The sequence below is a fragment of the Rhodomicrobium sp. R_RK_3 genome (genome assembly GCF_002198715.1).
In the GTDB taxonomy this organism is placed as follows: Bacteria; Pseudomonadota; Alphaproteobacteria; order Rhizobiales; family Rhodomicrobiaceae; genus R-RK-3.
The window spans coordinates 1-111,269 of record NZ_MWLK01000016.1; the positions used below are offsets into that span (position 1 = coordinate 1).

The following is a 111,269-nucleotide window of genomic DNA, read 5'->3' on the forward strand; positions in this document are numbered from 1 at the left end:
CCCAACCTCCCCGCCTTAGCCTCCCGCCCCACCGGCTTGACAACGCCGCCATCCCGCTATGTAATTCACCGGTGAATTACATAAGGCGCCAAAGAGCGCCGCCTCAGGGAAACGTCCATGGCGCAATCGCGTCTCCGGTCGGCCGCGCGGCGGCTCGACACTCCGTGGCTGCGCCCGCTCGCGCTGCTGCTGCTGACCATCGTCCTGTGGGACGCCGCCGTCCGCCTCTTCCGGATCCCGCCCTATCTGGTGCCGAAACCCTATGACGTGATGCTGACCTTCTGGCTCGAAGGCGACGAGCTGCTGCGCCAGGCGGTGCCGACCACCATCGCGACCGTCGCCGGCTTCCTGCTCTCGGCGCTGTTCGGCATCCCGACCGCCATGCTGATCGCCTCCTCGCGCACGGTGGAATCCTATCTCTACCCGCTGCTGGTGTTCTCCCAGTCGATCCCGAAAGTCGCCATCGCGCCGCTCTTCGTCGTGTGGTTCGGCTTCGGCATGGCGCCGAAAATCATCTCGGCCTTCCTGCTCGGCTTCTTCCCGGTCGTCGTCTCCGGCGTCCAGGGCTTCAAGTCGCTCGACCCGGAAATGCGGGACCTTGCCCGCTCCATGCGCGCCTCGCGCTGGCAGTCCTTCACCATGGTGAGCTTGCCGCACGCCCTGCCCGCGATCTTCGCCGGCCTCAAGGTTTCGGTGACGCTGGCCGTGGTCGGCGCGGTGGTGGGCGAATTCGTCGGCGCCAATTCGGGCATCGGCTTCGTGCTGCAGCGCTCGATCGGCAATTTCGAGTTGCCGACCATGTTCGCCGCGCTCGTCATACTCGCGCTGATCGGCATCATCCTGTTCTGGATCGTCGATCTCACCGAGCGCCTCGTCGTGCCCTGGCATGCGAGCCAGCGCCACGATCCCGCATTCACGGCCTGACGCCCGCCAAGAGGCCGACGGCATCTGGAGGAGGAGGAAATATGCAACGCCGCACCCTGCTGAAATCGGCGCTTTTCGCCGCCGCGCTCGCCCTGCCCTTTTCGGCCCCGGTCCAGGCTGCCGACAAGGTGGTGCTGATGCTGAACTGGTATGTCTATGGCGAGCACGCCCCCTTCTTCTACGGCAAGCAGAAGGGTCTCTACGCGGCCGAGGGTATCGAGCTGGAAATCCAGGAAGGGCGCGGCTCCGCCGTCACCATCCAGGCGGTCGCGGCCAAGACCGTGCAGTTCGGCTATGCCGACGTGCCGACCATGATCCGCGCCGCCGTCAAGGGCGCGCCGGTCGTCTCGCCGGGCGTGCTCTTGCAGACCAGCCCGATGTCCGTGATGGGCTTTGCCGAGAAGAACATCCGTAAGCCGGCAGATCTGAAGGGCAAGACCGTCGCCACGACGCCCGGCGATAGCATGTCGCAGATCTGGCCGCTCTACCTGAAGAAGATCGGCCTGAAGGAGAGCGAGATGCAGATCCTGTCGGGCGATGCGCAGACCAAGCTCAACGCGGTGATCTCCGGGCAGGCCGATCTGCTGCTCGGCTATTCCATGGACCAGAGCATGAAGATCAAGGACGCGACCGGCAAATCGGTCTATCCGATCATGTTCGCCGATGCCGGCATCCATCTCGTCTCCTCGGGCGTCATCGCCCATAAGGACACGCTGAAGAACAGCGCCGATCTCGTCCGCCGCTTCATGTCGGCGACGACGAAATCGGTCGAGGCGGCGGAAAAAGATCCCGCCGGCGCGGTCAAGGCGGTGCTCGCGGCGCTGCCCAAGGCGGGGAAGCCGGAAACGCTGCAGGAAGGCTTCGAGCTGACCATCCCGCTCTACCGCACCGCCGAGACCAAGGACAAGCGGCCCTTCCAGGTCACCGACCAGACCATGGCCGATTCGGTCGCGCTGCTCGTCGAATATGGCGGCGTCGATGCCTCGGCGGCGAAGGACCCGAAGGCCTTCTACAGCCGCGATTTCCTCCCCGCCAACTGACCGGACCCGGCGATGCCGACCAGCAAGCTCCGCGTTGTTCCCGCCGCCGAGGCGCCCGCCTCGCGGCGGCGGCTGATCGAAATCCGCAGCCTGCACAAGACCTACCGGACCCGCGACGGCGACGTGCCGTCACTGCGCCCGCTCGACCTCGACATCGCCGAGGGCGAGTTCGTCGCGGTGGTGGGGCCGTCCGGCTGCGGAAAATCGACGCTGCTGAAGCTGATGGCGGGGCTGATCCCGGCGAGCGGCGGCGAAATCCGCATCGACGGCGCGGCCGTCAGCCAGCCGCCGGACAATGTCGGCATCGTCTTCCAGTCGCCGGTGCTGCTCGCCTGGCGGACGGTTTTGCGCAACATCATGATGCCGGTCGAGGTCCGCCGCCTCGACCGGGCGACCCATCTGGCGCGGGCGAAGCAGCTTATCGCGACGTCGGGCCTCGAAGGCTTCGAGAACAAATATCCGTGGCAGCTCTCCGGCGGCATGCAGCAGCGGACGGCGATCTGCCGCGCCCTGGTGCATGACCCAAAGATCGTGCTGATGGACGAGCCCTTCGGCGCGCTCGACGCCATGACGCGCGAGCGGATGAATCTGGAACTGCAGAAAATCCACCACGACACCGGCAAGACGATTTTGCTCATCACGCACTCGATCCCCGAGGCGGTGTTCCTCGCCGACCGGGTGGTGGTGATGTCGGAGCGGCCCGGCTCCATCGCGGCGATCTACGATGTCGGGCTGCCGAGGCCGCGCCGCTTCGAGATGATGGGCGATCCGGTTTTCGTCGCCCTGGCGCAGCGCATCCGCGACCATTTCTTCGCGCATGGGGCGCTGGACTGATGATCGCCCCTCGCCTCGCCATCCGCGACATCGCGATCTTCGAGCGGATGATGCCGTTCGTCCGGCCCTTCCGCTTCGGCGCGGTGACGGTGACGCGCGCGCCGCAGGCTTTCGCGCGGGTGGGGGTCGAGGTCGAGGGGCACGGCGCCGCGCGGGGCGTCGCGGCCGAGATGATGATGCCGAAATGGTTCGACAAGAACCCGGCAAAGAGCCCGGATGAGACGGTCGGCGATCTGCGGGCGAGCGTGGCGCGGGCAGCGGCGGCCTATGCCGCGCGGGCCGAGGCCGATACGGCCTTCGGCCATCATTGCGAGACTTTGCTGAGCCAAAGCGCATGGGCGGAGAGCCGGGGCTTGCCCACGCTGACCGCCAATTTCGGCCCGGCGCTGATGGATAAAGCGGTGCTCGACGCGCTGCTCAAGGCGCTCGGCCTCGGTCTTGCGGACGGGCTTTGCGGCAATGCGCCCGGCCTCGACGCCCGGCTGACGCCGGACCTCGACAGGACGGATGTCGACGACTTCCTGCTCGACATGCAGCCGTCGCCAAGCGTCGCCATTCGTCATACGGTCGGACTGCTGGACGAGCTGGATGGTCCTCACGGGCTCGCGGCGGATATCCGGTCGACGAGCCTGCGCCATTTCAAGATCAAGATCGGCGGCGATGTCTCGGCGGACCTGGAACGGCTGCGCGCCGTCACCACGCTTCTCGCCGCCAGCGCTCAGGATTTCCGCGCGACCCTCGACGCCAACGAGCAATATGATCCCGACCGGCTCGCCGTCTTGCTGGACAGCCTCGAGACCGACCCCGCGCTCGCCGCACTGCGCGCCCGCCTGCTCTATATCGAGCAACCCTTCGACCGGCGCGCGACCTTCGACGCGCCACTGGATGAACGCATCGGCATCCCCCTCATCATCGACGAGGCCGACGGCGATTACGCGGCCTTCCCGCGCGCGGCCCTGCTGGGCTATCGCGGCGTCTCGTCGAAATCCTGCAAGGGACTGTACAAGTCGCTGCTGAACGCGGCCCGCGCCCGCGCCTGGAATCTCAGCGCCGGGCAGCCGGGGCGGTTCTTCCTCACCGGCGAGGACCTGACCTGTCAGGCCGGGCTCAGCGTGCAGCAGGACACCGCGCTCGCCGCGATCCTCGGCATCACCCATGTCGAGCGCAACGGCCACCATTATGTCGACGGCTTCGGCCCCGCGCCGCTTGACGAAGCCGAGGCCTTCGCCGCCGCGCATCCGGCGCTCTACCATCGCGGCAAGCTCGACATCCGCAGCGGCACGCTTCCGGCCGCGTCGCTGCTTACCACGCCCGGCTTCGCCAGCGGCGCAGAGCCGGACTGGGCGGCGCTCGCCGCCATCGCCCCCAACATTGCATCGCAGGAGTTTTCCGCATGAGCCAACGCACGCTCGGCATCATCATGAACGGCGTCACCGGGCGCATGGGCACCAACCAGCATCTGATCCGCTCTGTCGCCGCGATCCGCGCGGCCGGCGGCGTCGCCTTGTCGGACGGCTCGCGGGTGCAGCTCGACCCGATCCTGGTCGGCCGCAATGCTGAGAAGATCGAAGCGCTTGCCAAGGCGCATGGCATCGCGCGCTGGACCACCGATCTCGACGCCGCCATCGCCAACCCGGCAGACGAAATCTTCTTCGACGCCGCGACCACGCAACTGCGCCCGACCCTGCTGGAGCGGGCCATCGACGCGGGCAAGCATGTCTATTGCGAAAAGCCCATCGCGACCAATCTCGCCGAGGCGCTAAAAATCTGCCGGCAGGCCGAGGGGCGCGGCATCAAGAACGGCGTCGTGCAGGACAAGCTGTTCCTGCCCGGCCTACAAAAGCTCAAGCTCTTGCGCGACAGCGGCTTTTTCGGCCGGATGCTCGCGGTGCGCGGCGAATTCGGCTATTGGGTTTTTGAAGGCGACTGGGGCCAGCCCGCCCAGCGCCCGTCCTGGAACTACCGCTCCGAGGATGGCGGCGGCATCATCCTCGACATGGTCTGCCACTGGCGCTATGTGCTCGACAATCTCTTCGGCGCGGTGCGATCGGTCTCCTGCCTCGGCGCGACCCATATCCCCGAGCGCGTCGATGAGGCGGGCAAGCCCTATGCCGCCACCGCCGACGATGCCGCCTATGCCACCTTCCAGCTCGAAGGCGGCGTCATCGCCCATATCAACATGTCCTGGGCGACGCGCGTCCACCGCGACGACCTCGTGACCTTCCAGGTCGATGGCACGCATGGCTCGGCGGTCGCCGGGCTGACCGATTGCGTCATGCAGCCGAGGGTCGGCACGCCGCGCCCGGTCTGGAACCCCGACCAGCGCCAGACCATCGACTTCTACGAGAGCTGGCAGCAGGTGCCCGACAATCTCGGCACCGAGAACGGTTTCAAGACGCAATGGGAGATGTTCATCCGGCATGTCGCGGAGGACGCGCCGTATAAGTTCACGCTGCGTGAAGGGGCGAAGGGCGTGCAACTCGTCGAATGCGCGCTGCAAAGCTGGCGCGAGCGGCGCTGGATCGACGTGCCGTCGCTCGATCTCGAGGGCAGCCAATGACGAACATCCGGCTTCCACGCGCCGACCGCAGCATCGAGAGCTTCCACCTCTCCGCGCCGCGCGATTTCCCCGAAAAGACCGATGCCGCCATGAACCGCATCGGCTTTTCCGCCGCGCATGTCGTCTCCGATCCAATGGCCGATGCCGAGCCCTGGCTGAGCGCGGCCATCGACTGGGAGGCGACGATTGCCTATCGCGAGCGGCTCTGGGATCTCGGTCTGGGCGTTGCCGAGGCGATGGACACCGCCCAGCGCGGCATGGGCCTGGATTGGCCGACCTCGCTCGAACTCATCCAGCGATCGGTCGCGGCGGCGAAGGCGCGCGGCGGGGCGCTGGTGTTCAGCGGCGCGGGAACGGATCACCTCGCGCCGGAAGCCGCCAAGACGCTCGACGATGTCATTCGCGCCTACGAGGAGCAGATCGCGGCCATCGAGGCCGTCGACGGGCGGATCATCCTGATGGCCTCGCGCGCGCTGGCCAGGGTCGCCCGCTCGCCCGATGATTACGCCGCCGTCTATGACCGCGTGCTCGGCCAGATGCGCGAGCCCGCGATCATCCACTGGCTCGGCGATATGTTCGATCCGGCGCTGGCGGGCTATTGGGGCAGCGCCGATCTCGATGCGGCCATGGACACCGCCGTCGCGATCATCAATGCCCATGCCGCGAAGGTGGACGGGGTCAAAATCTCCCTGCTCGACAAGGACAAGGAGATCGCCATGCGGCGGCGTCTGGCGCCCGGCGTCCGCATGTATACGGGCGACGATTTCAATTACGCCGAGCTGATCGCGGGCGATGCCGAGGGCCATTCCGATGCGCTGCTCGGTATTTTCGATGCGATCGCTCCGGCCGCCTCCGCCGCGCTGGTTGCCCTGGCCAAAGGCGATGAGGCCACCTTTCACGACATCCTCGCGCCGACGGTGCCGCTTTCGCGCCACATCTTCCGCGCGCCGACCCGCTTCTACAAGACCGGCATCGTTTTCATGGCCTATCTCAACGGCCATCAGGACCATTTCACCATGGTCGGCGGCCAGGAAAGCGCGCGCTCGACCCTGCACCTTGCCGAACTCTTCCGCCTCGCTGACGCGGCTGGCCTGCTGCGCGACCCCGAACGCGCCGCGATGCGGATGCGGACCGTGCTCTCCGCGCGCGGGATCGACGCGTGAAGGAGCGTCCATTGCGCGAGTTCTCCGGCGACCACCGCTTCCTGTCGATCAACACGGCGACCTTGCGCAAGCAGGCCGATCTCGTCGGCATTATCGATGCCTGCGCCAGAGCCGAGATCCCGGCCATCTCGCCCTGGCGCGATCAGGTCGCGGCGGTCGGGCTCGATCGCGCCGCGCGGGCGGTGAAGGATGCCGGGCTGGCGCTGTCGGGCTATTGCCGGGGCGGCATGTTTTCGGCGGACCCGGAACGCCTCGCCGAGGCGCGGGACGACAACCGCCGCGCCCTCGATGAGGCGGTGACCCTCGGTGCGCCGTGCCTCGTGCTCGTGGTCGGCGGCCTGCCGCAATTCTCGCGGCCCGGCTCGCGCCCCTCGCGCGACATCGCCGCCGCGCGCGCCATGGTCGAGGACGGCATCGGCGCGCTGCTCGACTATGCGCGCGGGGCGCAAATGCCGCTCGCCATCGAGCCGCTGCACCCTGTCTATGCCGCCGACCGCGCCTGCGTGAACACCCTTGCCCATGCGCTCGATCTCTGCGACCGCCTGGACCCGGATCGCCGGGGCGGCCTTGGCATCGCGCTCGACGTCTACCACGTCTGGTGGGACCCGGAGCTGTCCGCCCAGATCGCCCGCGCCGGCGCCGACCGCCTGCTCGCCTACCATGTCTGCGACTGGCTGGTGCCGACGCGCGATCTCCTCAACGACCGCGGCATGATGGGCGACGGCGTGATTGCTCTCCGGCAGATCAGGAGCGAAGTCGAGGCCGCCGGCTATCAGGGCTTCGTCGAAGTGGAGATTTTTTCCGAGGATTGGTGGGGTCAGCCGATGAATCAGGTGTTGGAAACCTGTATCGCGCGCTACCGCTCGGTGGTGTGACACGATGGCCTCCCACCGCCGCAGGCTCGGCACTCGATGCGCGACGGACCGGCTCCCTCTCCCATTGGGAGAGGGCGGGGGGTGAGGGGTTACAAACTATCTATAGGCATTACCCCCTCACCCTGTCCCTCCCCCATGGGAGAGGGAACCACCCCCCAACGATCACGGCGAGTAAAAGGCCCAGATTCGTTCCGCCGGGTATAAGGTCACGAACGAATCGGCTTGAGGACCGGGATGGCGATGGATAAGCGAGGCGTCACCAAAATTGCCGAGGCTGCGGAGCCGCCCCGCCGCGCCCGCGCCAAATCGGCCTCGGCCAAGGCGCGCAAGGAGCCGGTGCGCGCCTTCCGCTCGCGCGATCCCGAGCGCACCAAGGCCAGCATTCTCGCCGCCGCCACCACCGAATTCGCCGCGCGCGGCTTTGCCGGAGCAGGCATTGACGCCATCGCCTCGCGCTCGGGCGCCAACCGGCGCATGATCTATTATTATTTCGGCAGCAAGCGCCGCCTCTGGCTCGCCGTGCTCGAGGCCGCCTACGAACGTGCCCGCACCGCCGAACTCCGCCTCGACCTCGAAAAACTGGCGCCGGAGGCGGCGATGCGCGCGCTCGTCACCTTCACCTTCGACAGTTTTGTCGGCGACCGCACCTTCATCAACCTGCTGAACAGCGAAAATCTGCATCAGGCGCGCCACCTGAAGGAATCCGCCCGCGTCCGCGAAATGCACTCGCCGCTGATCGGCATGATCCAGACCATCCTCGACCGGGGCGTCGCGGCGGGCCTGTTCCGCAAGGGCATCGACCCCGCCCAGCTCTGGATCTCCATCGCGGGACTGTCCTATTTCTACTTCTCCAACATCTTCACGCTCTCGGTGATCCTCAGCCGCGACCTGCAGAGCGAGGCCGAAATCGAGGACCGCCGCAGCCATGTGGCGAACCTCATCCTGCAATCCGTCCGAAAATAACATCCGCATCACCCTAAGCGGCCCGGCTTCCCGCGCGTTCACGCAATGATTACCCTAACGCGGTATCATCCGCTCGCTCCGGATCGTCCGACCCGGCCGGACGACCGCGCATTGCCCGCGCAGCACTCATCAAGGGAGGCCTGTAATGTCGATAAGCGAAACCGATGCCGAAAAGCTCCGGCGCGTCGTTGCGGCATCCGTGCGACGGCATTGGAAGCTCTATCTCGCCGAAGGCATCATCCTGCTGATCCTGGGCGCGGCGGCGATCTTCGTTCCCCCGCTGGCGACGCTGGCGATCACCATTTTCCTCGGCTGGCTGTTTCTGATCAGCGGCATCGTCGGCCTGGTCACGACGCTTTACATGTGGAAGGGGCCGGGCTTTTTCTGGTCGCTGGTCTCCGCCGCCATCTCGATCCTCGCCGGCATATTGCTGCTGTGGTGGCCGGTCAGCGGCGTATTCTCGCTGACCCTGGTGCTGATCGTGTTCTTCATCTTCGAAGGCGTCGTCACCATCATGTACGCGCTCGAGCATCGTCGCGAATTGTCGGAGCGCTGGGGCTGGATGCTGGCGAGCGGCATCGTCGACCTGATCCTCGCCGGCCTGATCCTTGCCGGCCTGCCGGGTACAGCCGCCTGGGCGCTCGGCCTCCTGGTCGGCATCAACATGATCTTTGGCGGCACGGCGATGATCGCCATGGCCTTGCAGGCGCATAAGGGCGGCGACGACCACCCCGTGGCGACCGCCACGCCGGCATCGCCGACGCCGACAACGCCGACGGCGGCCTGATCGCCGCCTAAGGCGGGATCAGGGTAAAACGGCACACGGATATGAGCACAGCGCTCAACGCCCCCACAGCCGGACTCCCTCTCCCTTGGGAGAGGGCGGGGGTGAGGGGGTCGTGAGTCAGCCATGAGACAGCAACCCCTCACCCGGCACGCTTGCGCGCGCCACCCTCTCCCCTTGGAGAGGGTTGGGCTGCGGCAAGGCTTGGTGTGTTTTTTCTAATCGGCGAGATGCGCGAGATAATGCGCCAGGGCGGCGAGGTCTTCGCCGCCGAGCGGCGCCACGATCTCGACCATGGCGGCACGCTCGCCGAGGCGGCGCTCGGCCTTGTAGTCGCTGAGTGCCTTCAGCAGATAATCCTCGCGCTGGTGCCGAAGCGGCGGCATCTGATCACCGCCGAGTAGCTGCGGGCCGTGGCATTGCACGCAGCGGTTCTTCGCGGCGATGGCGGCGCCGCGCTGCATCTTGTCCGGATCGCCGGCCTCCGGCGCTGGCGGACGCGGCTGCTGGGCGACAAAGGCCGCCGCCGCCCGCAGATCGTCATCGCTCATGCCCTTGACGATCTCGCGCATGATGTCGGACTTGCGATTGCCGTCGCGGAACTCAACCAGTTGCAGGAGTGCGTAATATTCGGGAATACCGCCGAGGGAAGGCGTCTCCTCGGTCGGCGAGACGCCGTTTTCGCCGTGGCAGGCGATGCAGGCAGGCAGGCGCTCGGCGAACAGCCCCTGGGCGAGCGCCGCGCCGGGCGTGAACAACAAGAATGCGGCGGCGGCAGCGATGCGCAAGACAGAACTCCGGTATCGGGCGGGTCGGGAAAACATGCTGGCGGCGAGAACGCTTCCGTCCTCGCCCGCCATTCGTCCTCGTTCAGCGGCCTCGCCGGCCGCGCCGATCACTTGGCATAGCTGACGCGGTAGACCGCGCCGTTCCAATCGTCGGAGACCAGCAGCGAGCCGTCCTTCATGACGGCCACGTCGACCGGGCGGCCGATATATTTATTGTCCTGGACGAGACCTTCCATGAACGGCTCCATGCCCTTGAAATTGCCCTTGTCGTCCAGATAGACCGCGAGGATGTCGCCGCCATATTTGATGGTGCGGTTCCACGGACCATGGCGCGCGATGAAAATGGCGCCCTGATATTTGTCCGGGAAGGCGGTCGCATTGTAGAAGCGCATGCCGAGCGGGGCGGCGTGCGGCCCGAGCTTGGCGATCGGCGGGGTGAAATCCTTGCAGCTATAACCCCAGCCGAATTCGGGATCGGCGATGTCGCCCTGATGGCAATAGGGGAAGCCGAAATGCTCCTTGCCCGGATTGGACACCCGGTTCAGCTCGCAATTGGGCAGATCCTCCGAGAACCAGTCGCGATTATTGTCGGTGAAATAGAGTTCTTTGGTCTTCGGGTTCCAGTCGAAGCCGACCGTGTTGCGCATGCCGCGCAGCACCACCTCGACGCCGCTGCCGTCGAGATTCATCTTGCGGATCTCGCCGAACCCCGGATCGGGCATGCAGATGTTGCAAGGCGCGCTGTTCGAGACATAGAGCTTCTCGTCCGGTCCGACGCCGAGGAAGCGCCAGCCATGCGGACGCGGCTCGCCCAGCTTGTCGTAGATGGTGACGAGTTTCGGCGGGCTGTCGAGGCTGGCTTCGATATTCTCCGCCTTGGAGATCTTGGTGTGCTCGGCGACATAAAGCGTGCCGTTATGCAGGGCGATGCCGTTCGGCCAGTCGAGGCCTTCATAGATCGCCTTGGCGGTACGCTTGCCGTCCTTCTCGGTGATTGCCCAGATCTTGTTGCCCTGCCAGTTGCTGACGAAGACGGTGCCCTTGTCGCCGATGCGGATGGTGCGGGCGTCCTTGATGCCGCTGGCGAAGACTTCGATCTTGAAACCGTCCGGCAGCTTGATCTTGTCGATGGGCAGCTTGTCGGCGGGCGTGACGAGCGCGGGCGAGGCGACGGGGGCGAGGGCCTGCGCGCCCGAGGTCTCCGGTCTGCCGACCAGCGGGCCGGTGGCCGGGGCCGGGTTGGTCACGGCGGGCGGGCCTTTGGGGTCGTCGATGGCCTTGGCGGACGGTGCCGCCAGCATCAGCGCGGCGGCGCAGATGGCGGCGGATGCGCCGAAATCGGCGGTCCTCGATCTCAACATGTTGCGCGTCTCCCTAGCTTATTGATTTTTCTCCCGCCGTAAGCCGCGCCCTTGCGGGCCGCTCCGGAAGGAATGATTATCACTCGATAAGTTTCCGCGATTTTTATACATAAACAATAGGAAGTTTTCCCGGCGCTGAGAACCGGCCGAATGCCAGGGATGATTTATGGATTTGCTGAAACGACTTAGCCGGCCAGCTTCATCTTGCTTTGCCGGCGGCTGGAATGGCGCGGGCGATCAGCGGAGGCCGATGCGCTTTGCGCCTTCCCGGAACAGCGCAGTCCCCTCCGGCGAAAATTGCATCGCGGTCAGGAAATCTTCGATGCGGTAGTCCGGCAATTGCTTGTGGATCGCGGCCATCTGCGCGCGCGCCTCGTCGACCCGGCCGGCCAGCGCCAGGGAATAGGCGGAGATCGCCAGGATATGCGCATGCGCGTTCGGGCGGGCGGCGGCCTTGAGGCCCCATTCGGCGGCTTCCTCGAACTGCCCGAGCCGCACCAGCGCCATGGCGCGGGCACCGAGCATTGCGAACAGCAGCGGGTCGAACGGGCTGAGATCCCGTGACTGATCGGAGGAGGCGACGGCCGCCTGCGCGTCGCCGCTCTGCGAATGGACGAAGGCGAGCGCGTAATGGCCGAGCGCGAAATTCGGGCTGAGATCAACGGCCTGCTGCAATTCGCCGAGCGCGGAATCCTGCGCGCCGCGCAGCCAGAGCGCGCGGCCCATCGACCAATGCGCGGCCGGATCGCGGTCGTCGGCCATCAGGCTTTGCCCGGCGGCCTCGAAGGCGCGCTCGATCTCGGCCGCGCGCGGCGCCCAGCCCTGGAACACGTTCTGGAAATGGGTGAAGGAGAGGAAGGCATGCGCCCGCGCGAAGGTCGGGTCGAGCCGGATGGCGGTCTCGAAGAAATGCGCGGCCCGCTCGTTGTCGACCTTATTGAAGCGGTACATATGCCAGAGGCCGCGATGATGCGCCTCCCAGGCATCCAGCGAATTCGGCGGCTTCAGGACGGCGCGGTTGCGCTCGTTGCTCTCGATCTCGCTGGCGACCGAGGCGACGATGCGGCTGCCGATTTCGTCGAGTACGAAGAAGGCGTCGCCGAGCTGGTGGTTGTAGACCTCCGCCCAGAGGGTGCGGCCGGTGCGCGCTTCGTACAGGTCGACCGTCACCGTAATGCGGCCGCCCTGGCAGCGTAGCGAACCGCCGACGACATAATCGACATTCAGCATCCGCCCGGCCTCCTGCGGCCCGATGGCGCGCTCGCTGAGGGCGAAGACGCTGCCCTGCGCGATGACGAACAGGCTGCGCAGCTTGGCGAGACGGGTGATGAGGTCATGCGCGAAGCCGCCGCCCGGCCCGCCATGCGCGGCATGTTCCGGCCCGCGCTCGACGAATGGCATCACCGCGATCGACGCGCGGCGGCCCGCCGCTTCGCCGGGCGGAGGACCGGAGGATGGGGCCGTGAGCGTGACGCGAGGCACCGGGTCGGGCTGCCCCCTGGCCGCCAGCCAGATGGCGCGCAGCGGCGCCGGATCGATGTCCTCGGCCTGGAACAGCCGCGCCGTCGCCGCCAGATGCTCCTCGCCCTCGCGGACCTGGCCTTGCCGGGCGAAAGCCTGCAACAGCAATTCATGCACCCGCAGATCGAAGGGCGAGAGCGCCAGCCAGCGCTCCAGATCGTCGCGCGCCTCATCGGCCGCCGCCGTTTTGGTCAATTGCTCCAGCAAAGCCGCGTGGAGCCCGCGAAACTTGCGCCGCTGCGCCGCGAGCCAGGCGCCGAAATTCGGGTTGCGGCCGGTCTCCAGCCCTTCCAGGAACTCGCCGGTGAAGGCGGCGGACAGCGCCCGCAACCGCTCGCGCGGCACTGTCTCCAACCCCTCCTGCACGGCCCGGCCGATCTCGGCGGCATCGACGCTGCAATCGCCCAGATCGAGCCGCACCGTATCGCCCGACGTCTCCACCCGCTTGCGGCCGGGCGTATCGAGAATGCCCCTGAGCTTGCTGAGGCACCAGCGCAGCTCGCCGCGTGGATCGTTCGGAACGTCCCAGAGCAATTCGCAAAGCTGGCTGCGCGAGACGGCTTGCGGGGCGAGCGCCAGATAGCCGACCAGCGCCCGCGCCTTGCGCGACGCCGGCAACGCCACCGCCACGCCGCCGCGCGTGACCGTCAGCCGTCCGAGCATCTGAATTTGCAAAGCCGCGCCGCGCATGCGCTCAAACCGATCGATTTCCACGGGCGTTTCCACGCCGGCCACCACGCTCGCTTACATGCGCCGCCGCTACGCTGGGATTTGAAGGCAACCGCGCGCCGATGGCGCCGAAAATGCTTTTGCGCCGCAATAATGAACGCCAGAACGGAGAAAAACCATGAACACATCCGCTGAAGCGATGCGCCAGACCCCGCTAACCGGCCAGCCGAATCTTAACGCGGTCAAGGCCCGCCAGCAAGCCGCGTGGTCGTCGGGCGATTACGCCGTCGTCGGGACCACCTTGCAGATCGTCGGCGAGACGCTGTGCGAGGCGATGGATTTGCGCTCGGGCCAGCATGTGCTGGACGTTGCCGCCGGCAATGGCAATGTCTCGCTGGCCGCCGCCCGGCGCTGGTGCATCGTCACCGCCACCGATTACGTGCCCGCGCTGCTCGAGCGCGCCCGCGAGCGCGCCGCCGCCGACCGGCTGAACATGAGCTTCCGCGAGGCCGATGCCGAGGCCCTGCCCTTCCCCGATGGCGGCTTCGACGCCGTTGTCTCGACCTTCGGCGTGATGTTCACGCCCGACCAGGAGCGCGCAGCGAGCGAACTTGCCCGCGTCTGCAAGAATGGCGGCAAGATCGGCCTTGCCAACTGGACGCCGGACGGTTTTATCGGCCAGCTCTTCAAGACCATCGGCAAGCACCTCCCGCCGCCCGCCGGCACGAAATCGCCCGCGCTCTGGGGCACCCCGGAGCGGATCGGCGACATGTTCGGGCCGTTCGCGGCGGATATCGTGGCGAAGGAGCGCGAATTCGTGTTCCGCTACCGCTCGCCCGATCACTGGCTGGAGATCTTCCGGACCTATTACGGGCCAGTCCACAAGGCGTTCGGCGCTTTGGAGCCCGATGCCCAAATGGCGCTCGAAAATGATCTGAGAGCGCTGATCCATCGGTTCAACCGTTCGGAGGACAGGACCATGGTCGTGCCCAGCGCCTATCTGGAGGTGGTCATCACCCGGCGCTGACGCGAGGGTGTCGAAACGGCAGGGCGGCGCGGGCGACGGGCCGCCCTGCCGGGTTTACGGCTTGGCGTCGTTCGGAGGCGGAAAGGCGAGCAGGTCGTCCGCATAGACCTCATCCACCTCGGAGAACGGCTTCTGCTCCCGCGTATAGAGCACCGCGCGGTGCTCCAGCAGGTGGTCGGGGATGGCGAGCTGTCCCTTGGCATCATCGGAGCGGTCGCCCGCGCCCGATTCCCAGCCCTCCGGCAGCGGCGACCACAGCACTTTCGCGGAAAATGTCTGGCGGTAGAAGCCGAGCCCCTGCACCGCTTTGCCGAAGGGCGTATCGGTGGTCTCCAAGAGCTGGTTCATCTCGGGCGTCAGGCGGCTCGGCACGTACCAATTATCGGCCTCGGACAGCACCAGCGGACCGCAGGTGAGCTGCACGTAGCGATGCTTCACCGGCTCCGCCGTGCTGACCTGCAGCCGTTCCCGCGTCTCGGCCGAGGCGGGCTTCTCCGCGCCCCGGATCAGCTTGGCGAGGATTTTCGGCTCGGGGGCGAGCTTATGGTCGGCGCACCATTTCTCGAGCGTCAGCGTGGCGCTGCGGCTGGCGAGCAGCTCGCCGTTCAGCGTCTGGATCAGGGCCAGGGCCTCCAGCCGTCCGTAGAAACTGTCCGGCCAGCCGGACGCGGCGGATTGCCCCGCCAGGGCCGTCCCGGATGACACGGCGGGCAGCCACAAAGCGGCGGCCGCCGCGATCCTCTTCGCTCTCATAGGGTCATGCCTGGTCGTTGTCCAACGCGCGGCCATGCTAGTGAAACTAGCGTGGAGGCGCTACGTTCTGGTTGAGACTGAAGAAATTTGTCGGGTCGTATTTCGCCTTGAGCTCGACGAGCCGCCCGTAATTGCCGCCAAAGGCCTGCCGGATCGCCTCCGGCTTTTCCTCGCCCATCATGTTCAGGAGATAGCCGCCGCTTGAAAATGGCTGCATCGCATCGAACGTGTCGCGCGCCCAGGCGGTGTGCAGCTCGCTTTCGGCCGGGTCAGCCCATTGTGCGGCGATGATGATATTGTACTCCTGCCCCCGCTGCGCATAGGCCGTGTCGCCTGCCCCGATGCGGCCCGGCGCGCCGCCATAGAATTCGATGACGACGCCGGTCATTGGCGATTTCGCACGATTGACGCGGTCGATCAGCGTGTCGATGGCTTCATCGCTCAATTGCTTCAGGAACGCCGTCTTCCAATAATTGCGGCTGCCGTCGGGAAACGCGCCGTCGAGCAGCGTCTGCATGACCGGGAACGGCATCGGCTGCACGGCATCCATTGCCGGCGATCCGAACGACCGCAGCGGCTTCACAACGCGCTCGCCCTCCGCGAGATCGCCGCACCAGCAGAGCACCACCCCCACCGCCGGCATTCCATCCGGCGTGGTGATGAACCCGGCATAGGCGGTGAGCTCTTCCGGCGCCGTCTTCATGAACTCGCGGTAGTTGCGCACGACCGCCGCCGATTGATCGCGCGGGTAGATGATGAGGCCGCCGAGCACGGTTGAGACCGGATGGGCGCGGTAATGGAAGGAGGTGACGATGCCGAAATTGCCGCCGCCGCCGCGCAGGCCCCAATAGAGATCCTCGTTCGCCGTGGGGCTGGCGGTGACGAGCTTGCCCTCGGCGGTGACGACTTCGAAAGAGAGGACATTGTCGCAGCTCAGGCCGTATTTGCGCACCAGCCAGCCGACGCCGCCGCCGAGCGTAAGCCCGGCAATGCCGGTCTTGGACATGGTGCCGGCCGGAACCGCGAGCCCGTAGAGATGCGTCTCGCGGTCGAGTTCGGCCAGGGTGGCGCCGGCCTGCGCCTGGACGGTGCGGCTCCGGGGATCGACGATGATGCCCTTCATGGCCGAGAGATCGATGACGATGCCGTCGTCGCAGGTGGCGCGGCCGCCGACATTATGGCCGCCGCCCCGCACCGCCACGAGCAGGTCGTTGGCGCGGGCGAATTTTACGGCGGCGACGACATCGGCTGCGCCCGAGCAGCGCGCGATCAGGCCGGGGCGCTTGTCGATGCTGGCGTTCCAGATCCGGCGCGCGGTGTCGTAGGCGGCATCGCCCGGCAGAATGAGCTGGCCCTTGAATTCCGCCCGGAAGGCGTCGACCGGCTCCTGGCCGATCGGGGTGCCGGAGCGCGCTTTCAGCCTTGTCGTCTCCATGTTTGTTCTCCGTCTTGGGGGCACCGATGGCGCGAAACCCTAGCTCGGGCACGCTACGGGCGCATTGCGGGGCCTGCACAATCGCGTTGCAGGCGTAACCGGCGCGGCGGATGGGATGTGCCGGAGCCGGCGATCGATTGAAATAATGCTGTAGCATCGGCCGTCCTATATGGCGTCCCCCGAAGGGCGGATGGGCATCCGCCGAAAAAACGAAGACTTCCAACTATCCATTATCGGTAAGGGACAGCTTTGAACGCGCTGCAATGGACCTGCATTTTCACGGGAGCGCTGCTCCTGTGGTTTCCCGCATTGCGATGGCCGGCCCTGGGGGCCCTCGCCTGCGGCTACGGACTCGCCTTTTGGAACGGCCAGCTCGATCTCTTTGCCTGCGCGCCGATTCTGCTCTTGGCGGTCGCGGCCTATGCGGCCAGCACGCAAAGCAGATGGGCTTTCGCGCTATCGGCCTATGTCCTCTTCCCGCTGCTGGCGGTCGGGCTGTTCATGCACTGGCTGCCCGGCTTCCATAACCCGCAAGTCGTCGAACCGCAGCGGCTGACGCCGGATGCCGCACCGTTCAACATGTATCTCAATCTGGACAAACCGCTGATCGGCTATTGGCTGTTGCTCGCATGGCCGTATCTGTCGCTCGCAAAGCCGCCGCGCGTCTGGCTCTCGGCCGGTCTCGTTGCCATGGCGGCGACGACCGCCGCGTGCCTCGGCGCTGCCTTGCTGATCGGTTTCGTCGGCTGGGCGCCGAAATGGCCCGAATGGGGATGGCTGTGGGTCCTGAACAATCTGCTGCTGGTCAGCATGGCCGAGACGGCGCTGTTCCAGGGCTACGTCCAGGATCGTCTCGGCCGGCTGCTTGGGAAGGCCCGTCTCGGCCCGATCGCGGCGATCGTCGGAGCGGCAATTCTGTTCGGCGCGGCCCATCACGCGGGCGGCTGGCAGCTAATCGCGCTTGCGGGCCTGGCGGGTCTGGGCAACGGCTTCGCCTATCGCTATGGCGGCCTGCAAGCGGCGGTCATCGCCCATTTCGGCCTGAACCTGATGCATTTCGGCCTGTTCACCTACCCGATGCTGGCGCGATGATAAGCTGCGGGACGGCCAGGCAGCGATGCGGCCGTCCCGCGCTGGGCAAGGCTATTTCTTGCCTTCCAGAATGTCCTTCCAGAATTGGTTGGCGTCGTCCTGCTTGTTGTTGCCGTAACGCTTCATGTTGTCCCAGAACTGGCTGAAATTCGTCTCGTCTCCCGCCTGGCAGGCATCGAAAGCCCGCAGACCGCGGCGATTGGCTTCCACGACCGCTTCGGCCGACGGCTTGGCATTGCCGTACTGGCGCATCTTCTCCCAGAAATCATCGTATTTCGAAATGCAGTCCGTGGACGCCGCATGTGCGCAGGTCGAAGCGGCCACAGCGATAATGGCAACCGCAAAAGCAGTTTTGATCATGTCACCCTCATTTTTGAGATTCGCCTCAGGAAGCGCCGTTGCTGGCGTTCTGTCGGCACGGGGATAGCCGGGGCGCGCTACGCGCGTGTCGTAACCGCATCGCGGTTACAAACCCCGGGCTGCTGGATGAACGCGAGACCGAATTAGCGGCGATCTCGCGTTAGGAGGCGCTATTTCGCGCCGGCCTTCTGGATATTTTCCCAAAACTTCTTGGCATCGTCGGGTTTGGAGCCGCCGTAGAGCTGCATGTTTTCCCAGAAATGGGCAAAATCGGAAGCCTCGTCGCCGGACTGGCACGCATCGAAAGCGCGCAGGCCCTTGCGGTTGGCGTCGACGACCGCTTCGGGCGACGGCTTGGCCGCGCCGAACTGGCGCATCTTCTCCCAGAAATCGTCGTATTTGGCGAGGCAGTCCGTGGCTGAATGCGCTGCGGTCGAAGCGAACATAGCCACGACGGCGGCCGCGATAGCGGTTTTGATCATGAAACCCTCGTTTGCACTTGCCTAGACGATGCGCCCTTACGGCGACCTCTCGTACAAACAAAATAGCCCGGGGCCCTTTCACGGAGATTGTCGAATCTCGCCATGATTTTACTGATATTGCTGGAACGTCTTGGTTAGACGCCCTCGTAGACGAGCCGGGTGAAAAAGCCGGGGTCGATCACGAAACTCCCATATCTGGCGTCGAAGGCGGCGGTCGGCTTGGCCGCGACGGTCTCGTCCCGCGTGCGCCCCTCCCGCTTGAGCGCGCCGACTTTTTCGCGCGTGGCGGCAAGCATATCCCGAAAATCCTGCAGCTCGGCCCGGTTGCTGACAGGAGCGCCGTGCCCCGGGATGATGATCGTCTTTGCGCCGGTCGCCGCGAGGTTGGTGTCGCAGGCCGCGATCATGCCATCGATGCTGCCGCCCGTCGAATAGTCGATAAATGGGTAGACGCCGTTCCAGAAGGTGTCGCCGGTATGGAGGATATCGGCCTCCGGGAAGCTGACGGAGATGTCGCTGTCCGTATGGGCGGGGGCGAGATGGGAGAGCCCGATCGAGTTTCCATTGAGCCGCAGGCTGTGGGTGGACTGAAACAGCTCGCTGGGAATGCCGCCGGGCTGCAACGGCAGGAAATTATAGTCCCAATCCTCGACGCGCTGCACGGATGACAGATGCTTGGCGGTGTTGGCCTGCGCAATGATCTTGGCCCCTTGCGCGTGCAGCCATTCATTGCCGGACGTATGGTCGAAATGCCAATGGGTGTTGATGAGATGGGTGACCGGATCGCCGCCGAGACCTGCGAGCGCCTTCATGATCTGCGGCTGCGACACGCCGATGCCGCCGTCGATCAGCACCTTGCCGTCCGGGCCGGTCACGACGGCGATATTGCCGCCGGACCCTTCCAGCACGCTGATATTGTTGCGCAGCCTGTGAGTGACGATGGGCGAGACCGCCGCGCTGTCCTTGATGAGGGTGACGAGACCCCGGGCCTCGGCGAAGGCTTGGCCCGGCGTGAGCCAGCGTCCCGCCGCTGCCGAGGCCGCCGCGCCAATGCAGCAGAGGCAGAAACCGCGGCGCGACAGCACATGCGATCCAAGGACGGTCATGGCAGACCTCGTTCCGCCGGACGAGGGAGATCGCCGGACGCAGCAGCTCAGTTTGCGGGGAGTTTATAATCCAATGCTTTCAAGTTGCGGAATTGTCGAATTCGCCGGTTTTTGTCTGATTGCGCGGCCTTAGGCGCTCCCAGCCGCGTCGCGCAGACGCTTGACCTCTGCCTCGAGCGCCTGGATGCGGGCGTCCCTCGCCTCCAGCGCGGCGGCGACATCGGCGGCCTCGAAGCGCTGCGGAATATGCTGCGGGCAGTTCGCATCCCAGGCGGCGAGGGTGAAGAGGATTGCCTGTTCGGGCCGCGCCTTGTAATCCGGCGGCATCAGCTTTTCGATCAGCTCCGGATCGTCCTCGACCACCCGCGCCTCGCCCCAGAGCTTGATCCGCCGGCGATGGGCGTAATCGATCAGGAACAGATAGGCCTTGGGATTTTCCGCCAGATTGCCCTGGGTGATATATTGCCGGTTGCCCGCGAAATCGGCAAAGCCGATGGTCTTCTCGTCGATGACGCGCAGGAAGCCGGCCGGCCCGCCCCGGTGCTGGATGTAGGGCTGGCCGTCCTTGCTGGCGGTGGCGAAGAAGACGCTGGTCTGCGCCGCGATAAAGGCGGCGAGGTCAGGACCGATCGTGGTGTCCCAGCCGCCGCGCTCCTCCATGCGCTCATAGCCATGGCGCGATCCCTTGCGCGCCTGGATCGCCTTGACCGCCGGCGTGAAGGCGACGTCGCTGGAGGGGGTTTGCTCAAAGCGCATGTCCATGTCCTCGTCCATATCGCGTGTCCCCGTTCGCTTCGACCGTGATCGCTTCGTTTTGAATCTCAATTCGTCGCCCCGGCCGTCAGAGCCGGGCCTACTCGCCTAATCCGCTTGCCGCAGCGCTCGCGGATCGGGGATTGGGGTCCCGGTCCGGCCTGACGGCCGCCCGGGACGTCGGAGGAGAGGCCGAAGGCGACGCGCAAAGTCCCGATGAAGGCGGCGCCGCTTCTTCCCTCTCCCATGGGGAGAGGGTGGCACGCTAAAAGCGTGCCGGGTGAGGGGGTAATGCCTCTCCGTGAGGCAAAGCCCCGTCCTACCGATAGCGATTACCCCCTCACCCCAACCCTCGAGACCCGCTGCGGCCCGGCTGGCGGGCCACGTCCGTCTGATTTGCCGCGCTGCCCTAGAGGCCGAGATCGCTGAGCGAGGGGTGATCGTCGGGGCGGCGGCCGAGCGGCCAGTGAAATTTGCGCTCGCTCTCCTTGATCGGCAGGTCGTTGATGCTGGCGATGCGACGGCGCATCAGGCCCTCATTGTCGAACTCCCAATTCTCGTTGCCGTAGCTGCGATACCAGTTGCCGCTGTCGTCGTGGCACTCATAGGCGAAGCGCACGGCGATCCGGTTCTCGTGGAAGGCCCAAACTTCCTTAATCAGGCGGTAGTCGAGTTCGCGCTGCCATTTGCGGGTGAGGAATGCCTCGATGGCCTCGCGGCCCTGCACGAATTCGGCGCGGTTGCGCCATTGGCTGTCGACCGTATAGGCGAGCGCGACGCGGGCCGGATCGCGGGTGTTCCAGGCGTCCTCGGCGAGGCGGGCCTTCTGGGCGGCGGTTTCGGCGTTGAAGGGGGGAAGCGGGGGACGGCTCATGTCATACTCCTTGGTCGGCGGTTGCGTATGGCGATCCACCGCGCTGTCCGCAGGGGGCTGCGCGCGGTGGATCCTATCTTCCGTCCCGGGCGCCGCCATTCGGCAATGCGACAAGCTAAGCGCTCACGATCATTTGCGGCAGATAGCGGCTTCGGCAAGCATCCTGCCATATTCCGGAAGGCTTGCCGGAGGAGGCCTCTATTGTCGCGTCAGCTTGCGCTCGAGGAAGTCGCGGATCAGCGGAACCATCTCGCCGGCCCGGTCTTCCAGCGCGAAATGGCCGGTCGGGATCAGGTGAAATTCGAGATCCTTGAGATCGCGCTTATAGGGATGCGCGCCATCGGGCGGGAAGATGAAATCGTTCTCGCCCCAGACGATCAGGGTCGGCGGCTGGTATTTGCGGAAATAGGCCTGGACCTCGGGATAGAGCGGCAGGTTGGTGCGGTAGTCGTAGAGCAGGTCGAGCTGGATGTCGGCATTGCCGGGCCGGTCGAGCAGCGCCTGATCCTGCACCCAATTGTCGGGGGCGATGCGGCTGACATCGGCGACGCCGTCGGTATATTGCGCCTTGGTCGATTCCGGCGCGACGAAGCCGTTCAGCGCCTTGCGGCTCTCCGCCGAGCCATCCGCCCAATAGGTCTTGATCGGATCCCAGAACGCCTTCAGGCCCTCCTCATAGGCATTGCCGTTCTGGACGATCAGCGCCGACACCCTGTCCGGGTGCTTCAGAGCCAGCCGCCAGCCGACCGGCGCGCCGTAATCCATCACATACATGGCGAAGCGCTTGACGCCGAGCTGGCCCAGCAGCCCGTCCACCAGCTCGGCCAGATGATCGAACGTATAGGCAAAGCCCGCGCGGTCCGGCATGTCGCTGTGGCCGTAGCCGGGATAATCCGGCGCGATGACGCGGTAGCGGTCGGCAAGCGCCGGGATGAGATTGCGGAACATATGCGACGATGTCGGAAAGCCGTGCAGCAGCAGCACCACCGGCGCATCCTTCGGCCCGGCCTCGCGGTAGAAGATGTTGGTGCCGTCGACCTTGGCGGTGCGGTGGTGGGTGACGGTTACGTCGTCCTTGCGGCTTTTGGTCTTTTCGGCGATTGCGGTGGTCATTGACTACCCTTTCAAGCTGAAGGTCCTGCCGGATCCCTTGCGCGAGGCGGCAGGTCATACGTCATCGCGGCTATGCTTTGACCGCGGGAAGCCTTACGCGCCGGTTCTGCTTCGTTCTTGTCCGATCCGCCTATGTTTATGCTTTTGGGGATATTTTCCCGTTTGGCGGACGGCCGGGCTCGATGGCCTTAAACCACAATTGGGGTTTGCATCCCGTGCAAACAGCCCGCGAAATTGAGAGTTAGCCTTCCAGATTTCGAAAAGGACGGCGTCAGCGCGCGAGGATGAGCGCGGCGGGATCGCATCGCTTCTCCCATCCGGCGCGCTGTAGCAGCGGCTCGTCCGCCGGGCCATCGGGATAGCCGATGCAGAGATAGGCGATCAGCCGCCACGCCTGGGGCACGTCGAGGATCGCCGTCACCGCCTCCGGCTCGATGATCGACACCCAGCCGACGCCGATGCCGTGAACGCGGGCGCAGAGCCACAGCGTATGCACGGCGGTGACGACGGAATAATGCACCGTCTCGGGCATGGTGGCCCGCCCCAGGCCGCTGCCTTGCGCCGGCTCAGACTCGGCATAGACGGCGAGTTGGATGGGCGCATCGTCGAGGCCGGCGAGCTTCAGCCGGGCGTAGAGGCCGGCTTTGTCCGGCGCCTGGGCCGAGAGCGCGGCGGCGTTGCAGCGGCGGAAGACGTCTCGCACCGCAAGGCGGCGGCCGGGCTCGTCGACGCGGACGAAGCGCCAGGGCTGACTGAGTCCGACCGACGGGGCAAGGCAGGCTGTGGCGAGAATGTGCCGGAACAGATCTTCCGGAACCGGCTCCTTGCGGAAATGGCGGACGTCCCGCCGCCAGCGCAAAAGCTGTTCGAATTCAGCGGCAAATTCGGCGGAAAACTGCACGCGGCGGCCTCGGGCATCGCTTGATTGCGATTTCGACGGCAGATTGCGCCTGCGTCATCATACGTGCAAGTCCGGTTACGTCATCCACCGGCATCGGAATGCCATGCGGTCATCCCTCAACATACGAAATCCCCGCGAAGGCGGGGATCCAGTAATCACAAACTCGAAGTGGCTTTGTGCCCAACCACTTGCGCGGCGGCGCGGCGTACTGGATCCCCGCCTTCGCGGGGATCTCGGAAAGGGTCTTCTTTGCCCGGCCTCAAGGCGTGCGGCCGCCCTCGTCGAACAGGCGCCGCCGCAGCGTCTCCAGCCGCCCCATGCGGTCGGCGGTATCGAGGCCGGAGAGTTCGGTGACGCGGGCGACCAGCGCTTCGGTGACGCCGAGCAGCGCGGTGATCGAGTCCCACGCGCCGCCGCTCTCGACCGCGCCAATGAAGACATTCTGCGCGTGCTCGACGGCCGGAGCGTTCGGCGCGTCGGTGAACAGCACGACGCAGGCGCCCTGCTCGCGCGAGAGCTGGGTGAAGCGCACCACGTCGCTGGAATAGCGGCGGATATCGAAGGCGACGACCACTGTCTTGCGCCCGACATCGATCAGCCGATCCGGCCAGGTCGAGGACAGGCTGCCGATCTCCTCGACGCCGCCGCGCACGATCTGGAGGTGCCGCGCCAGCAGCCGGGCCAATTGCTGGGTGAAGCGCCCGCCGATGACAAGCACATGGCGCTTGGGATCGGCGACGGCGAGGGCGGCGGCCTCGAATTCGGCGGGCCGCAAGCCGGCAAAGGTCTCGGCCACGTTGCGCGACAGCCGCCCGGCGAAACTGCCGAGCCAGTCGGCGCCCTCGATCGAGGCCAGCCGCTGCGCCGACCAGCGCCCGAGCGGCGACACCGGCTCAGCGGCCAGCTCCAGCCGCAGCCGCTCCTGGAACGCCTCCCAGCTCTCGACATCGAGCTTGGACAGCAGCCGCAGCACCGTCTGGGGGCTGACGCCCGCCTCGCGCGCAAAGCGCGCCATCGGCCCGAGCCCGGCCGCCGGATAATGCTGGCGCAGATGCGCCGCCGCGCGGGCTTCCTGCGCGGTCAGGTTCGGCCAGATCCGGGCGATCGCCGCGGCCGTATTCTCGCGCCCGCCGCCATCAGACCCGGCCATGCCGCCCCGTTCCATTGTCAAGCTGCCTTTTGAAAAATGGTTCTTTCATTCCGTCTTGACTCAAGTAGAGGTTCTTTGGAATGATTATTCCAGAGAAAAATTTCTTTCAATAATATGAACGGGCTTGGGGCGAGCAGCGCAAGGCGGGCAGATCTTTCCCGCAGATTTCCAATATGAGGAATTCGAGCATGGCGCAGGATGGGCAGGGCGGCGTTATCTACAACAGCGTGGACAGCGCCTATTTCGAAAAGCGCGGATTGAGACGATATGCGGGCGTCGCGAGCCTGTGGGCGCTGGGGGTCGGCGCGGTGATCTCGGGACATTTTTCGGGCTGGAATTTCGGCCTCGCGCCGGGCGGTTGGGGCGGTCTCCTGATCGCGGCGATCCTGATCGCGATTATGTATCTCGGTCTCGTCTTCTGCATCGCGGAAATGTCGCCAGCCTTGCCGCATACGGGTGCCGCCTATTCCTTCGCGCGCACGACGATGGGGCCGTGGGGCGGCTTCATCACCGGGCTGTTCGAGAATGTCGAATATGTGGTCACGCCGGCCGTGGTGGTGTTTTTCATCGGCTCCTATCTGGGCTCCATATTTGGTACCGGGCCGGGATTTCAACCGTTCTACTGGATCGCCTGCTATCTGATCTTCGTCGGGCTGAACATCGCCGGCGTCGAGCTGTCCTTCAAGGTGACGCTGACGGTGACGCTTTTGGCGCTGGCCTGCCTCGTCGGCTTCTGGCTGAGTGCTTTGCCGGCCGTCGACTTCAATCGCTGGGCGCTGAATATCGGCGTCGGCCCGGACGGCTCGGCGGTCGAATTACCCGAGGGCCATGGGCCGTTCCTGCCCTTCGGCATCTGGGGCGCGCTGGCGGCGATGCCTTTCGCGGTCTGGCTGTTCCTCGCCATCGAGCAATTGCCGCTCGCCGCCGAAGAATCCGTCGACCCGAAGAAGGACATGCCCAAGGGCATCATCCTCGGCATGCTGACCCTGATCGTCTCGGCCTTCATGATCCTGTGGCTGAACTCCAGCGTGCCCGTTTCGCGCGAAGTGACCGACAGCGTGACGGGCGCCACCTCGACCATCACCGGCGCCTTCGCGCTGGCCTCGTCGGGCGAGCCGCTGCTCGACGGCTTCCGCGCCATCTACGGCACGGAGATCGCCAAAGTGCTGGCGCTGATCGCGGTGATCGGCCTGATCGCCAGCTTCCACACCATCATCTTCGCCAAGGGACGCCAGATCTATTCGCTGTCGCGTGCCGGCTATTTCCCGCGCTGGCTGTCGGTCACGCATGACACTTTCAAGACGCCGCATGTGGCCATGATCGCCGGGGCGGTGGTCGCGCTCGCCATCATGCTGTCGATCTGGTTCTATGTCGGCGTCGATGCCAGCACCGGCATCATCGGCGGCACCTTGCTGAACATGGCGGTTTTCGGCGCCATGTGCTCCTATATCGCTCAAGCCGTGTCGTTCATCCTGCTGCGCACCCAGCACGCCCAGATCGAGCGGCCCTATAAAAGCCCGTTCGGCATCCCCGGCGCGGTGGTGACCATCGTCCTTGCCCTCATCACCATCGGCTTCCAGTTCGCCGATCCGATCTACCGGCAGGGCGTCATCGGCGTCGCGATCTGGTTCGCGGTCGGCATGGTTTATTTCGCGCTGATCGGGCGGAGGAAACTGGTCTTGTCGCCGGAGGAGGAGTTCGCGCTGACCAAGGGCGCGGCGGAATATAAGAGCTACTAGCTGCGTGTGCCGGGCGGGGCCGGAGGCGCCCCGCCAATTTCTCTCCAGCAACGGGCTTTTGCGATGCTTCCGCAGGATGTGAAAACCGCCGCCGACGCGCGGGCCATCGTCGAGGAGCGCGGGCTTTCCCATGTGAAGGTCGGCGTGTTCGACGCGGACGCCGTCATGCGCGGCAAATATATGAGCCGCGATAAGTTCTTCGCCTCGCTCGACAAGGGCTTTGGCTTTTGCGACGTGGTGCTCGGCTGGGACTCCAACGACCAGCTCTACGACAATGTCAGCTTCACCGGCTGGCACACCGCCTATCCCGACGCCGCCGTGCGCGTCTTGCCGGAGACCTGCCGCCCGGTGCCCTTCGAAGGCGACATGCTGCTGTTCCTGGCCGAATTCGCCGGGCCGGCCGAAGCCGTCTGCCCGCGCGGGGTGCTGCGCAAGGTGCTCGCCCGCGCCGCCGATATGGGCTTTGCCGTAAAGGCGGCGGCGGAATTCGAGTTCTTCCTGTTCGACGAGACACCAGACAGCATCCGCGAGAAGAATTATCGGGGCCTGAAAAACCTCACACCCGGCTTCTTCGGCTATTCGATGCTGCGGGCCTCCGTCCACGCCGAGTTCTACCGCGATCTCTTGGAACTGTGCGGCGAGATGCGGATGCCGCTCGAGGGCCTGCACACCGAGACCGGGCCGGGCGTGCTGGAAGCCGCCATCGAAGTCAGCGACGCGCTGGAGGCGGCCGACCGCGGCGCGCTGTTCAAGACCTTCACCAAAATCCTTGCCCAGCGTTCCAAACTGATGGCGACTTTTATGGCGAAATGGTCGAAGGACTGGCCGGGGCAATCGGGCCATCTGCATGTCTCGCTCAACCGGGCGGCGGATGGCGGGTCGGTTTTCTATGAGGAGGGCAAGCCGCATGGCATGTCCGACACCATGCGCTGGTTCGTCGGCGGCCAGCAGGCGCTGATGCCGGAACTGCTCGGCATGGTCGCCTCGACGGTGAATTCCTATACGCGGCTGATCCCGGGCTTCTGGGCGCCGACCGAGGCGAGCTGGGGCATCGAGAACCGCACCTGCGCGCTGCGCGTCATTCCCGGCTCGGCCAAGTCGCAGCGCGTCGAGTACCGGATCGCGGCGGCGGACATCAATCCGTATATCGCGCTCGCCGCCGCCATCGGCTCGGGCCTGTGGGGCATCGAGCACAAGATCGAGCCGGACGCGGCGGTCGAGGGCAACGCCTACGAGAAGAGCTTTCCCAAGGATCGGGCCTTGCCGCGCACCTTGTTCGAGGCGTCGGAGCGGCTGGCGGCAAGCGAAGCGGGCAAGGCGCTGTTCGGCGAAGCCTTCGTCGAGCATTATGCGGCGACCCGGGCCTGGGAAGAGCGGGAGTTCCGCCGCGCCATCACGGATTGGGAGATGCAGCGCTATTTTGAAATCATCTGAGGCGCAAGCGGCTCCCCCTCACCCGGTCGCTTCGCGCCCGCCCTCTCCCTCGGGGGAGAGGGCTCCCGCCGAAGGCGGGTGGGTGAGGAGATCGGCCGCAAAGACATGAGCATTCGACAGGAAACCCGCATTGACTGACATCATCTGCACCTCGCCGGTCAACGGCCATGTCCTCGACAGCCGGTCCTTCGCCACGCCTGCCGAGATCGACGCCGCCGTGGCCGCCGCCAGGACCGCGCAAAAAACCTGGGCGCGCATGCCCTTGCCGGACCGCATCGCCGCCGCCCTCCGCTTCCTCGACGCGCTAAAGGCCATGAACGAGGACATCGTCCCGGAACTTGCCCTGCAGATGGGCCGCCCGATCCGCTATGGCGGCGAAATCCGCGGCGTCGAGGAGCGCGTGCGGCACATGGCCGGCATCGCCGAGGAAGCGCTCGCGCCGATCTCCCCTGCCCCGCGCGACGGCTTCATCCGCACCATCAAGCGCGAGCCGCTCGGTCTCGTCTTCGTCATCGCGCCCTGGAACTACCCCTACCTCACCACCGTCAATTCCGTCGTCCCCGCGCTGATCGCGGGCAATGCGGTGATCCTGAAACATTCCGAGCAGACCATCCTGGTCGGTGACCGCTTCCAGATGGCGATGGACCGCGCCGGGCTGCCGGAGGGCCTGTTCCAGCACGTCGCCATGTCGCATGAGGGCGCGGCCAAGCTGATGGGCTCCGGCCTCGTCGATCACGTCAGCTTCACCGGCTCGGTGCGCGGCGGCCGCGAGATGGAGCGGGCGCTTGCCGGCACCTTCGCCAGCCTCGGCCTGGAGCTGGGCGGCAAGGACCCCGCCTATGTCCGCGCCGACGCCAACCTCGCCCACGCCATCGAGAACCTCGTCGACGGCGCTTATTTCAACTCCGGCCAGAGCTGCTGCGGCATCGAGCGTATCTATGTCGACTCCAGCGTCTACAACGATTTCGTCGCCGGCTTCGAGACGCTGGCGCGTGGCTATGTGCTCGGCGATCCGCTGGAGACGGAAACCACGCTCGGGCCGATGGCGCAGGCGCGCCTCGCCGCCACGGTCCGCGAGCATATCGCCGAGGCGGTCGCCAAGGGCGCCCATGCGCATGTCGATGCGAAAGCCTTCGACGCGGACGAACCCGGCACGCCCTATCTCGCGCCACAAATGCTCACCAACGTCGATCACTCGATGCGCGTCATGCGCGAGGAGACCTTCGGCCCGGTAGTCGGCATCGTGAAGGTGGCGTCGGAAGCCGAGGCCATCCGGCTGATGAACGACAGCGAATTCGGCCTCACGGCCTCGATCTGGACGTCTGATGCGGAGGCCGCCGAGCGCATCGGCGCGGAGATCGAAACCGGCACCGTGTTCATGAACCGCTGCGATTACGTCGATCCCGGCCTGCCCTGGACCGGCGTCAAGCACACCGGGCGCGGCGCGGCCTTGTCCGTGCTCGGCTACCAGACGCTGACGCAGCCCAAGGGCTATCACCTGCGGACAAAACTTTGATTCGAGAGCCGCTTCGGATGGACCGCTCGCCCATCACTCAACCGAAATCCCCGCAAAAGCGGGGATTCAGTCTTCACAAACTCGAAATTGGCGTTCTGCCTCACCTCAATTGCTGCGGCGTACTGGATCCCCGCCTTCGCGGGGATTTCGAGAACATCTTCATCCCGCTTAGGACATTGCGATGACTGCGATTTTGACCGGAAGCTGGAATTACCCGACACGCGTGCTGCACGGGCCGGGGCGCATCAAGGAACTCCCCGAGGCGTGCAGGCTGGCGGGCATCTCCCGCCCGCTGCTGGTGACGGATGATGGGCTGAAAGCCACGCCGATGATCGCCGCCGCGATGGATGTGCTGGCCGAGGCCGGGCTTGCCGCGACGCTGTTCTCCGGCGTCAAGGGCAACCCCACCGAGCCGAATGTCACGGCCGGGCTCGCCGCATATCGCGCGGGCGAGTGCGACGGCGTCATCGCCTTCGGCGGCGGCTCGGGGCTGGATGTGGGCAAATGCATCGCCTTTATGTCCGGCCAGACGCGGCCGATCTGGGATTTCGAGGATATCGGCGACTGGTGGACGCGCGCCGATCCCGCCGGCATCGCGCCCATCGTCGCCGTGCCGACCACCGCCGGCACCGGCTCCGAAGTCGGCCGCGCCGCCGTCGTCACCAATGAGGCGACGCACGACAAAAGGATCATCTTCCACCCGCTGATGCTCCCGAAGATCGTCATCTCCGACCCGGAGCTGACCGTCGGCCTGCCACCGAAACTGACCTCCTGGACCGGCTTCGACGCGCTCGCCCATTGCCTGGAAGCCTTTTGCGCGCCCGGCTTTCACCCGATGGCTGACGGCATCGCGCTGGAGGGCTTGCGCCTCATCAAGGACTATCTGCCCCGCGCGGTCGCCGATGGCGGGGACATCGAGGCCCGCTCGCGGATGCTTGCGGCGGCATCGATGGGCGCGGCGGCGTTCCAGAAGGGCCTCGGCGCGGTGCATTCGATCTCGCACCCGGTCGGCGCCATCTACGACACCCATCACGGCATGACCAACGGCATCGTGCTGCCCTACGTGCTGGCGTTCAACCGTCCCGCCATCGAGGAGAAGCTGGTCCGGGTCGCCCGCGCGCTCGACCTGCCGGGCGACGGTTTTCCCGCCGTGCAGGACTGGCTGCTCGCTTTCCGCCGCGACCTCTTCGTGCCGCATACGCTCGCCGAGGTCGGCGTCACCGAGGACCGGCTGGACGAACTGGCCGTCAAAGCCGAGGCCGATCCGTCGACCGGCGGCAATCCGGTGCCGATGAAGGCGGCGGAGTTCAAGACCGTCATCCACGCCGCCATTCGCGGCGAACTCGGCGCCGGCGCCTGATGCCATGACGCTCCGATTGCTTGTCGCCGAGGGCAACACGGCCGAGACCCGTGCCAGCCACGAGGCCCAGACCGGCCTGACCGCCAGCGCCCATTACGCCAAGGTGCTGCAAGACCTCGCCGCCGACGCGGTGGTGGACATCTGCTTCCCCGCCGATCCCGGCGCGAACCTGCCCGCCCGCGCCGGCCTTGCCGATTATGACGGCGTCGCCATCACCGGCTCGTCCCTGAACCTTTGGAGGGCCGAGCCGGCATCGCTCGCCCAGGTCGACTTTGCCCGCGAGGTTTTCGACTCGCGCGTGCCGTTCTTCGGCTCGTGCTGGGGCTTGCAGGTCGCGGCGGCGGCGGCGGGCGGCGCGGTGCGGCTCAATCCGAAAGGCCGCGAAATCGGCTTCGGTCGCAAGATCGCGCTGACCGGCGCCGGACAGGCCCATCCCATGCATGAGGGCCGCCCGCTCGCCTTCGACGCCCCGACCGTGCATAGCGACGAAATCGGCGCCTTGCCGCCCGACATCACCGTCACCGCCACCAACGCCATGACGCAGGTGCAGGCGGCGGAAATCCGCCATGCGGGCGGCGTGTTCTGGGGCGTGCAATACCACCCCGAATATCATTTCGCCGACATCGCCGCCGTCATCGAGCGCTATGGCGAAAGGCTGCTCGCCGACGGCGTCTACGCCTCCCCCGAAGCGCTCGCCGCCCATGCCGAGGACATCCGCGCCATCGGCCGCGACCCCGCCCGGCGGGATCTTGCCTGGCAGCTCAGCGTCGACGCCGACGTGCTCGACCCGGCCATGCGCCTCACCGAGATCGCCAATTGGCTGAAGCATCAAGTCCGACCGGCCCAGAGCCGGCGCTCGCGCGGGTAGGCGCGGCGATGCGGGTAGGCCCCGGCTCTAAAGCGCACTGCTTAAGATGGTGGCGCAGTGTCGCAAGATCCGCAGCCGGACTCCCTCTCCCTTGGGAGAGGGCGGGGGTGAGGGGTTCGTGAGTCGGCCATTGAGTCCGCAATTCCTCACCCGGCGCACTTCGCGCGTCACCCTCTCCCCTCGGAGAGGGTGGGCTGCGGCGAGAAGCAGCCGTGTTGCTTCCGGCCAGGATGATCCCGGTCCAGCGACCAGGGCGGCGGCGCTAATCACTCGATGCGCAGGTGCCGCAGGATGGCGGCGGCGACGGCCTGGGGGGCTTCGCGCTGCGGGAAATGGCCGATGCGGTCGAGCACCACCCGCTCATAGGGACCGCTGAAAAGCCCCTCCTTGCCCGCGGAGCTGGCGGGATCGTTGCAGGGGTCGCCGCCGCCATGGATCATCAGGGTCGGCACGGCGATGGTCGGATCGGCGCGCAGCCGCGCCTCGATGCCGGCATAGCGCGGATCGCCCTCGGCATGGCCCCAGCGCACCCGGTAGGAATGCAGCACGACATCGGCCCAATCCGGGTTCTCGAAGGAGCGCGCGGTCTCCGCGAAAACCGCGTCCGGGAAGCGCCAGTTCGGGTTCCAGATCTCCCAGATATAGCGGGTGAAAGCGGCGCGGTCGTTGCGGAGGAGATCGGCGCCACGGTCCAGCGCAATGTACCAGTGGTACCAGTAATTCTGCACCTGCTTCAGCGGCAAGACCTGGTCCGGATCGTTCGTCCCCCAGCCGACCGAAATGGCGACGCAGAAACCGATGCGCTCCGGCGCCAGCGCCGAGGCGATATAGGCCGCCCGCGCGCCCCAATCATGGCCGATGACAGCGAAACGGCTAAGCCCGAGGGCGTCGGCCAGTTCGATCACATCCTGGCCGAGCGCCGCAAGCTGCCCCGACCGCATGGTGGCGGCATCGCGGAAGCGGGTCGGCCCATAGCCGCGCAAATACGGCACGTAGGTGCGGTGCCCGGCGGCGTGCAGCGCGGGCAGAACGCCGTCCCAGGTCCGGGCATCGTCCGGCCAGCCATGCAGCAACATGACCGACGATCCGGCCTCCGGCCCGGAGATTTCACAGCCGATCGAAAGCGTCGGCGTCTCGAATTGGGTCACGGCCATGGCAACTCCGCAAAGCTTCGGCTTCCTACCATCTATGCCGTCCGCGCCTCGCCGGGCAAGCCTGCGCCCGTTCGAGTTGTAGCGATCGACGTTGCCGCATCCCCCGCGACGGCCCTGGCGCGGAGCGGCGGCGTCTCATATTGTGTTAACCATGAGGAAACGACATCATGCCGGGCAACACGGCAAACCGAGGCATTGAATCCATGGCCACCAGCGCGCCGCGCACCGTCCGACTCCATTCCGAGGACAATGTCATCGTCTGTCTCGACCAGGTCGCGGCGGGCTTTTCCGTCGAAGGCATCAGCGTGGCTGGCCGCATCCCGCGCGGGCACAAGCTGGCGACGCGACCTATCGCCAAGGGCGAGCCGGTGCGCAAATTCGGCCAGATCATCGGCTTCGCCAGCCAGGACGTGGCACAGGGCGCGCATGTGCACGAGCATAATTGCGGCATGGGCACGTTCGAGCGCGACTATGCCTTCGCCGAGGACAATGGCTGGACGCCGCCCTCGCTGGAGGGCTTGCCGACGACGTTTCAAGGCTTTCGGCGCCGGAACGGCAAGGCCGGCACGCGCAATTACATCGCCGTGCTGACCAGCGTGAATTGCTCGGCGACGGTTGCCCGCCTCGTCGCCCGCGCCGCCAACGAAAGCGGCTTGCTCGACGCCTATCCCAATGTCGACGGCGTCGTCGCCTTCACCCATGGCACCGGCTGCGGCATGGCAGCGAGTGGCGAGGGCTATGAGCTTTTGCAGCGCACGCTGTGGGGTCATGCCGGCAACCCCAATGTCGGCGGCGCGCTGATGATCGGGCTCGGCTGCGAGGTGTTCCAGATCCCGCGCCTGATGGAAACCTATGGCCTGAAAGACAGCGAGAGTTTTCGCCAGATGACCATCCAGGCGGCCGGCGGCACGCGCAAGACCATCGAGCGGGCGCTCGCCGTGATCGGCGAAATGCTGCCGATGGTGAATGCGGCGGCGCGCGAGCCGATCCCGGTTTCGGAGCTGAGCGTCGGCCTGCAATGCGGCGGCTCGGACGGCTATTCCGGCATCTCGGCCAACCCCGCGCTCGGTTTCGCCGCCGACCTGCTGGTGCAGGCGGACGGCACCGCGATCCTTTCGGAGACGCCGGAAATCTACGGCGCCGAGCATTTGCTCACCCGCCGCGCCGCCGACCGTGCCGTCGGCGAGGATCTCGTCAAGCTGATCCGCTGGTGGGAGGACTACACGTCGAAACTCGGCGGCGACATGAACAACAATCCCTCGCCCGGCAACAAGCTCGGCGGGCTGACGACGATCCTGGAAAAATCGCTCGGCGCGGCGGCCAAGGGCGGCACCTCGCCGCTGACCGGCGTCTACCGCTATGGCGAGCCGATCACCCGCAAGGGTTTCGTGTTCATGGATTCGCCCGGCTATGATCCCTGCTCGGTGACGGGGCAAGTGGCCTCGGGCGCCAATTTGATCGCCTTCACGACGGGGCGCGGCTCGGCCTTCGGCTACCGGCTGGTGCCCTCGATCAAGCTCGCCACCAACAGCGAGATGTACCGCAACATGACCGAGGACATGGACATCGATTGCGGCGAAGTGCTGGACGGTTTGCCGCTCGAGGCCAAGGGCCGCGAGATTTTCAAGATGCTGGTGGACGTCGCCTCGGGCAGCCGCTCGAAATCCGAACAGCTCGGCTATGGCGACCATGAATTCGTCCCCTGGCAGATCGGCGCGGTGATGTAGGCGGGCGCGGCTGGTCAGATCGCGAGAAAGGTCAAAACGCCGTCGTCCACGAAAACATAGCGCACGCCGAAGGATGATGACGGGGTCAAGTCCCGCAGCGCCGGGTAGCGGTCCGGGGAGATCGACAGGGTGATGGCGCCGGGCGCGCAGGCGGTGATTTCGGCGGCGTGGAAGTCCATGAACAGGCGCAAACGCGGATAGATGGCCTTGTACAGCGCCTCCTTCGCCGAAAAGGCCAGCGTCAGAAACGAGGCGAACGCCATGCCGTGGGGGGCAAGCGCTAGCTCGGCGGCGGTTACGATCAAGTCGCGGAGGGACCCGGCGCGATCGGCCGGCATGACCGTCTCATAGTCGAGCCCTAATCCGGCATGGAGGCTTGCTGGCGCGGCGACGGCGGCGGCGTAGCCCTCGCCATGGGTGATGCTGCCGGTGAGGCCATCGGGCCAGGCCGGGCTGCGGTCGGGCCGGATCGGCACTTCGGCGCGGCTCCCTGTCAGCCGCTCGATCGCCCGCCCGGCGCAGTAGCGGCCGGCAAGGAACTCCGCCTGCCGTTTCGGCACCGCCCGGGCGAGCGATGCCGGCAAGGCGGGCAGGTCCGGAGCCGGGCTGGTGCCGTCCAGCCGGAAGTCGCAGCCGCAAAAGGCGACGCCCTCCGGCAGAAAAGGCGCCGGCCCGGTCCGCTCGGCAATGCGTATCATCGGTTCAGTCCCGGCCGTATTCGTCATGGCGGCGCCACCAGACGCCCGCCCCCTCGTTGCGCCCCTTGGGTGCGCGGTCGAGCCACGGATACATGCCCCAGATGGCGTCAACGCCGCGCGAATAGGTCGAATAGGTGTGATAGACGGCACCGTCCTCGCGGGCGAAGGCGCTCATGCCGGGCCGCTCGCGGACATAGTCGGCGACGCTGGTTCCGGCCATATTGGCGAAGGAGGCGACCGCCGTGCCCGCGCCGTCCGCGCCGGGTTTAAGCGCGCCGCCGCCGCTTTTGTAATTATAGGCAACGGTGCCCTCACGCTGCTGCTCCTCGGTGAACGAGACATTGTAGTCGAAATTGAAGTCGCTGCCGAAGGACGACGCCCAGGGAAAGCTCCAGCCCATCCGCCGCTCGAATGCCTGCAGCTTGGCGAGCGGCGCCCGCGACACCGCCGTGAAGGCCACGTCATGGTTTTCCAGATGGACGGCGATGCCGTTGAACCCGTCCGCGATCGCCGAGCAGGACGGGCAGCCCGCCTTGTAGTCCGGCCCGAACATGAAATGATAGACGAGAAGCTGCGAGCGCCCGCGAAACAGATCGGCGAGCGACGCGCTCCCCTCGTCGGTCTCGAAGCGGTAGGCTTTATCGACCCGGACCCAGGGCAGCGCCTGCCGCCGCCGCGCGACCTCATCGCTGCGCCGGGTCAATTCCTTCTCTTCCTTAAGCAGCGCGATCCGGGCCGCGAGCCACTCGTCGCGCGATACGACTTGATGCTGCATGGTGAACCTCCTGTTCGTTGATGCTCTTTCGCGGCGCGGCGGTCAGGCCCCCAGGCGCCGCTCATATTCGGGCCGCAGCCGCGTCCATTCATCCCAGAACGGCTCCGGCTCCTGGCCCGTCGCGCGGGCGACGAGGACGTCGAGATGGGCGTGCCAGCCGGCGCTGACATTGGTCAGGGTGGTGCGGTCGGTGACGCGGCGATGGGTGATGGTCAGCAGCACCTGATCACCCTCCGGCTCCAGCTCGAAGGTGACGCCGCCGGTGCTGCCCCATTCGATGGCGAGCTTGCGCGGCGGGTCGAGCTCGGCGATCCGGCTTTGCAGCCGGTGTTCCTCGGAATGGCCGGGCGGGCGCCGGCCGCCGCCGGTGAGCTCGTCATTGCGCCAGACGAACTCGAACGGCGCGCCGACGCTCATCTGCATCTCGCCCGCCGCCAGCCATTTGCGGCGCAGCTCGCTCTCGGTGAGATAGGCCCAGATGCGCTCGATCGGACCGGGCAGAAGCCGCTGAATCTTGAAGGTGGCGGGCTCGATCAGCGCGCCATAAGGGTCCGGGCTTGCCGGGACTTTCATGTGCCATCTCCTTGTTTAGGGGGCGAGGACCGGCTGGCGTCCTCCTCGCGCAGGAGCCGTTCGAGAATGTCGAGGCGCCCGGTCCAGAAGCGCTCATAGGCGCTCAGCCATTCATGCGCGCTGGCGAGCGGCCCGGGGTCGAGCCGGCACAGATGCGTGCGCCCACGCACCTCACGCCGGATCAGGCCGGCAGCCTCCAGCACCTTGATGTGCTTCGAGGCCGCCGCGAGCGAGATCGCGAACGGATGCGCAAGCTGGCCGACCGTCCGCTCGCCGCCAGCGAGGTCGCGCAGCATCTGGCGCCGCGTGGCGTCGCCCAGCGCGTGGAAAACGGTGTTCAGTTGGGGTGCTTCTAATTCAACCATAAGGTTGAATGTAGCGGGGCGGATTGGAAGAGTCAACCGATTGGTTGAATCTCTATGATCTTGCTCAGGACAGCCACCAGAACGCCAGCAACATCGCCGCATAGAGCGCGACGACCAGGATCGTCCCCGCGATCTCGATCACCCGGTGCGAAGGCTGAAGCCACCAGGCAAGGCGCTCGCTGGCGCGGGGGACGAGGACGCTCAGCAGCAGCACGCTGACCGTATTGCCGATGAACAGGGCTATGGCGAAGGGCAGCCCGAAGAGACCGATCAGCACGGGTGCCTGCACGAGGCTGCCAAACAGGAACACGATCGGGTAAAGCAGCAGCAGAACCAGCATGTTCTGCTTCCAGGCGGCGGGAGGCGGCGCGCCCGTATTGGCGGTGGTGGGAAACCATTGGTCGAAGCCGGTGCGGGCGATGCGGGCGTGGAATTCCTCGGTGAAGGCGCTCGCCTCCTCCAGCAGTTTTTGCCGCTCCGGCGAGGCGAGCCAGCGCTCGAGATTGGCCTCGGTGTCGAAGCGCAAGATGGCCAGCCAGTCGTCCTGCACGCCGGGGACGGGCGGCTCGAAGCGGTAGCCCTGGAAGCCGGGCGCGCGCGACTGGGCAGCGGCGATGCGCATTTCCCAGGCGCGATAGGCGGCCTCGCCGCCGGGCTTGATCCGCGTCGAGATGACGGCGGAGACGGGCGCGGGCAGCACGCCCCCGCCGCTGTCGTTGACGATGTGGATGTCGTCGGTGCCGAGCAGCATCGGCGCGGCGCCCTCGATGCGCTTCAGCCGTGCCTCCGATTTCAGCCAGCCGAGCGCGGCGTCGGAGCTGGTGAAGCGCTGCAGGATCACCCAGTCGGCCTGGGCGGGCGGGCTCGGCGGCATCACCGTCTGCTGAATGAAGCCGGGGAATTTGGCGATGATGGCGCTGGTCTCGTCCTGCCAGGTGGCGAAAGGTTCGAACGCCTCGGCGCGCACGCGGGTCTGCGTGACGATGGTGACATTCGTGCTGGCGGGACGCTCCATGACATTCATGCGTGCGGCGCCAGTTTTGCGAAGATGCGGTCCGGCAGCAGCGGCAGATGCGGGAAGCGCACGCCGGTCGCATCGGCAAGCGCGTTGGCGATGGCTGGGGCGACCGGGTTGATCGCGCATTCGCCTTGCGATTTCGCGCCGAGCGGGCCGATGCGGTCATAGGTGTCGGCGAAGAAGACCTCGGTCGGCGGAACGTCGGCATAGGAGGGGATGCGGTAATTGCGCAGCGCCGGGTTCACCATCCGGCCTTCGGCGTCGTAGACCATCTGCTCGGTCAGCGCCCAGCCGATGCCCATGGCGATGGAGCCCTCGATCTGGCCCCGGCACTGCATCGGGTTGATGAGGCGGCCGATATCGGCGCCGTGGACGCTGTGCAGGATGCGGATCTCGCCGGTTGCGCGGTGCACCGCCAGCCGTATGCCCTGCACGTTGAAAGCGACCGAGCGCAGCGACAGATAGGATTTGCGCTTCGCCTCGAAATGATGCCCGGCCCTGGTGCCGATGGCATAGAGCTCGGCGAGCCCTACTCGTTCATTGCCGCAGATGACGGCGTTGTCGTCGAGACGGCAATCGGCGCCGGTATGGCGGCGCGCGAAACCGAGGATGCTGTCGCGCATGGCCTCCGCCGCCATCCTGACCGCCTGCCCGGCGACGACGGTGCCGGTGCTGGCGAAGGTGCCGGTGTCGTAGGGGGCGAGGTCGGTATCGGCATTGACGATGGCGATGCGGTCGGCGCGGGCGCTGAGCAGCGAGGCGGCGATCTGTCTGTGCGAGGTGATGGAACCGTTGCCCATCTCGGTCGAGCCGACGGCGAGGTGATAGCTGCCGTCCGGCAAAAGCCGCATCTGCGCGCCGCTGCGGTGCTCGGTCGGCGGCCCGCATTCCAGCATGGCGAGCGCGACGCCCGTGCCCTCGGCCCATTCCTCGCCCTCGGGCTTTGGAAGGCCGCCGCCCTTCGCCAGCGCGCCCTCGACGAAATCGAGGCACTGGTCGAGGCCGTAGCTGCCGAAATCGACGTCGGACGGGTCGTTCCAGGCCGATTCGATCCAGTCGCCGGGCAGGATCATGTTCTTGCGCCGCATCGCGAACGGATCGATGCCGAGCAGCCGGGCGAGTTCGTCGATGGCGCACTCGATGGCGAAGGCGGTCTGCGACGAGCCATAGCCGCGAAAGCCGCCGCCCGGCACCATGTTGGTGTAGACCGCGTAGCCCGCCGCCTTCTTGTTCGGGCAGCGATAGGCCGTCATCGGCCCGCCGAGCGAGGCCCCCAGCGTCTCGCTGGCATGGCCGCCATAGGCGCCGGTGTTCGAGACCACATGCAGCTCGATGGCGGTCAGCGTGCCGTCGCGCCGCGCGCCGAGTTTTACGCGGGTCGTCATCTGATGCCGGGTCGTTGCGCCGATGAACTGCTCCTCGCGGGTGAATTCCCATTGCACCGGGCGGCCGGTCTTCAGCGCCGCCAGCAGGCACAGGTCTTCGGAAATCATCTCCTGCTTGCCGCCGAACCCGCCGCCGACGCGCTCGGTGAAGACATGCACGTCGCTGGGTCTGAGGCCGAACAGATGGCACAACTTCTGCTTGGCGATGAAGGGCGCCTGCGTGCTGGTGCGGATGTGGACGCGGCCATCCTCGCCTTGCCAGGCGATGGAGCCGTGCGTCTCCAGATGCACATGCTGCACGCGCGAGGTGGAATAGGTCATCTCATGCACGGCGTCGGCGGAGGCAAAGCCCTCGGCGACGCTGCCGATCTCGCCGTGGATGTCGGCATAGATGTTGCCGCGCTCCTCGCCGCGCTCGTCATGGATGCGCGGCGCGCCCGGCGCCATCGCCGCGACCGGATCGAACACGGCGGGCAGGATCTCATATTCGACCTCGAGCAGGCGGCAGGCGGCTTCGGCGGCGGCCTCGGTCTCGGCAACGACAGCGGCGACGCGCTGGCCGGCGAAGCGCACCACATTGTCGAGCATGTAGCTGTCGTCGGGATCGACCAGATGGTCCTCATGCGTGGCGGTGCTGTAGAGGCGGCGCGGCACATCCTCCCAGGTGAAGATCGCGGCGACGCCCGGCACCGCCATCGCCCTGTCGCGGCCGATGGCGCGGATGCGGGCATGGGCGTGCGGCGAGCGCAGCACCTTCAGATGCAGCATCCCCTCCATGGCGACATCCATGGTGTAGCGCGCCTCGCCGGTGACGATGGCATGGGCGAGCGGGCTCGGCACGCTGGCGCCGCAAGCCTCGCCGGCGATGTCCTCGGCGATCTCGGCGCGGCCGTGCATCGCGTCGGCGATGGCGCGGTAGCCGGTGCAGCGGCAGAGATTGCCCTTCAGCGCCTGCGGCATGTCTTCTTTCTGCGCATCGGTCAGCGCGGCGCAGGTCATCATCATGCCCGCCGTGCAGAAGCTGCATTGGAAGGCCTGCGCGCCCAGAAACGCCTGCTGCACCGGATGCAGCGAGCCGTCCGGCGGGGCAAGTCCTTCGACGGTTGTGACCTCGCGTCCAGCGGCGCGGAAGGCGGGCATCAGGCAGGAATGCACCGGCGTGCCGTCGAGCCAGACGGTGCAGGCGCCGCAATCGCCCTGGTCGCAGCCTTTCTTGACGCCGAACACGCCGCGCTCGCGCAGGAAAGTGCGCAGGCATTGGCCGGGCTGAGGCTCGGCGAAATAAAGCTTGCCGTTGATGGTGTAGCCGTTGCGCGGGGCGTCGGCGGTAGGCGCCGGTTGCGGCTGATCGGCGGGGGTGTGGTTCATGCCGCCGCCAGTTCCGCCCGGATCTGCTCGGCGAAATAAAGGGTGAGGTGGCGCTTATACGCCGCCGAGCCGTGCACGTCGTTGAAATAGCCGTCCGCCGGGATGCGCGCGTCGATGGCGCGCCGCAGAGCGGTGGCCGGAGGCATTTCGGGGAAGTAGAACTGGATCGGGCGCGGCGTCGCGGCGGTGATGGTCAGCAAGAGATCGCCCTCGCCTTGCGTGCCGACGATGAGCGCCGCCGACCGCCCGAGCTTGGTCATCGAGGCATGGCGGAAGGCGAAGCGCTTCGACAGCGCCGACGCCGGAAGCAGGATGCTGCGCAAGAGCTCGCCCGGCGCCAGGATGTTGGCATTGTCGCCGGTGACGAAATCGACCGCCGCCACCTCGCGCGGCGCACCGTCCCGCGGCCAGAGCGTGTAGACGCCTTCCAGCGCCGCCGTCAGCGAGATCATCGGACCGGCAGGCAGCGACATGCAGATATTGCCGCCGACCGTCGAGGCGTTCCAGATCTTGAACGAGGCGAGGAAGGCGTTGCAGCAATCGCGGATGAGCGGAGCCGCGCGCCATTCGGGCGGGGCGCTGAAGGCGAACAGCTCGGCGATATGGCAGGTCGCGGCGATCTCCAGCCCCGATGCGGAAGGCGTCAATGCCGGCCAGCGCAGCCCTTGCAGGTCGATCAGCGTATCGGTGCCGAATTGCGGCTCGGAGAACAGCCAGGTGCCGCCCGCCAGCCAGGCATAGCCGGGCCGCCACTGGGTGATCTGATCGGCCGATTGCGGGCGCTTCACCTCGGTGATGGTGTTGAGGTTCATGATGCGGCGGCTCCTAGGGCAATTCGGAGATCGAGGTCGGGCCCGGCCCCGGCGTCACCAGCGTCGGCCATTGGTTCGAGCCGAAGGGGACGGCGGGCGGCAGGAAAGCCTTGGTGCCGCGCTTGTCGCTTTCGGCCTGGATGGCGGCGCGGGCATCGCCGCCCATCAGCTCGTAATCCATCAGGTGGTAATTGCCGAAGAACAGCGACCCGACCGAGCGGTCGGCGATGATGCGGGTGAGCGAATCCAGCATGTCCTCGGGCGTCGTGGTGAACGACACCGTCTCGATCAGCATCAGCCGGCTGTTGATCGCCTCGGGGCCGAAAAACTGCGCCAGCACGCTGAACAGCACGTTGTTCTGCCGGGCCACGTAGATGGTGTTGCTGGCCGCATAGGTCTTGTCCCAGTCGGGGCCGAGCATCGCCTTCCAGTCGGTCAGCACACCCATCCAATGGGCGACCTGGGTCTGAGCCGCCCAGGCGACGTTCAGCTTCAGGAACGGCGCCTGATGCCTGGAGAAATCGGCCAGCTCGGCGAAGCTGACGACGCCCTGATCCAGGGCGGCGTCCATGAAGGCGATGTTGTTCTGGAGGATGACGCGGTTGTTCTCGCGCCAGTCCTCCGGCATGTCGGTCAGGCCGAGGCCATCCAGCGCCGACTGCATCCGGCTGCGGTAGGCCAGCATCGAGGCGCGCCAGGACTGGTTGTCCGGATTGTCGAGATAGGGGCCGACCACTTGCGTCAGCGCCATGGTGGCGTGGCCGACCGATTTCAGCAGTTGGTAGGCGATGGGGACGGGCGGCGCGTCGAGCGGGGGCTGGCCGGGGCGGTAGAGGATGAAGCGGCCTCCGGCGCCCGAGAACAGCGCCAGGATGACCGGGTGCTTGGCGAGGATGTTGGCGCGGAAAACTTTCGCCGCGTCGCCATAGAGCTCGAACATGACGGTATTCAGCGCCAGCACGTTCTTGGTCGCCGTTTCCTCGGGGCTCGATTGGGTGAGGCCGGCAATCGGCTCCATGAAGTCCGGCAGGGTTTCGGCGGTCGCTGATCCGGGGGCGGCAAGAATCGTCATCGTGGCCGCCATGGCATGGAGGCAGCGCTTCAGGATCGTCTGGCCTTGCATGGCGTTCCTCCGACAGCGTCATGCATCTGCGGGCCGAAGCGGTTAAGAAAGCTTTCCGCCGGAGCGCGCCGGCGCAATCGCGCCGCGTCCCTTGCAGGTTGTGGTTGCGCGGGCGCTAATAATTATTGTCAAACACCACTATTCCGAGCACGCTCGCAAGTACTGCCCCCGCCGGACCTCAGTCGGCATCGCGCCCTCATCGCCTGCCGTGTTAAGCTAAGCCGCCGCCGCGCGTCGAGAGCGCGTGTAATGCGGCAAACATTGGGGAGGATTTGCTATGCGATCCAAGCATTTGACCGGCTTCGCCGCCGGGCTTTTCGTGCTGTCCGCCTGCATTTGCGGCGCCAACGCCCAAATCGCCGTCTCGGCCAATGACGGCCGGGCGACCTTGAACGACGGCGCCAATGCGGTGGTCGATCCGCCCGTGCCGGACAGCGTGACGCTGATCGATCTCAGCGCCATGCCGCCGAAAGTCATCGCCGAGATCGCCGCACCCGCGAGCGTCGTCGGGCCGCCGACCAGCGTCGCCGTTTCGCCCGACGGATCGATCGCCTTGGTGAGCGCGGCGACCAAGCTCGATCCGGCCGACCCGAAAAAGGTGGTGCCGGATAACCGCGTTAGCGTCATCGACCTGAAGGCGACGCCGCCGGCCGTCACCGCCACCCTCGAATCCGGCCCCGGCGCGGCGGGCGTCGCCATCCATCCGAGCGGCAATCTGGCCCTGGTCGCCAACCGCAATGAAGGCACCGTCTCGGTGTTCACGATCGTCGGCGGCGCGCTTACGGCCGGGCCGAAGATCGCGCTGGGCGACGCCAAATCCGGGCCGAGCGGCATCTCCTTTACGCCAGACGGCAAGACAGCCCTAGTCACCCGCGACGGCGATCACAAGATCTCGGTGCTCACCATCGACGGTGGCAACGTGGAGGCGTCGAAGCGCGAGCTGAGCGCCGGCATCCGGCCCTATGGCGTCGACATCAGCGCGCGCGGCGACGTGGCGGCGGTCGCCAATATCGGCACCGGTTCAGGCGATGCCGACACGGTCAGCCTGATCGACATGAAGGCCAGCCCGCCCCGCGTCGTCGAGACCTTCACGGTCGGGCAGACGCCGGAGGGGCTGAAGATGTCGCCGGATGGGCAGTTCGTGGCGGTGACGGTGATGAACGGCTCGAACAAGCCCAAAGCCTCGCCCTTCTTCAACGACAACGGTCTCGTGGTGATCCTGTCGGTGAACGACACGAAGCTGGCCAAGGTGGCGGAGGCCAAGGTCGGACACTGGTGCCAGGGCGCCGCCTGGAGCAAGGACGGCAAAACCGTCATCGTGCAGTGCATGATCGAGCGGGAATTGCAGATGTTCGGCTTCGACGGCAAGGACCTGAAGCCGGTCGGCGCCATCAAGCTGAAGGCAGGGCCGGCGGCCATCGCCACGGCGCAGCGCTAAAGCCGGCGCGCCACGCGCCGCTGTACGGCGCGTGGCCTCGTCGAACGAGCTCTACCGGGTAACCGGGTTGCTGTTCCGCAATTGAGGAACCTCGTAGGTCCTCGGCTCCAACGGTCCGACATTGGGCGACGTTCTCCCCGGCATAGCCGGAGCCGCCCTCTCCTGGATCGGCGGCATGTAAGGCGTGCGCAAACCCCGATCGATGCCATTGGGGCGGACCTGGCGGGCCTGCGGTCTCGCGCGGGCCTGAGCCTCATTGTAGAAAGGCTTGGCGCGGGACTCCCCGAGCGTGTTGCCGGTCTGCCCGATCGCATTGATGTCGCAGCTATTCATCGCGTTGAGATAGCTGTCCGTGCACCGCAGGCTGGCATTGTTGTCAGGGGCGGTGCGTTCGCAATCGTCGCGCTGGAGCTCGGCTTGATTATCGCAGAGTTGCACATTCTGCGCCGAAGCAAGCGTCGCTGAGAAGCCTATCGCGATTGCGGCGAGATATATTTGTTTCATACAGATTACGTGGTCATCGCGCGCGGCGCTCGCAACCCGCGGCCATGATCTGGCGCTGCATCAGGCGCTGGTCGGGTAATAATCCCTTCCGGCGGGAGCGGGATTTCCTGATTCGGGACAAAAAGCGCGTGTATCTGTTCCACGATGCTACAGCAGCGGCAAGAGCGGCGCAGACCATCAAATTTTTGTGCTTCTCAACTGCCCCCCGATGGAGGCGCCGCCGGAGCGGCACTGAAAACGCTTCCACCCGATTGTTGAGCGATGCGCGAGGTTGCGGCCTGCCGCGACGACCGCGCAATTGGCACGCTGCCGCGGCCCGGTTCCGACAATCTGCCGCCCCGGGTTAAAGCACTCTTATCCCTTGTCTCGCTATCGTTCTGGTCGAACTGCGATGTTGGTGGTGCGTAATGCCGTTCTCAACGCCGGAGAGTGAAACGCTCCCGCCGGCGCCAGCGATTGACCAAACCGTGGACGAAGGAGCGCATAGCGAAGCGCTGCGGGAGATCTGCGCCATCGCCTCGGCCGTCATGGAGACGCCGATATCGCTGGTCTCGATGCTGCACGAGAAAGACCAGCGTTTCGCGGCCCAGATCGGCCTCGAACTCGGGGAGTCCTCGGGCGGCATGGCGTTTTTCAATCAGACCATGCTGACCCCCGAGGCGACGCTGGTCGAGGACGCGGCCGCCGATGCGCGTTTTGCCTCCAATCCTCTCGTCACCGAGCCGCCCCATGTCCGCGCCTATGCCGGCGTGCCGCTCGAGGCCGAGCCGGGGACGCCGGTCGGCGCGCTTTGCGCCATCGATTTCGAGCCGCACGCCTTCACCGACGCTCAAATCGCGCTCCTGACCAAGCTCGGCGCCGTCGCCAGTTCGGTGCTGCACATGCACCGGATGCGGCTGGAGCTAAAGGAGGAGATGGCGGCTAGGCATCTGCGCGAGCAGGATCTGTGGGACGCTGCCCATTGCGACAATCTCACCGGCCTCGCCAATCTGAAGCAGTTCCGCGAATTCGCGACCGCCATCCTGGACCGGCAGTCGCAAACGCGCGGCTGCGCGCTGATCCTGCTCGACCTCGACCATTTTAAATCGGTCAACGACCGCTGGGGCCATGCCGAAGGCGACGTCTATCTGCGCCGCGTCGCCGGGCAGCTCACCCTGTCGGTGCGCAAGCAGGACCTGGTGGCGCGGATCGGCGGCGACGAATTCGCCATCCTGCTCACCGACATTGACGGTCAGGAAGCGCCGCGCCGTTTCGCCGAACGCATCTTGAACAACCTGCACGGCATCGCCGAGATCACCGGAAATCCCGATCTTGGCCGCGCCAGTCTCGGCATCGCGCTGGCGCCGCTGCACGCCAGCACCCTCGACGACCTCTACCGGTGCGCCGACGCCGCGCTTTATGCGGCGAAAACCACCGGCCGCAACGTCTGCCGCCTCTATATTCCGCGCCTCGACAGGCGCTCGGCGAACCCGGCGAACATCTCCCGCGAATATCGCAGGGCGCTCGAGGCCCGCGAATTCGTGCCCTATTACCAGCCGAAATTCGACCTGAAGACCATGACGCTGGTCGGCTTCGAGGCGCTGGCGCGCTGGGACACCAACGACGCCGGCGTGCTCGCCCCGGCCGATTTCCACGGCCTGTTCGACGACAAGGAGCTGGCGCCGCTGCTCACGCGCTCGATGCTGATGCAGATGACCGCCCATCGCCAGGCCTGGCAGCATACGGGACTGGATTGCGGGGTGCTCGGAATCAACGCCTCGGCCGCCGATTTCCTGAACGAGGATTTCGCCAGGGAATTCCTCGGCGTGATCGCGGACCACCAGCTCAGACCTCAGGATTTCATCCTCGAAGTCACCGAGCAGATCATCCTCGAAGACAAGGACACCAGGCTCTTCGACATGCTGAAATTTTTGAAGAAAGCGGGCGTGCTGATCGTGCTCGACGATTTCGGCACTGGCTATGCGGGGCTGAAGCATCTCAAGAACTGGCCCGTCGACCGCATCAAGATCGACCGCATGTTCGTCCGCGACTGCCTGGAGGATGCCCGCGACCGCGCCATCGTCGACGGCATCATCAAGATGGCCGGAGCGCTTGGACTCGGCGTGACCGCGGAGGGCATCGAGACCGCCGAGCAACTGGCGCTGCTGCAAAGCATGAATTGCGAGATGGGCCAGGGTTATCTCTTCGCCCGTCCCATGCCGGCGGCCGAAGTGCCCGACTATGTCCGGGAATTCCGGGTTTGGCATTGATCGCCTGGGCGGCGCCTTAACCGGCGACGGCGAAAAGTATTATCGCGGCCGGGCCGATTTATTACAAATTGACCCAGTAAAAAGGCTGGCGCCTTACGGATCAATTCAGTTTATTTCCGCCTCCCTCGGCGAAAGGTCCATGCTGACGGGATGAACTTCGGTATTTCGACCTTCGCGAAGAGGGCCTGGATTCGGGCTGCGCCATCGGCGTGGCGATTTCTGGCGGAGGAGCGCGGCAGCGTCGCGATCATGATCGGCCTCGCCATGACGGGGCTGATGGGCATGGTGGCGCTCGGCACGGAGGTCACCTTCATCATCTACAAGCAGCGCCAGATGCAGACGATCGCCGATGGCGCCGCCATCGGCGCGGCGGTCGCGCTGGCCAAGGGCAATCCCACCGACTATGCGATGGAGGCGCGCGCCATCGCCGCGACGGGCAGCTTCGTCGACGGGGCGAGCGGCGTCGTCGTCACCGTCAACAAGCCGCCCGCGACAGGCAGCAATGTCAGCACCGCGGGGGCGGTCGAAGTCATCGTCGTGCAGCCGCAGACGCTGAAGCTGGTCAGCGTGCTGAGCTCGGCCGTGTTCAATGTCACGGCGCGGTCCGTAGCCATCAAGGGCACGGGGGGCGGCTTCTGCGTCCTGACCACGGATACCACGTCGGGGACGGGGTTCTCGGTCAGCAATGGCGCGACCGTCAATCTCAACCAATGCGGCGGCGCCGTGAATTCCTCCGGCTCGGCCGCCCTTTCGGTAACCGGCGGCTCGGCGCTGAATGCGAAATCCATGTCGGTGAAGGGCCAATCCTCCGTCAGCGGGGGCGGTGCGGTTACCATTTCCGGAACCCCCAATACCGTGCAGATCAACCAGGCCGTTACGGCGGATCCCTACGCGTCGGTCGCCATGACGACGCCGACAGGCTGCGCCAATACCAACAAGGTGATCGCCTATTCCGCCTCCGTCCAGACCTTAAACGCCGGAACCTATTGCGGCGGCCTGGCGATCGGCAATGGCGCGAACGTGAAGCTCAATGCGGGGGTCTATTACATCAAGACCGGCTCATTCGCCGTGACCGGCGGATCGACCGTGAATGGCACCGGCGTCACCATCGTGATGACCAAAAATACCAGCGGCTATGCTACCACCTCGATCGGCAATGGTTCGAACGTTACGCTGAGCGCGCCGACCAGCGGCACTTTCGCGGGCATCGTGTTCTTCGGCGACCGCACGGCCCCGACCACCGGAATCAACAGCTTCATCGGCGGTTCGACGACGAACTTCACGGGCGCGCTCTATTTTCCGACGCAGCAGGTGATCTACTCGAACGGCACCTCGACCGTCGCAACCTGCACCCAGCTCGTCGCTTACCGGGTCCAGTTCACCGGCGGGGCCTCATTCAACAGCAATTGCGGCAGTGCCGGCACCAGCGCCATCGGCGGCGCCGCCGCCAGCCAGATCGTGGAATAGGGGAACCGATGCGACCGGTCAGGACCAAACCGAAACGCGCCTCCCTCCGTCGCGGCAAGGAGGGCTCGGCGGCGATTGAATTTGCGCTGTTCATGCCGCTGTTCGTTCTCCTGCTCACCGGGGTGGTGGAGATCGGCTTTGCGATGTTCGGCTCGATGCAGGTCTACGGCGCCGTCGAGGCGGGGATGCTCTACGCCGTCAAAAACGGCTTCAACTCAACCGGCATCTCCGACGCCATCACCAATTCGAGCGGCATCACCGGCATCACGGCGAGCCCCGCCCCGACGCAATTTTGCGGCTGCCCCGCTTTGTCCGGCATCGTCGTCGCCACTTGCGGCGGCACCTGCACCGGCAACACCGCGCAAAGCCAATATATCCGCATCAACGCGACGCTGACTCGCACGAGCATCCTTAGCAACACCTTCCTGTTGCCCTCGACGCTGACGGCGCAATCGATCGTAAGGCAGAATTAGCAATGGCATGGACATCCTTCTTGCGAACCCTAGCCGGCCGGCGCGGCACCGCCGCGATCGAATACGCGATCATCGCACCGGTGCTGTTCGTCTTCCTGCTCGGCATAATGGACACCTCCCGCCTGCTCTGGACCTACACCACGCTCTACCGCGCCACCCACGCCGCCGCCCGCTGCGGCGCGGTCAACGACATCGATTGCGGAACCACCAGCGCGATCCAGAACGAGGCCGTCTCCGAGGCCTGGGGCCTGACGGTCGCGGCCTCCGCCTTCACCGTCACCACGGTCGCTTGCGGCGTCAGAGTCAGTATCGCCTATACGTTCACCTTCACCACCCCAGGCTTCAGTACGCTCGCCATAAACGCCACGGCCTGTCACCCGACCTGAGCGGCCACAGTGGCCCTCGCGCCGCTACAGGCGTGTGATCGCGCCGCATTTTCAACTTAAGCTTGAGGACTTATTAAGAATCAACCACCCTCCGCTCGGGTGCCGCCTTCCCGTAAGGCATTGGAACATGAACCGGATCGCTCGCGTGAGTATGCGGCTGAGATGTCAGCTCGATCGGGCTACCCGACAATTTCGGGCCAGCCAAGCCGCTAGGGTTTGTCAGTACAATTCGGCAACCACGAAGGTTGGACCTTGTCACGACTTCGGAACCATTGGCTCAGCGGCCTCGCCGCTCTACTCGCCGCCGCGATCGGGATTGGCGCGCCTGTCCTGCGTGGAGCTTCGGCCGGGGGTGGCGGCCTGATCGAGGATGAGGGCATCGGCGTCCGCCGGGTCACCGTCATCCGCTACAAATCCCGCACCTTCGAACTGCACCGCCCCTTCGACACCGCCGTGGTCGGATCGCCTGACATCGCCGACGTGATGGCGATGTCCAACCGGGTGCTCTACATCCAGGGCAAGAAGGTCGGCACCACCAATGTCTCGCTCTTCGACACCAACAAGCAATTGATCGGGGTGTTCGACGTCGCCGTGACGATCGATGCGGGCAATATCGCGGAGAAGATTCGCTCCAGCACCTCGAGCCCGGGCATCCGCGTCACCAGCAGCAACGAGCAGGTGGTGTTGACCGGCATGGCCGCCAACGCCGTCGACGCCGAGCGTGCGGTCGCCATCGCCAAGGCCGTGGCGCCGGAGATCCCAGTCGTCAACCTCATGCAGGTCGCGCCGTCGCAGCAGGTGCTGCTAAAAGTCCGCTTCATCGAGGCCAACCGGGAAACAGGACGCGATCTCGGCGTCAATTGGTTCGGCTACAACGACAAGGGTACGGCAGGCGTCACAACCGGACAGGGGCGCGTCGACAACCGCCTCAAATCGCCCCTCGGGTCGGATCTGGCCGGAGGCACGCTTCCTCTTTTTCAGGCCGTGAACACCTTCGCCGGCAGCGCGACGGGCCTGCCTTTCGGTGTCGCGCTCGCCAATGTCGTCAGCAGCGGCGGCGCCAATATCGACCTGTTGATTACGGCCCTGGAAACCAGGGGCCTTGCCCGGCGGCTCGCCGAGCCCGACCTCGTCGCCCTCTCTGGCGACATGGCGAGCTTCCTGGCGGGCGGCGAAATTCCCGTGCCGGTGGTGCAGCCGGGATCAGCTGGCGTCGCCACCATCACCGTCGAATACAAGCCCTTCGGCGTGCAACTGACATTCGTGCCCACCGTCCTCGCGAACGGCGTCATCAACCTGCGCCTGACCCCTTCCGTCAGCCAGCTCGACTACGCCAACGCCATTCGCAATCAGGGTTTTCTGATCCCGGCGCTGACCAAGCGCGAGGCACGCACCACCATCGAGCTTCGCGACGGCCAAAGCTTTGCCATTGCCGGCTTGCTCCAGACACAAGGCACGCGCGACATCTCGCAAATCCCCTGGCTCGGCTCTCTGCCGGTGATCGGCACCTTGTTCCGCAGCACGGCCTACCAGCAGCAGGAGACGGATCTGGTGGTGATCGTAACGCCGCATCTGGTGCAGCCGGTCGCGCCGGGCCAGCGCCTGGCGACGCCGCTCGACGATCGCCTGCCCAGCAATGACGGCGACCTGTTCTGGCGCGGCGAGCTCGATGTCCCCAAGAAGTATACGGAATATGTCACGACCGGACGCGACATCGTCGGCCCCTACGGCCACATCATTCTCCAAGACCGCAAGTGATTTCCAGACGCCCTAAAGAGTGGAATGCCGATGACAAAAATAACAACAACCACGATTGCGCTGGCTCTTTTGGCGACGATGAACCAAGTCGGCGCCAATGAATATTACCGGCCATGGGGCGCGCCCTACCGGCAGCGCATCGAGGGCATCACCGTCGGAGCGGGGAATGCCAAAGCGGTGAACGAGGCGGCGATGGTCATCGATCCCTGGCCGCCGCTGGTCAACAATCGGCGCATTCCCGCCAATGGCGCGCGAATGACCGGCGTCATCGAGCGCTATAAGGACGCCAAGCGCCTGCGCGAGCAGGTGCCGACGCTGCCTCCGGACCTGATTAGTTCGACTGGCACCGGCGGCAGCGGCGGCGGCGGGGGCGGGCAATGAGGACGGCACGGTGAAGCCGCCTAGCACCGAGGCTCCGCTCGGGCAATGGCAGGCTGCCGGCATCATAGGTCGCCGGGCGGCCCCGCTGGCGCTCGCCGTGCTGGCACTATCGCTCTGCGCCTGCGGTCCTGGCAGGCCGAACGGCTGGGAAACCACGTCGAGCGTCGAGGACGCGGGCGACATCAAATTCTATCCGTCCGATGAGTCTTACCGGCGAGGCGTCGAGCAGTTCAATCGCGGCCATTACGGCCTGTCGGAGCAAGCCTTCCGCGACGCCGTCGAAAAGGCGCCGCGAGACGCCGGCTCGTGGCTCGGGCTCGCGGCCAGCTATGACCGCCTGCGCCGCTTCGACCTCGCCGACCGCGCCTATGGGCAGGCGATCAACCTGACGGGCGAGACCCCGCAAATCCTCAACAATCGCGGCTATTCCTTCATGCTGCGCGGCAATCTGGTGACCGCCCGCGCGCTATTCGAAAAGGCCCTCCAGATCGAGCCCGAAAATCCCGTGACGCTCAACAATATCATGCTGCTGAACGGCAGCTCACGCTACATTGTGCGGCCGGAAGAGCCATAGGGCCCAGCCTCCCCTATTTCGGCCCGGTGAAAATATCGATCAGCCTGAGGATCGCCGGGCCGCCGACAATGAGGAAGATCGTCGGCATGATGAGCAGCATCACCGGGACGGTCATCAGCGCCGGCAGGCGGTTGGCGCGCTCCTCCAGCGCCATGAGCTGTTCGCCGCGCATCTCCTCCGCCGCGTTGCGCAGCGATTGCGCCAGGGGCGAGCCGTAGCGCATGCTCTGCGCCAGCGTGCCGACCACCGAGCGCACGCTCGGCAGATTGATCCGCTCGGCGAGGTTGGCGAGCGCCTGATCCCGGCTCGGCAGAATGGTGATCTCGGCCCAGGTCAGCGCCAGCTCGTCGGCGAGCGCGGGCTGGGCGCCTTTCAACTCGCGCGCGACGCGCTGCAATCCGGTCTCCAGCGACAGGCCGGCCTCGACGCAGATCGCCAGCAATTCGAGCCCGCCCGGCAGTCCCGAGCCGACCTGATCGGCGTGGCGCTGCAATTTCCAGCGCACCAGCTTCATCGGCAGGAACCAGCCGAAGGCGGCCGCCGCCAGGGCGATCAGCACGGTCAGCCAGATCGAGCGGGTGGAGACCAGCAGCATCGCCAGACCGCCGGCCAGGGAGGCGAGCACGATCCGCGACACGGTGAAATAGACCAGCGCAACATCCGCCGAGGTGCTGTATCTGGAGAACAGCCGCAAGATCTGGCGGTGTTCGCCGTCCGTCAGCCCGTGCGCGGCGGCGCTGCGCCGGCTCTCCTCCGGCGCCTGCCGCAAGGCGGCGCGCCCGGTTGCGCCGGTCGCCGACTGCACCATGGCAACGCGGCGGTCGAGCTGCTCGCCGCGCTCGCGCGTGCTGGCCGCCACGATCATGATCGCGCCGCCTATGAACAGCGCGATGACGCAGATGATCGGCAGCACGTTCGGCGACAGACCTGCAAGCAGGGACTGGATCATGGCCGCCTCATTCCCCGCTCACGCTCTTCATCATCACCCGCATGGTCAGGGTGGAGACGATGAGGCCGCCGGCGGCGATGACCAGGATCACCCGGCCGCGCGGATCGGAGATCAGCGGCGAGAGATAGTCGGGCTGGATGAAGAGCAGCGCGGCCGACGTGACCAGCGGCAGCGAGCCGAGCACATAGGCGGAGAGGCGGATTTCGGAAGTCACCGCCTTGGCCTTGAGACGCACGGCGCGGCGCTTGCGCATGATCTGCGACAAGACGTCGAGCGTGTTGACGAGATTGCCGCCGGTCGAATGCTGCAGCGCCACGGCGACGGAGAAGAAGCGGAAATCGGCAAGGCCGATGCGCTGGCTGCTGGCGTCCAGCGCCTCGCCGAGCGGGATGCCGATGCGCATCTGGTCGGCGATCATGCCAAACACGGTGCTGACTGGCGGCGTCGCCTCGTTGCCGACCGTGCGGATCGCCAGCGTCGCGGGCAGGCCGGCGCGCAGCATCCGCGCGACCGTGTCGACGGCGTCGGGAAAGACGTCGGTGAATTTGCGCTCCACCCGGCTTTGCTGCCAGCCAAGGACGGAATGCGGCAGCATGAAGCCGGCGCCGAGACAGGCCGGCACGGTTAGCGCCAGCGGCAGGCCAAAGGTGCGGTGCATCAGCAGCCAGGTGATGGCGATGCCGGTCGCGGACAGGAGGATGAGGGTCAGCGCCTTGGCCTTCATGCCCCAGGTATGCTTGATGCCATAGGCGAAGAAGGCGCGCAGCCGCGCATCGACCTTCGCCGCCAGTTTCTGCAGGGAGGAGACCAGCGAAGCCTCGGGCGCCTGCGCAACGGTCGCGGGCGCGACCAGCTTCACCCGGTCTTCGACGGCAAGGCGCGCATTGCGCGTCATCACCAGGACGGCGACCAGGAGGATGACGCCGCCGAGCAGCAGGGTGACGATGGTCAGGATCGGGATCAGCATGGTCAGTCGTCCCGCAGCTTTTCGACGCCGACCGCTTCGAGGAAGGCGTCTGCCAGGCCATAATATTCCAGCCGCTGCAGGAAGGCCGGCTGCACCGGCGTCGCCTGGAACACGCCCTTCAGGCTGCCATCCGGGTTCTCGCCCTTGAACTCGAATTTGAACAGATGGCCGAGGATGATGGTGTCCTCCTCCAGCCCCAGCACTTCGGCGACCTCGGTGATGCGACGGACGCCGTCGCGCATGCGCTCGGTCTGCACGATGAGGTCGATACCGCGCGAGATCTGGCTGAGAATGGCCCGCATCGGCAGGTTGGCGCTGGCCATCAGCAGCATGCTTTCCATGCGCGCCAGGGCATCGCGGGCGGAATTGGCGTGCACGGTCGACATCGAGCCGTCATGGCCGGTGTTCATCGCCTGCATCATGTCGAAGGCCTCCGGCCCGCGCACCTCGCCGACGATGATCCGGTCCGGCCGCATCCGCAGCGCGTTGCGCACCAGCATGCGCTGGTCGATCTCGCCGCGTCCTTCCATATTGGCGGGGCGGGTCTCGAGCTGGACGACATGCTCCTGCCGCAGCTTCAGCTCGGCGGCGTCCTCGATGGTGATGATGCGCTCGCCGGGATCGATCATGCTGGAGAAGGCATTCAGCAGCGTCGTCTTGCCCGAGCCGGTGCCGCCGGAGATGATGATGTTGAGCCGGCAGCGCGCCGCGATCTCCAGCGCGATCGCCATTTCCCGCGAGGCCGTCCCCAGCTTCACCATGTGCGAGAAGTCGAAAATCGCGTGCGAGAACTTGCGGATGGAGAGGCAAGGGCCCTTCAGGCTGATCGGGGCGATGACGACGTTGACGCGGCTGCCATCGGCGAGCCGGGCGTCGAGCAGCGGGCTCGATTCATCGACGCTGCGCCCGATCGAGGACGCGATGCGCTGGGCGACATGCAGCACATGCGCATTATGGCGGAACTTGATGTCGGTCAGCTCGAGCTTGCCGCGCCGCTCGACATAGACCATGTTCGGACCGTTCACCAGGATATCGGCGATGGTGGGATCGTGCAGCAGCGGCTCGATCGGCCCGAGCCCGATCATGTCGTCGACGATGTTGCGGCCGAGCGTGTCCTGCTCCGTCTGATTGAGCAGGAGCTTGCGCTCATTGGCGATCTCGGAGACCAGCCGGTCGACGACGGCGGTCAGCTCCTGCCGGGTCATCCTGACCGCATTGACCGGCTCAATGCGCAACAGCACCTGGTCGCGGATGATGTCAGGGGCTTTCTTGGCCGTCGCGGCGATGGCCTCCATATGCGCGTCGGCCGCGGCGGCCTTGGCGATTTCGATCTTGGCGGCCGGCGTCGGCTCGGCGACCGGTTCGGGGACCACGGTCTTCTTGCCAAAGTCGCCCATCACCCGAAGATCCGGCTGAAGAACGACACCGACTTCTCCATCGGCTCGCCGGTCACCTTGCACAACATCATGGCGAGGCCGCGCTTGAACACGCTGGATTTCTGCGCCGCCTTGATGCCGTAGGTCGCGGTCTCGGCGATTTCCCGGTCATAGGGGATGACGATATCGGGCGCCTGTCCGCAAGCCTTGGCGAAATCGATTTCGGCGAGACCGCCATGGGCCGTTGTGTGGTTGAGGATGTGGAGGGTGCTGCGCTCGGGCGTATCGGTGCCGAGGAATTCGCGCCAGCGGGCGACATCGCGGGCGGCGGCGAGGCTGGAATTGCTGACCAGCATGCAGATGCTCGATTGACGCAGCATGCTCGGCATCCGGAGCGCGGTCTCGGCGGGAAGATCGACGACGACGAAGCGGTAGCGCAGCACCAGCCGCTCCATCAGCGACAGGACCGGCTGTTCGGCGGGCATCAGCGGCGTCTCCAGCGATTCCAGGGATGCCAGCAGGTCGAGCCGCTCGGTGACGTGCTTGACGCCGCGCTCCAGATACAGCTTGTCCACGCGTTCGGGATTCTCGAAGGCGTCGCGCAGGGCGTTGCTCGGCACGGAATCCAGTTGCAAGGCCGCGTCGCCATTCTGCAGGTCGAGATCGAGCAGCATGGTGTGGCGTCGGCGCGCTTCGGCGAAATACCAGGCGGTGTTGGTGGCGATGGTGGTCGAGCCGACGCCGCCGCGGACGCCGAGCACGAAGATCAGCTTGCCGGTGCGCAGCGACGGTCGGACGGCATTCGGCGTGACGACATTGGCGCAGGTGCGGATCAGCAGGTCGCGGAGGATCGGCTTCAGGAAATATTCCAGGATGCCGATATTCTTCAGGTCGCGGTAGAGCACGATGTCGTTGCGGTCGCCGATAACGACGACGCGGATGTCCGGCTCGCAGACTTCGGCCAGCTCCCGGATGCTGAGCACGGGATCTTCGACCCCGGTCAGATCGACCACCAGGAGGCGGGGCGAGATTTCCTTGGCCAGCGCGGTGATAGCGGTCTTGACGTTTCCGGGGGTGAATTCGGCATCGATGCTGAGCGCCTGTAGCGATTGCCGGATGATGCCCTCGGATTCGGGATCGCGGACGAACACCCGCGCCGTCGGCGCCGAGGGCCGGATCGGGCCGACGGCTGATGTGGCGGGGGCATTGAGCGTCTCGGTCATGGCGTGATCCGCGGCAAAGTCAGGCTCATCAACGGCAATCGGTGGCCCGGGGGGCGAAGCGGACCGCGGCTTCGATCCCGGCCGCCGGCGTGGTTCGCGGCGGTGTGCAGGTCGGCTTGGGCGGGGCCGGCGCGGCCACGACCGGCGCGGGCACAACCGGTACGGGCCGGGGCGGAGCAGGTAGAGCCGGCGGCGAAGGCGGCCGCACGGCCCGCGCGATGCCGATTTCTCTCAGCGCGGGAGAAACGTCGGACGCCCAGGTCGGCGGCCTCGGCTCGGCGGCGGCGATCGAGACATCCGTCCCCTCGAGCGGGCGGATGGAAAGCTGGAGGCCGCCGAGCTGTCCGGCGACGAACAGGATCTCGGCCTCGCTCTCGCTGAGCTCGAGCGTAACGGTCTTGGGCACCGTGGATTCGGCGGTGGGAGCAGCCGTGTCGGTCGAGGGCGGCTTGGCCTGGCCTCCGAGCGACTGGCCGACGGCGACGACGCGCAGGTCGCGCAGCACCGTCTCGCCGACCGACTTGCGCGACGGGTCGCCGGTCGCATCGCCCAGATTCTGGGTGAGGATGACGTCGACACGGTCGCCGGGAAGGACGAGACCGGAGGAATTTTGCGAGGCATCCACCGAAATCGAGGCGGCGCGCTTGCCGGACCTCAACACGGCGGCGAGAAACCGGCGGTCGCCGGGCATGACCAGTTCGCTGGCGATCAGCGGCTCGCCGGTGGCGAAATCGCGCCGCGTCACGGTGCCCTGCAGGTCCGCTTCGGTCATCTGGCCCTTCAGGAGGTTGCCGGGCCGCATTTCGCCCGGCTCCAGGTTTTTCCAGCCGATATCGCTCGGCCGCAGCAGGGTGCCGGAGGGCAGATCCCGCGTCGCCGCCAGGACCGACAGATTGGCCGGCTGCTCCACTTCCGTGACAACGGTCGCGGCCGGGCCGCCGAGCTGATTGATCCAGAGCACCGCCAGCGCGACGCCGGCGAGCACGAAAAGCGCACCTAGACCGAGCAGGATATTGCGGAAAAACATTGCGGAAGCTCCCTCGCGATGTAGCTGACGACACCACCGAAAACGGCCAGCGCATAGGGCATTGGCTCACCCGCAAGAATGCGGGCGCGTTCCTCTCTGAGCAGCCGGCCGAACCGGCTGGTATGCGGGTCGCCCCTCGGGCAATCGGCCTGCGGCGCGGCGGGGCTTTCCATGCGGCGGCGCACGACGAGATAGACGCAGCCGAGAACACCGCCCGCCAGGGTGATGGCGGCGACGAGCACGCCGATACGCTCCGGCGGCACCAGCAGCGTCACGGCGCTGATGAGCTTGACGTCGCCGCCGCCGATCACGTCGAAATGGGCAAGCACGCCGAACCCAACCAGCACTGCGATGGCGGCCAGGACACTGATCCAGATTTCACCCGGACGCAGCATCAGGCCGATGGCAAGCCCGCAGGCAGCGATCACTCCGACAAATTCGTTCGGAACGATGCGCTCCTTGAGATCGGTCGCGGCGCTCATGCAAAGCGCCACCAGGCTTATCGCCCAGAACAGCGCATGCATGAATAGGAAGACCATTGCTGTTTTCTTCATTCCAGCGGCGTACCGGGCCGGCTCTGGCCACCGGCCTGGCCGTGGTCCGCGCCCCGCAAGGCGCTTCGCACAAGTTCAAGGCCGATCACGATACCGGCGAGATGACGCCCTTAGGTCGTTTTGACTTTGGTCGCGATGGTGTTGAAGGTCGCCGACAGATTGGTGCCGAGCAGGGTGACCGAAACGATGATCGCGAGCGTGATCAAGGCGGCCAGGATGCCGTATTCGATCGCGGTCACGCCGCGCTCGGAGTCGACCTTGAGCCAGCGCGCAACCGGCTTCGCCATATTATCGATGAAACGCATGATCTTGTCCTTCTAGGTGGTCTTCACCTTGGTTGCGATGGTGTTGAAAGTAGCCGCCAGGTTCGTGCCCAGCAGGGTGACCGAGACAATGATCGCCAGCGTAATCAACGCCGCCAATATCCCGTATTCGATGGCCGTCACGCCGCGCTCGGAGTCGACTTTGAGCCAGCGCGCAACGGGTTCGGCGAGTTTGCCGACATAACGCATAGACATATCCGATCCAGGACTCTAGAATTTCGACATTTGATAGTTATCTGAAATGTATTGCGTGCATCTTAATTCACAAGATGCCTTTTCATTTCTTCTGCCCTGATCGTAAATTTGGTGATATATATTTATCAAACTCGGTTTTAGTGGATAGTTAATCTATAATACTGTGTATTTGATCTAGGCGCATTGGAGGCTGAGCCGGGCCAATGCGGTTGGCCGTGGGCAGGCAGCCGAGCGGGAGGTAAGGAGCAGCAGTGCGCCGGCTGTTCCAAATGAGGGAAGATGCCTGGGGCGGGGATCTCGAAGGGCGCCGCAGCAACGGGCGCCGGAGATTTTCCTGTGCGCCCCTGAACCGTACACAGATGAACTGTTCACGCTCCCTGGCGAGAAACGCGCCGCTGCCAGCCGAAATCGTTACGCGCGCCGGCCGGCTGCCCTGCGGCAAGATGGCCATCCGTGCAAAGATAATCTGGCAGCAACTCAATCGGCAGCTTGCGTGGCTTCGATGACGAATGCGGTTCGGCTGGAGATGGATGGTAAGGACGCGGGCGCGCTTCACTCCGCCGGCACATCACTCCGCTTGGCGGCAGCGCCGGACAGGCCGCCGATGATTCTGGACCAGAGCGGCCAGAACAGGATCAGGATGGCGGTTATCATGATCGTCGCCACCAGCCCGTTCGAGAACAGCACCGACAGGTCGCCATAGGAGCCGATCATGGTCTGCCGGAAGGCGTCCTCCGCTCGCTTGCCGAGCACCAGCGCCAACGTGAGCGGCGCGAGCGGGTAATCGAGCTTCTTGAAGACATAGCCGACGATGCCGAAGATCAGCATCGTTTTGATGTCGAACAGCGAATTCTCGACCGCATAGGCGCCGATGGCGCAGAAGACGATGATCATCGGCGCGATGGTCGGGAACGGCACGCGCAGCACGGCGGCGAAGAGCGGCACGGTCGCCAGCACGATGATGAGGCCGGCAATATTGCCCAGATACATCGAGGCGATCAGGCCCCAGACGAATTCCTTATGCTCGACGAAAAGCAGCGGTCCCGGCTGCAGGCCCCAGACCAAGAGGCCGCCGAGCAGCACCGCCGCCGTGCCCGAGCCCGGAATGCCGAGCGCCAGCATCGGCAGCAGCGCCGAGGTGCCGGCGGCGTGGGCGGCAGTTTCAGGCGCCAGCACGCCGTCGATGCGGCCCTTGCCGAAACTCTCCTTGTCGCGCGCCACCTGCTTGGCGACGTTGTAGCTCATGAACGAGGCCGCGATCGCCCCGCCCGGCGTGATGCCGAGCCAGCAGCCGATCGCCGAGGAGCGCACGATGGTCACCCAATAGCGCGGCAGCGAGGCCCAGGTGCTGAAGACCTTGCGGAAGGAGAGGTTCGAGGCATGCCCCCGGAAGGCGAGCTTCTCCTCGATGGTCAGCAAAATCTCGCTGATGCCGAAAATCCCGATCACCGCGACGAGGAAGTCGAAGCCTTTCAGCAGGTCCATCGAGCCGAAGGTCATGCGCAAGTCGCCCGACACCGTGTCCATGCCGACGGCCGCCAGCAGCAGGCCGACGACGAGCGAGATGATGACCTTGTGCTTCTCCTCCCGGCCGATGCCGACGAAGGTGCAGAAGGTGAGGAAATAGACCGCGAAAAATTCCGGCGGCCCGAAGCGCAGCGCGAAGCCGGCGATGCTCGGCGCGAGGAAGGTGATCAGCACCACGGCGACGAAGGAGCCGATGAAGGAGCCGGAAAAGGCCGCCGTCAGCGCCTCCGCCGCCTGCCCCTTCTGCGCCATCGGATAGCCGTCAAAGGTGGTCGCGACGCTCCAAGCCTCGCCGGGGATGTTGAATAGGATCGAGGTGATCGCCCCGCCAAACAGCGCGCCCCAATAGAGGCAGGACAGCATGACGATAGCCGAGGTCGGGTCCATGCCGAAGGTGAGCGGCAGGAGGATGGCGACGCCGTTCGGGCCGCCAAGGCCCGGCAGCACGCCGACCAGGATGCCGAGGCAAATGCCGATCATCATCAGCAAGAGCTTGTCGAAGGTCATCAGCACTGCGAAGCCGTGCATCAGCGAGTCTAAGGCTTCCATCGGCGCGGGCTCCCCAATGTTTTCGCTCAGGCTTCCGGATCAGAAGCCGAAATAGGCCTCGATGGGGCCTTTTGGCAGCAAGACGCGGAATTCGATGTCGAACAACACGAAGACCAGCGCGGCGAAGATGATGCCGGTCAGGCAGGCGCTCAGCCAACTGCTGCCGCCCAGATAGCGCATGAAGCCGATCACCAAGAGGCCGCTCGGCACATAGATGCCGAGGTAGCTGATGGAAACCACGTAGATCACCATCGGCACCAGCACTTGCAGCACGCGCTTGAACTGCGCCCGTTCGACAAAGGCGCCGCCCTCCTGCGCCGCCGCCCGGACCGAGACGAACAGGCCCCAGAGGCTAGCCGCGATCAGGATCAGCGCGAGGCGGAAGGGGAAGAAGCCGGTCTGCGGACCATCGGCCGCCCAGCGCGCGCCGACCCGCCAATTGTCCCAGGCGAGCAGGATGCCGAGGGCGATGAGGATCAGGCTGACGGCGATCTCCGCCGTGCGGCGCGAGATGACGGCGGGCGTCGCCGCTTCGGGGATGTCATTGTCGCTTGCCATGGGTCACCTGGACGAAAGGCGGGATGCCGCAAGCGGCACGGGAGCACGCTTGCGGGAGAGGAATGCCGGGCTCAGTTGGAGCCCGCGAGGAAGCCGGCGGTCGCCATCAGCGCCTTGTGCTTGGCCTCGTCGGTTTCGAGGAATTTCTTCATGTCCTCGCCCTCGATGAAGACCGGCTTCAGCGCCTGGTTGGCCATGTATTCCGAATAGTCGGGCGTCGCGGCGATCTTCTTGAACAGGTCGGTGTAATAGGCGACCTGCTCCGGCGGCGCCTTGCCGGCGAGGAAGATGGCGCGCGGCATGGTGTAGTCGATGTCGAGCCCTTCCTCCTTGCAGGTTGGAATGTCGGCCCAGGACTGGTCGGCGGTGACCTTGGTCTTGTAGTCCATGCGCTGGGTGTCGAACAGGCAGAGCGCCCGCACCTGTCCGGAGCGCCAGACGGCGACATTCTCGGACGGGTTGTTGACATTGGCGTTGGTGTGGTTGCCGACGAGCTGCGTCGCCGCCTCGCCGCCCGACTTATAGGGGATATAGGCGAATTTGACGCCCGCCTTCTGCTCCATGAAGGCCGTGAGGATGTGGTCCTCGCGCTTGGAGCCTGTGCCGCCCATCTTCATCGGCGTCGCCTTGGCGGCGGCCAGGAAATCCTTCACCGTCTTTTCCGGCGCGGCGGCATTGTTCCAGAGCACGAATTCGTCGAGCGCGATGATGGCGATCGGGGTCAGCTCGCGCCAGTTGAAGGGGATGTTGGTCGAGAGCGGCAGCGTGTACATCGACGATTGCGCGATGATGAATTTCTGCCCGTCCGGCGGCGAGGATTTGATGTCGATCAGACCTTCGGCGCCGCTCGCCCCGCCCTTCAGCGTGACGACAGTCGCCTCCTTCATCAGCCCGTGCTTCTGGATCGCCGCCTGCAGCATCCGCGCCATCTGGTCGGACGCGCCGCCCGCGCCGGCCGGCACGATGATCTCGACCGCCTTGCTCGGCTGCCAGCCCTCGGCGCCGGCGGGGCCTGTGGCGGCGAGCGCGGCGCAGGCGGCGAGCAGAGCGATGCTCGGGGAATTCATGCGTATCATGTCAGGCGTCTCCCTGGGGTTGCTTCCTCGCAATGGCCGTCGCCGCTCATTTGCTCGGGACGACGCGGCCATGGTTTTTAGCGGCGGTTGACCCGCTCGTCTGTTGTCCGGCGCCTACATGGCCGGTTTATTCGGCAGCCAGCTTGAGACGGCGCTCGCGGCATTCGGCGAGCCAGCCCATGGCGGCATCGACGCCGCCCGCCTGATGCGGCACGCCGGCAAGGCGCAGGCTCATTTCCACGCCGGCCAGCGCGCCAATGATAGTGAGGTCGTTGGTGTCGCCCAGATGGCCGATGCGGAACACCCGCCCCGCGACCTTGCCGAGCCCCATGCCGAGCGAAATGTCGAAACTCTCCAGCGCGGTCTTGCGCAGCACGTCGGCATCGTGGCCTTCAGGCGTGATCACGCCGGTGAGGATGGGCGAGTAATATTTCGGATCGCGGCAGAGGATGTCGAGGCCCCAGGCGGTGACCGCCCGGCGCGTCGCCTCGGCATGGCGCTGATGACGGGCGAAGACATTGTCCAGCCCTTCCTCCTGCAGCATGGCGATGGCGGCGTCGAGCCCGTAGAGCAGCGTCGTCGCGGGCGTGTAGGGGAAGAAACCCTTTTCGTTCGCCGCCAGCATCTCGTCCCAGCCGAGATAGGAGCGCGGCAGCCGCGCCGATTTCGAGGCCGCGATGGCCTTCGGGCTGACGGCATTGAAGGAGAGGCCCGGCGGCAGCATCAGCCCCTTCTGCGAGCCGGCGACGGTGACGTCGACGCCCCAGGCTTCGTGCTGGTATTCGGCCGAGCCCAGCGATGAGATGGTGTCGACGAAGAACAGCGCCGGATGGCGGGCGGCGTCGATGGCCTTGCGAATCTCATCGATGCGGGAGAGCGCGCCGGTCGAGGTCTCGTTATGGACGACGCAGACGGCCTTGATCTTGTGCTCACTATCGGCGCGCAGGGCGGTTTCGATGGCCTCCGGGTCGGCGCCCGAGCGCCAGTCCGAGGTGATGTAGGTCGGCGCCAGCCCCAGCTTCAGCGCCATCTTGTGCCAGAGCGCGGCGAAATGGCCGGTCTCGTACATCAGCACCCGGTCGCCGGGGGACAGCGTGTTGACGAGCGCCGCCTCCCAGGCGGCCGTGCCCGAGGCCGGGAAGATGATGACCGGACCGCTGGTCTTGAAGATGGCCTTGATGCCGCTCAGCACCCGCCGGGCGAGCGCCTGGAATTCGGGGCCGCGATGGTCGATGACCGCCGAATGCATGGCCCGCTGAATGCGGTCGGGAACGGGAGTGGGGCCGGGAATCTGGAGAAAATGGCGTCCGGCGACCCTGGTCGGCAGATCCGGCATGGCGTGCTCCGCTCCCTGTCTTATCCTCAGCGTACTTCCTATTGTTATTATTCGCTGAATTGTCTTGATTATTAAGAGTGATGAATGCGAATTTATGTCAAGCAGGCAATGCGTAATAAGCCTGATTTTGTGGGAAAACGCGCTGGGGACCGTTGATTCGACGGAGGTTTCTCCCAAGATCCGGCGGACGTCGCGGCGTGGAAGCAGAGGTTGGCATGGCAGGCAGGATGATGCCGGTCCTGGAGCGGCGGCTGAAATCCGGTGCTGCCGGCGAGATCCTAACGGACGCTTTTTCCCGCGGCCGCTACGCCACCGATGCCTCGCATTACCAGATCATGCCGACTGCCATTTCGGTTCCCGGTACTATCGGCGAGGCCGAGAATGCGCTTGCCATCGCCTTGTCCGAAGGCGTCAGCGTGGTGGCGCGCGGCGGCGGCACCTCGCAATGCGGGCAGACGGTCAATGACGGGCTGGTCATCGACTGCTCGAAGAACCTCACCCGGCTGATTTCGCTCGATGCCGAGGCGCGGCGCTGCACCGTCGAGCCCGGCATCGTGCTGGACGAACTCAACCGGGCGCTGAAGCCGCATGGCCTGTGGTTCCCGGTCGACGTCTCGACCGCCTCGCGCGCCACCATCGGCGGCATGACCGCAAACAATTCCTGCGGCGGCCGCTCGCTGCGCTACGGCACCATGCGCGACAATGTCATCTCCGCCGAAGCGGTGCTCGCCGATGGCCGCAAGGCGCATTTCGGCCGCGTCCGCGCCGACCTGTCCGACCTCGACGCGGGCAATCCCTTGCGCGATGTCTTCGCCGACCTGATCGCGCTCGGCGCCCGCGAGGCCGACGAAGTCGCCGCCCGGATGCCCGCCGTGCAGCGCCGCGTCGGCGGCTATAATATCGACGCGCTGTCGCCGCGAAAATCCAATGACGGCACGGTCAACCTTGCCCATATCCTGGTCGGCTCGGAGGGCACGCTCGCCTTCACCACGGCGGTCGAGCTGAAACTGTGGCCGCTGCTCGGCAGGCGCGGCGTCGGCGTCTGCCATTTCGGCTCGTTCCACAAGGCGATGGAGTCGGCGCAGCATTTGGTCACACTCAAGCCGATCGCGGTCGAACTGGTCGACAGCACCATGATCGCGCTCGCCAGCGGGATCGCCATCTTCCGCCCGACCTTCGAGCGTGTCGTCCGGGGCGAGCCGGAGGCGCTGCTGATTGTCGAATTTGCCGAGGACGAGGCGGAGAATCTGGCCCGGCTGCGCCAGTTGCACGAGATGATGGGCGATCTCGGCTTCGGCTGGGACAAAAGCGGCGCACGATGGGGCGGCGTGGTCGACATCCTCGACCCTGCCTTGCAGGCGAGCCTGACCGATGTGCGCACCTCCGGCCTCAACATCATGATGTCGATGAAGGACGCGCGAAAGCCGGTCTCCTTCGTCGAGGATTGCGCCGTGCCGCTGGAGCATCTGGCCGATTACACCGCGCGCCTGGCCGAAGTGTTCGAGCGCCACGGCACACGCGGCACCTGGTATGCGCACGCCTCGGAAGGCTGCCTGCATGTGCGGCCGGTGCTGAATTTGAAGCTCGACAAGGATGTCGCCGCCATGCGCGCCATCGCCGAGGAAGCCTTTGCGCTGGTGCGGGCCTATAAGGGCTCGCATTCCGGCGAGCATGGCGACGGGCTGGTGCGGTCGGAGTTCCATGAGGTGATGTTCGGCTCGCGGCTGGTGCGGGCCTTCGAGGAGGTGAAGGACCGCTTCGATCCGCGCGGGCTGATGAACCCCGGCAAGATCGTGCGCGCGCCCAAATTCGACGATCGCAGCAATTTCCGCTTTGCCCCGGCCTATCGCTTTGCGGACATCAAGCCCGCGCTCGACTGGTCGGAATTCCCCGGCCCGGCGGCAGGCTTCGCGGGCGCGGTCGAGATGTGCAACAACAATGGCGCCTGCCGGAAGCTCGAAGGCGGCGCCATGTGTCCGTCCTACCGCGTCACCCGCAATGAGCGCGATTTGACGCGCGGCCGCGCCAACAGCCTGCGGCTGGCGCTGTCCGGACAGCTCGGACGGGGCGCGCTCGGCTCCGACGAGATGGCGGAGACGATGAAACTCTGCGTCTCCTGCAAGGCGTGCCGGCGCGAATGCCCGACCAGCGTCGACATGGCCCGCATGAAGATCGAGGTGCTGGCGGCGCGGGCGCGGGAAGGCCGCCTGTCGCTGCGCGACCGCTTGGTGGCCTACCTGCCGCGCTATGCGCCCTATGCCGCGCGGGTGCCCTGGCTGCTGAACCTGCGCGATGCCGTTCCCGGCCTCGCGCGGCTCAGCGAAGCGGCGCTCGGGCTAGCGGCGAAGCGTCCCCTGCCCCGCTGGCGCGGCGATATTTTCCGGGAAGCGGCGGCGGCTGTCGGCCTGGCCGACGGGCCGGAAGTCGTGCTCTGGGCGGACAGCTTTAATCGCGCCTATGACCCGGAAATCATCGACGCAGCGATCAATGTGCTGGTCGCGGGCGGATACCGGGTTCACCTGCCGCGTCCCGCCGAAGATGGCCGCCCCCTCTGCTGCGGACGAACATTCCTCGCCGCCGGGCTGGTCGATCAGGCGCGCTACGAGGCCATCCGCACGCTTGCCGCGCTCGCCCCTTTTGCAGAGCGGGGCGTCCCGATCGTCGGCCTGGAGCCAAGCTGCCTGTTCACCTTCCGCGACGAGATGACGGCGCTGGGCCTCGGCGCACCAGCGCGCGAGGTCGCGGCTCGAGCCGTTCTCTTCGAGGAATTTCTCGCGCGCGAAGATCAGGCCAAGCGCCTGCAACTGCCGCTCGCCCCCCTGCCCCGCAAAGCGCTGCTGCACGGCCATTGCCACCAGAAAGCCTTCGGCGCGATGGGCGCCGTCGAGGCCGCCCTGCGCCTCGTGCCCGAGCTGAGCGTCAAGACCGTCGAGTCGAGCTGCTGCGGCATGGCCGGTGCCTTCGGCTATCAGGCCGAGACCGTCGACATTTCCCTCGCCATGGCCGAGCTGTCCCTGCTCCCGGCCGTGCGCGCCGCCCCCGCCGACACGCTCATCGTCGCCGACGGCACCTCCTGCCGCCACCAGATCGCGGACGGGTCGGGGCGCCGGCCGATCCATGTCGCGCAACTGCTCGCCATGTCGCTGACGAAACCGGGCGCGCCGCCGCAAGGGCGAAACCGCGCCACCGAGGAGTTCATCCCCGCATGAGCCTGACGCTGACCGCCGCCCGCACTATCCTGGACGCCGCCCTCGCCAAGAGCACCGAACTGGGGCTGAAACCACTCGCCGTCGCCGTGCTGGACGCACGCGGCTGCCTCGTCTGCTTCGCTGCCCAGGACGGCACCAGTCTGCTGCGCGGCGAGGTGGCGCATGGCAAGGCTTATGGCGCGCTGGCGCTGGGCGTCGGACCGCGCGCCATTTTCAAGCGGGCGCAGGAACAGCCGTTTTTCGTCGATGCGGTCAACACGCTAGCGCGCGGCGCGCTGATCCCGGTCCCCGGCGGCGCGCTGATCCGCGACGCGAACGGCACGCTCATCGGCGCGATCGGCGTCAGCGGCGACAGCTCGGAGAATGACGAGATCTGCGTGCTCGCCGGCATCGAGGCCGCCGGGCTAAGGGCGGACGTGGGCTCGTAGTTTGTCAGCCTCGCGAAAGCGGGGATCCAGTAAAGGGCAAACTTCGCCGTGAGGCTGTGCCTCAAACGCGAATGCTGCGGGGTAATGGATTCGCGCCTTCGCGGGAATGACAAGCGAGTGGGCGGCGGTCAGTACCCTACGCCGCCTTAGCCGCGAGCCGGTTCTGATAGATCGACAGGCTGGCATAGACCACTTCGAGCAGCGGCACCGGAATGCCGGCGCCCTGCGCGCGCGCCAGCAGATCGCCGATGATCTGGTCGGCCTCGATCGGGGCGCCCTTCGACATGTCGCGGTACATCGACGGCGAGACCGTCGAACCGGCCAGAGTCAGCGTCCCGCGCACAGTCTCGACGACCTCCGGCCGCGGTGCCTTGCCGACCGCGCTGATGACGGCGACCACTTCGCCGACGAACCGTTCCGCAATCTCCGCCCCGCCATGCGCCGCGACGATCTCGCCGACATTGCCGCGCAACATGCAGGTGAGGGCGAGCGAGGCGAGCAGCGTCCATTTCTCCCACATCTCCCGCTCGATCTCGGGGAGGAGCCTCGCATCGAACCCGGCGCCCTGCATGAAGGCGTCCAGTTGCTCCATGCGCGGCGAAATCGTGCCGTCCCGTTCGCCATAGGCAAGCTCGTGGAACTTGGCCATCTGCACGATGCGGCCTTCGGCGTCGATATCGGCCGCGACCCGGCAGACGGATCCGGCAACGGCCTCCGCGCCGAAGCGGGCGGTGAGAACGTCCATATGTCTCATGCCGTTGAGCACGGGCAGGATCATCGTCCCAGGGCCGACGGCCGGGGCAAAATCCTCGATCGCCGCGTCGAGCGAATAGGCTTTCACGGAGAGCAGGATCGCGTCGAACTTTTCCGCGAGATCGGCGGCGGTGACGGTCTTCGGCGTGAGCGTCAGGTCGCCGTGCGGGCTGAGGATTTGCAGGCCGTTCGCCCGCAGCGCTTCCGCGCGCTTCGGCCTGACGAGAAAGGTCACATCGCGCCCGGCCCCTGCCAGCCGCCCGCCGAAATAGCCGCCGGTCGCACCGGCCCCAACCACCAATAGACGCATGGCGTCCTCCGATTTCTCGCGCGGGCACACGCCGCGACATCTGTTTCCTCGATCCGGCTATGCCTTAGCCCGTCAGCCTCGGCAAGGTTCACATGGCCGCCGGGCAGCAGCTCTGCGACGTCGGTGCGTCGCCGCCACTCTCCCCGGCCGTCAGAGCTGGGAGCCCACTCGCATATCCTCTTGCGCCAGCCTTCGCGGATCGATGATTGGGTCCCGGCTCACCTTTTAGCGGCGTCCGGGACGAAGGCGTTAGCGGTCTTCGCGCGTGTGCCAGAGGCGGAGCACGAAAATCGTCGAGCCCTGGAGCTCGTAGCGGAGCTCGTACTGCCCGACCAGGAGGCGGCGCACTTCGCGCGGGTCGAACTCCTCTAGCTTTTCGCCGAGGCGCGGATGCTCCAGCAGCCGGACCGGTGCGGCGGTCAGAGATTGAACCGTGCGCGCCGCTACCTTGCGGTTCACCGGCGCCAGAAATGCGTGCAGACGCGCCAAATCCGAGACGGCCTTGGCGGTCCATTTCAGCTCCATCATCGCGGTACCGGCAGCGGGTCCTCCTCATCCAGGCTCTCGGCCCAGGATTTCACCGCATGATGGTCGATCGCCTCACCGGAATCGACATCGGCCAGAGCCTCGCGCGTCAGCCGGCTACGCTCCTCTTCCTGCTCGACCCACGCCATCAGCGCCTGCTTGACGATCCAGCCGCGCGACCGCTCCAGCCTAGCGGCGATCTGGTCCACCTTCTCGGCGAGCGGCAGCGGCACGTGAGCGGTCAGGACTTTGGTTTCCATCGAGAATCCTTTCAATCAAATCTAATCATAGTGATTGCGATCGATTAATTCAAGGACAAGGCCGGAGCTGACAAAAATGTTGCTTGGCCCCCGCCCGCGCGAGGGCCAGATTCCGGATTCGATTTTGCGAGTGTTTCCGCACTCCCCATCCCCAGATTGGAGCTAAACCATGCTGAACAGCATTCTCACATCCGGCCGGACCGCCGTTATCACCGGCGCGGCAAGCGGCATCGGGCTTGCCGCCGCCCGGCGCTTCGCCGCGCTCGGCATGAATGTCGTGCTGGCCGATCTTCCCGGCGCGGCGCTCGAGGCGGCGCGATCCGAGGTCGAAAAGGCAGCCAAGGGCGGCGGCGTGCTCGCCGTGCCGACCGATGTCTCGCACTATGAGCAGGTTGAGAAACTGCGCGATCAGGCGCTGGCGCAATTCGGCGATGTCGCCGTGCTGATGAACAACGCCGCCATCGGCGCGGGCGACGCCAAACCCTGGCAGGACGCGGCGCTCTGGCACCGGGTCATCGACGTCAATCTGATGGGCGTCGTGCATGGCGTCACCGCCTTCACCGAAGGCATGATCGCGCGGAAGCAGCCCGGCCTCATCATCAACACCGGCTCCAAGCAGGGCATCACCAACCCGCCGGGCGCCGCCGCCTACAATGCCAGCAAGGCGGCGGTGCGCTCGCTCACCGAGCAACTGGCCTTCGCATTGTCGACGGAAGCGCCGCATCTGGGCGTGCATCTGCTCATCCCCGGCTGGGTGCATACCGGCCTCACCGGCGCGGCGGGCGGCAAGCCCAAGCCCGACGGCGCCTGGACACCCGATCAGCTCATCGACTTCATGATCGAGAGCCTCGAGCGCGGCGATTTCTACATCCTGTGCCCGGACAATGCCGTCGCCCGCCCGGTCGATGAACGCCGGATGCAATGGATGGCGGACGATCTGATCAAGAACCGGCCGGCTCTGTCGCGTTGGCGCGAGGATCACAAGGACGCCTTTGCGCGCTTCATGGCGGAATAGCCTGATCAGGCCGCGCCTTCGTCCCGCACGACCGAACGGCGGCCATAGGCCGAGCGCATGCGGACCGAGGTCGCGAACAGCCGGGAGATGCCTTCGAGAAAGACATCGAGCGCGTTGGCGATGACGCGGTCCTTGTCCTCCAGCACCTCGAGCCCGTAGAGATGCTTGCGGACGCCGTAATAGAAGATGCCGCCTTGCAGGAACCAGGCCAGCTCCATCTCGGCGGCGGCGGGTTTCTCCTGCGGCGGCAGGCCGGCCTCATGCCGGTATTCGACGATGATGCGGGTGAGAATCCGCTCCTGCACGAATTCGATATAGCGGCTGTTGAGGTCGAGGCCCTTCAGGCCGGCGAACAGATAGATGCGCAGCCATTGCCGGGTGAAGATGGCGTCGGTGTAGGAGCAGTAGAACCGCTCCAGCCGCTCGCGGATCGGCACGGCGCGGTCGGCGAGCAGCGCGTCCCATTCCGGGTCCCAGCGGTCGAGGAAGACCGAGCGGTAGACCTCCTCGATCAGCTCTTCCTTGCTCGGGAAATAGCGGTAGAGCAGCGGCTGGGTGACGCCGAGCTTGTTCGCCAGCTCGCGCGTGCCGCCGCCAAAACCTTCCTCGGCGAAAAGTTCGGCGGCCTTCTGGATGAAGTCGCGCTTGCGCTCGCCGGGCGAGAGCCGCTTCTGCTTCTGGGGCGGCGGGGTCGCGGGCGCCGCGAGTTTTCTTGCTCTTTCGGTCTTCATTCGGGGCATGGGCGTCATAGCACGGGGTTCTCATTGGGCAGGCCGAGGGCGACCTTACCAAAATTGCCGCCCGCGGCGTCGAAGCTAAACGAGATATGCGCAGCAACCGCAAGCGCGTCGCGAAGCTGGCGCTGCACCGCGCCGGACATTGCGAGCCCGCGCGCCCCGCTGATGGCGAACAGCGTCGAGACCGCCTCGGTGCAGAGATTGACGGAGAACGCGCCGTCGCGGCGATAGCGGTTCTTCTCCAGCATGCCGGGGATGCGGCCGGCGGCGGCGTCCTGCTGGGCGTCGATACAGGCTTGCCGCATGATGAGCCGGGCGGCGTCGATCTTGGCCGAGGCCTCGGCGATCTTGATCTGGATCGATTGCAGATCGCCGAGCCGGGCGCTGTTGAAGGTCGCGGTGCGCGTGCGCGTCGCCTCCACGTAATCGTCGAGGCAAGCTTGCGCGTTGCCGAGCGCGATGCCCGACAGCACATAGGGGAACAGCGCGAAGACCGGGATCCTGAACAGCGGCGCCGGATTGACGGCGTGCCCCGGCGTCGGCCCGCCCGCCATCGACGCCACCGCGACCGTCATGTGTTCCGGCACGAAGGCCTCGGCGATCTCGACATCATGCGAGCCGGTGCCTTGCAGGCCGAGCGCGGTCCAAGTGTCGATGATTTTGTAATCGCTCCTCGGCACTAGGAAGACGCGGTGCTCCGGCGGGCCGCCCTCGCCCGCGACCATCCCCGCCAGCATCGACCAGCCGCTCGGCTCGACGCCGGAGCAGAACGGCCAGCGGCCTTTCAGCACATAGCCGCCTTCGGCTTTCTTGGCGCGGCCAGCAGGAAACACGAAGGAGGAGGCGATCAGCACATCCGGGCTCTCGTCCCAGATGGCGTTCTGCGCGGCCTCGTCGAACATGGCCAGCATCCAATGATGGCTAGCCAGATTCGTGACGTTCCAGGCGACGGAGGCATCGCCCCGCGCCAGCACATCGGCGATGTCGATCATGGCGACGTAATCCAGCTCCGCCCCGCCGACCCGGCGCGGCTGGCAGATGCGGAACAGGCCCGATGCGTGCAATGCGCGCTCGGTCTCCTCGGGCAGACGCCGCAGCGCCTCGGTCTCCACCGCGCGCTCGCGCAGCATCGGCACCAGCGCCTCGGCGCGCTGCATCATGGCGTTGTAGCCGGCGCCCATATTAGCCCAGGGGCGCCTTGGGGCCGTCGCATTGGTCTCGGACATCGCGTCCTCCGCTTTGGGTTGGGCGTCAATGCCCGCTGGGGGCGAAATCCGGGCGGTCCAGATAGAGTGAGGCGGCCAGCGCCTCGCCCTCCTGCGGCGCGAATTCAGCAAGGCTGCGCAATTCGGGGATGCGCGAGCGGTCGAGCGTCGTCACATCCGGCCAGTCGACTTCGAGCAGATTGCCACCAGGGTCGCGCAGATACATCTGCACCGAGCCGTCCGGCAGCTCGTTGATGGCATTGCGGAAGGTGACCGATTCCAGCGCGCCGAGCTTTTTTGCCGCTTCATAGACGGCGTGGAAATCGTCCACATCGAGCGCGAAATGCTGATAGACCGGCACATGGTCGTCGAGCTGGAAGACGTGGAGCTGTAAATTCCCGCAGCGCAGATATTGCGTGGTGAAACCGAAATTATAGGTCGGGATGCGCTCCATGCCGAAAACGGTCTCGTAGAACCGCAGGGACGCCTCCAGGTCTTTCGACCCGATCGACAGATGATTGAAGCCAAGCGCACGCATCTGGGGGTTCCTCACTTGCCTTGATTATCAGTCGATAATTTAGCGTGAGTTGCGCGGCGGGACAAGGCTTTCAATCGGCGGTCCAGCCGCCGTCGAGCATGAGCGAGGAACCCGTCATCAGCGCCGAGGCGTCGGAGGCGAGGAAGATCGCGGCGCCCATCAGGTCCTCGAGCGTGCCGAGCCGCCCGAGCTTGATCTTGGAGATGACGCTGCGGCGGAAGGCTTCGTCCTCGAAATAAGGCCGCGTCATCGGCGTCTCGATGAAGGTCGGGCAGATGGTGTTGACGCGGATGGCGTGCGGCCCGAGTTCGATGGCCATGGCACGCGAAAACCCCTCCATCGCCCATTTGGAGGCGCAATAGAGCGAGCGGTTCGGGCCCCCGACATGGCCCATCTGCGAGGACACGTTGATGATCGAGCCCGGCTTGCCCGCCGCGATGAGCTTGCGGACGACGGCCTGGGCGGCGAAATAGGCGGCGCGGACATTGAGGTTGAAGATGGCGTCGAAATCGGCGGGAGGCACGTCGACGAAGGGCTTTGGCCGGTTGGTGCCGGCATTGTTGAAGAGGATGTCGTAGGGCTCGGCGCGGTCGATGGCGGCGGCGAAGGCTTCGAGATCGGTGACGTCGCAGGCGAGCGTATCGGCGCGCTGGCCGCGCGCGCGGATGGCCTCGGCGGCGGCTTCGATCTCGGCCGCGCTACGCGCACAGAGCGTGACATGCGCCCCGGCCTCCGCGAAGGCGGCGGCGACCGCGAGGCCGATGCCGCGCCCGGCTCCGGTCACCAGCGCCCGCCGCCCGTCGAGGCGGAAGGACGGGGTCTTCGGCAGCTCGTTTGCGTCCATGGTGTGTTCCCCTGTCCCCGTTCCCCAAAGTTCCCCTACTCCGTCGCCCCGGCCGTCAGAGCCGGGGCCCACTCGCCTCACCTCTTGCCGCAACGCCCGTGGATCTGCGAGTGAGCCCCGGCTCAAGGCCGGGACGACGAGATTATTCGGCGGCTGCGCCGTATGGCACATTCCGCCCGCCATAGCGCCGAACGCGGATGTTCGCCTGCTCGGCATGGCCGACAAAGCCCTCCAGCATGCACAGCCGCGAGCAATATTCGCCGACCTTCGCGGAGGCTTCATCCGTCAGCACGCGCTGGTAGGTGCAGGTCTTCAGGAATTTGCCGACCCACAAGCCCCCCGTATAGCGCGCCGCCTTCATGGTGGGCAGCGTGTGGTTGGTGCCGATCACCTTGTCGCCATAGGCCACATTGGTGCGCGGGCCGAGGAACAGCGCGCCGTAATTGGTCATCCGCTTGAGGAAATAATCCGGGTCGCGCGTCATCACCTGCACATGCTCGGAGGCAATGCGGTCGGCCTCGCGCACCATCTCCTCCTCGTCCTCGCAGACGACGACCTCGCCATAATCCTCCCAGGCTTTGCCGGCAATGGCCGCGGTCGGCAGGATCTTCAGCAGCCGCTCGATCTCGGCCATGGTGTCGCGCGCCAGCTTCTCGGAATTGGTGAGCAGGATCGCGGGCGAGTTCGGCCCGTGTTCGGCTTGGCCCAGGAGGTCGGTCGCGCAGATTTCGCCGTCGACGCTGTCGTCGGCGATCACCAGCGTCTCGGTCGGACCGGCGAACAGGTCGATGCCGACGCGCCCGTAAAGCTGGCGCTTGGCCTCGGCGACGAAGGCATTGCCCGGCCCGACCAGCATATCGACCGGCGCGATGCTCTCCGTCCCGAGCGCCATCGCCCCGACCGCCTGGATGCCGCCGAGGCAGTAGATCTCATCCGCACCGGCCATATGCTGGGCGGCGACGATGGCGGCGGCGGGCTTGCCATGGAAGGGCGGCGCGCAGGTGGCGATCCGCTCGACGCCCGCAACTTTCGCGGTGATGATCGACATATGCGCCGAGGCCACCATCGGATATTTGCCACCGGGCACATAGCAGCCGACCGAATTCACCGGGATGTTCTTATGACCCAGCACGACGCCCGGCAGCGTCTCGACCTCGATATCCTTCAAGGCGTCGCGCTGGTGCTGGGCAAAGCCGCGCACCTGCTCCTGGGCGAAGCGGATATCGTCCAGATCGCGCTGCGGGAGCTGCGACAGGCAGTCCTTGATCTCGGCATCGGTGAGCCGGAAATCCTCTCGCTCCCAGCCGTCGAACTTGGCCGAGAGCGCGCGCACGGCCCGATCGCCGCGCGCCTCGATATCGGCCAGGATGGTCTCGACGGCGGTGCGCACCTGCGCGGCGTCTTCCGCCCGCAAGGCCGCGTCCCGGCCGCGCTTGAGATATTTCGCCATGGCGCCTTGTCCTTATTTGATCGCCTGTGGATTGATCGGCGAGCCGGCCCCGCCCGGCAGATGCAGCGGCGGCGCGATGAAGAAGAACTCATAAACCTTGTCGGAGGCGCAATCCTCGGCGAGTTCCTTCAGATAGAAGATCTCGCCCATGGAAATGCCGAGCGCCGGGATCACCACCCAATGCCAGGGCTGGTTGGCTTCGTTGGTCTCGTTCGGCCGCACCTCACAGCCCCAGGTATCGGAGCAGATCGCGGCGACGTCCTTCTCCTTCAGCCAGAAGCAGGTCTCGAAGGCAAAGCCCGGCGCCGCGCCGCCCGCGTAGCCCGACCAGTCCTTCTTGGCGAGGCAGCGCTCCTGATGGCCGGTGCGCACGATGACGAAATCGCCCTTGCGGATCGCCACCCCTTGCGCCGCCGCGCATTCGTCCATGTCGGAATTCGTAATCGCATAGCCGTCGGCGAGCGAATCCAAGCCCTTGAAGCGCGCCATGTCGAGCAGCACGCCCCGCCCGACCATCTTGTCGCGCGTATGCTCGATGCCGAGTTTTTTCGCGCCCCTAGCGTCGACCAACGTGGCGTCGAAACCATTATACATCTTGTCGTCGAGGAAGATGTGGCAGAGCGCGTCCCACTGGGTCGAGGCCTGGCAGGGCATATTGATGGCGTCGTCGGCGTAGCGCAGGTATGGCGCGGGCTCGTCCTGATTGCCGGCGGCGGCGTCGGTGCCGGTCGCCAGCATGGTGTGGATGGGGTTCCAGCGGCCGCCGAACAGGCCCGACTGGATCGGCTCCTTCAGCGACAGGCCGAGCGAGAACACCTTGCCCCGCTTCACGAGCCCGGCGGCGCCGACAATGTCGGCGGGGGTCACGTTGTTCAAGGTGCCGATCTGGTCATCCTTGCCCCAGCGGCCCCAATTGGAGATCTTTTTCGCCGCATCATAGATGGCTTGCCGGTTCAGGCTCATTGCATCCTCCCAACTGATTATCGACCGATAAATTATAGCATCGAGGCGGATTTGTGAACCGCTTCCGACGGGCCGGGCAGACTGCCGCAGCAAGGCGGCGCGCGACATCCCGAGAATGTGAACCGGCCGCAAAGCCTTGGCGATTGCGCGGGTGCGATCCCGGCCTATGATTCTCACCGCTTCCAGAATGGCCGCCCCCGGCCGGCCTCCCGACCTCAGAGCGGACCCATGATCGTGCATAAACTGCTTCCGGCATTCCTGATCGCCGCCGCCGCGCTCGCGGCCGCCCCGGCGCGCGCCGCCGACCTCACGATCTATAGCGGCGGGGCGGTGCAGAACGCGCTGGCCGAAGTCGCCACGCTCTATGAGAAGAAATCCGGATCGAAGCTCGACATCAGCTACATGCCGATGGGTCCGCTGATGCAGAAGCTCGGCGAGGGCGCCGCGCCGGACCTCGTGGTGCTGTCCGACGACCGCATGGCCGCCGCGACCAAATCCGCGACCGTCGACGCCGCCTCGATCACCGATATCGGCCGCGTCGCCATCGGCGTCGCCGTCAATGCCAAGGCCCCTTACCCGGACATCTCCACGCCGGAAGCGCTCAAACAGGCGCTGCTTTCGGCCAAATCCATCGTCTATATCGACCCGGCGCGCGGCACCAGCGGCGCCTATGTCGCCAAGATGATCGAGCAGCTCGGCATCGCCGACGCGGTCAAGGCCAAGACCACGCTCGGCAGCGGCGGCTATGTCATCGAGCCGGTCGGCCATGGCGAAATCGAACTCGGCATTCACCAGATTACCGAAATTCTGCCCGTCGAGGGCGCCAAGCTGGTCGGGCCGCTGCCGGCCCCGCTGCAAAAGGAAACGCTCTACCAGGGCGCGGCCCTCGCCGCCTCGCCGCGCAAGGCGCAGGGGCGTGCCTTCCTGGCCTTCGCCGCCTCGCCCGAGATGCGGCAGGTCTTTGTCGCCAAGGGTTTTCTCGAAAAACCCTGACGTGACCACGCAAGCCACAGTCAGAGCAGCAATTCGGGCGGCGGAACAAAGCCTTCCGCCGCGTTGTTATGGGCGCGCGATCCGCTGAGCCAATTCGACGCACGGGCCGCCCGGCTGAAATCGGCAAGATGAAGGAAACGCTGCATGGTCGCGGTGACGCCAGAGGAATTTTCGCGCGCGGATGTCAGCCGGCGGCTGAAGGCCATTTTCATCGGCTCGGTCGGCAATCTGGTCGAGTGGTATGATTTCTACGCCTACGCCGCCTTCGCGCTCTATTTCGCGCCCGCCTTCTTCCCCTCCGAAGACCCCGTCGTCCAGCAGCTCAACGCCGCCGTCTTGTTCGCCGCCGGCTTCCTGGTCCGCCCGCTCGGCGGCTGGCTGTTCGGCTACCTGGCCGATCGCCATGGCCGCCGCAATGCGCTGACGCTGTCGGTCGTGCTGATGTGCTTCGGCTCGCTGATGATCGCGGTGACGCCGACCTATGCCACCATCGGCATCGCCGCCCCCATCGTGCTCGGCATCGCGCGCATGGTGCAGGGCCTCAGCCTTGGCGGCGAATACGGCACCAGCGCCACCTATCTCACGGAAATCGCCGACGAAAAGCACCGCGGCTTCTATTCCAGCTTCCAATATGTGACGCTGATCGGCGGCCAGCTCTGTGCCATCCTCGTGCTGATCCTGCTGCAGCAGTTCTTCCTGACGCCCGACGAGCTCAGGGCCTGGGGCTGGCGCATCCCGTTCTTCATCGGCGCGCTGCTGGCCATCGTCGCCGCCGTGATGCGCCGCAATCTTCAGGAAACCGAAGCCTTCGTCGAAGCGCAGAAGACCGGCACGGAGAGCAATTCGCTGCGCGCGCTGCTGAAATACCCGCGCGAGATCCTCTTGGTGGTGGGCCTGACCGCAGGCGGCACGGCAGCTTTCTACACCTACACGACCTATATGCAGAAATTCCTGAAACTGTCGGTCGGGCTGACGGACAATCAGACGACGCTGGTCACCGCCGGCAGCCTGATCTTCGCCATGGTGCTGCAACCGCTTTACGGCGCGCTGTCCGACCGGATCGGGCGCAAATGGCTGCTGATCTGGTTCGGCGTCACCGGCACCTTGTTTACCGTGCCGCTGCTCAACCTGCTCGGCCAGTCGAAATCGGCCCTCACCGCCTTCCTTCTGATCTGCGCCGCCTGGCTGATCGTCTCCGGCTACACCTCGATCAACGCCGTGGTGAAGGCCGAGTTGTTCCCCACCAAGGTGCGCGCGACGGGCGTCGGCCTGCCCTATGCGGTCACCGTCTCGATTTTTGGCGGCACGGCGGATTCGATCGCGCTCTATTTCAAGTCGATCGGGCACGAGGTCTGGTTCGCCTACTACCTCACCGCGCTCATCGCCATCTCGCTCCTCGTCTATTTGACGATGCGCGACACCAAGCACCATTCGGCGATGCACCGCCACGAATGAGTTCAGCAATGGAGCACAGCGATGGCCAAGGCCAAAGGCAAGACCAAGCCGCCGGATAAATGGTCCGCCGAAGTCACCGAACATAGCGACGCCCTCGATCTCGAACATGATGTGTTCAAAGGCAGCGACCCCGACGAGATCGCGCGGTCGCTGAAGCGGTCGGCGGAGGCCAGCAAGCGGCGCAAAACCACGCCCTACCAGTCCGCCATGTCGATGCTGACTTTCTACATCAACCGGGCCGGGACAAACCTGCCCGCCGCCCAGCTCAAGACGCTGGAGGCGGCAAAAACCTCGCTGAAGCGCGTTTTCGGCCGCGAAGATTGATCCGGCCGGGCCTGACTTGCGGCGGCAATGCGCGTAATCTCTCCCGCTCGTGAAAGCAGGAGCGGCATTGATGACCGAAAAGACCCCGAACGAAGTGGATCGCTATCTGGCCGAGAGCTTGCGCCTCGGCGATCCGGCGCTGGACGCGGCGCTTGCGGCCAATGAAGCGGCGCATCTGCCCGCCATCGACGTGTCGCCCCTGCAGGGCCAGTTGCTCAATCTGCTCGCCCGCATGATCGGCGCGAGGCGCATCCTCGAAATCGGCACGCTCGGCGGCTACAGCACGATCTGCCTCGCCCGCGCGGTCGGCAAGCAGGGCCGCGTCATCACCCTCGAAGCGGAACCCGCCCACGCCGCCGTCGCCAAATCGAATATCGCCAATGCCGGGCTCGCCGACGCGGTCGATTTGCGCATCGGCTTCGCCATCGACCTCCTGCCGGCGCTGACCGCCGAAGCGCCGTTCGACCTGATCTTCCTTGACGCCGACAAACCGTCCATGCCGGACTACCTGACCTGGGCGCTCAAACTCTCCCGCCCCGGCACGGTGATCGTCGGCGACAATGTGGTGCGCCAGGGCGAAGTCGCGAACCCTGACAGTATCGACCCGAGCGTGCAGGGCGTCCAGCGCTTCCTAAAAATGATCGGCGAGAACCCGCGCCTCAGCGCCACGGCCCTGCAGACCGTCGGCGGCAAGGGCTGGGACGGCCTCGCCATCGCCCTGGTCGGCGAGGAAGCGTAGGCTCAGATCCCCGAGGACAGATAGCCGCCATCGACGCGTAAGCTCGAGCCGGTGACAAAGCGGGCGGCGTCCGAGGCGAGGAAGATCGCCGCGCCGACCAGTTCGGGCAATTCGCCCATGCGCTTCATGGCGCTGCGCCGCCGGGCCTCGGCTTTGCGCGCCTCCGGCATTTTCGCCCGATTGAGGTCGGTCATGAAGAAGCCGGGCGCGATGGCGTTCACCCGGACGCCGCTCTCGCCCCATTCGGCGGCAAGGCTCTGGGTGATGCCGGCGACCCCCCATTTGCTGGCGCAGTAGGCGGCGGCGTTCGCCCAGCCCGTATGCGCGGCGAGCGAGGAGATGTTGATGATCGCGCCCTCCCCGCGCTCGATCATGCCGCGCCCGAATAAAGTGCAGGCGAAGAAGACGCTCTTCAGGTTGGTGTCGAGAATGGCGTCGTACTCGGCTTCGGTGAGGTCGATGGCGGGCTTGATCTCCGTCACGCCCTGGCAGTTGACGAGGATATGCAGCGCCCCATGCTCGGCACGCACGATCTCGCAGAGCGTTGCCAGCGCGCCGACATCGCGCAGATCGGCGGCATAGGCGATGCGGGCGCCGGCCTCCGCGCCAAGTTCGGCAGAAACGCGATCGAGCCTCTCCTGCCCCCGCGCGGCGATCAGCACCTTCGCTCCCGCCCCCTGAAAGCCGAGCGCGATCTCCCGGCCGATGCCGCTCGAGCCGCCGATGACGAGCGCGGTCTTTCCGTCGAGTGCAAAGCTTGGCGTGGCAAAACTCATCGATTCTCCTCCCGGCCGTCTTCGGTACGCGGCACAGAATGATGATAAAATGCATTTGTGCGACCCGCTGTTTTATTGTTTCGTGTCCATAAAAGACGTAAAGGGCGGCACCCCAGCAAGGTGCAACGCCTATGGGGAGGACCGACGCATGGCCGCAGCCGCTATTGACCCGGCATGGGAGAGTTGCGCCTTTTTGCCTGGGCATCTGCCCCCTGCGACGGGGAGGCAGCCCCAATGAGCGCCACCCCGCCGCCCTCGGGCGATCCCGTCGCCAAACGCGCCCCCATCGACGCCCTCGCCCGCTTCTCGCGCGCCGTGCTGCTCGCCGTCGGCGCCGACGAGGCGACCGCCGATGCCGCTACCCGCGCCATGCTGCACGGCTCGCGCCTCGGCGTGGACAGCCACGGCGTCCGGCTGCTGGAGCATTACGCCAAGGTGCTGACGCTCGGCCGCGTCAATCCGCGCCCGGAGATGCGGATTTCCAGCAATCTCCCCGCCATCGCGACGCTCGACGCCGATAATGGCCATGGCGCGCTGGCGACCTACAAGGCCATGGAGCACGCCGTCCAGATCGCGCAGACAAACGGTCTCGGCGCGGTGGCAGTGCAGAACAGCTCGCATTTCGGGCCGGCGGGGGCTTTTGCCCTCGCCGCCGCCGAGGCCGGCTGCATCGGCCTTGTGAGCTGCAATTCCGACAGCATCGTCCGCCTGCATGACGGCGCGGCCCCGTTCCACGGCACCAATCCGATCGCCGTCGCGGCACCCTCCGGCGAGGCGCGGCCCTGGCTGTTCGACATGGCCACCAGTGCGATCTCCTACAACAAGGTGCGGCTGAGCCGCAGCCTCGGCCGCACGCTGCCGGCGGGCGTCGCCTCCTCCGCCGATGGCGAGGATACGCAGGACGCGGCCGAAGCGACCATGCTGGCGCCGCTCGGCGGGGCCTTCGGCTTCAAGGGCGCGGGGATGGCGGGCATTGCGGAAATCCTGAGCGCGGTGTTCACCGGCATGAGGCTCAGCTTCGAAGTCGGCCCGATGGTGACGCCGAACATGTCAAAACCCCGGCATCTGGGCGCCTTCGTGCTGGCGATGCGCGCCGATGCCGTCGTCGGCGAGGACGGTTTCCAGTCCTCGATGCAGCGCTATCTGAAGCGCCTGCGCGCCTCCCCGGCACGGGCGGGCGCGGCGGTGATGGCGCCGGGCGACCGCGAATGGGCGGAGGCGGCCCGGCGCGAGACGCAAGGCGTCCCCGTCGATCCCGAGACGGCGCAGGCTTTCGAGCGCTTTGCCGGCCGCTTCGGCATCGCCCTGCCCTTCATGCAGAACGGCGCGGGCTGAGGGGCCGCAACATTCCCGGTTGACGAACGCCGCCGGGTTGGGCTCTGTCGCTGGCTAGACCAGGATCAGATGAGATAGAGGCAATCTCCCGACGGCCTCGCGCCAATCCGCAGCGGTGTCCCTTTCGCATTGGGAAGCCTCTGCAAATTCCAAAACCTCTCATCCGTCGCCCCGGCCGTTAGAGCCGGGGCCTACTCGCCTCCCGGCTGGCACGGTGCTTGCTGATCAGCGAGTGGGTCCCGGCTCACCGCTTCGCGGTGTCCGGGACGACGGAAGGGATAGGTCTCTTCGGAGAGGAAAACGCAGCCGTGCGGGGGCGAGGCCGACTTGCTTTTCAACTGATCCGGTCCCGTTAGGCACCAATCCGAGGCGCGACCATGCCTGATCTGCTCTGTTTCGGCGAACCGCTCTACGAACTCAGCTCGGTCGAGCGCAATGGCGAGACGCTGTTCCTGCCCGGCTTCGGCGGCGACACCTCGAATTGCGCCATCGCCGCCGCGCGCCAGGGCGCGAGCGCGGGCTATCTCAGCGCGGTCGGCGGCGACAGTTTCGGCAAGGCGCTGATCGAGCTATGGACGCGTGAAGGCGTCGATATCGGCGCCGTCCGCACCGTGCCGGACGCTCCGACCGGCCTCTATTTCATCACCTATGAGAATGGCGAGCACCGCTTCACTTTCCGCCGAAAGGGCTCGGCGGCGAGCCTCATTACGGCCGCCGACCTCGACCCGGCCGTCATCCAGAGCGCCCGCATCCTACATGTCTCCGGCATCAGCCAGGCCATCAGCGACAGCGCCTGCGACGCCGTCTTCGCCGCCATCGGCATGGCGCGCGCGGCAGGCGTCCGCGTCAGCTACGACCCCAATCTGCGGCTCTCGCTCTGGCCGGTGGACCGCGCCCGCGCCGTCATCCACGCCGCCATGGCGCAGGCCGACATCGCCCTGCCCGGCCTCGACGACGCCCGCCACCTCATCGGCATCGACGACCCGTCCGCCGTCGTGGATTTCTATCTCAATCTCGGCCCGAAGATCGTCGCCCTCACGATGGGCAAGTCCGGCACGCTGGTCGCCACGCCCGAGGCGCGCGAACTCATCCCGGCCTTCCCGGTCAGCCAGGTCGATGCCACCGGCGCGGGCGATACGTTCGACGGGGCCTTTCTGGCGAGGCTGCTGGCGGGCGATGCCGTGATCGAGGCCGCGCGCTACGCCAATGTGGCGGCGGCGCTGTCGACGCTCGGCTGGGGCGCGGTCGCCCCGATGCCGCGCGAAGCCGATGTGCGCGCCGCGATGCAGGCCGGACGCCCGGTCTGAGCGGGATCATCGCGAGCTACGCGGGATCATTTCAGATGGAAACGTCAGGCGCGCGACCCATCCCCTTTTTGTCATTCCCGCGGGCGGGAATCCAGCATCCTCGAGGAGCCCGCTGTGGACGTGGCTGGATTCCCGCCTTCGCGGGAATAACAATACAACTGGTAGCGGGCTGATCCCGAACCGGGCTCGATCAATGCACCTTGACCTGCGGGCGGGTGACGCGGCGCATCCAGCCGCCGATGCTGTCGAGCGAGACGGCCCACCAGCCGTACAGCGCGGCCTGATGGCGCTTATAGAGCCAGCGATAGATCATCTGCGCCAAAAACCCTTCGATGCGGATGCCGGCGCCGCGCGCCAGCCCCATCAGCGTGCCGACCGCGCTTTGGCCGCCGAGCGACACCAGCGAGCCCAAATCATTGTAGCTGAACGGCTTCAGCAGCTCGCCGGCCGCTGAGCGCGGGATCGCCTTCAGCAGATAGCGGGCCTGCTGATAGGCGGCCTGGGCGCGCGGCGGCACCAGCTTGTCGGTGCCGAGCCAGGGCGCGGCGGCGCAGTCGCCGATGGCGAAAATGTTGGGGTCGCGCGTCGTCTGCAGCGTCGGCGTGACGACGATCTGATTGGCGCGGTTGGTCTCCAGACCGCCGATATTGGCGAGAAAACCCGGTGCCTTGACGCCCGCCGCCCAGATGGTGATATCGGAGGCAATACTCTCGCCCGATTTCGTCATGATGCGGCCGGGCGTGACCTCGGTCACCATCTGGCCGTTCAGCACGTCGACATTGAGCTTGTGCAGGATCTCCTCGACCGAGGAGGCGATGCGCTCGGGCAATTGCAGAAGCAGGCGCGGATCGGCGTTGATGACTTTCAGGCGGATGAATTTTTCCGGATCGAGATTGTCGAGCCCGTAGGCCAAGAGCTCGCGTGTCGTGGCGCGCAGCTCGGCGGCCAGTTCAACGCCTGTCGCGCCGCCGCCGACGATGGCGATATCGAGATGCTGGACGCCGGCATCCAGCCCGTGATTGGCGCGCATACAGGCCTGCACGATGCGCCGGTGCAGCCGCTCGGCATCGACGGCGCCGTCGAGAAAATAGGCGTTTTCACGCACGCCGGGAATGTTGAAATCGTTGGTGACGCCGCCGACCGCGATCACCAGCACGTCGTAAGGCAGACGGCGGGGCGGCGCGAGTTCGGCGCCGGTCTCGTCATGCGCGGCGCCGATCAGCACTTCGCGCTTTTCGCGGTCGATGGCTTCCAGCGGCCCTTGCGCGAAGTGAAAGCCATGCCAGCGGGCAAGCGCAATGAAGGCGACCTCGTGGAAGCTGGCATCGGCGCTGCCGGAGGCGAATTCATGCAGCAGCGGCTTCCAGACATGGGTCGCGGTCGGGTCGACGAGCGTGACGGCATAGTTTGGATTGCGGCCATTCTTGTCGGCAAGCGCCGTCGCCAGCACGAGGCCGCCGGAGCCGCCGCCGCAGATCACGACGCGCAAAGGGCCTGTTTCACTGCGCTTCGCCGTCGCAATGCCGCTGGAAACGCCTGAATCGGTTACGCGTTCGGCAGGCTGGTTGCTCGCGCGCTGCATGGCGCCTCCTTTGCGGCCACGCGCCCGCGAGGAGGCCGGCCGCCGCGAAATTCCGTGGGACTCGATGCACCAGCCTTTATCTATGCCTTGGCGGCGCGGATTGCGAGAGCTTCCGCGCGCGCCATTGGCGTCTATTACGGCGCGATGGCGAGGCGGCGCTCGACGATGCGGGCCAGAATGCTGGCGCCGACCGGCAAAATGCCGTCATCGAGCACGAAGCCGGGATTGTGCACCGGCACGTCGCCCGCATGGCCGACCCAGCAGTAGGCGCCCGGCACGGCCTCCAGCATGTCGGCGAAATCCTCGCTGCCCATGACAGGAAACGGCTCGGTCAGCAGGTTCTCCGCGCCGACAATGTCTTTGATGGCATCGGCATAGGCGGCGGTCTCCGCCTCGTGGTTGACCAGCACGGTGAAGGTGTTGCTCATGTTCAGGTCGATCTCGACCTCGAAGGCGGCGGCGATGCCGGCGATGATGGCGCGCATCCGGCCGCGCACCAATTCGGCAAGCTCGGGCGAGAAAGCCCGCATGGTCCCGGCGAGCGTCGCCTCCTCGGGGATGATGTTATGGGCGGTGCCGGAATGGATCTGCGTCACCGACAAGACGACCGCCTCCAGCGGGTTGGCATTGCGGCTGACGATGGATTGCAGCGCCTGCACCAGCGCCGAAGCGATGACGATCGGGTCGCGCGAGGATTCTGGCCGCGCGCCGTGGCCGCCGCGCCCCTTGATGCGGATGTCGAAGAAATCGGCCCCCGCCATGGCCGGTCCGGGGAAGATCGAGACCTTTCCGGGATCGAGCCGCGGCGCGTTGTGCATGCCGTAGACCTCGTCGCAGGGGAAGCGCTCGAACAGCCTGTCGGCGATCATGGCGCGGGCGCCGCCGAGCCCTTCCTCGGCGGGCTGGAAGATGAACACGGCGGTGCCGGCGAAATCATTGTGCTCGGCCAGATAGCGCGCCGCGCCCAGCAGCATGGTGGTGTGGCCGTCATGGCCGCAGCCGTGGAATCGTCCGGGAATGGTCGAGCGGTAAGGCAGGTTGGTCATCTCGTCCATCGGCAGCGCGTCCATGTCGGCGCGCAGGCCGATGCGGCGGCCGGGACCGCGCTTGCCGTGCAGAATGCCGATGACGCCGGTGCGGCCGACGCCGCGATGCGTCTCGATCCCCCAGCTCTCCAGCTTTTCCGCGACGATGCCTCCGGTGCGCAGCTCTTCGAAGCCGATTTCGGGATGGGCATGCAGATCCTGCCGGATGGCGGTGAGTTCCGGAGCGAAGGCTTCGATCGAGGGGATCAGGGACATGGGGGTTTCCTTAGGACGAAGGCGGCGTGAAGACCGGGCCGTTCGGCGATAGGCGCATCCCCGGCCGCAGGCGTTTCCAGGGCAAGCTTGCCGGATCGACGGGCATCGGTCCAGGCGCGGCGCAGACGAGGATGTTTTCCGAGATCGGCTCGAAATCGGCACGGAAGTGGACGGAGCTTTTGTTGACGAGGATGGCCTGGTCGCGCGGCTCGATGCCGACAAAGCGGTACATTTGCTGGTCGGCCATCTGGGTCTTGCGCGAGGCGACGACGATGCGGACATCGCCGATGCGCAGGCAGGCCGATGGCCCCAGCGCGAGGCGGCTGCCGCCGTAGAACGGGCCGGAGGCGACGAGCCGGCCGTCTGAGAGCGCTTCGACGGTGAAGGCGGCCTCGAAGGGCGCATCGCCCGGAATGTTGGATTTGCCGCCGAGCGCGATCTCGATGGTCGCGCCGACGCCTGCGGTGTGGGCGGCATTGGCTGCCGCGGCGTCGACGATCAGGCCGATGGCGGCGCGCCGGGCATTGTAGGCGACGAGCGCCCGCAGCATCCCCGTGGTGTCCGAATTGCCCCCCGCGCCGGGATTGTCCTGGGTGTCGGCGATGACGACGGGGCGGGATGCCGTCGCAGCGATCTGCGCGGCGCGCTTCACGCCTTCGTCGGGGTTGAGCACTTCGCCGGCGAAGGCGGATTCCTGGGCGGCGACGAGGGCGGCGAAGCGGTCGGCGGCGGCGTCCGCCTCGGACTGGTCGCGGCCATAGGCGATGACGGAGGGGCCGCAATCGGGGAAATCCGCCGCCGGGAAGCCGGGCAGGAAGGAGAGCGACGGGACGGCCTCGCTTTCCATGGCGGCGAGTTCGGCATAGAGGCTGCGGCAGGGCTCCATGCCGGTCGATTGCCAGGCGATGGGGATGAGAAAATCGAGCTGGCGGAAGGCTTTGGCGTGGCGCGCGCCGCCGAGCAGCCCGGCGAGATGCAGGGCGCTGCGGCGGCCGGTGTCGGCCATGTCGATATGGGGATAGGTGCGATAGGCGATCATCGCGTCGGCCTTCTCCACCATCAGCGGCGTGACATTGCCGTGCAGGTCGAGGCTCGCGACCAGCGGCACGTCCGGGCCGATCACGTCGCGGATGCGCGCCAGGATCTCACCCTCGCCATCGTCCAGGTGCTCGCAGACCATGGCGCCGTGCAGGTCCATGTAGACCGCGTCGAGCGCGCCCGCCGCGCGGATGCCTTCGACGATCTCGCCGGTGATGCGCTCGAAGGCGTCCTCGGTGACATGGGCGGAGGGACTGGCCGCCGCCCACACCGTCGGGACGAGGTCCCAGCCCGATGCCTGCCCCGCGTCGATGAAGCCGCTGAGGCCGATATTCACATTCCGGCTCGCAGGGAAAATCTCCGCGCCGCGCGATAAGGCCGGCCAGCCGCCGCCGAGCTGGAAGGACTGAAATCCCGCCTTGCTCGGCGCGAACGTATTGGTTTCATGCATGAATCCGCCAATGGCGATGCGCGGTGCAGGCATTAAAGGGCCTTTCTCAGTGTACCTTTTCGCAATCCCCGCGAAGGCGGGGACCCAGTACGCCGCAGCGTTCCGGCCGGGGTCTCGTCTGAGGGGAACGACAGCGCGGGGACAAACTCCAAAGACACTAGCCTTGCGGCGGGGCGGCAGGCGCCTCCGGCGTAAACGGGCGGAAATTGGCAAAATCCCAGTTCCGGCCGGGCGCCGCTTCGATCAGTTCGCGCGTATAAACCTCGCTCGGATGGCGCAGCACGGTTTCGGCCGGCCCATATTCCACGATCCGGCCCTTCTGCATCACCGCCACATCGTCGCAGATCTGCGCCGCGACGCGCAGATCGTGGGTGATGAACAGGATGGCGACGCCGAGCCGCTGCTGCAATTCATGCAGCAGCGCCAGCACTTGCGCCTGCACCGAAACGTCCAGCGCCGAAACCGCCTCGTCCGCCACCAGCACGTCTGGCTCCATGGCGATGGCGCGCGCGATGGCGATGCGCTGGCGCTGGCCGCCGGAGAACTGATGCGGATAGCGCCCGATGGCGTCGGCGGGCAGGCCGACCAGTTCGAGGAGCTTCCTCGCTTCGTCGAGCGCCTGCCGGCGCGGCGTGCCGAAATTGATCGGCCCCTCGGCGATGCTCTCGCCGACCGTGACGCGCGGGTTGAGCGAGCGGTAGGGGTCCTGGAACACGATCTGGATGCGCTTGCGGTAGGGCCGGAGCGCGCGCCGCGACAGGTCGGAGATCTCCTGGCCGCGCACGCGGATGCCGCCCGAGGTCGGGTCGATCAGCCGGGTAACGCAGCGGGCGACCGTCGATTTGCCCGAGCCGCTCTCGCCGACGATGCCGAGCGTGCGCCCGCGCTTCAGCGACAGGCTGACATCCTTGGCGGCGGCCACCGGCGGGTCGCCGCCGAACAGCGAGCGGCTGCCATAGACCTTCGACATCTCCGTCGTCTCCAGCACGATCTGCTTGCTGTCCTCGGGGCGGACCGGACGCGGGATGAGGCTCGGCACGGCGGTCAGCAATTGCCGCGTATAGTCGCGCTGCGGGTGGCGCAGCACGTCCTGGGTCTTGCCGGTCTCCACGATATGGCCGCGATGCATGACGCAAACGCGGTCGGCGATGTCGGCGACGACGCCCATGTCGTGCGTGATGAACAGCACCGAGGTGCCCTGCTTCTGTTGCAGCTCGCTGATGAGGCGCAGGATCTGCTTCTGGGTCGTCACGTCGAGCGCGGTGGTTGGCTCGTCGGCGATCAGCAGCTTCGGCTCGAGGATCAGCGCCATGGCGATCATGATGCGCTGGCGCTGGCCGCCGGACATCTGGTGCGGGTAGGAGTGAAAAATCCGCGCCGGATCGGGCAGATGCACCTGCTCCAGCATGTCGAGAACCCGCTGGCGGTGCTTGCGGTAGGGGATGGTGGTGTGGGTCTCCAGCACTTCCTGGATCTGGCGGCCGACGGTCAGCACCGGATTGAGCGCCGTCATCGGCTCCTGGAAGATCATGGCGATTTCGCTGGCGCGCAGGTCGCGCATCCGGCCGGGCGATGCGGCGAGCAGGTCTTCGCCGCCGAGCAGGATGCGGCCGGAGCGGGCGGCGAGCGCGTCCTTGGGCAGCAGCCCCATGACGGCGAGCGCCGTCACCGACTTGCCCGAGCCGCTTTCGCCGACGAGGCAGACCGTCTCGCCCGCGCTGATGCTAAAGGCGATGCTGTTCAGGATCGGCACCGTCGCCTCGCCCGCCGTTTCGACGACGAGGCTTTCGACCTTGAGGACATCCGCGCCGCTCATAGCCGGCTCCTTTTGGCGAGACGCGGGTCGAGCAGGTCGCGCGCGGCGTCGCCGATGAGATTGATCGAGAGGATGCAGAGCGACAGGAACAGGCCGGGCCAGAAGATCAGCCCCGGATTGATCTGGAAATAGACGCGGCCCTCGGCGATGACGTTGCCCCAGCTCGGCGTTTCCGTGCCGAGCCCAGCGCCGAGGAAGGAGAGGATGGCCTCGGTCAGGATGGCGGAGGCGCAGATATAGGTGCCGAGCACGATGAGCGGCGCCAGGGTGTTCGGCATCAGGTGGCGCCACATGATCTTTGGCATCGAGCTGCCGACCGAGATCGCCGCCTCGACATAGGGCTCCTCCCGCGCCGACAGCACCACCGAGCGCGCCAGCCGCACGAGCTTGGGGATTTCCGGGATGGTGATGGCGATCATCACCGTCCAGATGCTGACGCCCGAGAGCGTGACGATGGCGATGGCGAGCAGCACGCTGGGGATGGCCATGATGCCATCCATGATCCGCATCAGGATGCCGTCGAGGATGCGGAAGAAGCCCGCCAGCAGACCGAGCGGCAGGCCGATGGCGATGCTGATGAGAGCCGCGCCGATGCCGACGATCAGCGAGACGCGGGCGCCGTAGATGATGCGCGAGAGCAGGTCGCGGCCGAAGGCGTCGGTGCCGAGCGGGAACATCTCGCTCGCCGGTTTCAGCCGCTGGGCGGGCAGCATGGCGAGCGGGTCGTGCGGGGCAAGGTAGGGCGCGAACACCGCCATCACCACCAGCGCCGCGAGGCACAGACCCGCCGCGACCGGCACGATCAGCCGGCGGCGGAATCTCAGCGCCGGCATCCGCCATCGCGAAAAGGCTTCGGTCTCTTCTTTCAGGTGGATGGCCATCAGTAGCGGATCCGCGGGTCGAGAAAGGCGTAGGAGAGATCGATCAGCAGGTTGACCGCGACATAGATGAAGCTCGTCAGCAGGATCAGGCCCTGGATGACCGGGTAGTCGCGGGCAAGGATCGCGTCGACGGTGAGCCGTCCGAGGCCCGGCAGGTTGAAGACGCTCTCGGTGACGACGACGCCGGAGATCATGAAGGCAAAGCCGGTGCCGATCACGGTAAGAATCGGCACGGCGGCGTTGCGCAGCGCGTGGCGGAAGAGCACCAGCCGCTCGGTCAGCCCCTTGGCGCGGGCGGTGCGAATGTAATCCTCGCCGAGCACGTCGAGCATACTGGCCCGGGTCATGCGCGCGATCAGGGCGATGTAGATGGTCGAGAGGGTGAAGGCGGGCAGCACGATGCGCTCGGCGAAGGGGCCGATGCCGGAAAAGATGCTGCGAAAGCCCTGGACGGGGAAGAGGCCGAGGTCGATGGCGAAAAGCTGGATCAGCATATAGCCGATGACGAAGACCGGGATCGAGAAGCCGAGCACGGAGCCGCTCATCACCAGATTGTCGATGAAGCCGCCATGGCGCCAGGCGGCCATTACGCCGGCCGGCACCGCGATCAGGATCGACAGGGTGATGGCGACCAGGGCGAGGCTGAGCGTCGGCTCGAGCCGCTGGCCGATCAGCGTGGTGACGGGTGTCTGCGAGATCAGCGAGGTGCCGAGGTCGCCGGAGAGAAGCTGGCCGATCCAGGTGAAGAACTGCACGGTGATCGGCTGGTTGAGGCCGAGCGAGGCGCGGATGCGCTCCAGCTGTTCGGGCGTCGCCATGTCGCCGGCGATGATCGCGGCGGGATCGCCGGGCGTGATGCGCAAGAGCAGGAAGACGAACAATGCCACCACGCCCATGACCGGGATGGCGGCGAGGATGCGGCGCAGAATGTAGCTCAGCATTCGGGGCCTCGGTGGTTCGCGGTAGCACTCCGCATTCGGCTTTTGAGATCGCTGGGAGGGTGCCAGCGGCTCCCCCTCACCCGGTCGCCTTCGGCGCCCGCCCTCTCCCTCGAGGGGAGAGGGCGCCGACGCAGCCGCAGGGTGAGGGGGGCGCCATTAGCTCCGCGCTCAATCCTTGATCTCGGCGTTCCAGAACACCGGCACCGGCGAGAACAGCAGACCCGTCAGCTTCTTGTTCCAAACCCCCGGCACGTCATATTGGCCGAGCGGCACGTAGTTCACCACCTCCAGCGCGTGTTCCTGGATCCTGGCAGCGATCGCCTTGCGCTCCTCGGGCGTCGCCACCTTGACGAATTCGGCGCGCATCGCGTCGAGCTTGGCATCCTCCGGCCAACCGAACCAGCCGCCGGTCTTGCCGCGCCCGTTCAGCATCGGATTGACCACCGGGTTCCACACCTCCGGGATCACCCAATTGGTGAAGAACAGGTTCCAGCCGCCCTCGGCCGGCGGCTTCTGGCTGGCGCGGCGGCCGACCAGCGTCTGCCAGTCCATCGGCTGCATGTCGACGGTGAAGCCCGCCTTGCGCAGAAGCTGCGCCGCAACGATCGGCTGCGCCGTGAGCGTCGTCACGTCGGTCGCCTGCAGCAGCGTCACCGGCGTGCCGTCATAGCCGGCCTCCTTGAGTAGCGCCTTGGCGCCCTCGACGTCGCCATCGCCAGTCAGCGTCTTGGAGCCGACATCGGTCGCCAGCGGCGTGCCGCAGCCATACATCGAGCCGCAGACCTTGTAGTACTCGGGATTGCCGACCAGCGCCGCCAGCACGTCCTTCTGGTTCAGTGCCAGCAGCGCCGCGCGGCGGATCTTGGGATTGTCAAAGGGCGGATAGAGCCAGTTCATCCGGCCCATGGTCTGCTGGCCGAGCTTGTTCAGCGTGACGACGTTCAGATCCTTGTTGGAGGTGACGAGCGGCAGCAGGTCCCATGGCGCCTGCTCTATATAGTCGATCTCGCCATTATTGATCGCGTTCACCGTCGTCTGCGCGTCCGGCATGGTGATCCATTCGACGCGGTCCACCTTAACGACCTTGCCGCCCGAGGTGGCGCTCGGCGGCTCGGAGCGGGGGACATAGTCGGTGTTCTTCTCGTACACCACCTTGACGCCCGGCTGATATTCGGCGGCGACGAATTTGAACGGCCCGGAACCGATATGCTCGCTGATCGCCTTGTCGGCAGGCGTTTCGGCGATGCGCTTGGGCATGATGAAGGTCGGGATGGCCGAGGGCTTGGCCAAAAGGTCCAGCACCAGGGAGAATTTCTCCTTCAGCTTCAGATTGATGGTCTTCGCATCGGTCGCCTCGAGGCTGGCGACGGAGCCCATCATCATCTGTCCTCCGCCGTCGCGCTGTGCCCAGCGCTTAAGCGAGGCGACGCAATCTTCAGCAGTCACCGGCGCGCCGTCGTGGAACTTCAAGCCGTCGCGCAGGGTAAAGGTGTAGGTCAATCCGTCATCGGAGACCGCCCAGGAGGCCATTTGCGGCTGTGGCTGGAATTTCTCGTCGATCGCCAGCAGCGTGTCGTAGATCATGTAGCCGTGGTTGCGGGTGATATGGGCGGTGGTGATGACCGGATCGAGCACGCGCACGCCCGAATGCATCACCGCCGTAATGGTTTTTGGCGCGGCGGCGAGGCCGTTCTGGAGCGCCATAAGCAAAGCTGCGGCGGCCGCACCGGCCCTGATCGCGCCGCTGAGCGTCGAGCGGCTCGCGTTGAATAAAGCCATGAAGAGGATCCCTTTTCTCTCGATCTGTCGCGAAAGGCACCTGGCGCGCGGGGTTCGGCTGCCGCCGGCCACGCAAACCCCCGCGCCGCAATTGTATGCAATGCAAGAACCGGGCCTAATTGCGCCATCTCAGCGCGTCAGGCGATGATGCGGGCTGCTCGCCCGCCGCGCAAGGCCCGGGGGGTGGCGAGGTAAAGGCGAAGGGTGCGGTATCGAGGATTGCGACTGGCGTCGGCTCGGGCGGACCTGAATGGAAGCAACGCGCCGCCCTCGCCGCAGCTCAACCCTCTCCAAGGGGAGAGGGTGGCGTGCGTGAGCACGCCGGGCGAGGGGTTGGTGCCTCACGGCTCGCTCACGAACCCCTCACCCCCTGCCCTCTCCCGATGGAGAGGGAGTCCGGCTGCGGATCGTCGAGGACGCCGTGTCCATCTGAAACGGCGCCGCTCCTAAAGCCCGGCCCCCGAGGCATCGTCGAGTACTTGCCGCACCTTCTCGCCGACCTGGGAGATGGTGAACGGCTTGGCGATCAGCGCGACGCCGGGGTCGAGCACGCCATTATGGACGATGGCGTTGCGGCTGTAGCCGGTGGTGTAGAGCACCTTCAGATGCGGCAGCCGGCTGCGCGCCTTGTCGGCAAGCTCCCGGCCGTTCATGCCGGGCATGACGATGTCGGTGAACAGGAGGTCGACGCGCGGATGCCGGTCGAGAATGGCCAGCGCGTCATTGCCGGAGGGCGCGTCGAGCACGGTGTAACCCAGATCCTCCAGCGCCTCGCGGGTGAACTGGCGGACGCGGTCCTCATCCTCGACCACCAAAATCGTCTCCGACCCCGAAAGCGCGCCCTCGGCGACCGCGGTCGCGGCGGCTTGCGGCGCGGTGCCCATATGGCGCGGCAGATAGACCTTCACCGTCGTGCCGTGGCCGACCTCGCTATAGATCTTCAAATGGCCCCCGGACTGCTTGACGAAGCCGTAGACCTGGCTGAGGCCGAGCCCGGTGCCATGGCCGTCCTTCTTGGTGGTGAAGAACGGATCGAAGGCCTTGGCGACGATGTCGGGCCGCATGCCGTGGCCGGTATCGGTGACGCAAATCGCCACATATTGGCCGGGCGTCACGTCGCCATGCGTCGCCGCATAGGTCTCGTCGAGATAGGAATTGGCGGTCTCGAGCGTCAGCTTGCCGCCGCCGAGCATGGCGTCGCGCGCATTGACGGCGAGGTTGATGAGCGCGTTTTCGAGCTGGTTGGCGTCGATATTGGTCGGCCACAGGCCGCCGGCGAGCACAGTTTCGACGATGATCTGGTCGCCCAGCGTCCGCCGCAGCAATTCCGACATGCCGGCGAGCAGCTTGTTGGCATCGACGGGCTTCGGCTCCAAGGGCTGCTGGCGGGCGAAGGCGAGCAGGCGGGCGGTCAAAGCCGCGGCGCGCTCGGCGCCTTCGGTGGCGGCATCGAGATAGCGCTGCACGCCGCCCGGCTCGCCTCGCTCCTGCTTGCGCCGCATCATCTGCAGCGAGCCGAGGATGATGGTCAGCAAATTGTTGAAATCATGCGCGATGCCGCCGGTCAACTGCCCGACAGCCTCCATCTTCTGCATCTGACGGATGCGCTCCTCCGAGGCCTCGCGGCGCTCGGTCTCCAGTTGCAGGCGCCGCAGCGCGCGCTTCTCCTTGCGGGTGAATTGCAGCGCCAGCAGGCTCAGCCCGAACATGGCGAGCGAAGCCGGCAATACGAAGGTCAGCCAACCGAGCGTCTTGTTGCGCCAAGCGGCGACGACGACGCTGCGGTCGACGGCGACGATGACATAGGCCGGATCGTTGGGCAGGCGCTCGAAGGCGACGAGGCGGGTGACGCCGTCAAGGCTCGAGACCGCCTCGTACATGCCCGCCTTGGCGCCATGGGTGCGCTCCCGGAAAATCGTCGCCTGCGGCAGCCTGGTCAAGTCCTCGACGCTGCCGGGAATGCGGGCCAGCACCGCGCCGTCCTCGCGGATCAGGCTGACGCCGTTGAATTCGAGCCCGGCGAACTGCTGGTAAAAATTCTGGAATTCGTCCGGGTTGAACGACATCATGCTGACGGCACGCAGATCGCCATTGGGGCCGCGATGGGCAAAGCTCAAGGTGAAGAACACGCCCTTATGCAGCCGGCCGGTCAGGATGCCGCTCAGATAGGATTTGCCCGGCGGCGTGGTGCCGTCGATATGGGCGCGGAAATAATCGCGGTCGGCGCGCTCCAGATCGCGCGGCGCGGGATATTCGAAGGCGGAGACCAGCGGCTTGCCGGCCGCGTCGAACACCCAGATGTCCTCGATCTGCGGCAGTTGCTCGGCCAGCTTTTTCAGCGTGTCGTGCAGCGGCCCTTCCGAGCTTCGGATCTGCTCGTCGGTCTTCTGGCCGAGTTCGTTCTCAAGATAGAGGGCGGCGAGGCGCTGGGTGTTGAAAACCTTGATCGCATGTTCGCGGACGATCTGTACGCCCCAGCGCAATTTGCTCTGCGCTTCGGCGAACTGGGCGTTATAGGCGTCGCGCGCGGCGAGGCCGAAGACGATTGTGGGCACGAGCAAAGACAATCCGGCGAGAATGCGGACATAGCGGGCAACTTCGCCGATCGTGCGATTAGCGTCCTGCAAGGGCGGCGGCCAGGAGTGGGTGGTTTGCGACGGGTTTGTCGGATGCCATAGCTAGCACGTCCTGAGTATTAATGCCTAATCGCTACTTGCGCATTATTAAAGACGAGCCTTATCGCCGCACTACGCCTTTCGGGTGTCCGAGCATAAGAGCCAAAATCGGGGATGTTGAGAAGATTCGGTGAGGAGCGGCGGCCGGCGCCGACGGGCGCGGCCTTGCCGTCGTGCGTCAGGCGGCGTTTTCCAGCCGCCCCTGCTCGCGCAGGATCGTATAGCCCTGGCGCGCGATCTCGAAGCGCTGGGCGGGTTTCAGATTTTCCATTTCGACCGCATGCGCGCCGTACCACGGGCCCATCAGGCGGATTTCGAACGGCAGCAATTCATAAGTCCCCACAGGGAATATCAGGGTCATCGGCTCGGGGCCGCTGCTACGCGTGGCTTCATATTGCGTGGTCATGGTCATGAATGTCTTATGCATGAAGAACAAAAAGTGAACAAGGGGTTTTTACAGGGACGGATGTTTACGCCCCGAAGTTGTATAATTGGTGAACGGCGGCGCTCAAATGCGTTTGGCCGCGCGCCGGCGGCATTGCCGCCGCCAGGGATGTGTAAGTTCATGATTCGCCTCTGTCTCGTCGCAGCTTCCGGTAGAAATCTGTCAAAATAACAACCTTTACGGGACATTTTGGCAGCACGGAACCCGGCCGAGACCCAACGGTGGTAGCCCAAGCCATAAATTCGGAACCCGCGCCGTTGGTTCCCCGTTGGAGTTCACAAGAAAAGGAGGTCAGCCATGCAGAAATTAATGGGAAAGCGGATCGCCATCCTGGCAACCCACGGCTTCGAACAGAGCGAACTCGAGACCCCGCTGAAGACATTGCGGGAGCTTGGCGCCGAGGTTCATGTGGTCTCGCCTGAAAGCGGCGCCATCAAGGGCTGGCAGGATCATGATTGGGGCCGCCCGGTGCCGGTCGATCGCACGCTCGGCGAGGTGCAGGAGGCCAATTACGACGCGCTGGTGCTGCCCGGCGGCCAGATGAATCCCGACACGCTGCGCCTCGATCCGCGCGCGGTCGCGCTGGTGAAGGCGTTCTATGATTCGGGCAAGACCGTCGCCGCCATATGCCATGCGCCCTGGCTGCTGATCGAGGCCGGCGTCATTCGCGGGCGCCGGGCGACGTCTTATGCTTCGATCAAGACGGACGTGATCAATGCCGGCGCGAATTGGATCGACGAGGCCGTCGTCGTCGACGATGGGCTGGTGACGAGCCGCAAGCCCGCCGACCTGCCCGCCTTCTGCGATAAGATCGCCGAGGAGATTCTGGAAGGCTTTCATCAGCGCGCGGCCGCCTGAGCAGGAGGACGCGAAAGCAAAAGCCCCGCACCCACTGGAGTGTAGGGGGAGAGCGGCGCTGTCGGCAGCGCTTGCGAATCCATGCCCTCTGAATAGCCCTCTCCCTTGGCGGGAGAGGGCGGTCGCCGTCAGGCGGCCGGGTGAGGGGGCGGAACTGGCACTTCGCCCATCCCCAACCCACATAAGCCCCGAACCCAGCGCGGTTGCACCCGGCCCCCCCGGCTGGTAGCTTCGGCGCGAGGGCCCGGCCTTGGGCCGCGACGCAAATCCAACCGGCACGGCCGATGACCGCCGACACGAAGCCTTATCTCGTCCTCGCCCGCAAATACCGGCCTCAGACCTTTCAGGATCTGATCGGGCAGGACGCGATGGTGCGCACGCTGAAGAACGCCTTTCACAGCGGACGCATCGCGCAAGGCTACATGCTCACGGGCGTCCGCGGCGTCGGCAAGACCACCACGGCGCGCATCATCGCCCGCGCGCTCAATTATTCGAAGCCCGGCCAGGATCTCGGCCCCACCATCGACATGCCCGATTTCGGCGAGCATTGCCAGGCCATCATCGAGAGCCGCCATGTCGACGTCGTCGAGATGGACGCCGCTTCCCATACCGGCATCGACGATATCCGAGAGATCATCGAATCGGTGCGCTACAAGCCGGCCTATGCCCGCTACAAGGTCTTCATCATCGACGAAGTGCACATGCTCTCCAAGGCGGCCTTCAACGGCCTCTTGAAGACACTGGAAGAGCCGCCGCCGCACGTCAAATTCATCTTCGCCACCACCGAAATCCGCAAGGTGCCGGTGACGGTCTTGTCGCGCTGCCAGCGCTTCGACCTGCGCCGGATCGACGCCGCCCTGCTCACCGAGCATTTCGGCAAGCTGGTCAAGGCGGAGGGCCAGAGCGCCGAGCCGGAAGCCCTGGCGCTGATCGCCCGCGCCGCCGAAGGCTCCGCCCGCGACGGCCTGTCGATCCTCGATCAGGCGCTCGCGCATGGCGAGGGCACGGTCAAGGCCGCCGATGTGCTCGCCATGCTGGGCCTTGCCGATCGCGGCCGGGTCTACGACCTGCTCGACGCCGTCCTCGGCGGCGACCCGAAAACCGCGATCGCCCAGCTCGCGGCGCTGCACAATGACGGCGCCGACCCGATCCAGATCGTCGGCGACCTTGCCGAGGCCGTCCATGCCGCAACCCGGATCAAGGCGGCGGGCGAGGAGTCCGTTGCCACGCTCAGCGCCGCCGAGCGGGCGCGCGCCAAGCTCGTCGCCGGCCGGCTGTCGATGGGCGCCCTTTCCCGCGCCTGGCAAATGCTGCTGAAGGGCCTCGATGAGGTCGCCCGCGCCCCGCGCGGCATGACCGCCGCCGAAATGCTGCTGATCCGCATGTGCTATGCCGCCGACTTGCCCTCCCCCGACGAGCTGATCCGGAGCTTGACAGGCCGGACGCAGGCTCAAACGAAGGGTGAACCGAGCGGAAACGAATCGGCAGTCCGAGGCCATGTTCCTGATTCGTCTGACGCGATGTCCTCGGTGCCGCCCGGCCGGCGTGCCATGGGCGGCGAGAGCGGCGCCGTCTCCGAAGCGCGGATGCCCGAACAGGCCGCCGCGCCTGCCCCTGCCCTCCCCGCCTTGCAGAGCTTTGCCGATGTCGTGGCGCTCGCCAATGAGAAGCGCGACGTCAAGCTGAAGATCGCGCTTGAGGACGCCGTCGAGATCGTCCGCTTCAAACCCGGCCAGATCGAGCTGCACCTGCTCGACGCGGCTCCCAAGGAGCTCGCCAACGAACTCGCGCGCAAGCTGAAGCACTGGACCGGCGAGCGCTGGATGATTTCCGTGACGGATGAGCGCGGCAGCACGCCGCTCGGGGTGCTGCGCCGCGCCCGCGAGGCCAAGCTTTTGGAGGATGCCCGCCGCCACCCGGCCGTGCAGTCCGTGCTGCGCCATTTCCCGGAGGCCGAGATCACCGCCGTGCGCGAGCTCGGCCCTGGGGACATGCCGCCGAAAAAGCATTGACGAAAGCCCGACGACTCCCAACTTTGACGGTATAATACAATCAGGTTTCCGCGAGGCGCGTCCGCCCACGCGGCCGGAAGGACGGGCGATGAAGAACCTCATGGATATGATGAAGCAGGCCAAGCAGCTCCAGGAGAAGATGACGGAGATGCAATCCGCCGTGGAAGCTGTTTCGCAGACCGGCACCGCCGGCGCCGGCCTCGTCAGCGTCACGCTGAACGGCAAGGGCGTGCTGAGCGAGATCAAGATCGACCCGAGCCTGCTGAAGGACGGCGAAATCGAGATTCTGGAGGATCTGATCGTCGCCGCCCATGCCGACGCCAAGTCGAAGATCGAGGACACGCTGCAATCGAAGATGCAGGAACTCGCCGGCGGGCTGCAATTGCCGCCGGGACTGAAGCTGTTCTAAACTGCGCAAGTCTAAGACAAGCGAAATCTTGGAGAAATTAGGCCATCTCCGCCTCAGTTCTGCCATAGCCCGGCAATAGATGCTCGTTGGGGGCGAGGGGCTAGGTGGTTATTAAGGCAATGACGGGTACATCCTCGGCATTGCCTCGATTGTCTTCCGCTCGCTGGGCAAGCTGGGGGAGACGATCGTGTATCATGAGAGTGGCCGTAAAATCCGCTTCGGCATCGCTTGGGAGGCGGTCCGGTACCCTTTTGCGAATATTTTTGGCCTGCTGCGCCTGACATTGCTGCCGGCGCTGATATCGGCGGCGCTTCTTTACGCGGCCTACCGGCTTTTCGGCTCCCCGATCAGCCTGCAGGTTGAGACCCCGGAAGACATCGAGCGTTTCGCCAAAGCGATCGTGCCGCTGACGATGCCGTTTTGGGCGCTCTGCCTTTTCGTCTCGGTCATCATGGCCGTTGGAATTCATCGGCACATCCTGCGCGGCGAAGGGCTAGAGTGGACGCTCGTGCCGATACGCGGATATGAACTTGCCTATGCCGCCGTCGCGGGCCTTTTCACTGCCGCAACTTTCATCGAGCAATATCTTTTTCATCTGGTCGCCGGATGGTTTGGCATCGTCACGCCGCCGCCTCTCGGCGGCAGCGGTTTTACCGCGGCTCAGTATGACATCGTGCAGTTCGTAAAGGACGCCTCGCCGGCCCTGATCGCGACGGTCGCGCTGTTGACGGCGGTATTGATTTGGGCCCATGTCCGCCTTGCGCTGGTTTTTCCCCACGCAGCGGTTACCGGCCGCATTTCGCTGAGCGAGTCCTGGGCGGCCATGCGAGGCAATGTCTGGCGGTTTGTGGTCGCGGCCCTGCTCATGAGCATATTGGTGTTCGTCGTTTATTTGCTGACCGTTTTGGCGGTGGCGGTGCTCGGCTTCGTGGCGGTGACGCTTAAGGCGCTTCTGGCAATGACGCCGCAGATCCCGTACGCACCCGATGTCGTGCCGGTCAGTGTTTCCGTCTTTACAATCATTCTCTTCTTGCTGTCGAATTGGCTGCTGATCGGGATGATTGTGGCGTTCGTATCTTTCATCTATCAGGATTTGGTCGATGGTTCGGCCCCGGTGCCACAGCGGCCGGCCAGCGGTCTCTTTGCCGGCATCGGTTCTTAGGACGAGATGCGGCATGCCATTGGCAAATCGGCGGGCCAACGCTAAATATCCGGGAGCACCGCAATAACCCGCATGTCGCATGTCCCGCAAAGCCGCCGGCCCTGAAATCGAAAATCTGATCGCGCTGCTCGCCCGGATGCCGGGGCTCGGCCCGCGCTCGGCCCGGCGCGCCGCGCTGCATCTCATCAAGAAGCGCGAGCAGCTCATGCAGCCGCTCGCCCGCGCGCTCGCCGAAGCCGCCGAGAAAATCCTCGTCTGCCCCGAATGCGGCAATCTCGACACCGCCTCGCCCTGCACCATCTGCCAGGACAGCCGCCGCGACGGCGGCATGATCTGCGTCGTCGAGGAAGTCGGCGACCTCTGGGCGCTGGAGCGGGCCGGCGTGCTCAACACCCGCTATCACGTGCTCGGCGGCACGCTCTCCCCGCTCGACGGCATCGGCCCGGAAGACCTCTCCATCGGCAAGCTGCTCGACCGCGCCCGCGCGACGGGCGTGACCGAGGTGCTGCTGGCGCTGAACGCCACGGTCGAGGGCCAGACCACCGCCCATTACCTCTCCGCCGAGCTCGAAAGCGCCGGCGTGACGGTCTCGCGCCTCGCCCATGGCGTGCCCGTCGGCGGCGAGCTGGATTATCTGGACGAAGGCACGCTGGCGGCGGCGGTCAAATCGCGGCGGCCGGTTTAGCGTTGCCGCCCGGCGGATAGCGCCTTACCCCTCACCCACCCGCCTGGCGGCGCAAGCGGCAGAGCGAGACGTTTCACCCGCACGGGCTCAGCCCTCTCCCCTCGTGGGAGAGGGCGGGCGCGAAGCGACCGGGTGAGGGCCCCGGCTCTCCGCCTAACATCCAGCGCGCGCCATGATCGCCCAGCACCGCAATCCCGCCATGCTCGGATCACAAATCGGCGCGGTTTCTCCGTATAATTACGGCACCTACCGCAATATTGACGGATATTATTTGGCTCAACTGGGCGTGGCCGCGCGAGGTTTCGCCCGTATCTCGGGGGGGAGGGCATGGGGCATTCGCCGGATTGGAGTGTCAGCGCGCCGAAGGACGCCGGCACCTTCCCCTCGCGCCATCGCGGCGCGCTCCTGCGGCTGGCGCTCGTCCCGGCCCTGCTCGGCTTAGTCGCCACCTGCGGCCTCCTCCTTTATTTCGGCGGCATTCCCGGCCAGGCGGCGCCGCTCGGCTTCCGCGATTGGCCGGTCGGCTTGCGCCTCACCCTGCTGCTGCTCCGCCAGTTCGCCGGCGTCCTCCTTCTCGTCCTGCCCATCCTGCTCGCGGCGGCGATCATCGGCACCGGGGTGCAGCGGCTGGCCGTGCTCGGCGAGATGCCCGGCTGGGTGATCGTCCGCTTCCGCAAATATGAACGGGCTTATCTGCTGGTAATGCTCCTCACCATCGCCGCCACGGGCATCGCGCTGGCGGCGTTCTCTTCCATGTCGCTAACGGCCGCGCACCGGTCCGCCGGCGGGCTCCCGTCGCCCTCCGGCCTGGTGATCCCGGTGCTCGCCATCGGCGCGCTGTTCGGGCAGACAAGGCTGATGCTGATGGCTCCGCACGCCGCCGTCACCGGCCGGATCTCGCTGGCGACCTCCTGGGCCGCCATGCGCGGCAATATGATACGCGCGACCTGGGCGCGCCTCGCCCTTTCCTGGCGCATCCTCTTGATCCTGCTTGCGATGATCGCCGTCTCCCTCGTCACACAGCTTGCGTCCACGCTGTTTCAAACCGTGACCGGGTCGGGCGCCCTGCATCAGATCCGGGGGGCACTGATCTTCGCCGCCATCTTGGCAGCGCTCGTCTATCTCTACGCCATTTATGCCGCGCTCGCCGGCTACGCTTACAAGGAACTGATCGGCACGCAGGCGCAGGCCGATCCGGCGGGAGCGCCCGCCTAGAGCAGGATGAGCCAATCCAAAGTCATCGTGATCGAGGCGGTCCCGGCTCGAAACCGCCTCTTCAATCCGCGCCGATAAGCTGTTAAAAGAATGCGGATCAGCGGAGGCAGGCATGGTTGCGCGCATTTATCAGCCGTCGAAGACGGCCATGCAGTCGGGTGACGCCAAGACGCGGCATTGGGTGCTCGAATTCGAGCCCGACGCACCGCGCGAGACCGACCCTTTGATGGGCTGGACCTCGTCGGGCGACATGAAGCAGCAGATCGTGCTGTCCTTCCCGACCAAGGACGACGCCATCGCCTACGCCCATCGCAACGGCATTCCTTACCGGCTGTTCGACGCCCATCCGCGCGCCCGCTCGAAGAAGGCGTACGCGGATAATTTCAAATTCGGCCGCATCGGCAGTTGGACGCATTGACGCGGATTTGAGGCTGCGGCGCGCTCGCCGCTACGGTCCCGTAGCTCAATGGATAGAGCACCAGCCTTCTAAGCTGGGGGTTGCAGGTTCGAGCCCTGCCGGGATCGCCAAATTCTCCCCTTGAATCACCTATTTCTTGCTGGCTTCGTCCGTGCATCCGTTCATTTCGGGAGTGGTCCCACGATTTTCTGATCGAATTGCGTTGCGACGCGATCGAGATCTCTCGGATCGATCGGAACCGCAAGGTCTGCCATGGCGCGGAAGAACTGATCGTGCCGGGCTGGCGAACAGACAACATCCTGCATCGCATTCACCTGCCCGAGATTGGCAAAACCGTGCTCATCTCCGCGTTTCACTGCGACACGCTCGCCGGGCTTAACGTCGAAGCTTTGTCCCGCCACGCTGAAACGCAGCGCTCCCGCGGAAATTAGGAAGACTTTATCTCCGTCGAAAGATCGATGCAGAGGCGCGCCATGGCCAGGCGTCACCGTCATGCGCATGATGGTCACAGGGCTGTCTTCACTGCCGGCGATGATTTCCGTTTCCAGTCCGGCGAAACGAACGACATCGGCTTTCGTAATTTTACCGCTTTGCATGGTTGCCTCCGAGTTGCGGAGCTTCATGTTGGGGAGATGGGACAGAACGCTCGGCAATCCAGGCAGCATTTGCTATTCATACTGTCCAGTAGGATGGACAATATGGACCTGAACACGATCCAGACCTTTGCCGACGTTGTGCGCGCCGGAGGTTTTTCAGCCGCCGCCAGACAAAGCGGGATGCCGCGTTCGACCGTCAGTCTGCGCGTGCGGATGCTCGAGGAAGCCCTGGGTGTCCGTCTCTTCAAGCGCTCCACACGCGCGATTGCGTTGACCAGCGAGGGGCGGGCGCTCTTTGACAGCGCCGGCCCGGTGCTCGACAGGTTGGCCGAAGCGGTCATTGCAGTCGGTGGCGTTCAGGGAGAGTTGAAAGGCCCAATTCGGATAACCGCGCCCGCCGATTTTCCCACCGACGGGCTGGCCGATGCTCTTGGTAGCTTCCGGCGCGAGCATCCCAAAGTCAGCTTCGAAGTGATATTGACCAACGCGGTGCTCGATCTGGTCGCCGAAAATATTGATATCGCATTGCGGATCGGCGCCGAGAACCAGCAGGACACCGTCACGCGAGCCGTGCTGGACGCGGCCTACGGCCTGTTCGCAAGCCCAGCCTATTTCGACGCCAATGGCGAACCGCGCGATGCGAACGCGATACAGACCCTGATCGCGCCTCCCCGTATTTTGCGGCGTTTTATTGAGCGGCAGGTTTTCGAAGCGCGATCGCTTCCCGATCCCGCCATCGAGGCGAATAACTTTCTCCTCATCCGTGACCTGGCCGTGGCGGGGCACGGTATTGGCTTGCTTCCCGTCGGACTGTGCAAGAAGGAGATTGCGGCTGGCACCCTTCGCCAGACCTTGCGGAGCTTGTTCACGGGCTCGGTAAGGATGGGTCTTTCATTCCCGACCCGCAGTGATATGAACGCCCGCGTCCGAGCCTTTGCCGATCACCTGGCGCGTCGCCTGCTAAACCCGGGCGGCTGGCAGCATGAACAGTGATCTAGGTCTTACATTACAGCAGGATGACGTGCGGAAACCGGTCCCACTTTACCTGATCCCGCTAGCGCCTTGCCGGCGACGCTACAGTCCGAGCTGCTTCAGCATCGACGCCCTGTTATAGTGATCGGTGCAGCGCTTCAGGCTGTCGCCATCCAGCTCGAAAATGCTCGCCCCGCGCAGGGAAATCGCCCGGCCAGTCGCCGGGATTTCAGGAAGAGCGCCATGCTGCGTGCCGGTCGTGACCCAGGCTGCCGCCGCATGGCTGCCATCCCAGACATGCGAGATCACCGTCAGCTTGAAATCGGGGAAGGCGGTCCGGACCCTGCGATAGAATTCGCCCGTCTCGGCCTTGCCGACGAGGAGGCGTTGCGCCGCGACATTCTCATAGATGCAGTCGTCGACGAAAAGCGACAGAAACCGCTCGGGCGCCTCCGACGACCAGGCCGCCGCCCATTCCTCGATGAGCTTTTTTGAATTATCCTCTATCATCCTGACGAGCCTTTCACCTTGCGCGCCTCCCGGGCAGCGGCGCCCGCGGGCGGGACGGGTCTTCAGCTTGCTCATACGCTCGGCGCGGCTTGCAACCGTCGCATGTCAAACCGGGCGGATTGCGTTACGCCGGTAATGGACGCCGCAAAAAGCGGTGGCCGGAACAAGTTCTTCAACCTCGTGTTGAATCTCCGGTACCAGTGGAGTCTCGCGTCGTGGCACCTAGGGCGAATTGGAAGGGTTTCCTCAAACTTTCGGAACTCAGCATTCCGGTGGCGCTCTATTCGGCCGCCACGACCTCCGATCGCGTCTCCTTCCACACCATCAACCGCCAGACCGGCAACCGTTTGCGTCGCCAGTTCATCGACGAGCAGACCGAGCAGCCGGTCGACAAGGAGCAGCAGGTCAAGGGCTACGAGATCAGCCAGGGCGAATATGTCATCCTGGAACCGAAGGAGATCGAGGAGGCGATCCCGGAAAGCGACAAGACCATCCGCGTCGAGGCCTTCCTGCCCTGCCCCGAAATCGACACCGCCTATTTCGACAAGCCCTATTACCTCGCGCCCTCGGGCAGCATCGGCAATGAGGGTTTTGCGCTGCTCAGCGAAGGCATGCGGCGGCAAAAAGTCGCCGCCCTCGGCCGCGCCGTGCTGTTCCGGCGGCTGCGGACGGTGCTCTTGCGCGCGGACGGGCCGCTAATCGTCGCCCATACCATGCATTTCGACTATGAGGTGCGCCCCGCCGCCGAGATCTTCGACGACATCCCCGAGCTGAAGATCGAAGGCGAGATGCTGGATCTGGCCAAGCACATCATCGAGACGAAATCCGGCACGTTCGACCCGCGCGCCTTCAACGACCGCTATGAGGAGGCGCTGGCCGAGCTGGTGAAAGCCAAGATCGCCGGGCGCGAGATCAAGGCGCCGAAGCGGCCCACCGAGACCAAGGTCGTCGATCTGATGCAGGCGCTGCGCGAGAGTGCCGGCGTCACCGGCAAGACGGCCGCAAAAACCAAGGCCAAGGCCAAGACCAAGGCCCCGGCCAAGAAGAAGGCCGCGCCCGCGCCCCGCCGCAAAGCAAGCTGATGGCGACGCTCGCACCCTACCGGAAGAAGCGCGACTTCAAGACGACATCCGAGCCGCGCGGCAAGCGGGCGAAATCCGAGGCGGGCGACAGTTTTGTCATCCAGAAGCACGATGCCCGCCGCCTGCATTACGATCTGCGGCTGGAAATGGACGGCGTCCTGAAAAGCTGGGCCGTGACCAAGGGGCCGAGCCTCGTCGCCGGGGAGCGGCGGCTCGCCGTGCATGTCGAGGACCACCCGCTCGACTATGGCGATTTCGAAGGCACTATCCCCAAGGGCGAATATGGCGGCGGCACGGTGATCGTCTGGGATCGCGGCCGCTGGACGCCGATCGGCAATGCCAAGAAGGGCTTTGCCAAGGGCCATCTCGATTTCGAGCTGCATGGCGAAAAGCTCAAAGGGCGGTGGCATCTGGTGCGCATGGCCCGGAAACCCCGCGACCGCAACGAAAACTGGCTGCTCATCAAGGGCGACGACGAACATGCTCGCGAGGAGACCGAGCCTGAAATCACCGAAGAGCGGCCGGAATCGGTGAAGACCGGGCGCGGCGTCGCCGAGGTCGAAGGCGAGGCGCCGGGCTGGTCGTCGAAGACCGGCAAGATCGACAAGCCCGCCGCGCCGAAGCCGCCGAAGGGCGCCAAGAAGGCGGGCTTTCCCGGCTTCATCGAGCCGGCGCTGGCAAGCCTGCGCAGCACGCCGCCCTCTGGCAAGACCTGGCTGCATGAAATCAAGTTCGACGGCTACCGGCTGCAGGCGCAGATCCGCTCCGGCAAGGTCAAGCTCTTGACCCGTAGCGGCCTCGACTGGACCGCCAAGTTCGGCAAGCCACTGGTCGCCGCCCTGGCCGCCCTCCCCGCGCGCGACGCCATCCTCGACGGCGAGGTGGTGGTCGAGGGCGCCGGACACGCCTCCGATTTCTCCGCCCTGCAGGACGATCTCTCGACGGGGCGCGGCGACCGGCTCGCCTATTACGTCTTCGACCTGCTTTATCGGGACGGCTACGATCTTCGCCCGCTGCCGCTGATCGAGCGCAAGGCGGCGCTGGAAACCCTCGTCGGCGACGCCGCTCCCCTCATCCGCTATAGCGAGCATTTCGAGCAGAATGGCGAGCTGGTGCTTCGCCACGCCTGCCGCCTCAGCCTTGAAGGCATCGTCTCGAAACTGCGCGACGCGCCCTACCGGTCCGGGCGGCGTAAGGACTGGCTCAAGGCGAAATGCTCCGAGCGCCAGGAATTCGTGGTGGCCGGCTACGTGCCATCGACGACCGCGCGCAAGGCGATCGGCTCGCTGATCCTGGGCTATTACGACAAGGGCAGTCTGATCTATGCCGGGCGCGTCGGCACCGGCTACACCAACAAGGTCGCCGCCGACCTGTTTGAGCGGCTCGATCCCATCGCCATCCCGAAAAGCCCCTTCGCGCAAAAGCTCACCTCCGATGAGACCCGGCAGGCGCGTTTCGTGCAGCCCAACTATGTCGCCGAGGTGGAGTTCCGGAGCTGGACTGGCGACGGGCTGGTGCGCCACGCCTCCTTCCGGGGCCTGCGCGAGGACAAGCTGCCCGAAGAGGTGGTGCGCGAATCCCGGGCGACGGTCCCCGCCGAGCGGCCCGCGCCGCCGGTCAAGCTCACCCATCCCGACCGCCTCTATTGGGAGGATGCCGGCGTCACCAAACAGGGCCTTGCCGATTATTATTCGCAGGTCTGGCCGCGCATCGCCCCATTCATCGTCAACCGGCCGCTGTCGCTGCTGCGCTGCCCCGACGGCGCCGCCGGCCAGTGCTTTTTCCAAAAACACGCCTGGCGCGGCCAAAGCCCGGACATCCTCACCGCGCGCGACCCGCTGGACGAGGAAGACCAGCCGATCCTCGCCATCGACGGCCTGCCGGGCCTGATGGGCCTCGTCCAAGGCGGCGTGTTGGAGATCCATCCCTGGGGGTCGAGCCTCAGCGACCTGGAGCGGCCGGACATGATCATCATGGATCTCGATCCGGGCGAAGGCGTCGCGTGGCAGGAGGTGATCGGCGCTGCGCATGAGGTGCGCGAGCGGCTGCGCGCGGCCGGCCTGGCCAGCTTCGTCAAGACCTCCGGCGGCAAGGGTTTGCATGTGGTCTCGCCGCTGAAGCCGGCGGCGGGCTGGGACGCGGTCAAGGCCTTCACCAAGCGCATCGCCGACGACATGACCGCCGACAGCCCCGAGCATTTCCTGGCGACGGTGACAAAATCGAAGCGGCGCGGCAAGATTTTGGTCGACTATCTGCGCAATGGCCGGGGATCGACCGCCGTAGCCCCCTATTCGACCCGCGCCCGCCCCGGCGCCGCGATCTCGATGCCGCTGGACTGGAACGAATTGAGCCTTGCCATCGGCCCGGCCTATTTCACGGTGGTGAACGCCCCGACCAGGCTGGCCGCGCTCCCCGCCGATCCCTGGGAGGCGTTCTGGCAATCCGCCGCCCCGCTGCCCCAGCAGGCCAAGGCGCGCAAGCGGGCTTAGCGGGAAGTGCTATCAGCGCTCAGCGCTGCATGTGCTACAGCCCCAAACCCTTTTGCATTCCGGCCTTCGCGGGAATGACACGACACAACTGGCGGCGCCGACTGATGCCTGCTGCCGATCCCGCTCCAATGCCCGGCCCCAGCTAAATGGGGCAGACCACCGGGCCCGGCGTCGCCGCCTCTTGACCTTCGCCTCCGGCGTCACTATTAAACCACCCAGTTAAATGACGCATCGGTACTCCCATGCCCGCCGATCCCCTCAGCACGACCTTCGCCGCGCTCGCCGATCCGACACGCCGCGCTATCCTTGCGCGCCTTGCGCTCGGCGAAACCTCCGTCACCGAACTCGGCGCGCCGTTCCAGATGACGCTGCCGGCCATCTCCAAACACCTCAAGGTGCTCGAACGCGCCGGCCTCATCGAGCGCGGCCGCACCGCGCAATGGCGCCCCTGCCGTCTGGATGCGGGTCCGCTGAAGGAGGTCGCCGGGTGGGTCGAAAGCTATCGCCGTTTCTGGGACCAGCGCTTCGACCGGCTCGACGACTACCTCCGGGAGGTCGAGGGCAAAGCCCAGCCGGGCACTGAGCCGAAGTAAGGCACAGGTTTTAATGCCCCCCAACTCTTGTCATTCCTGCGAACGCGGGAATCCAGCACGCCGCGGCACCGAAATGAAAGGAGAGATTCGCCGCTTAATTTGCCCTTCACCGGATTCCCGCCTGCGGAGGATTGACAGTTGAGCGGTCGGCGTCGCCCTCCCCCACCCACAGGCCCGATCTCCGCATCTGGCCGCGCGGGGGCGAATATGGTACCTGAGTCCCATGCTGACTCAGCTCTGCCGCGATTGCTGCCAGCTCGTCGCGCCGCGCGCCGGTTCGTGCCCGGACTGCGGCGGCGAAAGGCGCATCGCCCATGCCGAGCTCGCCGCGCTGACCATCGCCCACATCGATTGCGACGCCTTCTACGCCTCGGTGGAGAAGCGCGACCGGCCGGACTTGCGCGAAAAACCGCTGATCGTCGGCCATGATGGCGGGCGCGGCGTCGTCACCACCGCCTGCTACATCGCGCGGCGCTACGGCGTGCGCTCGGCCATGCCGATGTTCAAGGCGCTCGACCTGTGCCCGGACGCCGTCGTGCTGCCGCCCGACATGGGCAAATACAAAGCCGTCAGCGACGACATCCGCGCCATCTTCCGCGCCGCGACCGAGGTCATCGAGCCGGTGTCGCTCGACGAGGCCTATCTCGACCTGACCGAGGCGCATGAATCCGGCGAGCGGGCGGCGGCCGAAGCGCTGGCCGTGATCGCCCTGCGCGTCGAGCGCGAGGTCGGCATCACGGTGTCCATTGGCCTCTCCTGCAACAAATTCCTTGCCAAGCTCGCCTCGGAAATGGACAAGCCGCGCGGCTTCTCGGTGATCGGGGCGGCGGAGGCGAAAGCGGTGCTGGCGCCGATGTCGATCCGCAAGATCAACGGCGTCGGCCAGGCGACGGCTCAGCGGCTCGAAGCGAGCGGCATCGCCAGCATCGGCCAGCTTCAAGCCTTGAGCGAAATGCAGCTCGTCACCCAATATGGCAAGTTCGGCCGGAGGCTTGCCCGCTATGCGCAAGGCGAGGACGAGCGCGCGGTCACGCCGGACCGGCCGACCAAAAGCATCTCCGCCGAAACAACCTTTTCGCGCGACACCGGCTCGGCGGATGAGCTGATCGCGGTCGCCCGGCGGCTCGGCGAGCGCGTCGCCACACAGCTTCAGCGCAAGGGGCTGGCCGGCGGCGCTGTCGTGCTGAAGCTGAAGACCTCCGATTTCCGCCTGCTGACCCGGTCAAAGCGCCTGCCGAATGCCACGCAGCGCGCCTCGGTGCTGGCGGAAGCCGCCGAATTCCTCATCCGCCGCGACGCCGATGGCCGCCGCTTCCGCCTGATCGGCGTCGGCGTCGACGACCTTCGCCCCGCCACCGAGGCCGACCCGCCCGGCCTGTTCGACATGGCGTGAGCGGGCCGGGGAGCCGGGTTTTGCACGGCGTTAGCACGTTGATGCCGCGTTCCGGCCACCTTTGTCCGAGAGTTTTCTGATGTGTTGATTCTCGGCGCCGGTCCTAAATTCGACCATCCGGCCCGGCCGGGAAGTGATCGCCCAAGGCATGCTAGATAAGAAACGCGAAGGGACGAGAAATGGCCAAGAATACGATCTGCCTGTGGTACGACAAGGACGCTGAGGCCGCCGCCCGATTCTACGCCGAGACTTTTCCCGAAAGTGCCGTTGGCGGCGTCCACCGGGCGCCCAGCGACTATCCGGCGGGCAAGCAGGGCGATGTGTTGACCGTCGAATTCACGGTCCTCGGCATCCCCTGCCTGGGCCTGAATGGCGGCCCCATGTTCAAGCATAATGAAGCCTTCTCGTTCCAGGTCTCCACCGAGGATCAGCAGGAAACCGACCGCTATTGGAACGCCATCGTCGGCAATGGCGGTCAGGAGAGCGCCTGCGGCTGGTGCAAGGACAAATGGGGCATTTCCTGGCAAATCACGCCGCGCACGCTGATGGAGGCGCTGGCGGCCGGCGGCGGCGAAGCCAAGCGGGCGTTCGACGCGATGATGGAGATGCGCAAGATCGACGTCGCCGCCATCGACGCGGCCCGGCGCGGTTGACGGAGCGACAGGAGCGCGCTCGGCCTGGTTGGCGAGCGCGCTGCCCCCGCCCCTATCGCGGGGCCATGCGGATGGCGCCGTCGAGGCGGACGGATTCGCCGTTGAAATAGCCGATCTCGATCATCGACAGGGCGAGCGCCGCATATTCCGATGGCCGCCCGAGCCGCTTCGGATAAGGCACCGATGCGGCGAGCGCCGCTTTCACATTCTCCGGCAGGCTGTGCAGCAGGGGCGTCTCGAACAGGCCGGGCAGGATCGTGTTCACCCGGATGTTCTCGTTCATCAGGTCGCGCGCGATCGGCAGGGTCATGGCGAGGACGCCGCCTTTGGAGGCCGAATAGGCGGCCTGCCCGATCTGGCCGTCCTCCGCCGCGACGCTCGCGGTGTTGACGACGACGCCGCGGTCGCCATCCGCCTGCGGCTCCAGCGTCAGCATCCCGGCGGCGGATTTGGCGATGCAGCGGAAGCTGCCGATCAGATTGACCTGGATGACCCGCTCGAAGGCGTCGAGCGGGAAGGACTGGATCTCGCGTGTGTCCTTGGCGCGGCCCGCCGTCTTCACCGCGCTGCCGATGCCGGCGCAATTCACCAGTACGCGCTCCTGGCCATGCGCCGCGCGCGCCTTGGCAAAGCCCGCGTCGACCTCGGCCTCCGAGGTGACGTTGACGGCGCAGAAAACTCCGCCGATCTGCGCGGCGAACGCTTCGCCCGCCTCCGCATTCATGTCGAAGATCGCGACCTTGACGCCCTTGGCCGCCAGCGCCTCGGCGGTGGCGCGGCCGAGACCCGACGCGCCTCCGGTGACGATGGCGGC

Annotated in this window: 104 protein-coding genes and 1 tRNA gene (1 of these 105 running past the window's edge); 48 read left to right on the plus strand and 57 right to left on the minus strand. The window is 66.0% G+C overall.

Annotated elements, in window-relative coordinates; all coding sequences use genetic code 11:
• Nucleotides 1-117 precede the first annotated feature (117 nt).
• From BLEFHOIH_RS08380 to BLEFHOIH_RS08420, 9 genes are all read left to right on the plus strand, one after another.
• Complete coding sequence (locus tag BLEFHOIH_RS08380) at nucleotides 118-924, plus strand: ABC transporter permease (protein WP_088344343.1); 807 nt, start codon at nucleotides 118-120, stop codon at nucleotides 922-924.
• 41 nt (nucleotides 925-965) lie between these two features.
• Complete coding sequence (locus BLEFHOIH_RS08385) at nucleotides 966-1,964, plus strand: ABC transporter substrate-binding protein (RefSeq protein WP_088344345.1); 999 nt, start codon at nucleotides 966-968, stop codon at nucleotides 1,962-1,964.
• Nucleotides 1,965-1,976: 12 nt separating this feature from the next.
• Nucleotides 1,977-2,798, plus strand: coding sequence for an ABC transporter ATP-binding protein (locus tag BLEFHOIH_RS08390; protein WP_088344347.1), 822 nt, complete (start codon nucleotides 1,977-1,979; stop codon nucleotides 2,796-2,798).
• On the plus strand, nucleotides 2,798-4,195 hold the full coding sequence (locus BLEFHOIH_RS08395; RefSeq protein ID WP_170937061.1) for an enolase C-terminal domain-like protein: 1,398 nt from the start codon (nucleotides 2,798-2,800) through the stop codon (nucleotides 4,193-4,195). The genes BLEFHOIH_RS08390 and BLEFHOIH_RS08395 overlap by 1 nt, the downstream gene beginning before the upstream one ends.
• Nucleotides 4,192-5,358 carry a Gfo/Idh/MocA family oxidoreductase gene (locus BLEFHOIH_RS08400; RefSeq protein ID WP_088344349.1) on the plus strand — a complete coding sequence of 389 codons (1,167 nt, stop codon included), beginning with the start codon at nucleotides 4,192-4,194 and terminating at the stop codon, nucleotides 5,356-5,358. The genes BLEFHOIH_RS08395 and BLEFHOIH_RS08400 overlap by 4 nt, the downstream gene beginning before the upstream one ends.
• Nucleotides 5,355-6,521: a dihydrodipicolinate synthase family protein gene (locus BLEFHOIH_RS08405; protein ID WP_088344351.1), complete on the plus strand. Its 1,167-nt coding sequence runs from the start codon at nucleotides 5,355-5,357 to the stop codon at nucleotides 6,519-6,521. Before BLEFHOIH_RS08400 ends, BLEFHOIH_RS08405 begins: the two co-directional genes overlap by 4 nt.
• A gap of 11 nt (nucleotides 6,522-6,532) precedes the next feature.
• On the plus strand, nucleotides 6,533-7,396 hold the full coding sequence (locus tag BLEFHOIH_RS08410; RefSeq protein ID WP_088344353.1) for a sugar phosphate isomerase/epimerase family protein: 864 nt from the start codon (nucleotides 6,533-6,535) through the stop codon (nucleotides 7,394-7,396).
• Nucleotides 7,397-7,630: 234 nt separating this feature from the next.
• Nucleotides 7,631-8,359, plus strand: coding sequence for a TetR/AcrR family transcriptional regulator (locus BLEFHOIH_RS08415; RefSeq protein ID WP_245296921.1), 729 nt, complete (start codon nucleotides 7,631-7,633; stop codon nucleotides 8,357-8,359).
• Nucleotides 8,360-8,504: 145 nt separating this feature from the next.
• Nucleotides 8,505-9,146 (plus strand): HdeD family acid-resistance protein, encoded by a 642-nt coding sequence (locus BLEFHOIH_RS08420; RefSeq protein ID WP_088344355.1) that lies wholly within the window; start codon nucleotides 8,505-8,507, stop codon nucleotides 9,144-9,146.
• Nucleotides 9,147-9,361: 215 nt separating this feature from the next.
• On the opposite strand, the gene BLEFHOIH_RS08425 is transcribed toward BLEFHOIH_RS08420, so the two are convergent.
• From BLEFHOIH_RS08425 to BLEFHOIH_RS08435, 3 genes are all read right to left on the minus strand, one after another.
• Nucleotides 9,362-9,931: a c-type cytochrome gene (locus BLEFHOIH_RS08425; protein WP_088344357.1), complete on the minus strand. Its 570-nt coding sequence runs from the start codon at nucleotides 9,929-9,931 to the stop codon at nucleotides 9,362-9,364.
• Between the two features lie 107 nt (nucleotides 9,932-10,038).
• Nucleotides 10,039-11,292 (minus strand): PQQ-dependent sugar dehydrogenase, encoded by a 1,254-nt coding sequence (locus BLEFHOIH_RS08430; protein WP_245296922.1) that lies wholly within the window; start codon nucleotides 11,290-11,292, stop codon nucleotides 10,039-10,041.
• 237 nt (nucleotides 11,293-11,529) lie between these two features.
• Nucleotides 11,530-13,503 carry a transcriptional regulator gene (locus BLEFHOIH_RS08435; RefSeq protein WP_088344653.1) on the minus strand — a complete coding sequence of 658 codons (1,974 nt, stop codon included), beginning with the start codon at nucleotides 13,501-13,503 and terminating at the stop codon, nucleotides 11,530-11,532.
• Nucleotides 13,504-13,660: 157 nt separating this feature from the next.
• Between BLEFHOIH_RS08435 and BLEFHOIH_RS08440 the strand changes: the two genes are divergently transcribed.
• Nucleotides 13,661-14,509 carry a class I SAM-dependent methyltransferase gene (locus tag BLEFHOIH_RS08440; RefSeq protein WP_088344359.1) on the plus strand — a complete coding sequence of 283 codons (849 nt, stop codon included), beginning with the start codon at nucleotides 13,661-13,663 and terminating at the stop codon, nucleotides 14,507-14,509.
• Nucleotides 14,510-14,563: 54 nt separating this feature from the next.
• Here BLEFHOIH_RS08440 and BLEFHOIH_RS08445 read toward each other — a convergent pair whose 3' ends face one another.
• Both BLEFHOIH_RS08445 and BLEFHOIH_RS08450 read right to left on the minus strand, forming a co-directional pair.
• A complete protein-coding gene (locus BLEFHOIH_RS08445) occupies nucleotides 14,564-15,262 on the minus strand; it encodes a hypothetical protein (RefSeq protein ID WP_245296923.1) in 699 nt (232 codons plus the stop codon).
• 46 nt (nucleotides 15,263-15,308) lie between these two features.
• Nucleotides 15,309-16,697, minus strand: a complete 1,389-nt coding sequence (locus BLEFHOIH_RS08450) for an FAD-binding oxidoreductase (protein WP_088344363.1) — start codon at nucleotides 16,695-16,697, stop codon at nucleotides 15,309-15,311.
• A gap of 249 nt (nucleotides 16,698-16,946) precedes the next feature.
• Here BLEFHOIH_RS08450 and BLEFHOIH_RS08455 point away from each other — a divergent pair, with 249 nt between their 5' ends.
• The gene (locus BLEFHOIH_RS08455; protein ID WP_088344365.1) at nucleotides 16,947-17,789 is read left to right on the plus strand and encodes a CPBP family intramembrane glutamic endopeptidase; all 843 of its coding nucleotides are present in this window, start codon (nucleotides 16,947-16,949) and stop codon (nucleotides 17,787-17,789) included.
• Nucleotides 17,790-17,840: 51 nt separating this feature from the next.
• Here the strand turns inward: BLEFHOIH_RS08455 and BLEFHOIH_RS08460 are convergent, their stop codons facing one another.
• The 8 genes from BLEFHOIH_RS08460 to BLEFHOIH_RS08495 all read right to left on the minus strand — a co-directional run bounded on the left by BLEFHOIH_RS08460 (nucleotide 17,841) and on the right by BLEFHOIH_RS08495 (nucleotide 24,528).
• Nucleotides 17,841-18,149, minus strand: coding sequence for a hypothetical protein (locus BLEFHOIH_RS08460; protein ID WP_088344368.1), 309 nt, complete (start codon nucleotides 18,147-18,149; stop codon nucleotides 17,841-17,843).
• A gap of 170 nt (nucleotides 18,150-18,319) precedes the next feature.
• Complete coding sequence (locus BLEFHOIH_RS08465; protein WP_088344370.1) at nucleotides 18,320-18,631, minus strand: hypothetical protein; 312 nt, start codon at nucleotides 18,629-18,631, stop codon at nucleotides 18,320-18,322.
• Nucleotides 18,632-18,765: 134 nt separating this feature from the next.
• Entirely contained in the window at nucleotides 18,766-19,737 is a 972-nt protein-coding gene (locus BLEFHOIH_RS08470) for an MBL fold metallo-hydrolase (protein WP_088344372.1), read from the minus strand.
• 129 nt (nucleotides 19,738-19,866) lie between these two features.
• The gene (locus BLEFHOIH_RS08475; protein ID WP_245296924.1) at nucleotides 19,867-20,511 is read right to left on the minus strand and encodes a pyridoxamine 5'-phosphate oxidase family protein; all 645 of its coding nucleotides are present in this window, start codon (nucleotides 20,509-20,511) and stop codon (nucleotides 19,867-19,869) included.
• Nucleotides 20,512-20,899: 388 nt separating this feature from the next.
• Nucleotides 20,900-21,364: a nuclear transport factor 2 family protein gene (locus tag BLEFHOIH_RS08480; protein WP_088344657.1), complete on the minus strand. Its 465-nt coding sequence runs from the start codon at nucleotides 21,362-21,364 to the stop codon at nucleotides 20,900-20,902.
• Between the two features lie 198 nt (nucleotides 21,365-21,562).
• Complete coding sequence (locus BLEFHOIH_RS08485) at nucleotides 21,563-22,477, minus strand: alpha/beta hydrolase (RefSeq protein WP_088344374.1); 915 nt, start codon at nucleotides 22,475-22,477, stop codon at nucleotides 21,563-21,565.
• Nucleotides 22,478-22,748: 271 nt separating this feature from the next.
• Nucleotides 22,749-23,378, minus strand: coding sequence for a 5,6-dimethylbenzimidazole synthase (bluB, locus tag BLEFHOIH_RS08490; protein ID WP_088344376.1), 630 nt, complete (start codon nucleotides 23,376-23,378; stop codon nucleotides 22,749-22,751).
• A gap of 259 nt (nucleotides 23,379-23,637) precedes the next feature.
• Nucleotides 23,638-24,528, minus strand: coding sequence for a MurR/RpiR family transcriptional regulator (locus BLEFHOIH_RS08495; RefSeq protein WP_088344659.1), 891 nt, complete (start codon nucleotides 24,526-24,528; stop codon nucleotides 23,638-23,640).
• A 188-nt stretch (nucleotides 24,529-24,716) separates the two neighbouring features.
• Between BLEFHOIH_RS08495 and BLEFHOIH_RS08500 the strand changes: the two genes are divergently transcribed.
• The 5 genes from BLEFHOIH_RS08500 to BLEFHOIH_RS08520 all read left to right on the plus strand — a co-directional run bounded on the left by BLEFHOIH_RS08500 (nucleotide 24,717) and on the right by BLEFHOIH_RS08520 (nucleotide 31,445).
• Complete coding sequence (locus BLEFHOIH_RS08500) at nucleotides 24,717-26,267, plus strand: amino acid permease (protein WP_088344378.1); 1,551 nt, start codon at nucleotides 24,717-24,719, stop codon at nucleotides 26,265-26,267.
• 63 nt (nucleotides 26,268-26,330) lie between these two features.
• Entirely contained in the window at nucleotides 26,331-27,701 is a 1,371-nt protein-coding gene (locus BLEFHOIH_RS08505; protein ID WP_088344380.1) for a glutamine synthetase, read from the plus strand.
• A 130-nt stretch (nucleotides 27,702-27,831) separates the two neighbouring features.
• Entirely contained in the window at nucleotides 27,832-29,217 is a 1,386-nt protein-coding gene (locus tag BLEFHOIH_RS08510; protein ID WP_088344382.1) for an aldehyde dehydrogenase family protein, read from the plus strand.
• Nucleotides 29,218-29,398: 181 nt separating this feature from the next.
• Nucleotides 29,399-30,577 carry an iron-containing alcohol dehydrogenase gene (locus BLEFHOIH_RS08515; RefSeq protein ID WP_088344384.1) on the plus strand — a complete coding sequence of 393 codons (1,179 nt, stop codon included), beginning with the start codon at nucleotides 29,399-29,401 and terminating at the stop codon, nucleotides 30,575-30,577.
• A 4-nt stretch (nucleotides 30,578-30,581) separates the two neighbouring features.
• The gene (locus tag BLEFHOIH_RS08520; protein ID WP_088344386.1) at nucleotides 30,582-31,445 is read left to right on the plus strand and encodes a type 1 glutamine amidotransferase; all 864 of its coding nucleotides are present in this window, start codon (nucleotides 30,582-30,584) and stop codon (nucleotides 31,443-31,445) included.
• Nucleotides 31,446-31,711: 266 nt separating this feature from the next.
• On the opposite strand, the gene BLEFHOIH_RS08525 is transcribed toward BLEFHOIH_RS08520, so the two are convergent.
• Nucleotides 31,712-32,599 carry an alpha/beta hydrolase gene (locus BLEFHOIH_RS08525; protein ID WP_088344388.1) on the minus strand — a complete coding sequence of 296 codons (888 nt, stop codon included), beginning with the start codon at nucleotides 32,597-32,599 and terminating at the stop codon, nucleotides 31,712-31,714.
• 203 nt (nucleotides 32,600-32,802) lie between these two features.
• Between BLEFHOIH_RS08525 and BLEFHOIH_RS08530 the strand changes: the two genes are divergently transcribed.
• On the plus strand, nucleotides 32,803-34,326 hold the full coding sequence (locus BLEFHOIH_RS08530) for an altronate dehydratase family protein (protein ID WP_088344390.1): 1,524 nt from the start codon (nucleotides 32,803-32,805) through the stop codon (nucleotides 34,324-34,326).
• Between the two features lie 14 nt (nucleotides 34,327-34,340).
• On the opposite strand, the gene BLEFHOIH_RS08535 is transcribed toward BLEFHOIH_RS08530, so the two are convergent.
• The 8 genes from BLEFHOIH_RS08535 to BLEFHOIH_RS08570 form a co-directional block, all read right to left on the minus strand.
• Entirely contained in the window at nucleotides 34,341-35,024 is a 684-nt protein-coding gene (locus tag BLEFHOIH_RS08535) for a 4'-phosphopantetheinyl transferase superfamily protein (protein WP_170937062.1), read from the minus strand.
• A 4-nt stretch (nucleotides 35,025-35,028) separates the two neighbouring features.
• Nucleotides 35,029-35,799, minus strand: coding sequence for a DUF899 domain-containing protein (locus BLEFHOIH_RS08540; RefSeq protein ID WP_088344394.1), 771 nt, complete (start codon nucleotides 35,797-35,799; stop codon nucleotides 35,029-35,031).
• A 42-nt stretch (nucleotides 35,800-35,841) separates the two neighbouring features.
• Nucleotides 35,842-36,372 (minus strand): SRPBCC family protein, encoded by a 531-nt coding sequence (locus BLEFHOIH_RS08545; protein ID WP_088344396.1) that lies wholly within the window; start codon nucleotides 36,370-36,372, stop codon nucleotides 35,842-35,844.
• A complete protein-coding gene (locus BLEFHOIH_RS08550; protein ID WP_088344398.1) occupies nucleotides 36,369-36,737 on the minus strand; it encodes a metalloregulator ArsR/SmtB family transcription factor in 369 nt (122 codons plus the stop codon). The genes BLEFHOIH_RS08545 and BLEFHOIH_RS08550 overlap by 4 nt, the downstream gene beginning before the upstream one ends.
• A 64-nt stretch (nucleotides 36,738-36,801) precedes the next feature.
• On the minus strand, nucleotides 36,802-37,761 hold the full coding sequence (locus tag BLEFHOIH_RS08555; RefSeq protein ID WP_088344400.1) for an antibiotic biosynthesis monooxygenase: 960 nt from the start codon (nucleotides 37,759-37,761) through the stop codon (nucleotides 36,802-36,804).
• Complete coding sequence (locus tag BLEFHOIH_RS08560; RefSeq protein WP_088344402.1) at nucleotides 37,758-40,508, minus strand: molybdopterin cofactor-binding domain-containing protein; 2,751 nt, start codon at nucleotides 40,506-40,508, stop codon at nucleotides 37,758-37,760. Before BLEFHOIH_RS08560 ends, BLEFHOIH_RS08555 begins: the two co-directional genes overlap by 4 nt.
• Nucleotides 40,505-41,320, minus strand: coding sequence for an FAD binding domain-containing protein (locus BLEFHOIH_RS08565; protein ID WP_088344403.1), 816 nt, complete (start codon nucleotides 41,318-41,320; stop codon nucleotides 40,505-40,507). The genes BLEFHOIH_RS08560 and BLEFHOIH_RS08565 overlap by 4 nt, the downstream gene beginning before the upstream one ends.
• Nucleotides 41,321-41,333: 13 nt before the next feature.
• On the minus strand, nucleotides 41,334-42,443 hold the full coding sequence (locus tag BLEFHOIH_RS08570) for a hypothetical protein (RefSeq protein ID WP_245296925.1): 1,110 nt from the start codon (nucleotides 42,441-42,443) through the stop codon (nucleotides 41,334-41,336).
• A gap of 277 nt (nucleotides 42,444-42,720) precedes the next feature.
• On the opposite strand from BLEFHOIH_RS08570, the gene BLEFHOIH_RS08575 reads away from it, so the two are divergent.
• Nucleotides 42,721-43,881 (plus strand): YncE family protein, encoded by a 1,161-nt coding sequence (locus tag BLEFHOIH_RS08575; RefSeq protein WP_088344405.1) that lies wholly within the window; start codon nucleotides 42,721-42,723, stop codon nucleotides 43,879-43,881.
• 51 nt (nucleotides 43,882-43,932) lie between these two features.
• Here the strand turns inward: BLEFHOIH_RS08575 and BLEFHOIH_RS08580 are convergent, their stop codons facing one another.
• Complete coding sequence (locus BLEFHOIH_RS08580; protein ID WP_088344407.1) at nucleotides 43,933-44,385, minus strand: hypothetical protein; 453 nt, start codon at nucleotides 44,383-44,385, stop codon at nucleotides 43,933-43,935.
• Nucleotides 44,386-44,852: 467 nt separating this feature from the next.
• Between BLEFHOIH_RS08580 and BLEFHOIH_RS08585 the strand changes: the two genes are divergently transcribed.
• The 7 genes from BLEFHOIH_RS08585 (at nucleotide 44,853) to BLEFHOIH_RS08615 (ending at nucleotide 51,673) form a co-directional block, all read left to right on the plus strand.
• A complete protein-coding gene (locus BLEFHOIH_RS08585) occupies nucleotides 44,853-46,634 on the plus strand; it encodes a GGDEF domain-containing protein (protein WP_170937063.1) in 1,782 nt (593 codons plus the stop codon).
• Between the two features lie 150 nt (nucleotides 46,635-46,784).
• On the plus strand, nucleotides 46,785-48,101 hold the full coding sequence (locus BLEFHOIH_RS08590) for a pilus assembly protein TadG-related protein (RefSeq protein ID WP_088344411.1): 1,317 nt from the start codon (nucleotides 46,785-46,787) through the stop codon (nucleotides 48,099-48,101).
• Nucleotides 48,102-48,109: 8 nt separating this feature from the next.
• Nucleotides 48,110-48,574, plus strand: coding sequence for a TadE/TadG family type IV pilus assembly protein (locus BLEFHOIH_RS08595; protein WP_088344413.1), 465 nt, complete (start codon nucleotides 48,110-48,112; stop codon nucleotides 48,572-48,574).
• A gap of 20 nt (nucleotides 48,575-48,594) precedes the next feature.
• Nucleotides 48,595-48,960: a TadE/TadG family type IV pilus assembly protein gene (locus BLEFHOIH_RS08600; protein WP_245296926.1), complete on the plus strand. Its 366-nt coding sequence runs from the start codon at nucleotides 48,595-48,597 to the stop codon at nucleotides 48,958-48,960.
• A 252-nt stretch (nucleotides 48,961-49,212) separates the two neighbouring features.
• Nucleotides 49,213-50,718 carry a type II and III secretion system protein family protein gene (locus BLEFHOIH_RS08605; RefSeq protein WP_088344417.1) on the plus strand — a complete coding sequence of 502 codons (1,506 nt, stop codon included), beginning with the start codon at nucleotides 49,213-49,215 and terminating at the stop codon, nucleotides 50,716-50,718.
• Nucleotides 50,719-50,748: 30 nt separating this feature from the next.
• Nucleotides 50,749-51,099, plus strand: coding sequence for a hypothetical protein (locus BLEFHOIH_RS08610; protein WP_125461633.1), 351 nt, complete (start codon nucleotides 50,749-50,751; stop codon nucleotides 51,097-51,099).
• 10 nt (nucleotides 51,100-51,109) lie between these two features.
• Nucleotides 51,110-51,673, plus strand: coding sequence for a tetratricopeptide repeat protein (locus BLEFHOIH_RS08615; protein ID WP_245296927.1), 564 nt, complete (start codon nucleotides 51,110-51,112; stop codon nucleotides 51,671-51,673).
• Between the two features lie 13 nt (nucleotides 51,674-51,686).
• Here the strand turns inward: BLEFHOIH_RS08615 and BLEFHOIH_RS08620 are convergent, their stop codons facing one another.
• From BLEFHOIH_RS08620 to BLEFHOIH_RS08675, 12 genes are all read right to left on the minus strand, one after another.
• A complete protein-coding gene (locus tag BLEFHOIH_RS08620) occupies nucleotides 51,687-52,622 on the minus strand; it encodes a type II secretion system F family protein (RefSeq protein WP_088344421.1) in 936 nt (311 codons plus the stop codon).
• Between the two features lie 7 nt (nucleotides 52,623-52,629).
• Nucleotides 52,630-53,589 (minus strand): type II secretion system F family protein, encoded by a 960-nt coding sequence (locus tag BLEFHOIH_RS08625; RefSeq protein WP_088344423.1) that lies wholly within the window; start codon nucleotides 53,587-53,589, stop codon nucleotides 52,630-52,632.
• A 2-nt stretch (nucleotides 53,590-53,591) separates the two neighbouring features.
• Complete coding sequence (locus BLEFHOIH_RS08630) at nucleotides 53,592-54,986, minus strand: CpaF family protein (protein WP_088344425.1); 1,395 nt, start codon at nucleotides 54,984-54,986, stop codon at nucleotides 53,592-53,594.
• Nucleotides 54,986-56,188, minus strand: coding sequence for a cellulose synthase operon protein YhjQ/BcsQ (locus BLEFHOIH_RS08635; protein ID WP_088344427.1), 1,203 nt, complete (start codon nucleotides 56,186-56,188; stop codon nucleotides 54,986-54,988). Before BLEFHOIH_RS08635 ends, BLEFHOIH_RS08630 begins: the two co-directional genes overlap by 1 nt.
• Nucleotides 56,189-56,216: 28 nt before the next feature.
• A complete protein-coding gene (cpaB, locus tag BLEFHOIH_RS08640; RefSeq protein ID WP_088344429.1) occupies nucleotides 56,217-57,215 on the minus strand; it encodes a Flp pilus assembly protein CpaB in 999 nt (332 codons plus the stop codon).
• Nucleotides 57,185-57,754: a prepilin peptidase gene (locus tag BLEFHOIH_RS08645; protein WP_088344431.1), complete on the minus strand. Its 570-nt coding sequence runs from the start codon at nucleotides 57,752-57,754 to the stop codon at nucleotides 57,185-57,187. Before BLEFHOIH_RS08645 ends, cpaB begins: the two co-directional genes overlap by 31 nt.
• Nucleotides 57,755-57,879: 125 nt before the next feature.
• The gene (locus tag BLEFHOIH_RS08650; RefSeq protein ID WP_088344665.1) at nucleotides 57,880-58,056 is read right to left on the minus strand and encodes a Flp family type IVb pilin; all 177 of its coding nucleotides are present in this window, start codon (nucleotides 58,054-58,056) and stop codon (nucleotides 57,880-57,882) included.
• 30 nt (nucleotides 58,057-58,086) lie between these two features.
• Nucleotides 58,087-58,281, minus strand: coding sequence for a Flp family type IVb pilin (locus tag BLEFHOIH_RS08655; RefSeq protein WP_088344433.1), 195 nt, complete (start codon nucleotides 58,279-58,281; stop codon nucleotides 58,087-58,089).
• 558 nt (nucleotides 58,282-58,839) lie between these two features.
• Nucleotides 58,840-60,363, minus strand: a complete 1,524-nt coding sequence (locus BLEFHOIH_RS08660; protein ID WP_088344435.1) for a tripartite tricarboxylate transporter permease — start codon at nucleotides 60,361-60,363, stop codon at nucleotides 58,840-58,842.
• A 39-nt stretch (nucleotides 60,364-60,402) separates the two neighbouring features.
• Entirely contained in the window at nucleotides 60,403-60,921 is a 519-nt protein-coding gene (locus BLEFHOIH_RS08665) for a tripartite tricarboxylate transporter TctB family protein (protein ID WP_088344437.1), read from the minus strand.
• 71 nt (nucleotides 60,922-60,992) lie between these two features.
• A complete protein-coding gene (locus BLEFHOIH_RS08670; protein ID WP_170937064.1) occupies nucleotides 60,993-61,997 on the minus strand; it encodes a tripartite tricarboxylate transporter substrate-binding protein in 1,005 nt (334 codons plus the stop codon).
• A 127-nt stretch (nucleotides 61,998-62,124) separates the two neighbouring features.
• Entirely contained in the window at nucleotides 62,125-63,333 is a 1,209-nt protein-coding gene (locus tag BLEFHOIH_RS08675) for an aminotransferase class V-fold PLP-dependent enzyme (protein ID WP_088344439.1), read from the minus strand.
• Nucleotides 63,334-63,548: 215 nt separating this feature from the next.
• Here BLEFHOIH_RS08675 and BLEFHOIH_RS08680 point away from each other — a divergent pair, with 215 nt between their 5' ends.
• The gene (locus BLEFHOIH_RS08680; protein ID WP_088344441.1) at nucleotides 63,549-66,542 is read left to right on the plus strand and encodes an FAD-binding and (Fe-S)-binding domain-containing protein; all 2,994 of its coding nucleotides are present in this window, start codon (nucleotides 63,549-63,551) and stop codon (nucleotides 66,540-66,542) included.
• Nucleotides 66,539-66,970, plus strand: a complete 432-nt coding sequence (locus BLEFHOIH_RS08685; RefSeq protein WP_088344443.1) for a heme-binding protein — start codon at nucleotides 66,539-66,541, stop codon at nucleotides 66,968-66,970. Before BLEFHOIH_RS08680 ends, BLEFHOIH_RS08685 begins: the two co-directional genes overlap by 4 nt.
• Before the next feature lie 136 nt (nucleotides 66,971-67,106).
• On the opposite strand, the gene BLEFHOIH_RS08690 is transcribed toward BLEFHOIH_RS08685, so the two are convergent.
• The 3 genes from BLEFHOIH_RS08690 to BLEFHOIH_RS08700 all read right to left on the minus strand — a co-directional run bounded on the left by BLEFHOIH_RS08690 (nucleotide 67,107) and on the right by BLEFHOIH_RS08700 (nucleotide 68,818).
• Nucleotides 67,107-68,033, minus strand: a complete 927-nt coding sequence (locus tag BLEFHOIH_RS08690; RefSeq protein WP_088344675.1) for a ketopantoate reductase family protein — start codon at nucleotides 68,031-68,033, stop codon at nucleotides 67,107-67,109.
• Nucleotides 68,034-68,282: 249 nt separating this feature from the next.
• A complete protein-coding gene (locus BLEFHOIH_RS08695; protein WP_088344445.1) occupies nucleotides 68,283-68,558 on the minus strand; it encodes a type II toxin-antitoxin system RelE/ParE family toxin in 276 nt (91 codons plus the stop codon).
• Complete coding sequence (locus BLEFHOIH_RS08700; protein WP_088344447.1) at nucleotides 68,558-68,818, minus strand: ribbon-helix-helix domain-containing protein; 261 nt, start codon at nucleotides 68,816-68,818, stop codon at nucleotides 68,558-68,560. The genes BLEFHOIH_RS08695 and BLEFHOIH_RS08700 overlap by 1 nt, the downstream gene beginning before the upstream one ends.
• A gap of 169 nt (nucleotides 68,819-68,987) precedes the next feature.
• On the opposite strand from BLEFHOIH_RS08700, the gene BLEFHOIH_RS08705 reads away from it, so the two are divergent.
• On the plus strand, nucleotides 68,988-69,833 hold the full coding sequence (locus tag BLEFHOIH_RS08705) for an SDR family NAD(P)-dependent oxidoreductase (protein ID WP_088344449.1): 846 nt from the start codon (nucleotides 68,988-68,990) through the stop codon (nucleotides 69,831-69,833).
• A 5-nt stretch (nucleotides 69,834-69,838) separates the two neighbouring features.
• On the opposite strand, the gene BLEFHOIH_RS08710 is transcribed toward BLEFHOIH_RS08705, so the two are convergent.
• From BLEFHOIH_RS08710 to BLEFHOIH_RS08735, 6 genes are all read right to left on the minus strand, one after another.
• On the minus strand, nucleotides 69,839-70,564 hold the full coding sequence (locus BLEFHOIH_RS08710; RefSeq protein WP_088344451.1) for a TetR/AcrR family transcriptional regulator: 726 nt from the start codon (nucleotides 70,562-70,564) through the stop codon (nucleotides 69,839-69,841).
• Nucleotides 70,565-70,578: 14 nt separating this feature from the next.
• Nucleotides 70,579-71,796: an acyl-CoA dehydrogenase family protein gene (locus tag BLEFHOIH_RS08715; protein WP_245296928.1), complete on the minus strand. Its 1,218-nt coding sequence runs from the start codon at nucleotides 71,794-71,796 to the stop codon at nucleotides 70,579-70,581.
• A gap of 25 nt (nucleotides 71,797-71,821) precedes the next feature.
• Nucleotides 71,822-72,313 (minus strand): VOC family protein, encoded by a 492-nt coding sequence (locus BLEFHOIH_RS08720; protein WP_088344453.1) that lies wholly within the window; start codon nucleotides 72,311-72,313, stop codon nucleotides 71,822-71,824.
• Between the two features lie 70 nt (nucleotides 72,314-72,383).
• The gene (locus tag BLEFHOIH_RS08725; RefSeq protein WP_088344455.1) at nucleotides 72,384-73,157 is read right to left on the minus strand and encodes a glucose 1-dehydrogenase; all 774 of its coding nucleotides are present in this window, start codon (nucleotides 73,155-73,157) and stop codon (nucleotides 72,384-72,386) included.
• Nucleotides 73,158-73,299: 142 nt separating this feature from the next.
• Nucleotides 73,300-74,607: a histidinol dehydrogenase gene (gene hisD, locus BLEFHOIH_RS08730; protein ID WP_088344457.1), complete on the minus strand. Its 1,308-nt coding sequence runs from the start codon at nucleotides 74,605-74,607 to the stop codon at nucleotides 73,300-73,302.
• 12 nt (nucleotides 74,608-74,619) lie between these two features.
• A complete protein-coding gene (locus BLEFHOIH_RS08735; RefSeq protein WP_088344458.1) occupies nucleotides 74,620-75,570 on the minus strand; it encodes a cyclase family protein in 951 nt (316 codons plus the stop codon).
• Between the two features lie 228 nt (nucleotides 75,571-75,798).
• Between BLEFHOIH_RS08735 and BLEFHOIH_RS08740 the strand changes: the two genes are divergently transcribed.
• The 4 genes from BLEFHOIH_RS08740 to BLEFHOIH_RS08755 all read left to right on the plus strand — a co-directional run bounded on the left by BLEFHOIH_RS08740 (nucleotide 75,799) and on the right by BLEFHOIH_RS08755 (nucleotide 79,081).
• On the plus strand, nucleotides 75,799-76,563 hold the full coding sequence (locus BLEFHOIH_RS08740; RefSeq protein WP_088344460.1) for a substrate-binding domain-containing protein: 765 nt from the start codon (nucleotides 75,799-75,801) through the stop codon (nucleotides 76,561-76,563).
• A 144-nt stretch (nucleotides 76,564-76,707) separates the two neighbouring features.
• Nucleotides 76,708-78,018, plus strand: a complete 1,311-nt coding sequence (locus BLEFHOIH_RS08745; protein ID WP_088344462.1) for an MFS transporter — start codon at nucleotides 76,708-76,710, stop codon at nucleotides 78,016-78,018.
• 21 nt (nucleotides 78,019-78,039) lie between these two features.
• Entirely contained in the window at nucleotides 78,040-78,342 is a 303-nt protein-coding gene (locus tag BLEFHOIH_RS08750) for a DUF3175 domain-containing protein (protein WP_088344464.1), read from the plus strand.
• Nucleotides 78,343-78,412: 70 nt separating this feature from the next.
• A complete protein-coding gene (locus tag BLEFHOIH_RS08755; RefSeq protein ID WP_088344466.1) occupies nucleotides 78,413-79,081 on the plus strand; it encodes an O-methyltransferase in 669 nt (222 codons plus the stop codon).
• Between the two features lie 2 nt (nucleotides 79,082-79,083).
• On the opposite strand, the gene BLEFHOIH_RS08760 is transcribed toward BLEFHOIH_RS08755, so the two are convergent.
• Nucleotides 79,084-79,857 (minus strand): SDR family NAD(P)-dependent oxidoreductase, encoded by a 774-nt coding sequence (locus BLEFHOIH_RS08760; RefSeq protein WP_088344468.1) that lies wholly within the window; start codon nucleotides 79,855-79,857, stop codon nucleotides 79,084-79,086.
• A gap of 234 nt (nucleotides 79,858-80,091) precedes the next feature.
• On the opposite strand from BLEFHOIH_RS08760, the gene BLEFHOIH_RS08765 reads away from it, so the two are divergent.
• A complete protein-coding gene (locus tag BLEFHOIH_RS08765) occupies nucleotides 80,092-81,192 on the plus strand; it encodes an Ldh family oxidoreductase (protein ID WP_088344470.1) in 1,101 nt (366 codons plus the stop codon).
• Nucleotides 81,193-81,569: 377 nt separating this feature from the next.
• Nucleotides 81,570-82,499, plus strand: coding sequence for a sugar kinase (locus BLEFHOIH_RS08770; protein WP_088344471.1), 930 nt, complete (start codon nucleotides 81,570-81,572; stop codon nucleotides 82,497-82,499).
• 190 nt (nucleotides 82,500-82,689) lie between these two features.
• On the opposite strand, the gene BLEFHOIH_RS08775 is transcribed toward BLEFHOIH_RS08770, so the two are convergent.
• The 9 genes from BLEFHOIH_RS08775 to BLEFHOIH_RS08815 form a co-directional block, all read right to left on the minus strand.
• The gene (locus BLEFHOIH_RS08775; protein WP_088344473.1) at nucleotides 82,690-84,081 is read right to left on the minus strand and encodes an NAD(P)/FAD-dependent oxidoreductase; all 1,392 of its coding nucleotides are present in this window, start codon (nucleotides 84,079-84,081) and stop codon (nucleotides 82,690-82,692) included.
• A gap of 134 nt (nucleotides 84,082-84,215) precedes the next feature.
• Nucleotides 84,216-85,382 (minus strand): M20 aminoacylase family protein, encoded by a 1,167-nt coding sequence (locus BLEFHOIH_RS08780; protein WP_088344475.1) that lies wholly within the window; start codon nucleotides 85,380-85,382, stop codon nucleotides 84,216-84,218.
• 10 nt (nucleotides 85,383-85,392) lie between these two features.
• Nucleotides 85,393-86,904, minus strand: a complete 1,512-nt coding sequence (locus BLEFHOIH_RS08785; RefSeq protein ID WP_088344477.1) for a M81 family metallopeptidase — start codon at nucleotides 86,902-86,904, stop codon at nucleotides 85,393-85,395.
• A gap of 124 nt (nucleotides 86,905-87,028) precedes the next feature.
• Nucleotides 87,029-88,687 carry an ABC transporter ATP-binding protein gene (locus BLEFHOIH_RS08790; protein ID WP_088344479.1) on the minus strand — a complete coding sequence of 553 codons (1,659 nt, stop codon included), beginning with the start codon at nucleotides 88,685-88,687 and terminating at the stop codon, nucleotides 87,029-87,031.
• Nucleotides 88,684-89,520, minus strand: coding sequence for an ABC transporter permease (locus BLEFHOIH_RS08795; protein ID WP_245296937.1), 837 nt, complete (start codon nucleotides 89,518-89,520; stop codon nucleotides 88,684-88,686). The genes BLEFHOIH_RS08790 and BLEFHOIH_RS08795 overlap by 4 nt, the downstream gene beginning before the upstream one ends.
• 47 nt (nucleotides 89,521-89,567) lie before the next feature.
• Nucleotides 89,568-90,509, minus strand: coding sequence for an ABC transporter permease (locus BLEFHOIH_RS08800; protein WP_088344483.1), 942 nt, complete (start codon nucleotides 90,507-90,509; stop codon nucleotides 89,568-89,570).
• Nucleotides 90,510-90,677: 168 nt separating this feature from the next.
• Nucleotides 90,678-92,213 carry an ABC transporter substrate-binding protein gene (locus BLEFHOIH_RS08805; protein WP_245296938.1) on the minus strand — a complete coding sequence of 512 codons (1,536 nt, stop codon included), beginning with the start codon at nucleotides 92,211-92,213 and terminating at the stop codon, nucleotides 90,678-90,680.
• Between the two features lie 521 nt (nucleotides 92,214-92,734).
• A complete protein-coding gene (locus tag BLEFHOIH_RS08810) occupies nucleotides 92,735-94,915 on the minus strand; it encodes a hybrid sensor histidine kinase/response regulator (RefSeq protein WP_245296930.1) in 2,181 nt (726 codons plus the stop codon).
• A 226-nt stretch (nucleotides 94,916-95,141) separates the two neighbouring features.
• Nucleotides 95,142-95,375: a hypothetical protein gene (locus BLEFHOIH_RS08815; RefSeq protein ID WP_125461634.1), complete on the minus strand. Its 234-nt coding sequence runs from the start codon at nucleotides 95,373-95,375 to the stop codon at nucleotides 95,142-95,144.
• A gap of 330 nt (nucleotides 95,376-95,705) precedes the next feature.
• Here BLEFHOIH_RS08815 and BLEFHOIH_RS08820 point away from each other — a divergent pair, with 330 nt between their 5' ends.
• The 8 genes from BLEFHOIH_RS08820 to BLEFHOIH_RS08855 all read left to right on the plus strand — a co-directional run bounded on the left by BLEFHOIH_RS08820 (nucleotide 95,706) and on the right by BLEFHOIH_RS08855 (nucleotide 102,277).
• A complete protein-coding gene (locus tag BLEFHOIH_RS08820) occupies nucleotides 95,706-96,266 on the plus strand; it encodes a type 1 glutamine amidotransferase domain-containing protein (protein WP_088344489.1) in 561 nt (186 codons plus the stop codon).
• Nucleotides 96,267-96,469: 203 nt separating this feature from the next.
• Entirely contained in the window at nucleotides 96,470-98,278 is a 1,809-nt protein-coding gene (locus BLEFHOIH_RS08825; protein WP_280950375.1) for a DNA polymerase III subunit gamma/tau, read from the plus strand.
• An 88-nt stretch (nucleotides 98,279-98,366) separates the two neighbouring features.
• A complete protein-coding gene (locus BLEFHOIH_RS08830) occupies nucleotides 98,367-98,687 on the plus strand; it encodes a YbaB/EbfC family nucleoid-associated protein (protein WP_088344493.1) in 321 nt (106 codons plus the stop codon).
• A 187-nt stretch (nucleotides 98,688-98,874) separates the two neighbouring features.
• Nucleotides 98,875-99,849 carry a hypothetical protein gene (locus BLEFHOIH_RS08835; protein WP_088344495.1) on the plus strand — a complete coding sequence of 325 codons (975 nt, stop codon included), beginning with the start codon at nucleotides 98,875-98,877 and terminating at the stop codon, nucleotides 99,847-99,849.
• A gap of 79 nt (nucleotides 99,850-99,928) precedes the next feature.
• Nucleotides 99,929-100,534, plus strand: coding sequence for a recombination mediator RecR (gene recR / locus BLEFHOIH_RS08840; RefSeq protein WP_088344497.1), 606 nt, complete (start codon nucleotides 99,929-99,931; stop codon nucleotides 100,532-100,534).
• A 327-nt stretch (nucleotides 100,535-100,861) separates the two neighbouring features.
• A complete protein-coding gene (locus tag BLEFHOIH_RS08845) occupies nucleotides 100,862-101,749 on the plus strand; it encodes a hypothetical protein (RefSeq protein ID WP_088344499.1) in 888 nt (295 codons plus the stop codon).
• A 112-nt stretch (nucleotides 101,750-101,861) separates the two neighbouring features.
• Nucleotides 101,862-102,167 carry an ETC complex I subunit gene (locus BLEFHOIH_RS08850; protein WP_088344501.1) on the plus strand — a complete coding sequence of 102 codons (306 nt, stop codon included), beginning with the start codon at nucleotides 101,862-101,864 and terminating at the stop codon, nucleotides 102,165-102,167.
• Between the two features lie 34 nt (nucleotides 102,168-102,201).
• Nucleotides 102,202-102,277: transfer RNA gene (locus tag BLEFHOIH_RS08855), tRNA-Arg, on the plus strand.
• 51 nt (nucleotides 102,278-102,328) lie between these two features.
• Here BLEFHOIH_RS08855 and BLEFHOIH_RS08860 read toward each other — a convergent pair.
• A complete protein-coding gene (locus BLEFHOIH_RS08860) occupies nucleotides 102,329-102,763 on the minus strand; it encodes a cupin domain-containing protein (protein WP_170937065.1) in 435 nt (144 codons plus the stop codon).
• Between the two features lie 102 nt (nucleotides 102,764-102,865).
• Here BLEFHOIH_RS08860 and BLEFHOIH_RS08865 point away from each other — a divergent pair, with 102 nt between their 5' ends.
• A complete protein-coding gene (locus BLEFHOIH_RS08865; RefSeq protein ID WP_170937066.1) occupies nucleotides 102,866-103,756 on the plus strand; it encodes a LysR family transcriptional regulator in 891 nt (296 codons plus the stop codon).
• Nucleotides 103,757-103,837: 81 nt separating this feature from the next.
• On the opposite strand, the gene BLEFHOIH_RS08870 is transcribed toward BLEFHOIH_RS08865, so the two are convergent.
• Nucleotides 103,838-104,245: an ester cyclase gene (locus BLEFHOIH_RS08870; protein ID WP_170937067.1), complete on the minus strand. Its 408-nt coding sequence runs from the start codon at nucleotides 104,243-104,245 to the stop codon at nucleotides 103,838-103,840.
• A gap of 215 nt (nucleotides 104,246-104,460) precedes the next feature.
• On the opposite strand from BLEFHOIH_RS08870, the gene BLEFHOIH_RS08875 reads away from it, so the two are divergent.
• The 5 genes from BLEFHOIH_RS08875 (at nucleotide 104,461) to BLEFHOIH_RS08895 (ending at nucleotide 110,455) form a co-directional block, all read left to right on the plus strand.
• Nucleotides 104,461-105,327, plus strand: a complete 867-nt coding sequence (locus BLEFHOIH_RS08875) for a Ku protein (protein ID WP_088344509.1) — start codon at nucleotides 104,461-104,463, stop codon at nucleotides 105,325-105,327.
• Complete coding sequence (gene ligD / locus BLEFHOIH_RS08880; protein ID WP_088344511.1) at nucleotides 105,327-107,816, plus strand: DNA ligase D; 2,490 nt, start codon at nucleotides 105,327-105,329, stop codon at nucleotides 107,814-107,816. The genes BLEFHOIH_RS08875 and ligD overlap by 1 nt, the downstream gene beginning before the upstream one ends.
• Nucleotides 107,817-108,058: 242 nt before the next feature.
• Nucleotides 108,059-108,409, plus strand: coding sequence for a metalloregulator ArsR/SmtB family transcription factor (locus tag BLEFHOIH_RS08885; protein WP_088344513.1), 351 nt, complete (start codon nucleotides 108,059-108,061; stop codon nucleotides 108,407-108,409).
• Nucleotides 108,410-108,632: 223 nt separating this feature from the next.
• Nucleotides 108,633-109,802, plus strand: a complete 1,170-nt coding sequence (locus BLEFHOIH_RS08890) for a DNA polymerase IV (protein WP_170937068.1) — start codon at nucleotides 108,633-108,635, stop codon at nucleotides 109,800-109,802.
• Nucleotides 109,803-109,981: 179 nt separating this feature from the next.
• Complete coding sequence (locus BLEFHOIH_RS08895; RefSeq protein ID WP_088344515.1) at nucleotides 109,982-110,455, plus strand: VOC family protein; 474 nt, start codon at nucleotides 109,982-109,984, stop codon at nucleotides 110,453-110,455.
• A gap of 52 nt (nucleotides 110,456-110,507) precedes the next feature.
• Here the strand turns inward: BLEFHOIH_RS08895 and BLEFHOIH_RS08900 are convergent, their stop codons facing one another.
• Nucleotides 110,508-111,269 carry the 3' portion of an SDR family NAD(P)-dependent oxidoreductase gene (locus BLEFHOIH_RS08900; RefSeq protein WP_088344517.1) on the minus strand. Its footprint extends 21 nt past the window's final position, so 762 of the gene's 783 nt are visible here — the last part of the coding sequence; the start codon falls outside the window, past its right edge — the gene reads right to left on this strand; its stop codon occupies nucleotides 110,508-110,510.

Excerpts from the sequence above, each read along its gene's own strand:
- BLEFHOIH_RS08610 (WP_125461633.1), top strand. The coding sequence starts at position 50,749 with ATGACAAAAATAACAACAACCACGATTGCGCTGGCTCTTTTGGCGACG.
- BLEFHOIH_RS08620 (WP_088344421.1), bottom strand. The coding sequence starts at position 52,622 with ATGATCCAGTCCCTGCTTGCAGGTCTGTCGCCGAACGTGCTGCCGATC.
- BLEFHOIH_RS08550 (WP_088344398.1), bottom strand. The coding sequence starts at position 36,737 with ATGGTTGAATTAGAAGCACCCCAACTGAACACCGTTTTCCACGCGCTG.
- BLEFHOIH_RS08790 (WP_088344479.1), bottom strand. The coding sequence starts at position 88,687 with ATGAGCGGCGCGGATGTCCTCAAGGTCGAAAGCCTCGTCGTCGAAACG.
- hisD (WP_088344457.1), bottom strand. The coding sequence starts at position 74,607 with ATGGCGAAATATCTCAAGCGCGGCCGGGACGCGGCCTTGCGGGCGGAA.
- BLEFHOIH_RS08650 (WP_088344665.1), bottom strand. The coding sequence starts at position 58,056 with ATGGCGAAGCCGGTTGCGCGCTGGCTCAAGGTCGACTCCGAGCGCGGC.
- BLEFHOIH_RS08450 (WP_088344363.1), bottom strand. The coding sequence starts at position 16,697 with ATGGAGACGACAAGGCTGAAAGCGCGCTCCGGCACCCCGATCGGCCAG.
- BLEFHOIH_RS08720 (WP_088344453.1), bottom strand. The coding sequence starts at position 72,313 with ATGCGTGCGCTTGGCTTCAATCATCTGTCGATCGGGTCGAAAGACCTG.
- BLEFHOIH_RS08770 (WP_088344471.1), top strand. The coding sequence starts at position 81,570 with ATGCCTGATCTGCTCTGTTTCGGCGAACCGCTCTACGAACTCAGCTCG.
- BLEFHOIH_RS08380 (WP_088344343.1), top strand. The coding sequence starts at position 118 with ATGGCGCAATCGCGTCTCCGGTCGGCCGCGCGGCGGCTCGACACTCCG.
- BLEFHOIH_RS08860 (WP_170937065.1), bottom strand. The coding sequence starts at position 102,763 with ATGCAAAGCGGTAAAATTACGAAAGCCGATGTCGTTCGTTTCGCCGGA.
- BLEFHOIH_RS08800 (WP_088344483.1), bottom strand. The coding sequence starts at position 90,509 with ATGCTGAGCTACATTCTGCGCCGCATCCTCGCCGCCATCCCGGTCATG.
- BLEFHOIH_RS08390 (WP_088344347.1), top strand. The coding sequence starts at position 1,977 with ATGCCGACCAGCAAGCTCCGCGTTGTTCCCGCCGCCGAGGCGCCCGCC.
- BLEFHOIH_RS08765 (WP_088344470.1), top strand. The coding sequence starts at position 80,092 with ATGAGCGCCACCCCGCCGCCCTCGGGCGATCCCGTCGCCAAACGCGCC.
- BLEFHOIH_RS08580 (WP_088344407.1), bottom strand. The coding sequence starts at position 44,385 with ATGAAACAAATATATCTCGCCGCAATCGCGATAGGCTTCTCAGCGACG.
- BLEFHOIH_RS08575 (WP_088344405.1), top strand. The coding sequence starts at position 42,721 with ATGCGATCCAAGCATTTGACCGGCTTCGCCGCCGGGCTTTTCGTGCTG.
- cpaB (WP_088344429.1), bottom strand. The coding sequence starts at position 57,215 with ATGTTTTTCCGCAATATCCTGCTCGGTCTAGGTGCGCTTTTCGTGCTC.
- BLEFHOIH_RS08785 (WP_088344477.1), bottom strand. The coding sequence starts at position 86,904 with ATGCCTGCACCGCGCATCGCCATTGGCGGATTCATGCATGAAACCAAT.
- BLEFHOIH_RS08495 (WP_088344659.1), bottom strand. The coding sequence starts at position 24,528 with ATGGCCGGGTCTGATGGCGGCGGGCGCGAGAATACGGCCGCGGCGATC.
- BLEFHOIH_RS08565 (WP_088344403.1), bottom strand. The coding sequence starts at position 41,320 with ATGAACCTCAACACCATCACCGAGGTGAAGCGCCCGCAATCGGCCGAT.
- BLEFHOIH_RS08830 (WP_088344493.1), top strand. The coding sequence starts at position 98,367 with ATGAAGAACCTCATGGATATGATGAAGCAGGCCAAGCAGCTCCAGGAG.
- BLEFHOIH_RS08660 (WP_088344435.1), bottom strand. The coding sequence starts at position 60,363 with ATGGAAGCCTTAGACTCGCTGATGCACGGCTTCGCAGTGCTGATGACC.
- BLEFHOIH_RS08540 (WP_088344394.1), bottom strand. The coding sequence starts at position 35,799 with ATGCAGCATCAAGTCGTATCGCGCGACGAGTGGCTCGCGGCCCGGATC.
- BLEFHOIH_RS08655 (WP_088344433.1), bottom strand. The coding sequence starts at position 58,281 with ATGCGTTATGTCGGCAAACTCGCCGAACCCGTTGCGCGCTGGCTCAAA.
- ligD (WP_088344511.1), top strand. The coding sequence starts at position 105,327 with ATGGCGACGCTCGCACCCTACCGGAAGAAGCGCGACTTCAAGACGACA.
- BLEFHOIH_RS08710 (WP_088344451.1), bottom strand. The coding sequence starts at position 70,564 with ATGAAGACCGAAAGAGCAAGAAAACTCGCGGCGCCCGCGACCCCGCCG.
- BLEFHOIH_RS08515 (WP_088344384.1), top strand. The coding sequence starts at position 29,399 with ATGACTGCGATTTTGACCGGAAGCTGGAATTACCCGACACGCGTGCTG.
- BLEFHOIH_RS08715 (WP_245296928.1), bottom strand. The coding sequence starts at position 71,796 with ATGTCCGAGACCAATGCGACGGCCCCAAGGCGCCCCTGGGCTAATATG.
- BLEFHOIH_RS08675 (WP_088344439.1), bottom strand. The coding sequence starts at position 63,333 with ATGCCGGATCTGCCGACCAGGGTCGCCGGACGCCATTTTCTCCAGATT.
- BLEFHOIH_RS08480 (WP_088344657.1), bottom strand. The coding sequence starts at position 21,364 with ATGAGCCGTCCCCCGCTTCCCCCCTTCAACGCCGAAACCGCCGCCCAG.
- BLEFHOIH_RS08530 (WP_088344390.1), top strand. The coding sequence starts at position 32,803 with ATGGCCACCAGCGCGCCGCGCACCGTCCGACTCCATTCCGAGGACAAT.
- BLEFHOIH_RS08820 (WP_088344489.1), top strand. The coding sequence starts at position 95,706 with ATGCAGAAATTAATGGGAAAGCGGATCGCCATCCTGGCAACCCACGGC.
- BLEFHOIH_RS08625 (WP_088344423.1), bottom strand. The coding sequence starts at position 53,589 with ATGCTGATCCCGATCCTGACCATCGTCACCCTGCTGCTCGGCGGCGTC.
- BLEFHOIH_RS08690 (WP_088344675.1), bottom strand. The coding sequence starts at position 68,033 with ATGCGTCTATTGGTGGTTGGGGCCGGTGCGACCGGCGGCTATTTCGGC.
- BLEFHOIH_RS08845 (WP_088344499.1), top strand. The coding sequence starts at position 100,862 with ATGGGGCATTCGCCGGATTGGAGTGTCAGCGCGCCGAAGGACGCCGGC.
- BLEFHOIH_RS08685 (WP_088344443.1), top strand. The coding sequence starts at position 66,539 with ATGAGCCTGACGCTGACCGCCGCCCGCACTATCCTGGACGCCGCCCTC.
- BLEFHOIH_RS08465 (WP_088344370.1), bottom strand. The coding sequence starts at position 18,631 with ATGATCAAAACCGCTATCGCGGCCGCCGTCGTGGCTATGTTCGCTTCG.
- BLEFHOIH_RS08445 (WP_245296923.1), bottom strand. The coding sequence starts at position 15,262 with ATGAGAGCGAAGAGGATCGCGGCGGCCGCCGCTTTGTGGCTGCCCGCC.
- recR (WP_088344497.1), top strand. The coding sequence starts at position 99,929 with ATGTCCCGCAAAGCCGCCGGCCCTGAAATCGAAAATCTGATCGCGCTG.
- BLEFHOIH_RS08815 (WP_125461634.1), bottom strand. The coding sequence starts at position 95,375 with ATGACCATGACCACGCAATATGAAGCCACGCGTAGCAGCGGCCCCGAG.
- BLEFHOIH_RS08520 (WP_088344386.1), top strand. The coding sequence starts at position 30,582 with ATGACGCTCCGATTGCTTGTCGCCGAGGGCAACACGGCCGAGACCCGT.
- BLEFHOIH_RS08760 (WP_088344468.1), bottom strand. The coding sequence starts at position 79,857 with ATGAGTTTTGCCACGCCAAGCTTTGCACTCGACGGAAAGACCGCGCTC.
- BLEFHOIH_RS08630 (WP_088344425.1), bottom strand. The coding sequence starts at position 54,986 with ATGGGCGACTTTGGCAAGAAGACCGTGGTCCCCGAACCGGTCGCCGAG.
- BLEFHOIH_RS08560 (WP_088344402.1), bottom strand. The coding sequence starts at position 40,508 with ATGAACCACACCCCCGCCGATCAGCCGCAACCGGCGCCTACCGCCGAC.
- BLEFHOIH_RS08805 (WP_245296938.1), bottom strand. The coding sequence starts at position 92,213 with ATGGCGCTCCAGAACGGCCTCGCCGCCGCGCCAAAAACCATTACGGCG.
- BLEFHOIH_RS08545 (WP_088344396.1), bottom strand. The coding sequence starts at position 36,372 with ATGAAAGTCCCGGCAAGCCCGGACCCTTATGGCGCGCTGATCGAGCCC.
- BLEFHOIH_RS08700 (WP_088344447.1), bottom strand. The coding sequence starts at position 68,818 with ATGGAAACCAAAGTCCTGACCGCTCACGTGCCGCTGCCGCTCGCCGAG.
- BLEFHOIH_RS08665 (WP_088344437.1), bottom strand. The coding sequence starts at position 60,921 with ATGGCAAGCGACAATGACATCCCCGAAGCGGCGACGCCCGCCGTCATC.
- BLEFHOIH_RS08460 (WP_088344368.1), bottom strand. The coding sequence starts at position 18,149 with ATGATCAAAACTGCTTTTGCGGTTGCCATTATCGCTGTGGCCGCTTCG.
- BLEFHOIH_RS08555 (WP_088344400.1), bottom strand. The coding sequence starts at position 37,761 with ATGAATGTCATGGAGCGTCCCGCCAGCACGAATGTCACCATCGTCACG.
- BLEFHOIH_RS08415 (WP_245296921.1), top strand. The coding sequence starts at position 7,631 with ATGGCGATGGATAAGCGAGGCGTCACCAAAATTGCCGAGGCTGCGGAG.
- BLEFHOIH_RS08890 (WP_170937068.1), top strand. The coding sequence starts at position 108,633 with ATGCTGACTCAGCTCTGCCGCGATTGCTGCCAGCTCGTCGCGCCGCGC.
- BLEFHOIH_RS08645 (WP_088344431.1), bottom strand. The coding sequence starts at position 57,754 with ATGGTCTTCCTATTCATGCATGCGCTGTTCTGGGCGATAAGCCTGGTG.
- BLEFHOIH_RS08850 (WP_088344501.1), top strand. The coding sequence starts at position 101,862 with ATGGTTGCGCGCATTTATCAGCCGTCGAAGACGGCCATGCAGTCGGGT.
- BLEFHOIH_RS08570 (WP_245296925.1), bottom strand. The coding sequence starts at position 42,443 with ATGCAAGGCCAGACGATCCTGAAGCGCTGCCTCCATGCCATGGCGGCC.
- BLEFHOIH_RS08430 (WP_245296922.1), bottom strand. The coding sequence starts at position 11,292 with ATGTTGAGATCGAGGACCGCCGATTTCGGCGCATCCGCCGCCATCTGC.
- BLEFHOIH_RS08385 (WP_088344345.1), top strand. The coding sequence starts at position 966 with ATGCAACGCCGCACCCTGCTGAAATCGGCGCTTTTCGCCGCCGCGCTC.
- BLEFHOIH_RS08500 (WP_088344378.1), top strand. The coding sequence starts at position 24,717 with ATGGCGCAGGATGGGCAGGGCGGCGTTATCTACAACAGCGTGGACAGC.
- BLEFHOIH_RS08885 (WP_088344513.1), top strand. The coding sequence starts at position 108,059 with ATGCCCGCCGATCCCCTCAGCACGACCTTCGCCGCGCTCGCCGATCCG.
- BLEFHOIH_RS08505 (WP_088344380.1), top strand. The coding sequence starts at position 26,331 with ATGCTTCCGCAGGATGTGAAAACCGCCGCCGACGCGCGGGCCATCGTC.
- BLEFHOIH_RS08595 (WP_088344413.1), top strand. The coding sequence starts at position 48,110 with ATGCGACCGGTCAGGACCAAACCGAAACGCGCCTCCCTCCGTCGCGGC.
- BLEFHOIH_RS08635 (WP_088344427.1), bottom strand. The coding sequence starts at position 56,188 with ATGACCGAGACGCTCAATGCCCCCGCCACATCAGCCGTCGGCCCGATC.
- BLEFHOIH_RS08485 (WP_088344374.1), bottom strand. The coding sequence starts at position 22,477 with ATGACCACCGCAATCGCCGAAAAGACCAAAAGCCGCAAGGACGACGTA.
- BLEFHOIH_RS08420 (WP_088344355.1), top strand. The coding sequence starts at position 8,505 with ATGTCGATAAGCGAAACCGATGCCGAAAAGCTCCGGCGCGTCGTTGCG.
- BLEFHOIH_RS08405 (WP_088344351.1), top strand. The coding sequence starts at position 5,355 with ATGACGAACATCCGGCTTCCACGCGCCGACCGCAGCATCGAGAGCTTC.
- BLEFHOIH_RS08755 (WP_088344466.1), top strand. The coding sequence starts at position 78,413 with ATGACCGAAAAGACCCCGAACGAAGTGGATCGCTATCTGGCCGAGAGC.
- BLEFHOIH_RS08870 (WP_170937067.1), bottom strand. The coding sequence starts at position 104,245 with ATGATAGAGGATAATTCAAAAAAGCTCATCGAGGAATGGGCGGCGGCC.
- BLEFHOIH_RS08680 (WP_088344441.1), top strand. The coding sequence starts at position 63,549 with ATGGCAGGCAGGATGATGCCGGTCCTGGAGCGGCGGCTGAAATCCGGT.
- BLEFHOIH_RS08395 (WP_170937061.1), top strand. The coding sequence starts at position 2,798 with ATGATCGCCCCTCGCCTCGCCATCCGCGACATCGCGATCTTCGAGCGG.
- BLEFHOIH_RS08475 (WP_245296924.1), bottom strand. The coding sequence starts at position 20,511 with ATGGACGAGGACATGGACATGCGCTTTGAGCAAACCCCCTCCAGCGAC.
- BLEFHOIH_RS08670 (WP_170937064.1), bottom strand. The coding sequence starts at position 61,997 with ATGATACGCATGAATTCCCCGAGCATCGCTCTGCTCGCCGCCTGCGCC.
- BLEFHOIH_RS08400 (WP_088344349.1), top strand. The coding sequence starts at position 4,192 with ATGAGCCAACGCACGCTCGGCATCATCATGAACGGCGTCACCGGGCGC.
- BLEFHOIH_RS08725 (WP_088344455.1), bottom strand. The coding sequence starts at position 73,157 with ATGGACGCAAACGAGCTGCCGAAGACCCCGTCCTTCCGCCTCGACGGG.
- BLEFHOIH_RS08590 (WP_088344411.1), top strand. The coding sequence starts at position 46,785 with ATGAACTTCGGTATTTCGACCTTCGCGAAGAGGGCCTGGATTCGGGCT.
- BLEFHOIH_RS08795 (WP_245296937.1), bottom strand. The coding sequence starts at position 89,520 with ATGCCGGCGCTGAGATTCCGCCGCCGGCTGATCGTGCCGGTCGCGGCG.
- BLEFHOIH_RS08780 (WP_088344475.1), bottom strand. The coding sequence starts at position 85,382 with ATGTCCCTGATCCCCTCGATCGAAGCCTTCGCTCCGGAACTCACCGCC.
- BLEFHOIH_RS08435 (WP_088344653.1), bottom strand. The coding sequence starts at position 13,503 with ATGCGCGGCGCGGCTTTGCAAATTCAGATGCTCGGACGGCTGACGGTC.
- BLEFHOIH_RS08735 (WP_088344458.1), bottom strand. The coding sequence starts at position 75,570 with ATGAGCCTGAACCGGCAAGCCATCTATGATGCGGCGAAAAAGATCTCC.
- BLEFHOIH_RS08750 (WP_088344464.1), top strand. The coding sequence starts at position 78,040 with ATGGCCAAGGCCAAAGGCAAGACCAAGCCGCCGGATAAATGGTCCGCC.
- BLEFHOIH_RS08705 (WP_088344449.1), top strand. The coding sequence starts at position 68,988 with ATGCTGAACAGCATTCTCACATCCGGCCGGACCGCCGTTATCACCGGC.
- BLEFHOIH_RS08535 (WP_170937062.1), bottom strand. The coding sequence starts at position 35,024 with ATGATACGCATTGCCGAGCGGACCGGGCCGGCGCCTTTTCTGCCGGAG.
- BLEFHOIH_RS08865 (WP_170937066.1), top strand. The coding sequence starts at position 102,866 with ATGGACCTGAACACGATCCAGACCTTTGCCGACGTTGTGCGCGCCGGA.
- BLEFHOIH_RS08470 (WP_088344372.1), bottom strand. The coding sequence starts at position 19,737 with ATGACCGTCCTTGGATCGCATGTGCTGTCGCGCCGCGGTTTCTGCCTC.
- BLEFHOIH_RS08775 (WP_088344473.1), bottom strand. The coding sequence starts at position 84,081 with ATGCAGCGCGCGAGCAACCAGCCTGCCGAACGCGTAACCGATTCAGGC.
- BLEFHOIH_RS08745 (WP_088344462.1), top strand. The coding sequence starts at position 76,708 with ATGGTCGCGGTGACGCCAGAGGAATTTTCGCGCGCGGATGTCAGCCGG.
- BLEFHOIH_RS08740 (WP_088344460.1), top strand. The coding sequence starts at position 75,799 with ATGATCGTGCATAAACTGCTTCCGGCATTCCTGATCGCCGCCGCCGCG.
- BLEFHOIH_RS08525 (WP_088344388.1), bottom strand. The coding sequence starts at position 32,599 with ATGGCCGTGACCCAATTCGAGACGCCGACGCTTTCGATCGGCTGTGAA.
- BLEFHOIH_RS08440 (WP_088344359.1), top strand. The coding sequence starts at position 13,661 with ATGAACACATCCGCTGAAGCGATGCGCCAGACCCCGCTAACCGGCCAG.
- BLEFHOIH_RS08895 (WP_088344515.1), top strand. The coding sequence starts at position 109,982 with ATGGCCAAGAATACGATCTGCCTGTGGTACGACAAGGACGCTGAGGCC.
- BLEFHOIH_RS08695 (WP_088344445.1), bottom strand. The coding sequence starts at position 68,558 with ATGGAGCTGAAATGGACCGCCAAGGCCGTCTCGGATTTGGCGCGTCTG.